Here is a 115,343-nt window from a genome sequence, read left to right on the forward strand (position 1 = left end):
TGTTAGGACCACGGATTTAGTAACACCGTGGTGAGTATCCAGTAACGCCCGGGTGAGTATCGAGTAACACCCGGGCGTTGACTATGCGCCGCTACTGCGTATTGGCTTCGAGGCGCATGTTCGGACCTTCCAGCGTGATGATCTCAGCGCCAACGACAAGCCGATTCAGTATCGACTCGGCGATGACAGCATCCGGGATGGACTTGTACCACTCATCGGGCGTGAACTGGGAGGTGACAATGGTTGATCCCCGGTGTTCACGCTCAGCAAGAATGTTGAGCAGCTGGTGTGCTGTGGCAGCATCAATCGGCGTTGTTAAGAAGTCATCAAGCACGAGTACATCCGCCAGGTGGAGATCTTGAAGAAACTCCATGCGTGCTGCGTCATCATGGCGCAGCACCATCAGCTGGTTAGCCAGGGTGTCTGTGCGGAAGAAACGAGCAGAGTAGTCGTTTCTGCACGCAGCGGTAAGTAGTGCTTGGGCCAGGTAGGTTTTGCCGACGGATGATTTGCCGAGGATGACAATGCTTTGCGCTTTTTGACACCATTGGCAGTGAGCGAGTCTGGTGATTTGCTCTTTGTTGAGGTTGCGGCCGGGTGTGTAGGTGATGTCTTCGATACACGCATCGAGATTTGGCGATCGGGATGCTTTGAGTAATTTGTTGACTCGTCGTTCACGCTTGGCCGCAACTTCTTTATCGAGTGCGTAGAGCACCTTGTCAGAAAAACTCCATGAGTCGAAGATGGGATCTGCTGCAATATCAATCACGGTTCGGCCAAAAGCCGTCATCCGGAGATCGGTAAAGACAGGCAGGATCGATTCATCAAGAAAGCGCGCTGATGCTGACGCTGGTTGTGGCTGTGTCATGACTGCGAAGGTCCTTTCTTCGTGAGGTTTTCCATACTGAACTGGGCAGACCCACCCAGATATGCACCGCGGGTATCGCGTGCGTGTTCCACCGGTGGTGTTTCAGGCGGTGTTGCAGCTGGCAGATCATGGCCTGTCGGGCGGGTTGATTGGTCTTTGCGTACCGCGGCCATCATGTTTTTCACCGCGGTATACGACACAGCCCTCCTGGTGCCATCAGGTGCGATCAGGCGTGCACAGGCTTGTTCCAGAATCACTTTGTTGGCGTGTTTGCCCATATTCAGTACGTTTCGGCACGACTGAAATGCCTGGACAGGGATTGCCTTTGCGCTGATGAGTTCTTCGATGACTGTCCGGGTTGCTGGACCGATCTTGGCTGCTTCACGGTAGAAGTACTCACTGGTCCACAATCCTGTGGTATCAGCCATGTTGGCAGGAATATGATCCACATCGGTGACATAGATCCCACGGGCTTGGGCAAGCCGGTGGGTTGCAACACGCTGCCCGGCATCAAAGACGGTTACTTCATTGCCAGTGATACGTACATCGACAGTCCGGCCGACAAGCTGGTAAGGCACCGAATAACGTGCAGTGTTGACGGTGATGTGGAAGTTGGGGGCGACTTTCGCACGTTTCCATTCGGTATGCTGCCACGGTGTTGTGGGAAGTTCGCCGAGTACATCGTGTTCAAACTCGTCAAAGAGCATCCTTCTGCTGGTGTTGTTACCGCGAAACGGTACCGCGTCATTGATGCCGTCAACCAGGCTGCGGATGCGTGCATTGAGTTCATCGAGCCCAACGCATTGATGCCCGTGGAGGGTGTGGATGACTTTTTGGGTGATGATCTTGACTGCTGCTTCTACATTCGCCTTGTCCTTTGGACGCCGAGCACGAGCAGGCAGCGCGGCAGTGTTGTAGTGCTCAAGGAATTCCTCGTAGGTGGAATTGACCTGCCGGTTGCGGTCAGCAGCACTAATTGCGTGTGATGCTGTCGAAGCATTATCAGGCACGATGACTTCAGCAACCCCGCTGAAGTATTCAAATGCTTGGATATGTGCCCACAGCCACGCTTGTTGTCGCTGGTTCGGGCAAGCACAGGCAAATAACATGCCGGAATACGGTAGTGATGCTACGAAAATGCTGACTTTTGCACCTCGGGCATGGGTTGGGTCGAACAGGCGCATTGCGGTGCCGGCCCAGTCGACTTGCATGGTGTGTCCCGGGGCATGGGTAATGCGTGCTGTAAGTCCTGTGACATCGACGTGTTCAGCAACAAGCTGGCGGAAGCGCTCGTAGCTGTAGTAACGCTGGGATGGGTGGGCTGGTTGGGTGGTGTAGCGGCCCCACAGGACTTGGAGGGTGACTTTGTTGCGGCCGGTGCGTGCTTTGGTCACTGCGTCGAAGTCGATGGGTACGAAGTCGCCTTGGGCAGCACTTCGGCCATCAACAAACCATGTGGCCATTTCTTCGTCGGTAATACCGGCGAGTTGTTCGCAGGTTGTGATCTGGTGTGCCGCTATTGTGTGGCGGGCTTTTTGGACTGTGGTGTGTGAGCATCGCACAGTCGAGCAGATTTGGCGGACGGACCAGCCTTGTAAGACTAGGTCCATCACGGCCCGGTAATCAGTCACGATCGGACTCCTCTGATGATGCCGCGTGCCCTGTTGTCACGCGGTCAGAAGAATCTTCTCCCAAAGCGTTACTCGATACTCACCATTGCGTTATCCGATAGTCACCACGGTGTTACTAGATACCCCCGCGCAACAATCAAACCCCTTGTGGGCTTGCGTACTTTAATCTTGAGAAAGCTAAGGAGCCTTCCCCATGGGCACATCTTTGCTTCTGGCAGTGGAAAAGCCTCAACTGCCGCGCCCAACTCTGCGTGATATTCGCCGTGACATCGGTCCACAGGAAATCGTCGACGGTCTTGTCGCGCTGATTTTCTCTGCGTCTGGTCCTATTGCGGTGATCCTGGCTGCGGCTGCGGCGGGCAACCTCAGTCCTGATGAGACATCATCGTGGATCTTCGGTGCATTTCTCGGCAACGGAATTCTCACTCTGCTGCTGACATACTTCTACCGCAGTCCGCAGGCGTATTTCTGGACTATCCCCGGAACTGTGCTCGCCGGCGATGCTTTAGTGCATTTATCTTTCGGTGAAGTTATTGGCGCGTATCTTGCCACCGCTATCTTGGTGTTCTTGCTGGGCTGGACAGGGCTCATCGGCAAGATCATGGCCATCTTGCCGCCGACAATTGTGATGGCGATGGTCGCTGGCATCTTCTTGCGCTTTGGCCTGGATTTAATCGGTGCCGCCACGGATGATCCATGGATTGCTATCCCGATGATCCTGCTCTTTTTGGTTTTGAGCGCCTCGCCTAAGATTGCTGCGGTTGCGCCGCCGGTGGCATTGGCCGCTGTGATTGGCGTAGTCATCGCGGTTGCCTCTGGGCGTCTGGGATCCGGAATCCTTGATGATGGCATCATTGCCACACCAGTGGTGACCACACCCGAATTTTCTTTCGCTGCCATGTCAGAGCTAGTTATTCCACTGGCGATTACCGTGGTGATTGTTCAAAATGGTCAGGGCATCGCGGTCCTGCAAGCGGCAGGGCATAAGCCGGGCGTCAACTTGGCTGCGGCAGCCAGTGGCCTGGTTTCTGTGCCTATGGCCCTGATTGGCAATGTCACCTCGTGCTTGACCGGTCCCACCAATGCATTGATTGTTTCCGGCCCCAACCGCGAGCGCCATTACACTGCGGCGATGGCCACGGCGATCGGCGCCATCGTGGTGGGATTATTCTCGCCAGTCTTCGTTGGGTTTATGCTTGCGATGCCAGCGGCATTCATCGCAGCGCTCGCTGGAATTGCGATGCTCGCACCACTAAAGAATGCTTTCCTTGCAGGGTTCTCTGGCCCATTTTCTACTGGCGCCTTGGTTTGTTTCCTTGTCACCATTTCGGAGCTTTCGCTACTGGGCATCACCGCTCCATTCTGGGGCATTGTCTTTGGCTGCTTGGTGGCATGGATTATGGACCCCAAGCCGGCGAATGCTGAGTCAGCCAAAGCGGCGCCAGAAAAAGCTAAGCCAGTAGAGACTGAGTCAGAGGCAGCAGACCAAAACTTGGAGCAAGATGAGAAAGGTCAGCAGGTACAGCCCGGTGCTGCGGACATAGAAAAAGAAGATCTGATGGCTTTCGAAGAAGAACTGAAAGACTCTGATGCCTATCAGCGCTCAACGACGCATTAACGAATTCTTACCTTCTTTGATGCCGCGAATGCTCTCTGCGAGAAGCCCGTTGATGTAGATTGTTATTCTTCATGTGCAAAAGGTGAGCAAGGGCTAGGGAAGCGCGGTGTATTACGGTGACAGCACCACAAGGCCGGATGCCTGGACGGACGGAGTCTGGGCTGAGCGTTGTCCGAAAAGTGGTGGGGTACGTCGTGCGGGAAGAGCAGTTAGTCGTGTTTACACACGACGACGTCCCACTCGAGATTACGGGAGTTCAGGTGCCCGCTGGAACGATTGAGCCAGGAGAGACTCCGGAGGATGCTGTCGTGCGGGAAGTGTTGGAAGAAACCGGCGTGAACGCGCGAATTGTCAAAGCTTTGGGCGTGGAGCTTCATGATGCCCGGCTCAAGAAGCCCGAAATCCATGAGAGGCACTTCTTCCACCTGGAACCCGTTGATGACCAGACCCCCGAGCGTTGGCCCGGGGGTGAGAGTGATGCCTCAGACGGCAGTGAGCCACAGTCTTGGACATGCTTTTGGATTCCACTTGAGCAGTCACAGGTGCTGTGCGCGGGATTTGGCGCGAAGCTGGGGCAAATAGCCTTTTAGCTCAAGAGCATCTTGATGGTCAGTGCGATCATGATGCAGCCGATGCCGAAGTTGATAGCGCGCCAGACCGCTGGGCGGGACAGCACGTGAGAGAACTTCGCTGCGGACAGACCGATGGTGGGAAACCACATCAGGCTTGCCATGACTGCGCCGCCGGCAAATAGCCATCGGCCCTCAGTGCCGTATTGGTTAGCCAGGCCACCAATCATGACGAGAACATCAACGTAAGCAGCCGGGTTTAGCCAGCAAATGGCCAAGGTTGCCAATGCTGGCTTCATCCACGTGGTCTTTTCCATCTTGCGGCGAAGTTTGGTTACTGGCCTGCGGGTATCAACAGCTGTGCCACCGCCTCCTTGCGGACCATTGCCATTCAAAGTGCCATCGAAGGCATCTACCTGCTGGGTCTTATTGGGTTCCGAATCAGCAGGGGAGAGCGTTTCCACCTTGTCGCGGAAGGCATCTTTGAAGCAGAGGAATGTGAAATATGCCAGGTAAGCAGCGCCCAGGTACTTCAAAATCACCAGTGCGGTAGGGAAGGTTTCCACCAAATAGCCAACGCCCGCGGTGCCAGACAAAATCAGGATGACGTCCGAAACAGCGCAGATCGCAATGACGACCCAGACGTGGTCGCGTTTAATGCCTTGCTTCAGCAGGAGTGCATTTTGTGGACCAATTGCGACGATAAGCGAGATACCGAGCGCAAAACCTGCAATGATGATGGACACTGTTGACATAGCTATACTGTGCAGCTTGAATGAGATGAAGTCCAGTTATAGAAACTCATCCTAGATTAGATTAGCTTAATGAATCCCGTACATTTAGAAACACTGCTGGCCATCGTTGATGAAGGCAGCTTCGAGTACGCCGCAACGGTGCTCGGAATCACACCTTCCGCAGTAAGTCAGCGGATTAAGGCGCTGGAGGCATCGACAGGCAGGGTACTGCTGCGTCGCGCTAATCCGGTCACCGCGACCGATGCGGGTGAAATTCTCGTCCAGTCCGCTCGCCGCATGGCTTTGGTCCAGGCTGAGACAGACGCGCGTCTGGGGCAACGTCTCCAGCGCGTGCCGCTTTCCGTTGCTGTCAATAATGACACCTTGGCAACATGGTTCAAATCAGTCATGAAAGAAATGGCGCAATATGGTGAGGCGGCGCTGCGCCTGCGGGTAGAGGATGAAACTCGTACGCTATCCATGCTGCGGCGCGGCGACGTGCTGGGCGCCATCACTCATGAGGAGGCGCCGGTATCTGGTTGTGTTTCCGAATACCTGGGCACCATGCGGTATGTGGCGGTGAGTACCCCGGAAATTAAAAGCCGTTTCACCACGGAGATGGGTTTAGTGTGGCGGCAGATGCCGCTGGTTATTTATGGCCCGCAAGATGCGATCTTGGACCAAGCCATGCGAGATCGCTCGGTTGAGCTGCACGTCATTCGCGGAAGGGTCTCACAGATTCCCACCTCGGAAGCCTATTTAGAAGCAGTGCGTATTGGACTGGGATGGGGAGTGCTGGCAGAGATTCAAGTCCAGCAATACCTGGACTCGGGTGAATTGGTGGCGCTCGATGGCGAAGATATTGAAGTAGACCTTTACTGGCAGCGTTGGCGCCTGGAATCTGAAGTGCTGGAAAAACTCACCAGTGCGGTGGTCAGCGCGGCACGTATAGCCTTGCCACAGAAGAAATCTCCGGATAAGAAGTCTTCGGAGAGTGCCGAGTAGTTGGAAACTCAAGAAAAGCTGAGCAGCAACCATCGTGGATGCTGCTCAGCTTGGGAGACTATATCTTCTTCTTAGTTCCTCTTATCTCTATTTAGCGCTCGAAGAGAGGGAGCTGAAAGTCTTCGGGATTCTTGACTTCCTCGCCCTTAGGTAATGCGCCTGGCAGGGTGGTGCCGTCGGCGAAAGGCTGACCGCCGAAACGATCGCGGTCGTGGGATTCCATAAGCCAGGACATATCTGGGCCAAATGGAACAATCTTGGTTGGGTTAATCTCAGTGTGGACCACGAAGTAGTGCTGCTTGATCTCAGTGAAATCGGTGGTGTCACCAAAGCCTGGGAGCTGGAAGAGCTCCTGTAGATAGCCGCGAATATTCGGCATCTCAGCCATCTTGTGGCGGGAGCACTTGAAGTGGCTGTAGTAGACCGGATCGAAGCGGATCAGTGTCACGAAAAGACGGATATCGGTCTCAGTGATGTGATCGCCAATCATGTAACGCTGCTTGCCCAGGCGCTCTTCGACCCAATCAAGCGCGGACCACATGAACTCATACGCTGACTCATAAGCGTCTTGGGAGCCTGCGAAACCACAGCGGTAGACACCGTTATTGATGGATTTGAAGATGTAGTAGTTAATCTCCTCCATCTCTTCTGCATGCTCTGCTGGGTAAAGATTAGGTGCGCCCTCACGCTGGAAGTCTTTCCAGTTGGTGATGAAGTCACGCACGATGGAAGGGTAATCATTGGTAACCACGCGGCCGGTGGATTCTTCCACGATGGCCGGAACGGTAATGCCACGTGGGTAATCGGGGAAACGCTTGAAGTATGCATCCTGCAGACGTGGGATCTGCAGGACGGGATCCACGCCGCCCTCATCCAAATCGAAAGTCCATGAGCGCACATCGTGGGTAGGGCCAGCGAGTGCCAATGAGATGGTGTCTTCTAAGCCCATCAGGCGGCGTGCAATAACAGTGCGGTGTGCCCATGGGCAGGCGCGCGCGGCAGCAAGACGGTAGCGTCCGGCTTCCTGCGGCCAGTAGAAGGTGCCATCTTCTTGCTCTGTTGGCTCAGTGATGCCTGGAACGATTCGGTCTTCGATGTAGTTGGTGTCGCGAACAAACTCACCATCTGGTGAGGCATTGCGTGCGTCGCCGAATTCTTGATCATTAGCTTCTGTGGACAAGAGGCACTCCCTTTCAATTGTGTTGACGTGTCAACAACCTTACATCATTTCCCAGTTCCTATCTAGAAGCGTAACCAAGATCTCGGCTTAGCAGCGCCGTACTTAGTGCGGGAAATGGCGTGGCGCGCCGATAATGTCGCAGCCGAAAAGGCAGATTTCGCCTAGTGTTGAGGTTATGAGCACGAATAAACCGTCCAATGATCAACCTGATAAGGCATCAGACTTTGATGATGAGTTGGGTGTTCCTTCGTACTACCCAAAGACTGATTCCACATCAGGTGCCACCGACAAATCCTCCGCTGCGTCTTCTGCCAGCCCAAGTGGCAGCACGACGGTATCGGCAAGTAAGCCAGCAGAGCAAAAGCCATCTGGACAGAAGTCAGGCGGGCCAAATAGCGAGCCAACCTTGTCCTTTAATCGCCCCGGCGAAGCTGAAGTAAACAAGGCTAATGCTTCGCAAAAGCCAGCAGCTTCCAAGGGGTCTACTCCGTCCGGTGCAAACTCGTCAAAGAGTCAGCCAGCTGGTTCTTCATCCAACAGTGCTAGGCCAGCGGGGGAAGGCTCAAAAGCATCCGCTTCTTCTTCAGCGTCTGCTGCAACCGGAGCTGCCGCTGGCGCTGTGGGTGCAGGTGCAGCCGCTGGTGGTGCAGGAGCGAATGGGGCACCTGGTGCGAAGAAGGATGCTGCAGAGTCGGGTGTGAAGGTGACGGATTCTTCGGAACCGAAGCGCTCTAGCGTATTTGATCGTCCTGGCCGTGCTCAGCCGCAAGAAATTACGCCAAATAGCAATACGTCGAATACCAATCAGGCTCCACAGGCACCTGTTGAGTCCCAACCTACGGAGACGATGACCTTGGGTCCCACAACTGGTTCACAAAATAATTCCTACGATGACCGTGACTTTGCTAATCGCAATGACTCCTCCGCAAATGATCCGACCACGGTGACGCCGGCACAGAGCGGCTACGGTGACGCGCAGACCTCAAATAATCTTTATTCCAACGAGCCAACTACCGTGAACCCTGCGGTAGCAGGCGCGGGAGCTGCCGGCGTCGGTGCAGCTGGGGCGGGCGCGAACGCTGCACCGGCACAGCAATTTGATACGCCATCGAGTTACTCGGATGAGACCGCGATGGCACTGGATGCGGAAACCGCTGCGGCAGCGCAGGCTGAGGAAGAAAAGGCGTTGCGCAAGCAGTATGGCAAGCGCGGCACCATTGACTTTGGTTTGCTCTTCATCCGTATTGCTTTGGGTGCTTATCTGATTATTGAAGGTGTGCGCACCCTGTTCACCATCGGTGATAGCGCGGGTATCTCCGGTCTAGAGACCGAGTTTGCTAATTACGCGATGGCGAACATTCTGGCCATCGGTGTTCCGGTAGCGCAGTTGGGCGCCGGTGTATTCTTGGTTCTGGGTCTGCTCACGCCATTTGCGGCCATGGTCGGCATGGTTGTTACTGGCTTCCTGGCTATTCATGAACTGGCAGTATCCGGTGCTGGCCTGGACGTCTTCGGCTGGCCAGAGACTCTGTGGCTGTCACTTATCCTGTTCGTTATTAACGTCGGTATCCAGTTCACCGGTCCAGGCTTCATCTCCGTTGACTCCGCGCTGGGCGTAAAGGCACTTTCGAGCCCAGCACGTCGCCCACTGGCATCCTCGTGGATCTTCTTCATTTTGGGCGCTGCAGCACTGGTTGCCGTCTGGTGGTTCGGCGCAGGCATCAACCCGCTGCCTTAAGAACTAACGGCACAGCCTTAGACACAATAGAGCGCGTTTCCCGCTACTTTCATGAAAGAAAGTTGGCAGGAAACGCGCTTTTGTCTTGCTTGCAATGAAACTGATTAATCAGTTAGTCCGCTTGCGCGATGACTAAGTCAATTGATTATGCAGACGTAGAGGACTCAGAGGCCTTAATGCTCTCAGACGACTGAGTAGCAGCAGCATTGGCCTGAGCGCTGCGCGCGGTGTCGAGCTTGGGCACGAAACGCAGCATGTAGGCGGTAGCGAGCATGGTGAGGATGGCCATCCAGACGAAGTCGCTGACTACGATTTTGAGGGTGAAGGTCAGCTCCCAGACATTGATGCCATCGCCTAGGTACCACTTTGGTGGGACGGTTAGCACCATGAATGCCCAGGCGCCGAGGATGGAGACCAAGATGCCGGAGACCCAGTTAAGGTGGCGCCAGGACAGTGCGCGGTAGAGCAGCACTGGAATCGCGATGGCCAGCCAGACCCAGTGGTGGGACCAACTGACGGGGGAGATGAGCAGCATGATGAATGAGTTGATGATCCAGGCTTCGGTATTCAGCCCGCGGCGCATCAGCGCCACCATGATCCAGCCACCCAGGACCACGGTGGCCACAGCCAGGATGAGCCAGATGATATTGGTGAGCATGGAGGCATTGTTCATAGCTTCTTGGGAGGTGAACAGGCGCTCCAAAAAGCCCTTGATGGAGCTATTGGATTGGTAGGCAGTTTCAACGCCAAAGTCGCCGCCGGAGCCCATGGAGAGCAGATTGACGGTGAAGTATTCCCACGCCACATCCCAGCGAACAGCCGCGGCGATCAGCGTTGCCACGATGGCGGAGACGCCGGCGGTAATGATCGGCTTGATTTCTTTGCGCAGCAAGAAATACAGCAACATCGCCAGGGGAGTGATCTTAATTGCGGCTGCAAGGCCAATCAGCCAGCCCTGTGGCAGCCACATGAGGCGCTTGCGTGGAATGAGGTCCATGACAACCAGCGCCATGATGACGATGTTGACCTGTGCGAAGCCATTATTCAGGCGTACTGGTTCAAAGATGAGGACAATGCCCCAAATTAGGAAAGCAACGCCAAAGACATCACTGCCAGCAAAGGGCGTCTTGCGCTGCTTATTGAGGTAGAACGCCAGCAAAATGATCAACAGACCAATCAGCAGATTGGAGAAGACAATCATGATATCGCCGGCCGTATTATTGCTAAACCAATCGCCGGCCAAAGGCACCATCGCCAAAGCACCAAAAGGCGGGTAGATAAATGGCAGGGCAATATCGCCGGCCATCATTGGTTCGGAGTAGACCTCACCGCCCTGCATGAAGGCCTTGACGCCTTCACGGTAGATGATCATGTCAATCGGGAAATCAGTCATGCGCACCTGAATGGTGGTGACAATGGTGGCGATGATGACACCGATAGCAGCCAGCACTCCAGCGACAGCGGGCGGGAAGAAGCGAGACGCAGCAGATGCAGCGGGCTCACTCGGGTCGGCCGCATTGTGGCTGGACGCGTTGCGTGGCTCGGTGCGTGGCGCGCTGCCGGGCTGGCTAGAAGAAGAATTCGGTGAGGTAGTCACGGGGCATAATATTAGGCGGTGGGCCAGTACTTAGGTAAATACTGACCCACCGCCTGATGCTAAGTGTGGTGAAACCGACTAGTTGATGTAGCCGTCCACAACACGAACAGCGCCCATATCAGCAGAGGTTGCCATGTTTGCGTATGCGCGCAGTGCCTTGGTGACAGGACGGTCGCGGTTGATTGGGGTCCATGGCTTTTCGCGGGACTCCTGGGCCGCGCGGCGGCGTTCCAGCTCATCCTCGTCAATGTCCAAAGTCAGCTGACGGTTGATGACATCGATGGTGATCTGGTCCCCATTTTCCACCAGACCGATGACGCCGCCGTGGGCGGCCTCAGGGGAGATGTGGCCAATGGACAGACCAGAAGTACCGCCGGAGAAGCGGCCATCGGTGATCAGCGCACACTTCTTACCCAGACCGGAACCCTTGAGGAAGGACGTTGGGTGCAGCATCTCCTGCATGCCCGGACCACCGGATGGGCCCTCGTAGCGGATGACAATGACATCACCTGGCTGAACCTCACGCTTCAAGATGATGGACACTGCCTCTTCTTGGGACTCCACAACGCGTGCAGGGCCCTGGAAGTGCCAGAGCTCTTCTTCCACGCCGGCTGCCTTAATGATGGCGCCATTTGGTGCCATATTGCCGCGCAGAACCACCAGGCCACCCTGGTCGGAGTAGGAGAATTCCTCGGAGTGGATGCAGCCATTTTCCTGGTCGGTGTCCAAAGACTCCCAAACATTCTCGGTGGAGAAAGGCTCGGTGGTGCGAACGCCACCTGGCGCAGCCAAGAACAAGTCACGAGCCTTGTCCAAAGACTTGCCACCGCGGATATCCCAGTCATCCAGCCACTGGCTGGCATCCTTGTACAGCGCGGTGTGAACATCCATGTTCAGGTGACCGCTACGGCGCAGCTCACCCAAGATGGCAGGGATACCACCGGCGCGGTGGACATCCTCAATGTGCCACACACCATTCGGTGCAACCTTGGACAGAACCGGTACCTCATCGGAGACCTTTTCAATGTCCTTCAGGGTGAAGTCGATTTCACCTTCCTGAGCCGCAGCGAGTGTGTGCAGGATGGTGTTGGTGGAGCCGCCCATAGCCATATCCAGTGCCATCGCATTGAAGAATGCTTCCTTGGTCGCGATATTGCGTGGCAGCATGGATTCATCTTCTTCACCATAGTAGCGGCGGCACATATCCACGATGGTGGAGCCGGCCAGCTCAAAGAGGCGACGACGGTAAGCATGGGTTGCCAAGGTGGTGCCATTGCCAGGCAATGCCAGACCCAGTGCCTCAGTCAAGCAGTTCATGGAGTTAGCGGTGAACATACCGGAGCAAGAACCGCAGGTTGGACATGCAGACTGTTCGACTTCTAGCAGGCCAGCATCATCAACATCATCGGATGCAGATGCGGTGATAGCAGTGATCAAGTCAGTTGGGGCCTTAGCAACACCATCAACCACAACGGCCTTGCCGGCCTCCATAGGGCCACCAGAGACAAAGATGGTTGGGAAATTCAAACGCAGGGCCGCATTGAGCATGCCCGGGGTGATCTTGTCGCAGTTAGAGATACACACCAGGGCATCAGCGGTGTGAGCATTAACCATGTACTCCACGGAGTCGGTGATGATCTCACGCGATGGCAGCGAGTACAGCATGCCGGCGTGGCCCATAGCAATGCCGTCATCAACCGCGATGGTGTTAAATTCCTTTGGCACGCCGCCCGCCTCACGGATGGCATCAGCAACAATGTCACCAACATTCTTTAGGTGAACATGGCCTGGCACGAACTGCGTGTAAGAGTTGGCAATAGCCACGATGGGCTTACCAAACTCATGGTCAGCGGTACCGGTTGCGCGCCAGAGGGCGCGGGCACCAGCAGCTTGACGGCCAACGGTGGTTACTTTTGAGCGCAGAGGAAACATCTAAATATCCTAAATAAGTATCTAAAGCAGGGAAAATGTCATCGGAGTGTCTATCTGCTCCGCGGGAGCCTTATGTCGTTGGGGTAACGCTTCGCGGCGGGGTGTCCGCCTCGGCTTGTACTAGTTCATGGGCGAATGCTGGATTAAAGGAGGTGTTCTTTTCGCAGCCTCGTAGAGTGCTCACTCTACTCTTTCAACGTCACGTCAACTAATTTTCTTCCCGCGAAGCAATAATTGGGTAAAACCCAGGTTGCAGTTGGGGCTATTTGCCGCTTTCATCATTGCGGCGAGAGGTTGGAGCATTGCTTGCCGATGCCTCCGTAGCCTCATTCGCCACCTCATATTCGGCAAACTCTTCCTTACTCATGAGAATTTGCTGGCCATCGCGGTGAACAACCACGACCTTGTCATCGGCAGCAATTTGGCCCTCGGTCAATGCATCAGGAATGCGTCCGCGGGATGCGTCATAAAGCTTTGGTAGGGAATTGAAGGTGACGCCAGGAAGGGTGTGCTGCTCGCCGGATTTAGTGGAGGCAAAAGACTTTGCGCCCTTAAAGCCCACGCCGTCGAATTCATCCCAGGAAATCTTCTGAGCGCCGCGGAAGGCGTAGCGGATAGCAATGCCCTTTTCGCCCACGGTGGTCTTGGCGCGCAAAATCATGTAAATCCACACCAGCGGAATAATGACGGTCCAGCCCAAAAGAAGTGGGTTCCAGCCGGCCATAATGATGCAGACCATGGCCATCAATGCGATGGCAAAGACGTGGGTGCGTTCAGGCACAAAAACCTTGGTCTCACCGGTCGGTGCAGGAATCAGGTCCTCAGGTTTGGGGGTGGATTTTGCAGCCTTGTCGGCGTTTTCGGCAGGCACAGGTTCGCTCATGTCATCCAATGCTAATTAGTTTTCATAGCAAGGGGTTAATTGGTGCTGCCGTGTCACACCCAAAATGCAGGCATATCCCGCATGTTGGGATAGAAATTCCACCTAGTGGGGGTGTTAAGTGGACTGAGTGAAAATCGTGTGTATGATGTAGCTCATGATCAACATTCGACTTCAGGTGGTAGTAGTAGCAGCGCGGCGCTTGCCGTAGCGGCCATTTGAAGTCGTTGAAAAGCAAGTGCCCTCGCCAACTCCCACCAGAGTTGAGTCGGGGGCTTTGTTCTTTTAAATATCGGCCCACCCATAGCTGATTGTGATCTGTGCTTGTTATAAGCCTCATGTACCCAGAGCAGGGGTAAGTGACAAGTCGCTTAATTCAATAGTCAATTGATAGACGTCCATGACCTAAGGAGCATTTCCACCGTGGCAGCTTCCACAACGCCCTCCCCAGCTTCGGTGGCCTCTTCTTCTGGCGCAAAGCCAGGACCAAAAGGCCCGGAGCGAATGACAGGCGCTCAAGCTATTGTTCGCACTCTCGAAGACCTCGGCACGGAGCTAGTCTTCGGCATCCCTGGCGGCGCCGTGCTGCCTTTGTACGATGCCATTAACCGCTCCGAGACCGTGCGCCACGTTCTTACCCGCCATGAGCAGGGTGCTGGCCACGCCGCTGAGGGCTACGCGCTAGCGTCCGGCAAGGTCGGCGTGTGTATCGCAACCTCTGGCCCGGGTGCCACCAACTTGGTGACCCCGCTGGCCGATGCCAACTTGGACTCCGTTCCAATTGTTGCGATCACCGGTCAGGTCGGGTCCCACCTTTTGGGTACTGATGCCTTCCAGGAGGCAGATATTCGTGGTGTGACCATGCCGATTACCAAGCACAATTACATTGTCACGGATCCTAATAAGATTCCTGAGGCAATTGTGGCAGCATTCCACCTCGCGTCCACTGGCCGTCCTGGCCCAGTTCTGGTGGATATCCCGAAGGATGTTCAGAACGCGACGATGGAATATTCCTACCCGCCGAAGTTCTACATGCCGGGCTATAAGCCAACCACCAATCCGCACTCCCGCCAGATTTCCGCGGCCATCAAGATGATTTCTGAGGCGTCCCGCCCAGTTCTCTACGTCGGTGGCGGTGTTATTAAGGCTGATGCCTCCCGCGAGCTGATGGAATTTGCGGAATTCACCGGCATCCCAGTGGTCACCACCCTGATGGCACTGGGCGCTTTCCCGGATCCCCACCCACAACACATGGGTATGCCGGGCATGCACGGTACCGTTCCAGCCGTTGGCGCGATGCAGCGTGCAGACCTGTTGATTGCCATCGGCGCGCGTTTTGATGACCGTGTGACCGGTGACGTCGATACCTTCGCGCCCAATGCGCAGGTTATCCACGCTGATGTGGATCCTGCGGAAATCGGCAAGATCCGCGAGGTTGCTATCCCGATTGTTGGTGATGCGCGTGAGGTGCTCTTGGTGCTGACCAAGACCTATCAAAACAGCACCAAGTACGCGGTTCCAGAAATCGAAGAGTGGATGACCTACCTGAGTGATCTACAAAACCGTTTCCCACGCGGCTGGGAGCCCACCGAAGACGGCAAGCTCAACCCACAGTTGATTCTGGAGAAGCTCTCTGAGGAAATTGGCCCGGATGCCATCTACGTTGCTGGCGTTGGCCAGCACCAGATGTGGGCGGCACAGTTCATTGACTTTGAGCACCCACGCACCTGGCTCAACTCCGGTGGTGCGGGCACCATGGGCTACTCGGTGCCAGCGGCATTGGGTGCGAAGGCGGCCATGCCAGATAAGGAAGTCTGGGCAATCGACGGCGATGGCTGTTTCCAGATGACCAACCAGGAATTGACCACCGCGGCACTCGAGGGCTTCCCCATCAAGGTGGCTGTTATTAATAACGGCAACTTGGGCATGGTTCGCCAGTGGCAGACTTTGTTCTATGAGCGTAACTACTCCAATACCAAGCTGCGCGAAGCTGCCGAGTACGTGCCTGACTTCGTCAAGCTGGCCGATGCCATGGGTTGTGAATCCATCCGTGTCACCACCGAAGAGGAAATCCTTCCCGCCATCCAGCGCGCGCGTGAGATCAATGACCGCCCAGTGGTTATTGACTTCATCGTGGGTGAGGACGCACAGGTGTGGCCGATGATTTCTGGTGGCGCGTCCAATGAAGAAATCCAGTACGCACTCGGTCTTCGTCCACTATTTGATGAAAACGCATCCGCAGCCGAAGAACCGGCGTCTATCCACGAGGCAGTAGAGGAGTCTGAAGACTAATGCCAGCACCACACGAAGTCACCCGCCACACTTTGTCTGTACTGGTAGAAGACGTAGAAGGTATTACCTCCCGCGTTGCCGGTATGTTTACCCGCCGTGGATACAACCTGGTATCCATCGTCTCAGCACGCACTGAGACCCCCGGCATCAACCGCTTCACCATTGTTGTTGATGCCAGCGAAATTGTGATCGAACAGGTCACTAAGCAACTCAACAAGATCATTCCAGTTATCAAAGTGGTGGAACTTGATGAGGACACCTCCGTGGCCCGCGGCATCATGCTGGTCAAGGTGGCAGCGGACAATACCAACCGTCCGCAGGTTGTCGATGCCGTGAACATCTTCCGCGCCCGGGTCGTGGACGTTGCCCAAGAATCCGTCATTGTGGAAGCGACGGGCTCACCAGGCAAGCTCCGCGCTCTGCTGGATGTTCTCGAACCATTTGGCATTCGCGAATTGGTTCAGTCCGGTCACGTGGCTCTCAGCCGCGGCCCAAAGGCTATGGCTCCCACCAAGTTCTAGAAAAGTTCTTTAAATCTATCTCATATTATGAACTATCTATCCCGTCCTGTGGTACGCTGGCGGGTAGTGAACATACACTGATACCGACTTTCAACGAAAGGTATATTTCTCATGGCAATTGAGACTTTTTACGACGATGATGCCGACCTGTCGATCATCCAGGGCCGCAAGGTAGCGGTTATTGGTTACGGCTCCCAGGGCCACGCGCACTCCCAGAACCTGCGTGACTCCGGCGTCGAAGTTGTCATCGGTTTGCGTGAAGGCTCCAAGTCCGCAGCTAAGGCTGAGGAAGCTGGCTTCGAGGTTAAGACTGTTGCTGAAGCCACCAAGTGGGCTGACGTTATCACCATCCTGGCTCCTGATACCTCCCAGGCACAGATCTTCACCGAGTCCATCGAGCCAAACCTCGAAGAGGGCAACGCACTGGTCTTCGGCCATGGTCTGAACATCCACTTCGACCTCATCAAGCCAGCTGACAACATCACCGTCGGCATGGTTGCACCAAAGGGCCCAGGCCACCTGGTTCGTCGTCAGTTCGTTGACGGCAAGGGTGTTCCTTGCTTGATCGCCATCGATCAGGATCCAAAGGAAGAAGGCCACGACCTGCTTCTGTCCTACGCAGCTGCCATCGGCGGTGCACGCGCAGGCGTCATCCCAACCACCTTCGAGGCTGAGACTGTTACCGACCTCTTCGGTGAGCAGGCAGTTCTGTGTGGCGGCACCGAGGAACTGGTCAAGACCGGTTTTGAGGTTCTGACTGAGGCTGGCTACGAGCCAGAAATGGCATACTTCGAGGTTCTGCACGAGCTGAAGCTGATTGTTGACCTCATGTTCGAGGGCGGCATTGGCAACATGAACTACTCGGTATCTGATACCGCTGAGTTCGGTGGCTACATCTCCGGCCCACGCGTTATTGACGCTGGCACCAAGGACCGCATGAAGGAAATCCTGACCGATATCCAGGACGGTACCTTCACCAAGCGTCTGATCGCTAACGTTGAAAACGGCAACAAGGAGCTTGAAGGCCTGCGTGCTTCCTACAACGATCACCCAATCGAGCAGACCGGTAAGAAGCTGCGCGACATGATGAGCTGGGTCAAGGTTGACGCTCGCGCTGAGACCGCCTAAATCTTCACCCTTAAAGCTTGAGCACAAAGCTGAGGTTTAAGAGTCACAAGAGCTAAGAAGAGCAGCTAGTCCTCCACACAACGTGGAAGACTAGCTGCTTTTCCTATTCCTCCTCCCACCTTTACGGACGTTTCTGTCCACATGCACATTTGGGCAGAAAGTGACCACCGTGTGAGATCCCCACGCGGGTGAGAACGCGGACGTATATGGTTGGGGTCATGGGTTTTATTACTCCAAGTTATGATCTTGTTGACCTTTTTAAGCGAATTGATCGCGGTGATATTCAGGTTCCCGATTTCCAGCAGGATTATTCCTGGGATGAGGACCATATCCGTTCACTTCTGGTAACTGTTCTCCGTGGCTATCCCATGGGCGCATTGATGGTGTTGGATACCCGCGATGAAAAGATGCGCTTTCGCCCACGTCCACTCGCTGGCGCACCAAAGGTTGCGGTCAACCCCGGCATGTTGCTGCTCGATGGCGAGCAGCGCCTCACCACGCTGTACCACTGTCTCCGTGGCTCTGGTCAGATCCGCACCACCGATTACCGCGGCGAGACCGTCTTCCGCCGCTATTTCCTGGACATCAAGCGCGCAGTGTCCGAAGAACTTCTGCCTGATGAAGCGATCTTCGCCGTGGATGAACATGGCGTTATCTGCTCCCACTTTGGCCCGAGCTTGGATTATCCACTTGATGGGGAAGAGGCTTTCCTCAACAGCAATTGCGTTCCGGTTTCTTGGCTGCTGTCAGAAGAGGGCACGCGCATCATGTTCTCGCTCGCTGCGCGCACTGGCGCTGCCATCAATGCCGCCTCCAACGAGGCCGCCAATGACTCCAATGGCTCTAGCTCTATTGCAGTAGACCCAGAACATTCGAAGTCAGCACCAAAAACGGCGCAGACGAACCTAAAGTTTTCTGAACTAGCTGAATTCCATAATCAAATTCTCTTCCCGTTGGCGGGCTATGATGTCCCGCTGATTCGACTCTCCCGTGAGACCGCCAGTGCTGGCGTTGGTTCAATCTTTGCGCAAGCCAATGAGTCCGGTCAAGACATGGACGTCTTTGACCTCGTAACCGCGGTTTTTGCTTCTGAGGATGAGAACTTCCGCCTGGCAGATGACTGGGCTAAGCGTGAGCGTCGTCTGCGCAAACACCCAGCGCTTGATGGAATTGGCCGGACGCAATTGCTCTCCGCGGTGTCGTTGTACACCACTGCTGATACCGGTCATGCTGGTGGCCAGCGCGAGGACATCCTGACGCTGACCCTCGAGGGATACCTTGCGGCAGCAGATAAGCTGCAGATTACCTTCCAGGAAGTAGCGGAGTTTCTACGCCAGCGTTGCATCTTCAGCTTGGAGCAAGTCCCGTACACTCAGCAGATCATTCCGTTGGCGGTCATTCTCGCACGCCTGGCAGAAATCCCGAATTGCTTATCTAGTGAGCAAGCTTGGGATAAACTCAACCGCTGGTTCTGGTCCGGTGTATTCGGTGAGCTCTATGGCTCTGATGCGGTGAAGCTGCGCGCTGCACGTGACGTGGAAGAAGTTACCGCCTGGGTTCGCGGTGAACGTGAAGAAGATCCAAAGTCTGTTCAGGACGCGCAATTCTTTGCCTCACGTCTGAATTCCGCTGATGAATCAACGGGTATCTACCATGCGCTCTATGCATTGCTGATGGCTCGCGGTGCACGGGATTGGCGCAGTGCGAAGACCTTTGACAAGAACACCTTCTTTGAGCTCGGCACTGGATTCCACCAGATCTTCCCCGAAGCTTGGTGCGCCAAAGCAGACATTGATGACCAGATCGCTGCCTCAGTACTCAACCACACCCCAATGGGCAAGCGCACCGAGGTAGTCATCGACGGCTATTCGCCGGCTCGGTACCTCTCTCGTGTGCAATCGAAGTCCCTGCTAGAAGACTCTGAGTTCGACACCATCTTGGCCTCACACGAGCTGAACCCTGATTTGCTGCTGCAAGCTGACTTCGAGTCATTCATCAGCGACCGTCGAGAACGCTTTATCGGCATGATTGAACATGCGATGGGCAAGCCAGTCATCCGGGACTTGTAGAATCTCCACTTGTCAGAATCACCCTGAGCACACCGAGGTCATATCGCACAAAACCTACGCTGCGGCATTCACTCCGTGGACGCGTGCCACAGAGTGCACTGTGGTCGAGCAATGCAGATGCGCGTTGCGGACGCACGCTCAGTAAGCTAGGTGCTCGAAGAACACCGGAGCTCGAGTAGGAGATATAGAGATTGAGTATGAAAAAGGCTAAGAGAGCAGTAGCGACGCTGTTGACTCTTAGTCTTTCGCTATCTCTAGCGTCTTGTTTTAGGACGACCGCTCCAGTTGTGACTGAAGATCTTCTCACCATGGATGAGGAGTCAATCAACCTAGACCAAGCAGCGACTGAGAACCGCAACCGATTAGTGCATGAAGAATTTCGGGATACGGTTGCTGTCCTTCCAGACCCATGGGGACTGGAATCGGTGGAGCTATTTTTTGAGCCTTCCGGTTCAGAAACCATTATTATTGCGGAAAACTCCGATGCGACCTTGCTGCGGGCAGCGTCTATTGCCGTCGCGCAGCGGGTCCCGATGGTGACTTATGATGATTCCATGCGCAGTGAACTTATCGCGCAGCTGGAGCGGCTCGGCGTCCACCGTATTCTGTTGGTTGGTCAGATTCCCTTTGCAACCACAACTGGTGCCTTAGAAGTTATTCATGACCCAGGAACCACCCGGGGGCTGGGGGAGATGACTGCATTTCAATTCACTAGCCAAGTAGTGGGGGAACCATCCCAGATGGCCCAAGCGGTATCTGATTTGGAATCCAATGACTACACCGAATTGAAGGCAGCCTGGGAGCCGCTATATCGCAATGAAGAGTGGGATGCTGAACCCGTTCCTGCGCAATCCCGCAGAGATTCTGGCATGTCACCGGTGATTATTGGTACCCCTGAGTCATCGGTCCCATCTATCGCGAATGCGAATGCGTGGGGCGGAGATGTGTGGATTATGCCAACCGGTGACCCTCGTGATTCCAAGCAGCAATCTGCGCTCGTTGCTGGTCTGGAAAATGGCCCATTGGTGGCACTTGGCCCCCAGTTTGGGGATACCAACCTGTTAACCGATAGGATTAGGCAGGGTTGGAATTCTCCGACGTCAGAAGATTCTTAGATTCTTCGTATCCTAGCAGCTGGGACATATCGCGAGTGCGATTCTCAATCACTAGGAGCGAGGGTGGGAATGATTCTGGCGTTGCTGAATGCACGCCCCGCTGTCACACTAGTGACGTCTTGATGTACCGCCACTGATCACGAGCCACTGATCACTCCAATTTCCATAAGGATCGAAGAACATGTCGAAGCCGGTCGTTTTAATTGCCGACAAACTTGCCCCATCCACCGTCGAAGCGTTGGGAGACGGCGTTGAGGTTCGCTGGGTTGATGGACCTAACCGTGAAGAGCTGCTCGGTGCAGTAGGAGAGGCAGATGCCCTCCTGGTTCGATCTGCAACCACCGTGGATGAAGAAGTCCTTGCTGCTGCCACCAACTTGAAGATTATTGGCCGTGCAGGCGTTGGCCTGGACAACGTTGACGTGCCAGCTGCTACTGAGCGCGGCGTCATGGTTGTTAATGCGCCAACCTCCAATATCCACTCTGCTTGTGAACACGCAATCTCCTTGCTGCTGTCCACCGCACGCCAGATCCCACAGGCTGATGCCTCCCTGCGTGAGGGCGAGTGGAAGCGTTCTTCCTTCAAGGGCGTAGAAATCTATGGCAAGACCGTTGGCGTCGTGGGCTTCGGCCACATTGGTCAGCTGTTCGCTCAGCGCCTGCAGGCTTTTGAGACCAACGTTATTGCTTATGACCCATACGCTAACCCAGCACGCGCGGCTTCCTTGGGTGTTGAGCTCGTTGAGCTGGATGAGCTGATGGCTCGCGCTGACTTTGTCACCATCCACCTGCCTAAGACTCCTGAGACTGCTGGAATGTTCTCCGCTGAGCTTTTGGCTAAGGCAAAGAAGGGCCAGGTCATCATCAACGCGGCCCGCGGCGGTCTGGTTGATGAGCAGGCATTGGCTGATTCCATCAAGGCTGGCCACCACTGGGGTGCTGGCTTCGATGTATACGCCACCGAGCCTTGCACCGATTCTCCACTCTTTGAGCTGCCACAGGTTGTTGTCACCCCACACCTGGGTGCATCTACCGCTGAGGCTCAGGACCGCGCCGGTACCGACGTTGCTGATTCTGTTCTGAAGGCTCTGGCTGGCGAGTTCGTGCCAGACGCAGTCAACGTTTCCGGTGGCCGCGTGGGCGAAGAGGTTGCAGGTTGGCTCGACCTGGCGCGCAAGCTGGGCCTGGCTGCTGGCAAGCTGCTGCGTTCTGCACCAGTTGCTATCGAGGTCACCGCATGCGGCCAGCTGTCCACTGAGGACGTCGAGGTGCTCGGTCTGTCTGCTGTTCGCGGTCTCTTCTCCGGCGTTACCAGTGAGGCAGTAACCTTCGTTAACGCAATGTCAATCGCAGATTCCCGTGGCGTCACCGTCAAGGTCTCCACCAAGGATGAGGCCAAGGGCCACAACTCCGTTGTCCGCGTGAAGGTCATTTCCGCTGAGGGCGATACCTCCGTTCTGGAAGGTGCACTCACTGGCATCGACGGCGTTGAGAAGATTGTCCGCATCGATGGCCGCGGCGTTGACATGCGCGCCACCGGCCGCAACCTGTTCTTCTCCTACTCTGACCGTCCAGGCGCACTGGGCGTTGTTGGCTCCGTCCTCGGCGGCGCTGGCATCAACATCGAGGCAGCTGCCTTGACCCAGGGTAAGAAGGATGAGACCGCCGTTCTGATTCTGCGCGTTGAGCGCGAAGTCAATGACGAACTCATCGCTGACATCCAGGCACAGCTTGAGGCAACCTCTCTGCAGGTAAACTTCGACGCTTAATGCCTCGAAGGTGCATCACCGGCCACCACATCCCACGCAGAAATGACTACGCGGGGAGTGGAGGCCGGTTTCTATTTGCCTAAGCGGCCTTGATTTCTTGGCCTAGTGCTAGCCCCTGTCACACTATTCCGCTAAAGTGGACATATCCACTGAATGAGAAAGGTGTCCCACATAATGAAACTTGCAGTTATTGGCGGCGACGGAATCGGCCCTGAGGTCACAGCAGAAGCAGTTAAGGTACTGCGTGCTGTTCGCGATGACATTGAGACCACTGAGTTCGATCTTGGTGCAACGCGTTATCTCAACAACGGCGAGCTGCTCACTGAAGATGACTTGGCTTCATTGCGTGAGCACGACGCGATTTTGCTCGGTGCGGTCGGTGCGCCGGGTCAGGTCCCTCCTGGAATCCTGGAGCGCGGCCTGCTGCTGAAGCTGCGTTTCGCTCTGGATCACCACGTGAATCTGCGTCCTTCCAAGCTGTACCCAACTGCTGTTTCACCTTTGTCTAACCCAGGCGACATTGACTTTGTGGTTGTCCGTGAGGGCACCGAAGGTCTCTACGCCGGTAATGGCGGTACCCTGCGTCAGGGCACCGAGCACGAAGTTGCCTCTGAGGTTTCTCAGAACACCCGCTACGGCGTTGAGCGCGTTGTCCGCGATGCCTTCAACCGTGCACAGAACCGCCGTAAGAAGCTCACTCTGGTACACAAGACCAATGTTTTGGTCAACGCCGGTGATTTGTGGCAGCGCACCGTCGATGAGGTCGCATCTGAGTTCCCTGACGTCACCGTTGATTACAACCACATTGATGCGGCAACCATCTACATGGTGACCGACCCTTCCCGTTATGACGTCATTGTCACCGACAACCTCTTCGGTGACATTCTCACCGACTTGGCTGGCGCCGTTGCCGGCGGCATCGGCTTAGCTGCATCCGGCAACATCGACTCCACCGGGACCAACCCATCCATGTTCGAGCCTGTCCACGGCTCCGCACCTGACATCGCCGGCGAAGGTATCGCTGACCCAACCGCCGCCATCCTGTCCGCGGCACTCATGCTTCGCCACCTCGGCGATGAAGACAACGCCCAGCGCATTGAAAAGGCCGTCTCCGAAGACGTCTCCGCCCGCGGAGATGAAGAAATCAAAACCGTCGTTGTTGGCGACCGCATCGCAGCTGCACTGGCGTAATAGCGAGCGCTAAGCTCCTAAAGCTACTTCATTTCAACTCCCTGAACTTCGACACGGTGGAAACTGTGCGTATTCAGGGAGTTTCTGCATGGAGAAGGGGCTAAACCGTGGAACACACGCGGAAGCCTTTGGGAAGTCGGCTGTGAATTCACAATAACCACGCACGGAGAATCAGGTGTGTTCTCGCAAAAGGGGCAACAACATGTCTGAATACTGCAGGCTTTCCAATGCATTTACCCCCTGAACCACGGTTGCTACCTTGTTTCAGAAATCCTGGCACTAACATTGGGGCTAATGAATACTTACTTAGGTTCTCAGTCAGCTTCTAGCAAGGGCGCCGCGCGTGGTTCCGGGTCGGGCAGGTTACGCCGGCGCGGACGGGCGGCGGTGGCAGCTATTGGTGCTGCGTTGTTAGTGGCTTCGTGTAGCGCTTTTACCTCAGACGAAGGATCGTCAGAGGATGGCCAGAATGTGGCCTCGCAGGGTGCGCCGACGGCTCCCAGCTTTGCGGTGGATGCACCGACGTCATTATCGGAGGCTGACCCATCGGGGCATGCTGCGGCGCAGCATTTCTTCCCGGCGGATGCGGGGGAGAATGACCCAGCTAGTGAGCAGCTGATCGTTGCGGGCGCTGATGAAGCGGACCAGTATGCGGCAGCGCAGTTGTCGGTGGAATCTGGTGCGCCGATGATGATTATTGCGGATGGCCCAGATGGTGATGAGGCCAAGGCGCAGATTGCTGAGCTTGCGCCTAATGAGGTTATTTCCTTCGGTATGGATTTGAGTGAAGACCCAGCTTTTGCTGAGTCAGATATTTCCTTTGAACTCGGTGGCACCTCCGAAGCGGGTACAGGAGAGGGGGAGGGCGGCGAGACCAACACCCAGGCAGCGCCAACCAGTATGGCGGAGATGGTGGCGCTGGAGAGCCCGAATGATGGCAAGGAAGGCACACCGGTGGTTCTTGTAGGCCCAGGTACGAACGTGGCGCAGGTGGCCACCGCACGTGCAGTGGGTGCGCCGGTGCAGGTGCTAGCGGCCGCAGACCCGCGGGCGACGTCTGAGTCGATGGCAGCGGTTGCTGAAGGCAACGTGGTGGCACTGGGTGAAGGCTTTGGCACCCAGGAAGAATTTGATGAGCAGGTCAAGCTTGCTGCTAATGGTGAACTACCCGGCGGAGGCGGACTGGTATTCCCAGGACGGCGCATGGTGGCGTTATACGGACATCCATCAGGCCCGGCCCTGGGCGTGATGGGGGAGCAGCCACCAGAAGAAGCTGTGGCACTTGCGGAGCAATATGCGGCGCAGTACCAGGAGCTGACTGACTGGCCAGTGGTTCCGGCCTTTGAAATTATCGCGACGGTCGCATCAGATGTGCCAGGTGCAGATGGTGATTACAGCAATGAATCGCAGCCGGAAGAGCTGCGCCCATATGTGGATGAAATTACTGAAGCAGGCGGCTATGCTTTCTTGGATCTGCAGCCGGGACGCGCGAGGTTGATCGACCAAGCCAAGATGTATGAGGACCTGCTCAAGCACCCCAACGTGGGCTTGGCACTGGACCCAGAGTGGAAGATTGGCCCAGATGAGGTGCCAATGACCAACGTGGGGCATGTGGAAGCAGAAGAAGTTAATGAGGTCAATGAGTGGCTGGCACAGCTAGTCCAAGATAATGACCTGCCACAAAAGGGCGTTATTTTGCATCAATTCCAGCAACAGATGCTGCGTGACCGCGACCAGATTGATACCAGCCACCCAGAGCTATCTTTCATCCTGCATGCGGATGGACATGGTGATGCGGGGCAGAAGTTTGATACGTGGGATGCCATGCGCCAGGGACTGAGCCCAGACTTCTTCATGGCGTGGAAGAACTTCATTGATGAAGACACGCCAATGTTTGACCCAACTCAAACTTATGAGGTTGATCCACGCCCATGGTTCGTGTCTTACCAGTAACCTAAGGCGCATGAGCGTCGAAGTAGAAGAAGTTCAATCATTCCTCGCCACAATTGAGCCCTTCCAGCATCTGCCGGAAGAAGAACTCGCTGCGCTGTCGGGGAAGATGACAGTCCGCTATGTCCGGCGGGAAGAAATCATCTTTGATTATGAAGAACCCAATGATTACCTGCGCATTATCCGCTCAGGTGCCATTGACATCATCGGCAAGGATGAGGTCTTGCTCGATCGTCGGGAAGCCGGATTAACCTTCGGGTATTCCACCATCATCGGCACAAACTCTTCGCGCTACCGCATGCAGGCGGTAGAAGACTCCCTGGTCTATGAGCTACCCCGGGAAGAATTCATCACTCTGTCCAAGCGCTACCCGGGGGTATCCAGGTTCTACTCTTCCCAGTCGCGCCGTATCCGTGCCGCGGCGGAGGAAGTCGCTAAAGCGGGGGCGAGCACGAATATCCTGCGCACGCACATCCATGACGTGAAGATCGCGCAGGCCAAATACTGCGCCCCAGGCTTGTCCATCCGTGAGGCAGCACAGCGCATGGAAAAAGACAACGTTTCCTCATTGCTGGTTATTGAAGATGATGAGCTCTTGGGCATCATCACTGACCGCGATATGCGAGGTCGCGTGGTCGCTCATGGCATGGATACCAGCCAGCCAGTGTCAGAGGTCATGACGCGGGACTTGCTGACGCTTGGTTCGGATTCATTAGCCATGGAAGCGCTATTGATGATGTCCGAGCGCAAAATCCATCACCTGCCCGTCGTGGACAAGGGCAATGTCACCGGCATCGTTACCCAAAATGACATCGCGCGCCTCTTGCACAATGACCCGGTATTTCTCACCACAGACCTATCGCGCAAGAACTCAGTGGATGAGCTCGCAGACGCCTTTACCCGTACCACCAAGGTGGTTGCCCAGCTGATTGAATCCGGCGCCGCACCAGAAGAATCCGCCGGCATGATCACCATCGCCGCCGACGCCGTTGCGCGGAGGCTTTTTACCTTAGGCATTGAGAAATACGGGCCACCGCCGTGTGACTTCGCATTCGTCGCAGTTGGCTCCCAAGGCCGCAGGGAGATGGTCTTGGCCTCCGACCAAGACAACGCATTAGTGCTTGCCGATGACTTCCTGCCTGAACACGATGCCTATTTCCAGAAGCTCACCAGTTTCGTCTGTTTAGGCCTAGATAGGGCAGGGCAAGTGCTGTGTCCCGGTGACATGATGGCCATGAACCCACAATGGCGCATGACTGTTAGCCAATGGGAAAAGACCTTTTCCACCTGGATTGGCGCGCCTGGCCCAGATGCGTTGCTCAATGCGCAGATCTTCTTCGACTTCCGCGTTATCGCCGGGAGCCAAGAACTAGGGGATAGAGTCCACCAAACCGCCGCGCGACTCGGCGCCGGTGCCCGTAGAATGCACGCGCACCTGGCATCGCTAGCAGCGCGCCGGGAACCACCATTGACTTTCTTCAAGGGCCTGGTGGTGGAACGCTCTGGGGACTATGCGAACACACTGGACGTAAAGAAGGGCGGCAGCGCCGGCATTGTCCAGATGGCGCGTCTCTTCGCACTCTCAGCCGGAGATGCATCTGTGGAAACCCGCGAGCGCCTAAAACAATCGGCGGGCAAGACCGTGAGCACAACTGGTGCGCAGAATCTACATGATGCCTTTGATTATCTTCGCTCCATCACATTGAGGCACCAAGCGCTACAAGTGAAGACCGGCGAGCAACCGAATTACCACATTGATCCCAAGCAGCTATCTGGCATGGAGCGCGAAAACCTCAAGGACGCATTCTCCATTATCAAGAGCATGCAAGGCGCCTTGGCCACAAAGTATCCAGTGCGCAATATCTAGAGAGTGGAGGTGAGAAGTCGTGGCATTATTTAATTTCCTTAAACAGCGCAAGAGGTTCGATATTGGTGCGCCCGCACCCAATTCACTTCTTGAGGACGTGGAGTTCTTGGCTGTAGACATGGAGACCACCGGACTCAAACCCAAAGAAGACCAGATTGTGTCTATCGGCTGGGTGCCGGTCACCAATAACCAGATCCACCTAAGCGGTGCGAAATACGTCCTCATCAAAGGCGTGGAGGTCGGGCAATCAGCAACTATTCATCATCTCACCGATTCAGACCTAGAAGACGGTACGAGCCTGGATGAAGCAATCACCATGCTCATTGAGGCACTTCAGGGCAAGGCTTTGCTTACGCACTTTGCGCCGATAGAGACGGCCTTTTTAAACGACGCCTGCATGCGCCTGTGGGGCAAAGAACCAAAGCTCTCAGTCGTGGACACCTTTGCCCTCGAAAGGCTTCATATGGAGCGTATGGGAACCTATCCGCGTGGGGAAGACTTGCGCCTGGCTCGGGCACGTTCGCGCTATAGCCTGCCAAATTATCGCAACCACAACGCGCTAACTGATGCCATTGCCTGTGCGGAGCTTTACCTCGCGATGGCGGCGCACCGCCCGCAGAAGCGATTGAGTGAAATGCAGAAAAATCTGCAAATCTAATGACAGTTAGAAACGCATAAAGTTTCACAACTAAAACTTCGCAAGACCAAGCATTTACTGCTATTAACCGGGATGTAAAGTTGTTAGCCCAATCCTTTGCAAGTATGCAAAGATACGATTTAGTAGCATTGACTACATGCGTTTAGGACGAATTGCACACCCCGAAGGAATCTGCTTTGCCATTATTGAAGGCGACAGCGATGACCCAAAGAGTGACCAGCTTGTAGCTAAAGAAATTGCTGGCACTCCATTTACCACTCCAGAGCCAACCGGCCGTGAGTGGAAGCTTAATGAGGTTCGCCTCTTGGCTCCATCTTTGCCAACCAAGGTTGTGGCTTTGGGCCGCAACTATGCAGACCACGTTGCTGAGGTCTTTAAGGAATCAGCAGATTCTCTGCCACCAACCATCTTCATCAAGCCTTCCACTGCCGTTATCGGCCCAGAGGCGCCAATCAAGATTCCTGAGTTCGCCACCAAGGTGGAATTCGAGGGCGAACTGGCAGTAGTTATCTCCAAGGTTTCCAAGAACATTGATCCAGATAACTGGAAGGACCACGTTCTTGGTTTCACCATTTGTAACGATGTCTCTTCCCGTGACCTGCAGTTCCAGGACGGCCAGTGGGCACGTGCCAAGGGCATTGACACTTTCTGCCCACTCGGCCCATGGATCCAGACTGATCTGGATGCGCTTGACCTCGATGATCACAAGATCAACGCTTACCTCACCCACGACGGCGAGCGTGAGCAGAAGCAGGATTCCAACACCAACCAGATGATTGTGAAGATGGGCGGCATCCTCGCGGAAATCTCCCAGTCCATGACTCTGCTCCCAGGTGACGTCATCACTACCGGCTCACCGGCGGGTACCGCACCAATGTTCAATGGTGACCGCATTGAGATTGAGATTCCTAAGGTCGGAATCCTTGCCAACCCAATTGAGAATGCATAATTCTTAAGCTCGAAGTAACTCGCCCCAGGTAACGCGCAGATGCGTTCCTGGGGCTTTTGCTGTTTGTGTTCGAAACGGCGCCAGGACTGGGCGTGCGTCCAATAAAACCCAGTAGGAGAAGCTATTGGCGCTGCGGTCTAGAGATTTTGAATACCCATCGCACGCACGATGGTTTGTAGCTTTGCGGTGGTTTCTTCGAGCTCGGCTTCAGGGTCGGAGTCTTCGACGATTCCGCCACCGGCCCATGCGCGGGCGGTGAGTCCATCGCCGGCAACCTCCGCGCAGCGAATGGCGACGACGTATTCACCATCGCCGTTAGAATCGCACCAGCCAACGGCACCGGAGTAGAAACCGCGGTCGGTTTCAGCGGTGCAAATGAGCGATTTTGCGGCTGCGGTTGGTGTGCCGCAGATAGCCGGGGTTGGGTGACACAATGTAGCCAATTCCAGCGCCGTGGTAGAAGGTTTCTTCAGCGTGCCGGTAATTGGAGTGCCCAAGTGCCACATCTCATTGGTTTGAACCAGCTGGGGCCTAGATGGAGCGTGGAATTCCGAGCAGAGCGGTCGAAGAATCTCCACCAAGTGGTCAACCACGAAAGCATGCTCGCGCAGATCCTTAGCGGAGTTGATCAGATGTTGACCGGCAGCGTGATCTTCCTCGGTGTTCGCGCTACGGGCAGCGGACCCAGCAAGTGGGAAAGCGCTAACGATATTGCCTTGCTTTTTTACTAATACCTCGGGAGAGGCGCCGACTAGCATCGCGCCGTCATATCCAGCTGGAGTGAGATCAGCGGCGAATCCATTGCGGTGATTCGACATGTCGATAAGACGTGCTGCGACCAGCATGGGGTCTACTGGGCCATCGAATTCGATGTCAACAGCGCGAGCTAGAACGACTTTCTCCAAGCGTGAAGCAGTAATCGTTCCGATGGCAGCTTCAACGCGACGTAGATGCTCATGCGGATCGGGATCGACAGCGGAGACTTCCGAGGTCAACGTTTGATTGCGGAAAAAGGAGTGTGGCTCGAGTGCGCCTTCTTCTCGAATGATTGATTCCGGAACGGTCAAAGCAGCGGGCTTGTCCAAATCAAAGGGAAGTGCGCCAACGACCATTTCAACGCGCTGTGCCTCAATATCGTCAATGGCTTTATCGACATTGACGTAGGTTTTTACCGACCCTTGAGTACGCACAGAGCCCGTTGCACGAGACAACAGGAAGTCAGGCGTAGTTGAAGGGCGAGAGGCAGACACAACGAAATACACTACTTCCATATACGGCGAGTATTAAAATTGAGGCCCCCTAATTCACAGAGAAGCTCAAAGCATGTCCCCCGAGCGGGAAAGAAGAGGCGGAAGGACAATGCCGTTCCCCAATCTGGAAGCGAATAACCGGGCTGGTCTAACATTGTGTTTATGACTCAAGAAGTACGCGTACGCTTTTGCCCGTCGCCCACTGGTACTCCGCACGTTGGTATGGTGCGAACCGCCCTTTTTAATTGGGCTTATGCTCGCCACACTGGCGGCAAACTCATTTTCAGAATTGAAGATACTGATGCTGCCCGTGACTCAGAAGAGTCATACCAGGCAATCATTGACTCCTTGACCTGGCTGGGTATGGGCTGGGATGAAGGCGTCAATGTTGGTGGCCCAAATGAGCCATACCGTCAGTCACAGCGCATGGACATCTACGCGGATGTTCTGGCGAAGCTCAAGGAAGCAGGCCTGGTATACCCGGCGTACTCCACCGCAGAAGAAGTAGAAGAGCGCCACAAGGCTGCTGGCCGCGATCCAAAGCTCGGCTACGACAACTACGACCGCGAGCTCACCGATGAGCAGGTCGCCGCATTCGAGGCCGAGGGCCGCAAGCCAGTCTGGCGTCTTCGTATGCCGGAGCAGGACTGGTCCTGGACGGACCTGGTGCGCGGTGAGATGACCTTTAAGGCTGAAACCCAGCCAGACTACGTCGTGGCACGCTCTAACGGCGCACCGCTGTACACCCTGGTTAACCCAGTCGATGACGCGCTCATGCAGATCACCCACGTCCTGCGCGGCGAGGATCTTCTGTCTTCCACGCCACGTCAGCTGGCGATGTATGAGGCCCTCAAGCAGATTGGCATTACCGATTTCACCCCAGAGTTTGGCCACCTGCCATTCGTGATGGGGGAGGGCAATAAGAAGTTGTCCAAGCGTGATCCACAGTCCAACCTGTTCAATCACCGCGATAATGGCATCATCCCAGAGGGCATGCTCAACTACCTCTCACTGCTGGGATGGTCCTTGTCTGCCGATCAGGACATCTTCTCTGTTGATGATCTTGTTGCTAACTTCGACATCAAGGACGTTTTGGGCAACCCAGCACGTTTTGATCAGAAGAAGCTGGAAGCAATCAACGCTGACCAGATTCGTCTGCTCGATCCAGAAGAGTTTGCTTTCCGTCTGCGTAACTATCTGACTGAGTACACCGACTTTCCTGAAGACTACGACGGTGAGAAGTTCGGCATTGCCGCCGACTTAGTACAGACCCGCATCAAGGTGCTTTCCGATGCCTACGATCTCCTCAAGTTCCTCGTCATCCCTGACGCTGAACTGACCCTGGATGAAAAGTCCGCTAAGAAGAACCTGAAGGAAGACGCTGTAGAGCCGCTAGAAGCCGGTATTACCGCGCTTGAGGCAGTAGAGGAGTGGAACACTCCAAATATCGAAGCAGCGCTCACCAAGGCTCTTATTGAGGACCTCGAACTCAAACCACGCAAGGCCTACGGTGCACTCCGCGTCGCGGTTTCCGGCGCGGCTATCTCTCCACCTCTGTTTGAGTCCATGGACCTGCTTGGCAAGGAATCCACCTTGGCGCGCCTCAATGCTGCACGTGCGGTAACTCCATTCCAAGCGGCAGAGTAGCCACTTGAGCTAAGCCCAAAACAATCCCCAGTCTGCAGCAGATTACACGCGTGAAATTAGCTGTACGCTGGGGATTTGGCTTAGTTCAGGATAATGGATATAGTTATAAACCGTTGCAGAGAGCGGTGAGTGCCGAAATTCAAAGCAATGATGGCCTATGGTGTAATTGGCAACACAGCGGTTTCTGGTACCGTCGTTCTAGGTTCGAGTCCTGGTAGGCCAGCAGTGATTACTGCTAAGAAATTAGTATTATCACGTCCTAATGCCCCGTTCGTCTAGCGGCCTAGGACGCCGCCCTCTCACGGCGGTAACACGGGTTCAAATCCCGTACGGGGTACAAATAGAAATCCTTCCAACCATATTCGGTTGGAAGGATTTCTGCATTCCTAGAATTTTTATTTACTTCAGGTCGTCGTTTCACTACCTCCGACTAGAAGTGGTGCAACGACGGTCTGAAGGTAAGAAGTGCCTAGCTCATCACGTATTTAAGCCGATGCTTCAGATTCCTCAGGCGCATAACGCATGCCGATGGACCGTGGTGCGGTTTCCACAAAACCCATAGATTTGTACAAGGGACGGCCAGGTGCATCGGCCATCAAGACGATATAAGGATTTTCTGGCGCAGCGGTGAGAATTCCCTTGAGAAGTTCGTCTAGGACTGCGCGTCCGATGCCTTTGCGTTGATGCTCGGGGTCTGTCGCCATATCTGCAATCAGGAAGCACCAGCCGCCGTCACCAATGACGCGACCCATGCCGACGGTCTGATGCGTATCAGTATCGTTAACCCGTACCCAGAGCCAGGTGTTGTCGAAGATTGGTTCTGCTTGTTCAGCAGTCTTTGGCGTGAGGCCGGTGTCCTTGCGCAGGCGCAAATAGTCTTCGATCGAGGGTGCCCTATGCTCCAGTTCGTAACGTAAATCCATGCTCCCAAGCGTAACTAGCTGCATTGACCTCGGCGACGCGTTCGGGATCTCCGAGCCTTGGGCCCAGAATGACTAGGACGATAAATACGAGAACTACTACTGCGGTAAGCGCAACCCATAGCCACTGAGCTTTCGGACCCGCCCAATGCGCAATCCATGCACCGGCAGCGGCGCCCAAGGTGTTGAAGAGTAAGTCATCAATATCGCTGAATCCAAGTTGGAAAGCGAATTGAGAAATTTCAATGAGCAGGGAGAAACCTGCGCCGTGCAATGTTGTCAGACCAACCCGGCCAACCAGGAGATACGCCAAGACTCCAAAAGGGACGAAGAAAGCAAAGTTACCGCCATAGCCAAACACCTGTGTGAAGAGGCTTGAGGACTCCCACAAGTCGTTGAGCGGTACCAGGGAGAGTCCCCGCACTCTCTGGTTCTCTGGCTGCCACAGCAACCCGATCATGAAGAATGCTTTGAGCATCGTCAACGAGACGATGACGCCGCAATAGGCGAGCAGCGCAGTTAGTATGGCACCTCGGCCTGCGGGGTGGGAACTTTGGGAATTCATGGAGAAATCATATGTCACAGGCAGCCAATAGCACTCAATAACTCTGTGGTGAGACGGACGTGATGAGAACGCGGATTGTCTCCGTCTCACCGCGCGCGTCTACTTTTTCAGAATCCAGTTAATAAGAGCCATGATTCCGAAGACAACTGTGGCTAATCCAGCAACGATAGACAAAGCGAATATAGGGATTGCGACATCGTCAGAGTATTGCATGATGATGAGCACGCAGGTGATCAGGAATAGCGTGACAGAGGCCGCAGCGGAAACTCCGGCACCGATCAGGGCCTTCTTCAGTTTCGGCCGCATCGGTTCTACTTCAGAGGAATGCGCCTTTTGTACCGCTGCAGGCTTCTGGGGCGTGGAGGTTGCGAGATAGTCCCCGTAGCTAACTGTATTGGCGTTCTCTCTTGGTAATCCTGAAGAAATCAAGGTTGGCTTGGACGCTTCACTAGGTGGGGTCGGCTGATCCAACACCTCATCAAGTCTAGTCTGAGTCTCGACAGGCTTTGGCTCAGCTCCAGACTCTTTAACTGGCTCGTGCGTGATTGGTTCATCCTCTACCTCTTCATCAATCGTAGAATCTAGAGCATCCTCGTATTCCAGTTCCGCCAGTTTCTGCTTAGCCCACACGTCGAAGTCAGCTTGGCGGATGAGTGGCTTGTTGTGCATCTTTGCCATTTTCATTTTGCCGTCGGTGGCGCTCGGGTCATCAGTGACTAAAACATCACAGCGAGTCTTGGTGACTGCCTGCTTGTACTCGATGCCAAGCAGTGAGCACAGCCCTTGGAGGGGCTCGCCCTGTGGAAGCAACACACCGTCAACATATGTGGAGCCTCGGAAAGATACACGTGTTCCCGGCGTCAAGATATCTTCAGGCTTGGCCCAGACGTATTCAAAGACCTCAGTCTCGGGCTCGTCGTTGACCGTCTGTTCTTCAACCACGGGTGGAGGCGTAGGAGCCGTAGCCGGTGTCGGGGAAGTTTCAGGTGCCTTGGTTGCCTCAACCTGTTCGGAGGCTTCAGCTGGCTCGGCGAGGAATGGACCGTTGTAGTACCAGTGCTCGAAGTCATCTTGGCTGATGATTGGTTTGCCATATTCTCGTGCGTTTTGCGCTTTTCGGGACTGAGAGGCTGGGTCGTGTGCGACTAGAACATCGCAGCGAGACTTTGAAACACCTTTCTTGTACTCAAGGTTTACAGATTCGCAGATTTCCTTGAGACGGTCATCGTCAGCAGGACCACCAAGCAAGTTATTGCGGCCGGTGAAAGCAATGCGTGTCCCAGGGGTAAGAAGTGACGGCACGTCGAGATTATTGGATTCGACTTCCGGCAGGATCAGGTCGGTCATTCCAGCGCGAGCGGCACGAGCGCGAATATCGGCCTCCTCAGCTTCAGTCCAATATCCGCGGGAGACCGCCCAAGCAGAGAGGAGGTCTGCAGTTTCAGCGACTTCTTCGTCCACTAGATTATGGGTAGGTCCGCCGGAGAAAGCTGCCCACGCATGGTCGGAATCAGTCGCGTGAGTCTTATCCAGGTCCATAGGGCTAGTTGGAGCCCACGACGGTATGAACACGGAGCCTTCTGCTTCCTGGGATGCAGGTGGAACCACTTGACCATGACTGATGGGGAAAGGCTTTTGCTGGTATGCAGACACCATGGCATGGCAGCGCTCAATGACGTCTGAACCAGTCAGAGAAACGTTGAACTCGGAAACGTCGTAGCCGGTACCGAGGGCTAAGTCCATGCCCTTTTCTTGATGCCGAATGGCGCGCTCGAGCATGGGCAGGTTATCACCGACGATGATGCGTCCCTCCGCTTGGCGCAGCAGTAGCGGCCAGAAGTCAGAAAGTGTTGGGGCCATGGCCAAGCCACCCGATGGAACATTGTGGCTCTCACCGAAGCTTCCCAGGTCCGACATCGGGTTGATCCAGGTTCCGAATTCGGCGACTTTTCGGTCATTGTCGAGGATGACTGCGTGAATGCGCGCGACGTGGTCACTAATGCCAAAGTTGACGCCATCAATGGACAGGAAGGTAATGCGGTTGGTGGTCACCGCGGGGCCGACATCGCGACGGATGCGGCGCACCAGTGAGTTATTCGCACGAACATGGCGTGGCTCCACTGGGGCACTGAAACGGAGATTGTCCAGGCTCACACCACGGGAGAGTGCGACATAGAACTGGCCGTCCGTGGCAGTGCCACCGGCAAGGTTGATAAAAAGCTTAGGGATCGTCTTGCCCTGAGATTTATGAATAGTAATCGCCCAGGCGAGGATGACGGGAAATTGGCGCACGCTGCCGATGGCCTCTGAGCCCAGGCCGGAATCGGTGACCGTAGGGCGCTTGATCTCCCAGACGTGCTTCTCCAGTTCAACGGTCTCACCAGAATGGTCGAGATTCACTGTGATCGTATCGTTGGTTGCTTTGGTGATTGTTCCAAAAGAACCGTTGACGAATCTATTCATGGGGTCATTAATAACCGTCATTACACGGGCGCCAACGGCATAGTGGAGTTCTTCTGATGCGGAGAAAGAGTTGGTGTCAGCTTCACCGAAGCGCTCAGCAACGCTGAGGAATTTTGTCGTGTCCAGGGCAGCAAGGCGTGCATGGTTGATTTTGTCCACGCCCTTACGCCTGGAAGCCAGCGTTACCCAGTCATTGGGTGCTTCAAAGTCGCTATCAACTTGCTGGTTGAGACGGCTTAGAGCGGCATCACTCAGAGAGCCTTCGCGCACCTGATTGAGGATTTCAATGAATTCTTCATCAGACTGGCGCCACACGGTGGTGAGGTTGATACTGTTCAGAGCCACTTGGTCATAGCAGTGCGCGGAGAAGAAGTAAGGGGAGTCCCAGTTTTCGGTGAAGATCTTGGATTCTTGTTCAGTGACTACGGGTGGTAGCTGAAGGAGGTCTCCGACGAGGACGAGTTGGACTCCACCGAATGGGCGGTTGTTCTTGCGCAGGCGCTGCAGCGCGAGGTTCATCATGTCGAAGAGGTCTGCGCGGACCATCGAGATCTCATCAATAACAAGGATGTCCAGAGACTGCATGATCTTGGCGGTATTTGAGCTAGCCCACCAGCTGCCACCAGACTTAATGTCATCTGGATACATGCCTGGCCGGAACCCAAAAGCCTTGTGGATGGTGAATCCACCAACATTGAGGGCCGCAACACCGGTTGGTGCAGTGACCAGAATCTGCTGATTGGTTGTTCCTTCGAGGAAAGTTCGAAGGAGTGTGGATTTGCCTGTTCCTGCCTTGCCTGTGATGAGAACGTTCTGACCGCTGTTGATGCGGTTGAGCGCGTCTTCGAACTCGTGCGTAATGGTGATAGCCATGAATCTCCCCAAAGGACTCTAACTGTCTGCAGTTATCGATTTTGTATGTCTATCAACAATTTAAACAGCACAATTAGACACCGGCAGGATAAAGGCGTTCGAACTTTCGAACCTAGCCATTTTCGGGGTATGACAGCGTGTTGTATTACCTGGAGAAAGCGGAACCGCCCGGAAACTGCAATGAATATTCATGCTAGTTTCCAGGCGACTAGTGCTACCGAGAGGCTTAAGGTGGGGGACCAACCTACGCTACGACAGAGCTGGAGACTCCCAGAGATTTAGGGGAGTACCAATATTCTTTTCCACCGCGGTGCGGTAGATATCGGTAGCCCACGCTACGTCCTCAACAGGCATGCCACCGGCTGAATAAAGGATGATCTCCTCATCGTTTCGGCGAGCAGGGGCATCAGAGGTAGCGATATCGGCTATCTCCTCAATCTGGGTGGTTGCTAGCTTCCCGGACCTCGTGAGGTCATGCCAATGGGTGCCAATGATGCCAAGGTTCTGATAAGCCTGATCCCCGTATTCATCAGCCCAAGCATCATAGAGTCGCCAGGAATCAACCACCAGGCGAGAATTGTCTGATGCGAGGAAATCGTCATCGAAGCGCACGGCTGCGGGAAGCAGAAGCAGCGCGCCGGGCTGAAGCCACTCGTGATTGATATAGGGATATCCCTGGGAACCAGACGCATCCGTCGTGACGGTGACGGTGAGGATGTCCGATACTTTGGCCACAGCTTCTAACGAAGGCGCAGACTCCACGCTGGTGATGTGCGGGAAGCGGGCCCGGATATAGTCAGCAAAGCGCTGTACGTCAGCGTCATCGATTCCTTTGGCCACGATGGAATCGATACTTGGGCATTGGGAAAGCGTCGCCTCGGTAACCGCACGACCGATAACGCCAGGTCCAACCACACCCAGTACCCGTGAGTCTTTCTTTGCCAAGTGCTTGACCGCAACACCTGGAATAGCTCCTGTGCGATAAGCGGAGAGCATGTTGCCTGACATGTGCGCCAAGGGTGCGCCCGTGTCAGTGTCATTGAGCGTGAAGAGGTGAATTGAGCGAGGAAGACCTTTCGCACGGTTTGCGAGGTTCGAGCCGTACCATTTGACGCCGGTCGTGCCGAAGCGCCCACCGAGATAGGCCGGCATCGCCATGAAGCGACGGTCAGGCCCGTCTGCCGGCATGGTGGGAAAGCTGGGCGCTTGAGGGAAATCAATCATGGCGCCGTGGGACATGGCGGTCGCGCCAGCCATGCGGAAATCGCCTTGGCGGAGAAGAATGAGGGTTTCTTCCATGACATCGACGCAGCGTGCCATATCGGTGACGCCTGCTTCAATCATGTCGGGTTCATTGAGATAGCGGAAATCGATGCGTTGATCGGACATCGGCATGCCTTTCTGACTAGGTTGCTAAGTGAATATGTAGACCAAGAAATGAGCTTTACTGCGTGCTTCCATAGCCACCACCTCCTGCCGTTCGGATAGATATTCCTTGGCCTTCTTCCAGGTCGAATTTGCTCATTGAAGGCAAGGTTGTTGTCTCCTCCTCCTTATGCAATTGAATCTGTGCATTTGTGCCCGCAGCGCCTCCTTTCAGTCCCCATGGCTCGGTTGTCACACGGGAGGTTCCAGCGACAACCGTGGCGGTGCCATGAGTAAGGGTGAGATGTCGAAGCAGCCCGTCGCCGCCGGAGGTGCGTCCTTTGCCGCCGGTGCCGCGGGAGATTTCATAGGCTTCTACGCGCAATGGGTATTCGCGCTCGATGACTTCACACGGGGTATTGCGCGTATTGGTCATGTGCGTATGGGTTGCTGAAGCGCCATTCATATCGAAGGCAGCGCCTTGCCCGCCGCCATAGGTTTCGACGTAGGAGTAGTAGTCGCCGGACCGGGTATCGACGCCGCCGATGGTCATGATGCTCATGCTGCCACTCGATGCCGCCGGAACGAGGTTTTCCGTGAATTCATCAAATGCGCCGAGCAGCGTATCGACGATACGTTGTGACGTCTGAGTGTTGCCATGGGCAACCGGTGCAGGAAACTCTGCGTGCACCAAGCTTCCGGGTCGAGTGCGTACTTCAATCGGAGCGGTCAACCCAGCATTCGATGGGAGAGAGGGATCAGCCAGCATTTTGACGACATAGGCAGCACACGCCTGTGCCACCGCATAGGAGCAGTTCACCGCACCTTTAACCTGGTCACCAGTTTCGGTGAGGTCAATAGAGATGGTGTCGCCGGAAACGGTCACGGTGGCAGTAATCGGGATATCGACTTGCTCAACACCATTGTGCTCGAGATAGTCAGTAAACGTGCCGGTGCCATCGGGAAGCTTACTGATGGCTGCGCGAGTCCGACGTTCGCCATAGGCCACCAGCGCGTCGCACGAACGTCGAAATTTTTCCGTGCCCCATTCATCAATCAAATCGAGGACACGACGTTCACCCAGACGGTTCGCTGCGACTTGGGCCATGAGATCACCACGGGTTTTCTCCCCAGTACGGATATTCATCAGAAGGAATGCGAGGGTTTCTCGCTGCAATTCGCCTTGGGAAAAGAGCTTGATGGGCGGAACCCGGATACCTTCTTGGAAGATTTCAGTCGCTTCTGTGGCCATTGACCCTGGTGTCATTCCGCCGATATCAACGTGGTGAGCCATCGTTGCCACCAGCGCCACCACCGTTTCTTCCGCAAAGACCGGAGTGATCACGCACATATCCGGTAGGTGAGAACCTCCGAGATATGGGTTATTGGTCATCAGAACATCCCCGGGCTTGAGATTCTCAGACCCGTATTCCGCAATAACATTTGCGATCAATGTGGGCATCAACCCCAGGTGGAGTGGAATGTGCTCAGCTTGAGAAATCAGCCGGCCCTCAGGTCCATAAATGCCTGCGGAACAATCACGCCTGTCTTTGATATTGGGGGAGTAGGAGGTACGAATAAGTGCCGTACCTACTTCTTCAGAGATTGAGGTGAGGCGGTTACGAGCGATTTCAAGCTCAATGGCATTGAGATCAGAAGATGCTGTAGTCATGTTCTCTACTTTCCAATCCGGCTCAGGTGGAGGAAACCAAACTCATCACAGTGACACACCTGGTCAGGCCGGATATAGGTCGTGGTGTCGAATTGATCAAGGATGGCAGGCCCGTGAATATTGGCGCCGGGGTCAAGAGCATCCCGGTCATAAATCGGGGTATCGGTCCACTGGCCATCGATGTAGACCGGACGCTGTGCTTTCGGGGTTAATGAAGCATTACCCGTGGCACCAATTTTCTGTTGCGGAACAACCGGCATCCCAATGGTGGCAACAAGGCGGGCAACCACAACTTCCATCTCCGCATCCGGATCCTGGAAGCCATAGCGCTCTTCGTGAGCTTGATCGAAGGCTGCACGCTGCTTCTCCCAATCAGCGATGAAAGGGATGGTGAGCTCATAGCTTTGACCGATGTACCTGGCATCAACCAGGCGTTCGCTCTCAAAGTCTGACGTTGACATTTCCGTCTTCGCCTCTTCGCTCAGCTGCTCATAAGCTGTTTCTAATTTCTCGAACCCAGTGGAGCGATTGGCCTGAACTGGGGCAGCAAAGTCATGCCTAATGGGCGCATCCAGCATGCCCACTGCGGAAGCAATACCTGGAAGGGGCGGAATGATGGCAGTCTGCATGCCCAACTCATGAACCAGATCAGCACCGTGCAGCGGGCCTGCGCCGCCGAAAGACATGAGATGGCAGGAGCGGACATCGATGCCGCGTTCCACACTGACCTTGCGGATTCCACGCGCCATGGTTGCTGCAATGACCTGGAGGATTCCCTCGGCGCATTCTTCAGCACTCAAATTCAATTCTTTTCCGAATCCCTCCATGCGCTGATAAGCAGCATCATGGTCCAACTCGAATCTGCCACCGAGCAAATTAGTGCCAAGCCTCCCCAAGACCACATGGGCATCAGTGACCGTAAGCTCGGTTCCTCCCCGCTGATAAGCGATGGGGCCCGGCTCAGCGCCCGCGCTATGTGGACCCACCCGCAAGCTTCCGCCTGAGTCTTGCCAGGCAATAGAGCCTCCGCCAGCACCGATGGTGTGAACATCCACGCTGGGCAGACGCAGCGGCATGGAGTCAATCTCACCGGTGGTGGTTTCATCCGGTTCACCGTCTCGAATCAACGCGATATCGGTACTGGTGCCACCGATATCAAAGCTAATGACCTTGTCGAGTCCCACGTGTCGTGCCCAATTAGCCGCGCCCACAACACCTCCGGCTAGACCAGATAACACCGTGCGGGCGCTATGTGTACTAGCAATCTTTGGATTGAGAAGCCCACCATTTGATTGCATCACCCACAGGGGAGAGGGGATTTCCAGTTCTTCGATATCCTTTTCCAGCCGCCCCATGTAGCCAGACACCTTGGGGCGGACATAGGCATTGACCGCTGCCGTGGATGTGCGATCATATTCGCGCATCTCAGAAGTAATCTCCGTCGCAGCCGACACAATCGGTGCAACCTCTAGCTCCTGCAGCCGCTGAGCAGCATGCGCCTCATGCTCATTATTGGCATAAGCATTGAGGAAAGAAATAACCAGCGCATCGAGATTGAGCCCACGCAGCTCCTCAGCAACTTTTTCTAGCTCCTGGTCATCGAGCGGTGTGATGACCTTGCCCCCGGCATCGATACGTTCACTGAGTTCGCCAATGTATTCATCATCAATCAAGGGGTCGACGCGGTGCTCTTTGTCATTGTAAATTGACGGCCGGGCCTGGTGAGCAATGGCCAATACGTCGCGGAAACCTTTGGTGGTTAGCAGCCCCACTCGTGCGCCGTCGCGAGTGAGAACCGTGTTTGTTGCCACCGTCGTGCCATGCACCAGCCTCGTAATATCCCGAGCGCTTTCATCTTGTTGCTCTAAAGCTCCGGTGATGCCGGTGATGACCGCTTCATCTGGTGCAGAAGGAGTAGATGGCACCTTCCACACTGAAAGGGAACCATCCTCGCGGCGCAGACCAATATCGGTAAACGTACCACCGGTATCTACAGCGACCTGGAGACCTGGTTGAGCTTGCGTAGTTTCAGAAGAGTTCATGATTTCCTCCTATTCGATTGCATCAATGAGCTGTGAGTTCTTAGTTTCCGGCAGCATCGACAGCGCAATGATTCCAAGTACTGCTCCGACAATGGCGATCGTCATGATGGAATAGCCCCAGCCAATGGAAGCTGCTGCTACACCAACGGTCAGTGGACCAAAAGCGGCGAGACCACGGCCGAAGTTATAAGCAATAGCCTGCCCAGTCGCGCGCACCTCGGTAGGGAAGAGCTCTGCCAGATAAGCGCCAGTGCCACCAGCCTGCCCGGAAGCAAAGAAACCAAGTAGCAAGATGATCGCGATTCCCAGTTCCGGACGCGCCGCGGGTGTCAGGACGAAGAGCGAGACACTAGCGGCGGAGCCCAGGAAAAAGAAGAGGAATGTCTTGCGTCGCCCAATCGCGTCAAGCAAGAATCCTGATGCGAGATAGCCAATGAAAGAACCAATGATTGCCACCCAGGTGTATGTTGCCGTACCGACGATGCTCAGTCCGCGTTCTTCTTGAAGGTAGGTGGGAAGGAAAATGAATACTGAGTAGTAGATGGCCTGGACACCAACTCCGAGCAGCGTGGCGGTAAGAGTCCGTGCACGAAGGTCGGACTTGAATAGGCGTGAGAACTTTGCGCTTGATTGCTTCTTCGCCGGCTTTTCTTCACCACTGGCCTCAGTCGCGTCCTTAGTCGTCCGCCGAATCACAAAGGCCGCTAGTGCGGGCAGGATTCCCACGAGGAAGAGATAACGCCATGCTACTTCTGGCGGAAATATGGAGTACAGGGTCAAGTAGGCGGTAGTAGAGACCGCCCAGCCGATTGCGTAGCAGCTCTGGACGATGGCCAGTGCGCGACCACGCTTTTCCGGTTGCGCATACTCAGCAACCAGCGCCGCACCGACGGCCCACTCACCGCCGAAGAAGAGTCCTTCGAGTGTCCGCCACAGCATAAAATCGAATGTCCCTTGGGACGTAGCAGTCAGCGCTGTGAAAATGCTGTAGCCGAGGATAACCACGGTAAGCATGTTGACGCGCCCATATCGGTCAGCCAGGTTGCCGAAGATAACTCCGCCAACGGCGGAAGCAACGATACTGATGGCCGTGACCCAACCGGAGGCACCGGAGCTCATGCCCAGCACAGGCATGGCTGCAGTAAGGGCAAAGCCATACATTGTCCACGTGAATCCGTCGAGCCCCCAACCGATACCGGAGGCCGCGATGGCTCGTCGACGATATTTTGCTACGTGGGGATCCTCGGTCGATGTATCTGAGGAGCGTTCTTGGTGTTCGTGTGTCATAACTTTACTCTCAATTCTGGAGTGATCTAGATTATGTATACGAGTGGTATACATGGTTGCACGCTTTTGAAGCCTTTGGAAGGGGTTTCTTAAAGACAGCACTCCAACTGGTAGAAAGAAATCTATGAGCACACGCACCCGAAGCGCCCGCGAACGAGCCTATGAGCAGTTACGACGCCGAATTCTCACGTTGGAACTGGCTCCTTCGCAACGCCTAGATGAAAATCGAATTGCGGAAGAGCTCGGCGTGAGCCGTACCCCCGTTCGGGAGGCATTTCACCAGCTATCGGCAGAAGGCTTGGTAGACATCGTCTCTCGCGGCGGATATGTCGTCGCCGATATGAATTTGCACCGTTTTCGTGAACTCATTGAGGCCCAACATATTTTGGTTCGCGCCGTCACTCACTTGCTAATAGCCCGTGCAACCGACGAGGACCTTGAACAGCTAGAAGAAGCAGTTCGTACCGTTGATAGCTCCGAGCAATCCCGCGACCCGCATTCAATCGCCGAGGCAAACGCAACCCTCCATATTCTGGAGGCGCGATTAGCAGGCAATGACTACCTACTAGCCATGGCCGAGCGCGTTCACACCCACCTGCAGCGACTAGCATTTCTTAGCTTCGGCGGCGCCGGCGGCATCGGCGGAGGACAAGAAGACGAAAGCCTTCTCGAACACTACAAGCACGTCCACGAAGATCACTGGCACTACCTCGAAGCTTTGCGCTCTCGAGATGCCTCCACCGCAGAAAAGGTCGGCGTAAGCCACGTTGAACTTTTCCAGTACCGTATCCGTAAGTATCTGGAAGCAAACGCTGTCGATAGTGTCGATTTTTCCAGTATTTCTCGTTAGAATCCGTCTGTCCATTAATTAAGGCGGAAGCGTAGGGAGCGGTAGATTGGCCCTATGTACCTGAAAATCCAAGTGACTTTGGAATCCGCGCAGCCTCGTGCGACGCGCGTCATTGCTCTAGATCCAACGTTGACTCTTGATCGCGTTCATGCCGTGCTACAAGCATCGTTTGGTTGGTTCAATTCTCACCTTCATCAGTTCACGCAGCGCAATAGCAGCCTGGAAGATCGAAATTTCTACATCTACCCTGGGTGGAAGCCTGAGATGCTCGCGGTGGCGAGTTTTGCTGGTCCAGAAGATGAAGTAAGCATTGGCGATGTACTGCGCGAACCAGGAGATTTTTGCTACTACGAGTATGATTTCGGCGACAGTTGGGTGCATCGCTTGGAACTTGATGGGCTGACGGAATCCGCAGATTTTCCGTACGTCATCGAAGGAGCGGGTACAACGCCGGAGGAAGATAGCCGCGCAGAGCAAACTGAGCAAGAACTGCCCGCATACCCGATCTCAGATGCCACCCTTGCTGAGATTAATGCTGCCATCGAAGCTACTACTAATGCTCGGGTGTCCGCTGATGTGGCGATTGCGTTTGGTGGTCGAGTTGGCCCGCTATTTGAAGCATCGTGGGAAAGAATAAGTTATTCACGTGACCAACGATTAAATGACCTGTGTGAAGCAGTCATGGAGCAGCCAGTTACGCTATTGAGTCCGAATCTTGAACAGGAGCTTGAGCAAGTTCTAAAACCATGGACCGATTTTCTGAATGAAGCTGAACAAGAGATTCCACTGACACAGGCTGGTTACATTGCGCCGAAGTTTACAGCGGGTTTTGTAGAGAAATGGAAGATCAACGCTTATACAACCTCGAATCGCGAAGTCGATATTCCTCAGATGATCGGTTTCCACTCGGTGTCTAAGAAAGCCGGACTAACGCGCAAGTATCGTTCAACGCTGCGGCTCACCCGTGCGGGTAAGGCCGCCAAGAAGGATGCAAAAGAATTGGTGAAACGCCTTATCGCGGCCAACTTCACTTTGTATCCGGATGATTTTTACCGCGATGCCATGGTTCTGGGGCTGATGTTGGTTGCCACCGGAGCTGCCGAGTACTCACCTAAGCTCCGGAGAGATGGTTTTGAAATGGAACGGTCCGTGGCGGAGCTGCTAGGTACGATGCACTGGAGCTTTAACGGAAGAGCGCCGGATTATTACCAGGTAATGACGGCGACCAAGCCATTAGATACAATTCTCAATCCACTTCACCAAAACAATGACTTCTCACCTGAGCTGGCGCGCTATTGCGCGTGGCAAGGGCTAAGCGCTTGAAGTGGTCTGGGATTAGATGCACCGGCTCTAAAAGTTCCATCGATTTCACAAATTTGGATTGATTCTGATTCTGGGAGGGCTGTAGCAAATGGCGCTTACTATTTCCGAAAAATTAAGCTTGCAGTACTTTAGGAAATTTATTTGAACTTCTTCCAAAACGAGGGTCATCGATCTTGCTAAACTGCGAGAATGATTGACCACAGTCATCATTTTGATGAACAAGCCGCAGATTGGGACAAAGACCCCAAGAAAATTGAACGCGCTCGCTCGACGGCACAGCGAATTCAAGACACCCTGAAGATTTCAGGCAATGAGGATGTATTTGAGTTCGGCGCGGGTACTGGGCTTGTATCGCAGTTCCTTGGGCCGCATGTGGGCTCATTGAGCCTCGCGGACAATTCTAAGGGCATGCGGGGCGTAATCGCGGAGAAGATTGCGGCAGGTGTACTTCCACACGCGAAGCTATCTGATTCGGACCTAGTTCAGGGGAAGCTTCCGGATGAGAAATATGATGTTGTAGTAGCGTCGCTGGTTCTTCATCATGTTGCTGATGTACCGGCACTTTTAGAGTCATTCGCAAGCATCCTCAAGCCTGGAGGAGCAGCCTGCATTATTGAGATGGATACTACTGACGGCAAGTTCCATGCTCACATCGACAACTATGACGGGCACGATGGATTCAATCGGGAGTCATTGGAACAGAAATTGCTCGCAGCGGGCTTCAGCGAAGCTCAGTTCCACGAAGCAGGAACAATTGAACGCGAAGACGGCAAATATTCAATTTTCCTAGTTAATGCTTTCACCAGGGAAAACAGCTAAGGTATATCAGGATGTAATACAACTAGAAAGGAATACGGTTGCCAAGCTCCGGGGCTTCACAATCTACTTTGTCTGCTATTGCCGGTATCACTACCGGACTGGTGGGATTTCTAAGTTCATTCGTCATCGTGATCGCGATGATGCAAAACCTCGGAGCAACTGACGCGCAGATTTCTAGTGGGCTGCTAGCGGTCTGTTTCGCAATCGGACTTACTACTTTCTTATTGGCGTACACCACGAAGGCGCCGATCACTATCGCATGGTCAACACCCGGTGCGGCATTAATTGCGGGTGCTTTTGTATCTGGTGACGGCGATAGTGAGATGTTCTCCCACGCCATGGGTGCATTCATGGTCACCGGCGTGCTGCTGATCGCGACAGGGCTGATTCGACCATTAGCGGATTTGGTCTCCAGAATCCCAGGTGAGATTGCCCAAGCAATGCTGGCGGGATTCTTGCTTTCGTACTGCACACAGACCTTTGTTTTGTTGGGCAGTGATCCTTGGCTCGCAGGACCAGTGATCCTCGTTTGGATGCTGGCATTGTGGAAGGCGCCGCGGTGGGCTATTCCTGCAGCCTTTGTGGCATCACTTGTGGTTATTGCTCTTAACTTCAATACTGAAGCAGTCGAGGGGATCACTGTACTTCCACACCTCGAATTGATTGTGCCATCGCTTGATTTGGCCGCGATAGTCAACATTTCCTTACCGCTTTACCTAGTGACGATGGCCTCCCAGAACCTTCCTGGGTTGGCAATCTTAAAAGCCTACGATTACCGGCTTCCATGGAAGAGAGCCATGGTCTCCACAGGCTTTATGAGTTCTTTGGCTGCTGTATTCGGCGGTTTAACCATCAACCTGGCGGCAATCTCAGCTGCCATCTCTGCGGGTTCTGAATCTGGTGTTAAGCGCTTGCGCCGTTGGCATAGCGCCATGTGGAGTGGCACAACTTATCTCGTGCTTGGCCTACTCTGCAGCGTTGTGGTGGTAGTGATTGCCGCAGCGCCATCGGAGGTATTTAGTACCCTGGCGGGTCTTGCTTTGATAGGTACGTTTTCTGGATCCGTTGCTGGGGCTTGGAAGAATCCGGATGAGCATTCTCGGATGCCTGCCGCGGTGACATTTATTATCGCAGCCTCCGGATTAACCATCTTTGGCATTGGCGCAGCTATTTGGTCGATTGCCGGTGGACTGATCGTGCGCGGGATTATCCTGGCACGTAAGCATTCTGAAGAAGACAAAGTCGCGCAAGAACATGCAGAGCACCAGGAGCAAAGTTGAGTTAATTCCTAGGAGGCACGGCACTCCCGGAATTTGATAATCATAGAAGAGGAGGGATCATGGCTTATTTCGAGCGACTCGGTGAACAGAGGTTCACAGCAACTGAGCTTGCAGGTGGAGCCTGGAATCCCGAAGAACAACACATTGCGCCCATGATGGGACTGATGACCCACCTGACCGAGCTGGATCATGTTCCCCGGGATCCTGAAAAATTGATGCTGCCAGGTCGTATTTCAGTCGAAATTCTAGGAACGCTTAGTTTTGAGCCTTTCGACATTGAGGTGGAAGTTACCCGTCCCGGCCGCACGATTGAACTCATAGAAGCGGTGTGTATTCAAATCGGTCGCCCAGCGGTGCGTGTGCGTACTTGGTTCCTTAAGAAGGGCGAGACTGAAACAATCGCTGGTACTGAGTTTCCCGAGATACCAGGGCCATCGGATGATGCGCTACCGGGGTTAGGAATCGGTTGGAGCGGTGGTTTTGCTGGATCAATAGTCGGGCGTCGGGAGCAAACTGCTCCTGGACGTGGCTTTGCCTGGTGGTCTACTGAAGTACCATTGCTTAAAGAAGAAGACACCTCCAACCTGGCTATGTACATGGGTCTAGTGGATTTTGCTAATGGCATTGCGGTTCGAGCGGATCCCAAAGAAGTCATCTTTCCCAATCTTGATCTCACCGCGCACTTCTTTCGCCTGCCCGAGGGCAAATGGGTGGGAGCCGATACGAGCGTAAGCTTCGGCGCTTCTGGAATCGGCTTGACGAATTCTGTACTCCACGACGAGTTTGGTCCGATTGGGACATGCTCTCAGGTACTGACAGTTCGCCCTATGCAATAAGCTGCCCTAGCAATTCCGAATCTTCTGGTGTAGGATTTCTACCGTTTGTGCAGCGTGTGCGGAATTTTTGAGGGGAAATTGTTACTGGTATTGGGCTACCCCTTACCAGTGTCACATTTTGGATGGTGAGACGGGGATCACTTTTGATACCAGGGTAGAGACCACCGCGATTTTAGTAAAAGGTCTTCCAACGAAAAATGGCGCGGGTTAAGCTGCAAGTACAAACAGCAACCGACAGCAAGGGAGATTAGATGAAGGCAAATCCACCAAAATTTAATCGACGCAGTAACGGTGAGCATCCTTAAAAATAGAAGCGGCAAAGCCATAATCCAGAACTTCTAGCCACCAACAATTGTCGAAGTAGAGGAGCTACAAAGGATGCACAACGCGAATCGCGTCATCCCGAATCATCCTCAACAAGCACAGTTCTAACCGGTCAATCATTATCCTATAGATAAGAAGCGGAATAACCACTGATTCGATCCGCACCTCGGCCGCAGAGTAGTACACCGCAAGTTGAGATAAATGATTCGGGATTTTCATTTGCCTAAACGGTCATGAAAATGAGTTTTACCAGTCAATTTGTAAACTTTAGCTATGGTAGTTTACTCTTATGAAGTCCGAAAGGCACAGGCCCCGTTCGTCTAGCGGCCTAGGACGCCGCCCTCTCACGGCGGTAACACGGGTTCAAATCCCGTACGGGGTACAAAATAGAGGCAGTTTGCTATTAAGCGGACTGCCTCTAATTTTTCTTTAGTAGTGCTGAGGCGAGCTGAGAGAATAAGTGATGCGGACGAGTGTTTGTGGCATTGTCTGTGTGGCCGAAGCGCCGCTATAGCACCATAGTGACGTGGGGGATGCCGTCCTCCAGGAAAACATCGCTGGCCGGAGTAAAACCGAAGGACCCGTACCAAACTTGTAATGGTGCTTGCGCATCGAGGACGATTTTTGAATCCGGGTTGATCTGCTTGCAACGATCCAGCGTGTATGCAAATAGTTCGCGCGCAACGCCAGTTCCTCGGTGGTTCGCTTCTACCACAACGCGGCCAATGCGGAGGGCTTCATCGTCGTGCAGAATCCTCGCTGTACCGGCGACTTCGTCATTGATGGTGACCCAAACCAATTCAGAGTCGGGTTCTAGGTCACAGCCGTCAAGCTCGGGGTAAGGGCAGTTTTGCTCGACTACAAAGACATCGGTGCGAAGCTTCAGAATCTTGTACAAGACAAGCGGCTCGATATTGGCAATGTTCTTGTTGAGAAACTTCTTCGCCATGTCGTACTCCTTGGCATCCAAATGCTTTAGCTAGATCGTGATTCTATCGGCACAAAACCCAAGATACGAGCCTGACCTGCGCCTTAAAATATCTAGATTATATGTTGCCGGTTGTATCCAGCTGTCGTAACTTTAATCTATGAGATTATTTCGCCGGGTGAGTTTATTTGGCTTGATAACTTCTTTGAGCCTTGTTGGAACTGTTTCGCCTGGGGCGCAAGCAGCGCCGACTGAGCAGGAATGCCCAGAAACCGTGGTCCTGGCGGCGCGGGGCTCCGACCAGAATGAAGAGTACGGAGAGTACTTCGGTCCGCAGCGTTACTCGTCGTACGCTGAGGAATCCAATGGATTCGAAGGCCCCAATTTTACTGCTCTTTTCCACCACGTAGAACAGCGTCATCCGGGAACTATGGATAACGTGTACGTGCTTGCCCTTGATGATCAGCAGTACCCAGCTGAGATGGGTTTGCCGCCGCTAGCAGATGAGGGCGAGGACCTGACTCCTGCTGAGACACTTCAGCGGGCTGTGGCTATTGTGCAGGAATATCCGGTTGGGGACATGGTGCATACGGTAACGTTCGGATTTATCGATAGTCTTCGCACCGGAATGGATAGCGCCCCACAGGTAGTGGAGGAATACGAGGCCAGCACTGGCTGTAGTCCCAATTATGTGGTTGCCGGCTATTCGCAGGGAGCTTTGGTGACAACGAGCGTTGAGAACTACCTGGCAGACACCGGCCGATTGGCAGGTGCGGTGACCATCGGTAATTTTTTGCACTCCTACCCGTGGCTCATGGATAGGGCGCCACTGCCAAAAGACAAGCGCGTGGACTATTGCGTGGATGGTGATTTCCTCTGTGACTTCTCCCTAGAAGCTGCCAATGATGCGCTATCGAATAAGGCGGAAGTGCACGCGTCCTACTTCTTAAAAGAGCCAACAGCGCAGGATATCCAGGTCATCGACGAGGTGGCTGCATTGCTCAACTCAGCCAGCGCCGAAGCGGCATAATGAGAAACCCTCGGTAGGTGAAAATATTCAATCTCACTACCGAGGGAAACTAGAGTTAGCGTTGGTACCTATTGCAGTGCGGACTTAATTCCATCCCATGCAGGCTGAAGTTGTGTACCGAACATCGGCCAGCCATGGGCACCTTTATCGAGGTAATCCGTGGTGTGCTCAATGCCGGATTCGGTCAGAGCCGCGGAGAGGTCTTTCGTACATTGCAGGGAACCGGCCTCTAAAAGGGATCCGGCAATCTGGTCAGTGAGCGGCTTATCTGAGTAGTATTCCAACTCTTCTTCGGTGATTTCGCCGTTGGCGGCGGAAAGATAGAGCTGGGTGCCGCGCAGACCTTCGGGATCAGAGACCACATCATTACGTGACCAGGCTTCTGGGGTGGACCACATATTATTCGGGTCGCCGCCGAGGTTTCCCACGGTCAGGTCAACTGTGCCCTTACCAATGGTGTCCATAGTGGAATAGCAGCCGGAGATACCAGAAACACCATCAAAGAAGCCTGGGTTATTATTCGCCATCATGACTGCACCGGATGCGCCCATGGATAGGCCAATAAGTCCGCGCTTGCCATTGTGCTCTGCCTCAGCTTCAACTACTGGAGCAAGTTCCTCAGTGACGAAGGTTTCCCACTTATGACGGCCAAGTTTAGGGTCATCCTGATCCCAGTCCTGCCACATCGAACCGGCGCCCTGAGCTGGGATGACTACGGTGGCATCGGTGTCAGCGAAGACTTTCTGTGCGTGGCCCTGAGAAATCCAATTGGAGGTCTTCGGGGAGTCGATGCCCTCAAGGAAGTAAACCACCGGGCCGCCGGTGCCAACGAGAACATCAGCCTCAACATTGCGGCCCATCGATGGTGATGCGATGACCCAGCGCTCGCGGCCAGTTTCATTGGTCGGCGTGCGAGAGATGAGCTTAGCTTCGGTGATGGAGTCATCGATGGCAAACGGGTAATCGGATTGCTCAGACTTCCAGATGTCCGTCAAAATGTTGGCGTTATCGCCAAACATATCGAGGATGCCGAAGGTGGCGCCGACAGCTGCCATTGAGGAGCCGTGGTTCCGGCTAAAATCTTGGTGCGCTTCTGCTGCTGAAGAACCATTTGAGGACAAGCTGCCGGAGGAAAGCCCATCCGAGAGTCCGCTTGAGAGCTCGCCTTCAGATGAGCCAAGGGAGGACATCCAATTATTCGAATTTACGCTTGACTGGGCATGAGCCACGGGAGCGAGGGAAAACGCGAGCACTGCCGCAGTTAAGGCAGGGAAAAGACGCATGGGGGAACCTTTCTATTTAGGGAATAAAAATAAATATATCCCGTCTACCTGCAAACCCGACAATCGTTGAGACCTCGGTTCTTTCGTTACTAGTGTTAGGCGTGCGTAGGAATCCGTGGCTCCGTATGAATCATCGAGTCCGAGCTGGGTAACGCCTTAAGGATTTCCTCCTCGAGGAGATCGGCTAGGTTATGGGCGTAGGTGACGGTCCATTCACCGGGAACGAGCATCGTTAGGTAGATCAGGCGATTGCGGCCTGAAGCTACGGTGCGCACTTGGGTCATGGTCACTCCGTGCTTGGCTTCGAATACTCTGAGAACTTCGTTGAGGACATCGACGTCCTCCTGGGGGAGTGCTTCACTGATCAGGTTACGGAGCGAGGACTTGAGCAGGGTATAGCCGGTCCACATGATGTTGACACCAACCACGAGCGCGATGACCGGGTCGAGCCAGGTCCAGCCGGTCAAAGCGACTGCAGCGATGCCGATGACGACACCGACGGTGGTGTGGACATCGGTAAGCAAATGGTGCCCATCGGCGTTGAGTGCTGCCGAGCGGTACTTCTTGCCTGCGCGTATCAGCACTACACCGACGCTGAGGTTCACCAGCGTGGCAAGGATGGACAGGCCAAGGCCGATACCGACTTCCTCCAGGGGGTGTGGCTAAAGAGACGCTCCACGGCGGTGTAGATGATCATGCCGGCGGCGACGAAAATCATGGCGCCTTCAACCAGAGCTGAGACGTACTCGGATTTGCCGTGTCCGAAGTTGTGGTTGGCATCGGCAGGCTTTGCTGCAATGCGGGTGGCAATGAGTGCTACGACGGCGGCGATGAGGTTGACGCCGGACTCGAGGGCATCAGAAAGAAAGCCGACCGAACCGGTCAAAATGGCGGCGCTAGCTTTTAGCGCGATGGTGATGATGGCAGCGGTAATGGATAAGAGCAAGAATTTTTCGATGATCTTCTGCTCTTTTGCTGGGGTAGTCATAACGAGACCTTCAAGCAAACGGGTGCCGGGGGATTTCCGCCCGACACGAGGAATACGGGCAGAAGGTCTCGTTCGCTCAAATAAGTGTGAGCTGCGCGGCCGGGCTTTTTAAGCCAGTATGTCGACCGGACATCGCCATAAGAATACGGGTGTGAACTACTCCCCTTCGAAAGAAGTAGCCTACACACCCAGTGAGGAAAGGTAAAGGTTTAAGCGTCTTCGGCCTGCTTTGCTTCGCGGCGGATACCGTTGTTTATCCAAGATGAACAGGATTGGTCAGGCATAGTCTCGAATCTGAATCTCAAAGTCGGTGGCTGGGGGTAAGCTCCTAAGTATCGGTGCTTTGCTATCTGACGCGAAGTTGGGAGAATGAAATGAAAGAAAATATGGCAGACCCAGGCGATCCGGTGAATCAAAATGACCGAGTCGCGGATAATTTCTCAGGCGAAAATGACATGGATGGCACTTCCGTAGTTTTAGATGAGACATCTATCAAAGACAGCAATAACGAGAAGGATTCTGAAAACCACAATAGAGCGAATTCGTCATCAGAAGCCAAAGAGTCCGATGGAAGTCTGGGGAGCGAAGCGGACATGAAAGATAAAGATAAAGCCCCTGATTTTGTAGAGGGAGAGATACTTCAACTTCAGACGGAAGATGGAATTGCTTTCTTTGGTGATGCTGCCGCTCTCGAAAGTCTAATCATGGACTTAGAACTCCCAGCCGACGAGATTCAAGATATCGTACCGAATACCATCGAGCGATTGCTAGGTTCGCAGTATATGGCAGGCACTATCCTCAAAGGATTTTCAGAGGTTGTCGAAGCATCGGGTGCTTACCTTAAGCTGACGCCAGAGGGTCGGGCTCAAGTGAAAGCGAAAGGACTCTATCAGAGCAAAGAGGGCATAAATTACGCAATCATTGGCAAACCCGGGAAAGTGGATCAATGGCTGCAGGTTGAAAACGGTTTATCCGCCGTTTTGAGTAATCCAGCCATGCTGTCGAATATCGGCGGGATTATGACTCAATTAGCCATTCAGAAGTCCATTAATGAAATTACTGGGTATTTGGAGCAAAACATCCAGAAGCTAGAGAGCCTCGCTAAAAAACTTGAAAAGGATCAAATAACGAGGCTAGAAGGCGTCTATAGTTCTTTGCAAACGAGCATCAATAGGCGCAATCAAGTTGGCGGAGTGGACGCCACCCTGTGGGGAAAAGTTTCTACTTATGACGCGCCTATTGAATCTGCTAGAAGATATGCCTTGGGAGAAATAGCCGAAATCGCCGAATCTTTGGACAAGGTGCACAGTCTTTCAGACCTGGAAACTGTATTAGATTTGGCTGAAAGCAATCTACCTAAGTGGCTTGCATTAGTGGCTTACATACGACAATCTGAGCTTTGGTTTGACGAGCTTGAACTTGAGTACAGGCACTCAGTATCACCCGGGACTTACCAATTACATCTAGAGTCAGTGCGAGAGGAGCAAGAAAAGGATTTAAACAAGTCCATTTCTGCACTCAATAAACTCCTCGGGGGAATTGAGAAAGCTGTCACAGTAGCCGACGCCAAATTATTCTGGAACCATGCTTCTGCAATTCAATGCCAGGGAAGGCTTCAAAGAATTGAATTGAAAGTTTTTCGGCTTATGCAGGCCCTAGATTCGAATTTCGAGAGGTCTCAAACCCCAATTAGAGCATTGAATAAACGGGAAAGGACTTTGGCGAAGACCGTAGAAAAAGCGAAAGCTACTGGCCCAGCAACTTTAGGGGTGGTTTTAGCTAGATACGTTGCAGAACACCCGGAACAGGTGAGGAATGCTGGGACGACTTTATTCAAACTTATTCGAAGGTAAATAAGATTCTTTTTGGATACCCCAATGTTGCCTTGGGTGGATAATTTCATGGAATAGGTCTAGCTAACTTGGGCTCATTCAGGTATGGACTAGATGATTGCCTCAGGTGCCGAGTTTGCTGTGATGCGAAACTTAAGCTTCTTCGGCCTGCTTTGCTTCGCGGCGGATGCGGATGCCGCCAATGACCTGGAAGATGCCCCAGCCCAGAGCAAGAACGCCGAGGAATACTGCAACGCCGAGTGCGGCGCCACCTGGGTTGATGATGAAAAGGATGCCGGCGAGGATGAAGAATACACCACTGATGCCGAGCATGAAGCGGGAGCCATTGGTGCTGGTATTGAATGCGGAGATGATTTCCACGACGCCGCGGATAATCAGCCAGATGCCCAGGACCCATGCAAAGACGATGGTGCTAGAGATTGGGCGGAAGATGACCAAGACGCCAGCGATAAGTCCGAGGATGCCCAGGGTGATGAGCCACGGGCGAGCTTTCTTGCTGGTTGGTTGGGCAGCGGCGACGAATGCGAGGATGGCGTCGATGACGGCGTAGATACCCCAGAGCATCACGAGTGCGAAGATGGTGCCAATAGGAGAGAAGATTGCGATAAGACCAAAGAGAATAGCGATAACTCCGGAGACGATCAGCATCAGGCCGGAGCGTTTAACAAAATCAAACATGTATTAGTTCCTTTGATAAGACGTAAATTTGTTTTCAGAGGATAATCTCCATTTTATCGCGATTTTTGAGTTCAAGCTTGGAGTAATGCTATTGCCGTGGCGTGATTGATCGTGTCGGTTGGAAGCTGTGGTGATGGCTGCGAATGCGTTCGATGAAGTGGTAGCGGTTGTCCGGGGCTTTTCATATAGTCAGGGGCATGACACATAGTGAAGATTCCACACCACACTCATCAGGGGCCAAGACTCGTTCAGGTAAGCGTGAGGCCAAAGGAAAGAAGAGACCGACCTTTGACCTGGTTGACGCGCAGTGGTTGCGCGCGCAACGCTCGGCCATCCGTGGGGAAGTAGAGCTCAAAGATTTCCAAGACAAGCTGGCTGAAGCTGCCGTGAACTATCAAAGTAGCCAAGGCAATAGCGTCGGTATTGCTATCGTGTCGACGCTTGGCGCGATCGTGGTTGCGATCCTTGGAGTAATCCTAGGGATCTTTATCATGGTCTTAGCCAGTGACTGGATTTCTTCAATGGGAGAGGGCTAAACCATGAAGAAGGGCGGCGGCAGTGGCTGCGTAGGTTTAATAGTGGTCCTCTTTGTCATCGGCTTGGCGGTGTGGATGCTCGCAGCAGCACTCTGGCTCTTTGGCGGAATAGTAGCGCTGGGGTCTATTGCGCTCGCGGTAGCTTTCATCGTTGGCGTCTGGGTAGGTGTGGGACGGCGGCGTGAGAGTATGCGTGTCGCGGAAGAGGTTGAGCTCATGGCGTATGATTGCGCCCAGGACTTGCGTAAGCTGCAGTACCGGTGGGCAGAAGCAGCTACCACTCGGGGTATTGGTACCGAGCTGGAGAAGGTGCTTCTGGAGAACCCAGCTTTGGTGGATGCTCGGCGCCGGCAGATTGACGCGATGATTACGTTGGTTGAAGGTGCGCCAGCGACTGAACAGCGCTTGGAAGCTATCTCAAAGGCGGAAGCGCTCCGTCATGAGGTTGAAGAACAACTCGCCCGATAGTGTAGTTGACGGTTGTATTCTGGGAAGCATGACTGATGCATCAGATAAGCAGCTGCCACAACTAGTTGGTGATGTTGCTGAGGTACTTCAAACGCCCGCCGATTCTTCGGGGTCGATTTGGAAGCTGGAGCCACATACCCGCGGGCTTGACTGCAATATCATCTCAATTCCGCCGAATGATGAGATTGGCCGACATGAGGGGCCAGATTTGGATGTGGTGATTGTGGTCCTAGATGGCTCAGGTGTTTTGGAGACTGAAGGCGAATCTATTGCATTGACGGCGGGCTCAGTGGTGTGGCTGCCAAAGAACTCCATACGGCGCTTTGGTGCAGGAGAAGAGGGCCTACGCTACTTTAGCGTTCATACCCGCAAGCGAGGGTTACAGATAGGCCCCGTTCCGGAGCGTTAAGCGCTGGGGCGGGAGCGTGGGCGCGCTGTAGGATCGGGTGCATGGTTAATAAGCCGCTTGCACGCGCCCGACTAATTACCCAAGGTGTTGCTGCCCCTCTTGCTGTGGAAGCAGAACAGGGGACTGCTGCACATGCAGCAGAGATTGCCGCGCTCTTTGGTGCTACACAGGGGCAAGACTTTCCTGGGGTCATTTCATCGCTGGCATACCGCCTGGGAACGCCATCTGCGGTAGAGACTGTCTTTCAGGCTTTTGAACAAGGTCTGTTGGTGCGTGGGTATCCCATGCGCGGCACAGTATTCCTTACGGCTGCTGAAGACCTGGCATGGATGACTGAGCTATGTGGCAAGGGACCAGCAAAATCAGCGGAGAGAAATCGCCCTTCACTGGGGCTCGATAACTCGCACGTAGACCAAGCCGCACAGATTATTCATGACATTGCTGTGGACGGCGGTTCTACTCGTGCCGAGCTCTTTGAAGCATTTGAACGCGATGGTATTCCTATGGGGTCAGGATGCGGATATCACTTACTCCGGGCACTCCTGCATAACGGAACCGTGGCATATGGTCCGATTGGGGGAGAAGGCGCACGCCTCGAAAACCGCGTCATGTTGGCAGATAGCTGGTTACCTAAGGACAGTGATCTAGAAGCCAGATTCAATGGGGAAGAACATGCTGCAATAGTTGAACTACTACGTAGGTACCTCAACACACATGGGCCAGCCACCCTTCGAGACTTCGCCTGGTGGTCCAAACTGCCACTGGGCAAAATCCGTAAGGCCTTCACGGACATCGAAAGCGATTATGTCTCCTGGGACGCGGTAGTTGGCGCGCCGGGCCATGGAGATGCAGCTTCTGGGGAGGAACTGTGGGTACGGGAAGATGCCTTGCCGGCGATTGCGGAATATGACAAGGAAGCGAATAAGCCGCGACTGCTGGCAGCGTTTGATGAAATCATCCTAGGCTATCAGGACCGAATGTACATCGTTCCGGAGGAACACCACGCAGCACTAGTGCCCGGCAATAATGGAGTATTCCGGCAAGCGGTGGTGGCATCTGGTGAAGTGGTGGGCTTCTGGAAGCGCCAGGGCCCAGCGAAGAAGCGAAAGCTCGTGGTCGAAGAATTCAAGCCGCTCAGTGCCACGCGCGAAAAGCAGGTGCAGGCGCGATTTAACGCCTACCCCTTCGCCACTGCTTAACGCTGTGGGGGCTTAAGAGCGCCGGTGATCTAGAAGAGGTAGACCGCCGCGTTATTTCCGCCGGAGCACGTCACCAGGTTGTCTTGGCCGGTCACACACTTCATGTCATAGTCCAGATTGGTCACAGGGCTATGGGCATTGATGGTGGTTGGCGTGTGGTTGCGAGCGTTATCGCTGGGACCTTCGGTTTTCGCCATGAGCCCAGCGAATACCTCACCGGCGAAGTCACAGCTGGTATTGGGGCCAGCTGCTAAACCGTGGACGCCATAGCCATCACCCATCATGCACAACGTGGCATCACGATCGCCGAGCTTGATGGCTTGACCGTTTGTGGCACGGCCATTACCGAGCTGATCATAAAGTGAGCGATACAGCGCTTGAGAAGCTACCGAGTCGATCTCTGGGTTCTGTGCTTGTGCTGCCGGGGCTGTGGCTGCGCCAGCAGTGGTTGCGTCAAGCGCGGGAACACTCAGCCCAGCGGCAACCATGCCAGCGAGCAGAATCTTTGAAGACTTTCGCAATTCCGTGGTCATAACTCTTAAGGATATGACAGGCAGCTGGCAGTCAGGCTTCTTTTCGGTAACGGCGTGGCGGCATTTCCACAAAGATGCCTGCAAAGATTCCCCGTGAGAATCTTTGCGGGCATGAGTCGGTTGTTGTGCCTGATGCTTAGTACATGTAGACGGTGGCGTTATTGCCGCCCTCACAAGTGATCAGGTTGCGTTCATCGTAGTTACACGTCATGTCATAGGCCTCATTGGTTACTGGGCTGCCTGCACGGACAGTGCCTGGCAACACGCCGCGGACATTCTCGCCGGTTGGGTTAAGCCCAGCAGTGGCTGCATTCATAACATTGCGGGCAAATTCGCACGAAGTGTTTGGCCCGGCAGAAACGATGTTGAGGCCATAGCCATCACCATGGACACATAATTCGGTCGCCTGGCCATCAATAGTGAAGGTATCGCCGATATTGCCATTGGCACGCATTTCATCGGCCATGATTTGCTGGAACTCTTCACGGGTTTCCTCAGGACCTTGGGGGATCTCAGGTTCCTGTGGGGTTTCGCCCTCGTTTGGTGGTGGAGTGCCCTGGTCCGGAGGGGTGGATCCAGTATCGGCGCCCTCAGTGTCGGCCGGGGTATCGGCGGAGGTGTCCTGGGCTTCGGTATTGTCTGCCTGCTGCTCTTCGGTGGAATCTTCGGTGATTTCTTGGGTCACGGTGGTGGTTGCAGCGGCTTGGTCATCGGCAGGCGCACCGCATGCGCCCAGCGTGAGTGCTGTGGTGGCAGCAAAGATTGTAAACGAGCGTTTCATGATGAGGTCCTTCCTTAAAGCTGAAAATCAGCTTGTTGGATGTCTCTTCTGGTGTGTAGTTTGCGGGTCGTCGCGAAGATCTCGCCGGGTAAAGGTCACTTGAATTCGACGTCCCTTACCTGTGCCATCGCAGGCACTTCCCGGAGTATTAACTTCAGGTGCTTGCCTGTAGTGCTCGGGCGAGCATAAATCCTGCAATGACGGGTTGAATTGCCGACGGCTTTCGTTGGCGCCCAAGTCTAACTCTCTTCAGGGGAATTAGGGAGTACGTATTCTAAATTGTTATGAGCCAAAGACTATTGCGCGCCATCAATGTTGCCGCATGGGCACATGATGGCCAGCTGCGGAAAGGGACCGACATTCCCTACGTATCGCACGTTTATGGGGTAATGCATTTGGTTAGCCAACAGCCCGGCGTGGAGGAGGATACGCAGATTGCGGCTCTATTGCACGATGTCTTAGAAGATGTTCCGCAGCGCTATTCTGCAACGGACATGACTCGGGACTTTGGGTCAAACGTGACGGAGATTGTCCAGGCGCTGACAAAGGATAAGTCTTTGCCTGCCTGGCAAGAACGGGCAGATGACTACTTGGCACGCCTGCAGGGTGCACCGCGGGCGGTGGTGATCATTGCCGCGTGCGACAAGGTGCATAATTTGAGCTCCATTCTCGCTGATTATGAGCTGGTGGGAGAGCAACTGTGGGACCGCTTCAACTCAGGCAAGCAAGCGCAGAACTGGTGGTACCACGCGGTCTATGAAGCGTTGGTGACACGCTTGCAGGATTTAGGTGTTGATGCACATGGGGAAGACTTCCTTCCGGTGTTGGTTGAATATCGGGCCTTGCTGAAGCGGTTGGACGCGGCCATCGGGGGATAGCGTTTGGCGTTCGGTTTGATGTTGGAACCGGGTACGGGGTGCGGTGTTCGGGAAGCGTACTTTCCGGGGGTGGGGAAAAGAATTAAATTCACTTTGTTCATGAACGGAACTCTTTGGTGTTGAAATGGTCTTCTTAATGGATTAAGAGTGAAATCAGGTTGGCTGATGTGGTAATGGGCTGGCTTTCACGGGGTTGGGACTTTATGTGCCAGTTCACATGATGGATAAAATTTCTTTCTTGGAACAAAAATTGCATTTTGGGAAGTCCTCCTTGAATGGCATCTCCAAGATTTAGAAAGGGAGGCAACCTTGGTCGCCGCTCATACTCTTATCGCGATCGTTGTGGTCGTGCTCCTTATCATTCGGTTCAAAGTCGACCCCGTCATCAGCCTGGTTTTGGGTTCCCTCTATCTGGGTATTGCCACCGGCGTCGGCCTGGGTGGAACCGTTGAAGCCATCACCGTGGGCTTCGGCGAGATCATGATTGAAGTTGGTCTGCTCATTGGCTTCGGCGTCTTGATTGGCGCGCTGATGCAATCAACCGGCGCGTTTACCAGGCTGGTCCGGATTCTGGTGCATAAAGTCGGTGCCCACCGGTTGCCATACTCGTTGGCGCTGCTGCTATCCATGATCATGCCGTCGATTTATGTCGATGTACAGGTCGTTCTTGCCGCCCCAGTCGCACGCGCTGCCGCACCATCATTGGGCAAGCGTGGTCTGCCGCTGATGGCATCCGCCATTGGTACGGGTATTTTCTCCGGTTATGTATTTGTCGTTCCAGGTTTGGCGGCAATCTCCATTACTGGTCTGATGGGTATTCCATTGGGAAATTGGTTGCTCTTCGGCTTGGTCTTGGGACCACTTACTGCGGTCGTGACCACGTTCATCATGCAGATGGTGCTGCGCACCAAGTACTGGAAGCCAGAAACCGATGAGGAATTTGCCAATGAGACTGCCCTCGCGAAGGTTGGCACTGGTGAAGACCAAATAGATACTGATTCTGTTTCGGGCGGTACGTCTGGAACTGGAGGCGAACCAGTAGATCCCGCTGGGCCTGCATCTGGTGGAGCTATTGAATCGGATGCTGGTTCTTCTAAGGCAGATAGGATGCCGCTGCTGGTACTTTTCCTGCCGATTTTGGTGCCGCTTTTGCTCATTGGTTTTGGCGCATTTGCGGGTCTTTTCAACTTTGCCAACCCGGTTATTGAATTCTTCGGTGATGCCAATATTGCACTCTTTATTGGTTTGCTGGGCGCATACGTCATCTCCCGTGCAGTTAATGGCCAAGACTCCACCAGTGAAGCGATGGGCTCCGGCTTCAGCACCACTGGTGAAATCCTGCTGATTACCGGTGTCGGTGGCTCCTTGGGCGCTGTCATTGGTGTATCAGGTCTGGATGCGGTCTTGGAATCCATGTTCACTGCGAATGAGAACATGCCAACCGTTGCCATTATCGTCCTAGCGTGGTTCGTGGCAGCCGTGCTGCACTTGGCTATTGGCTCGGTATCTGTTGCAGCTATTGCGGCGGCGGGCATCATCGCGCCGGTCCTGGGCGTAGTGGCGGTGAACCCGATTGCGATGGGCTTGGCTATTGCCTCAGGTGCGCTTTTTGCGTTGCAGGTCAACAGTAACTTCTTCTGGATGTTTAAGTCCCTGCTGGGGCTGACCACCAAGGGTGCATTGAAGACTATGACCGTGGCTACCACTATTTCCTCGGTTGTGTCCCTGCCAATCGTGATTATTCTGGCTTTGATTATGCCTGCTTAATTTTTACGTGGCCTTCAAGCGGTCATTGGGTGTGCTCCTTTGGGGCGTGCCTGGTGACCGCTTTATGTTTTCCTCCAGGAACATACATTTAGTTCCCTCGGTAGGATTGGGTCATGTCTGATACCCGGTTAGAAAAAGGCGCACGGAAAATTCTGCAGAAGGACGGCGGGGTGGTCCGGCGACCTTTAGCCGATGGCCGTGAGTTTGATGTGGCTTATATCCGCACCGGGCGCAAGAAGCGAACACCCGTGGTGGTGATTCCGGGTGGGCCGGGTCTAGCATCGGCGTTGCCTTATCAGGGCTTTCGGAAGTTAGCTGCTAAACAGGGGCTCGATGTCATCATGGTCGAGCACCGCGGGGTGGGGCTATCGCGTGCGGATACTTCTGGCGAGCTCTTGCAATTGGCTGACGTAACGGTCGAAGCGGCGGCGGATGATATTGCCGCTGTGATTGATGAGTATGGTTTGGACCAAGTCGTGGTGGCGGGGACGTCCTATGGTTCCTACCTGGCCCAAGTATTTGCTGTACGCCACCCGGGCCAAGTGAAGGCATTGGTGCTGGATTCACCGATGCTATCCGTTGAGGCTGATTTGGTGATGGTGCGTGAATATCGGCGCTCACTCCTGTGGGATGGGGAGTCTGAGCCCACGGCTGAGGTGGCCGCGGTGATTCGCCAGCTGGCGGAGAAAGAGGAGCCGACGGAGCTTGCACACGTGGTGCAGGTGGTTTATGAATTCGCTGGCTTGGAAACACTCACCACTCTGCTGAAAGAACGCCAGGCGGGGCGCCTGGGCTGGTTGTGGAAGCGCATTAACAAGATGGGCTCTGGTGAAATGGATGGTGAGGGCATGGCCTATTTCATGGAGCCGAAACTGGTGCGGGGAATCTCTTTCGCGCAGCTAGGCTATGGTTTGCCAGCGGATGGGGGACCATTGGATCCGCAGCTATTCATGGTCAAGAATGCCGGTGATGCGCCGGAGTTTGCGGGTGAAACTACTGACTTGGAAGCGGCATTGGACGGCTATGACTGGCCGACGGTGGTGATATCCGGAGACCGGGATCTGCGCACGCCACGGCCGGTAGCGGAAAAGATTGTGCAAGGAGTCCCAAGGGGAACGCTGGTGCCGATTGCCGAGACCGGGCACAGCATGTTGGATACGCACCAACTGGTGTTGATTGAGGTGCTGTTGAGCCTCTTGGACTTTGGTGATGAGGGCCTTGCGGAGAAAGCAGATTACTTCGCTGGGCGTCCGCGGAAGGGAGCTTCCGGCAAAATCGGCAAGATTCTCTCGACCATCGTGAGGGTTAAGGCCAAGTCCTCCTAAGGACTGGGAGAGTAGTTGGAGCTGATGCTGTGATGCGTTGCTGAAACGTTTTTGAATCCGCTTTGCTCAATCGAGCTTTGCTGAGAATGACAGCTGCCTCGCTCCCTTTAATGGTGGGGGCGAGGCAGTGTTTGTGTTGAGAGTGAAGTTCTTACTGGACTCGGGTTTTGTGGGGCTTAGGATTAGAGTCCGGCGCTGAGTTGGGCGGCGGCGTCGAGGAGTTGGGTGCCGAACTTTTCGGCGGGGGATGGTTTGAAGCGGTCGACGGAGCCAGAGATGGAAAGCACGGCGACGAGCTGGCCATTGGAGTCGGTGACGGGGGCAGAGACAGAGGCGAGGCCGGCTTCGCGTTCTTCGACCGACTCGGAGTAGCCGGCGTTCTTCGCGTGGCTGATGTCCTCAGTGGTGAAGGTGGCATTCGGTACGGTGATATCGGCGAATGCGGCGATGATGCGCGCAGCGGAGCCAGAGGTCAACGGTAGTTGGCTGCCCACGGGGACCACATTGTGGAGCCCCTGAGCAGGTTCCTGGGCAGCCACGCAGGTGCGGGCATTATCGGTCCACTGGTAAAGCTGAATGGACTCACCGGTATCTTCCATCAGTTGTTTCATGATGGGCTTGGCGCTGGTGAGCAGGTCATCGCGGTTGCCGGGGAAGGCGGGGCCAATGGTCCACTTGCCCTCAGCCGTGCGGGCCACCAAGCGGTGGGCTTCCAATGCGGTGGCCAAACGGTGCGCGGTGGCGCGAGGCAAACCGGTAGTTTCACACAAATCATTGAGCGTGGATGGTTTATTGGCGGCGGCCATCATAATCGCAACGGCGCGATCGAGTACCTTTATGCCTGACACTGCGCTATAATCTCCCATATACTGAAACATACGTCCCAATTAGTGAGATTTCAAGTGTGGAGTGATTGAAATGTCTAAAAAGCTGACCTTGGCTGAGAAAGTATGGCGTGACCACGTAGTCACTGCCGGTGAAAATGGTGCCCCCGACCTGATTTACATCGACTTCCAGCTCCTGCATGAGGTTACCAGCCCCCAAGCCTTTGATGGACTGCGCTTAGCAGGTCGCAAGATGCGCCACCCCGAGCTGCATCTGGCCACCGAAGACCACAATGTCCCAACCCTGGGCATTAAGACCGGTAACCTGCTGGAAATTGTGGATAAGACCTCCCGTACCCAGGTGTCAACGCTGCGCGATAACTGTGAAGAATTCGGCGTGCGTCTGCACTCCATGGGTGATGAGCAACAGGGCATTGTCCACACCGTGGGACCACAGCTGGGTATTACCCAGCCAGGTATGACCATCGTCTGTGGTGACTCGCATACCTCAACCCACGGTGCCTTTGGTTCTATCGCGATGGGTATTGGTACCTCCGAGGTAGAACACGTGATGGCTACACAGACTTTGTCTTTGAAGCCTTTTAAGACCATGGCCATTGAGGTCAAGGGCACATTGGCAGAAGGCGTGTCTGCGAAGGATCTGATTCTGGCGATTATTGCCAAGATTGGTACCGGCGGCGGTCAGGGCCACATCATCGAATATCGTGGTGAAGCCATCCGCAAGATGTCCATGGAAGCACGCATGACCATCTGCAACATGTCCATCGAGGCCGGCGCGCGTGCCGGCATGGTCGCACCTGATCAGACCACCTTTGATTATGTTGAAGGCCGCGAATTCGCACCGAAGGGTGAGGATTGGGACAAGGCCGTTGAATACTGGAAGACTCTGCCAACTGATGAGGGCGCAGAATTCGACACTGTCGTAGAAATCGATGCTGATTCCTTGACCCCATTCGTTACCTGGGGCACCAACCCAGGCCAGGGTCTGCCTTTGGGCGACGTTGTCCCGGATCCAGAAGCAGCTGGCGATGATAATGAGAAGTCGGCTATCTCTAAGGCTTTGCAGTACATGGACCTGACCCCAGGTACGCCACTGCGTGAGATCGCTATTGACACCGTCTTCTTGGGCTCTTGCACCAATGCTCGTATTGAGGACCTGCGTGCAGCAGCTGAAGTTGTCCAGGGCCGCACCAAGGCAGAAAATACCCGCATGATTGTGGTGCCATCGTCTGAGGTAGTGAAGAAGCAGGCTGAAGAAGAAGGCCTGGATAAGATTTTCACCACCTTCGGTGCTGAATGGCGTACCGCGGGCTGCTCCATGTGCCTGGGCATGAACCCAGACCAGCTGAAGCCAGGGGAGCGTTCTGCGTCTACGTCCAACCGCAACTTTGAAGGCCGCCAGGGGCCTGGTGGACGTACCCACTTGGTCTCCCCACTGGTTGCTGCAGCGACCGCTGTGACTGGCCATCTGTCCTCACCAGCTGATTTGGACCCAGTTGATTCCGACGCGCTGGCGTCTTAAGTCGAGAGAGAAAGAAAGGATTTAACAGTCATGGAAAAGTTCACCACGCACACCGGCATTGGCGTTCCACTGCGTTATTCCAATGTAGATACTGACCAGATCATCCCAGCGGTCTATTTGAAGTCCGTGAAGCGCTCCGGCTTTGAAGATGGCCTCTTCTCCAACTGGCGCAAGGATGAGAACTTTGTTCTCAACCAGGAGCCATTCAACAAGGGCACCGTTCTCTTTGCTGGCGCGGACTTCGGCACCGGTTCCTCCCGTGAGCACGCAGTCTGGGCACTGGGCGATTATGGTTTCAAGGCCGTATTTTCCTCCCGTTTCGCAGATATTTTCCGCGGCAACTCCGGCAAAGCCGGTATGCTGACCGGCCTGATGAATCAGGAAGATATTGAGCTTATCTGGAAGCAGCTCGAATCCGGTGATGTGGAAGTCACCGTGGATCTGGAAGCACGCACCGTCACCGTTGGCGGCAACGTGTACTCCTTCGACATTGATGACTACACCCGCTGGCGCCTGATGGAAGGCCTCGATGACATCGGGCTGACCTTGCGCGATGAAGAAGTGATTGAGTCTTTTGAATCCCAGCGCCCAGCTTTCAAGCCTTCTGTGCCGGCTGATTCTTAAACTCGCTGATTATTAGCCAGCTGGATTTCATGAATGCAGGTTTATCTATAGGTAAGCCTGCATTTTTTGGTTCTGTGCTGGTGGTTGGGGAATTGTTTAATTGAGCTGCGGAGTAGCATGAGATAAATGGCACAGACTTCATCGATGATCCCACCGGCGGGGCCCGCGTGGACGGGCTCGCTGATGGGCACCTCGATTATCGCCACGCTGCTGCATAATCATGCTGATGGTGTGGCGGGTATGCCTGATGCGCCAGCAGGTATGTGGAGAACATACCTGCTGTGGGCTAGCGGATTCTTCTTGATTATTGCCACCGGTATTTTGGCCGTGACGCTCATTGGTCTGGCAAGGCATCGCACGCCACCTTTTAAACCAGAGCACATGGCGCCGTGGGGCATGTTCGCCATGGGCGTGATTTCGCTCGGCGGCGCTTGGACCGCGATGACCGGGGAGAGCATCTATCAGCTCATTGGGTATCTCACCGGCGGGCTCGGCGGGTTTATCATCGCGCTCAATCAATGGCGCAAATTCCCTGGCTCGCCCAGTTTCCAATGGGGTCTCGCTTTGGTGGTTCCCATGGTGGCAGCTACCGCAGCCGGACAGCTCGGGTTTATTACTTTGGGTCGCATCGGCTTCATCTTGGTGTGGCTTATCGGAGTACCGGTCTTTGCCTATGTGTATTTGGCGCTCATTCGCGGGCACGCATCTATTCCGGTTGCTTTGGGCACCACCACGTGGATTCCCGTTGGCGTGATTGGGCAATCCACCGCATCAGCGCAGTTATTATTCCCCACGAAGTTTGCGCTGACCTATGCCGCAGTGATGCTAAGCCTTGGTGTGATGGCAAGTGCGTTTGCGCTCTACCAGGAATTTCGTACGGTCAAGGCGTGGTCTGCCTATAGCCCCGCGTGGTGGGGATCCACCTTCCCCGTGGGCACCATGTCCCTGGGCACGCACTTTGTGGCACTCAATGCCCAGATGCCGATCTTTGACCGCATCAGCCAAGCCTTCTTAGCACTGGCGATTGTCAATTGGCTATTGTGCGTAGCCCGGTTTAGCACCTGGCTTGTGAGCTCTTATCGCACTGGCAGTGGGGACGCTAAGTAATCAGCGCCAATGAGCTCACCATCTTTAAAGCTCAACACCCATACGGAGGCCTTCTTGGCCTTAACCTCTTCGGATTCACAATCCCAGAACTTCGGTGCTTGCGCCTCAATGAAAGAAGGAATGGTCAGCCCCTGCGAGACCACCACGGGGGTGCCACCGCGGGAGATGATGGAATCAATCGCCAAACGCGCCTTGGAAGGCTGCTCCAACCACGCATCATCGCCCAATAGCGAATCAATGTGGACGGGGAGATTTAGTTCATCGGCCAAAGGTGCAGCGGTTTGCTGGCAGCGGTCCGGATATGCCGAGTAAATGGCGGTGGGGTGATAAGGGGCAAGCTCCGAAATCAGCATCTCTGCCTGACGGCGGCCCTTCTTATCCAAAGGACGCAAATCATCATCGCCCACCCAGGACTTACGGTCATGCGCGCGAGCATGGCGCACATATAACAGCAGGGTAGTAGGGGTTAACTGCAAACGCTTGAGCGCCTTATCCAGCACTTGCTCATCGAGCTTATATGTCACGCGCTCACGTGCTTCGGCAATGGGCATCCACTGCAGTTCATCCACCTCATCGTTTTGGGTGAAATCCCCGCTGAGCACCTGCGCGAGCCAGTAATAGACCACCTTGGTGCGCCCCTGAACCGGGTAGGTGACCTTGCCCACCAGTTTGCCCAGTTTGACTAGGCAGCCGGTTTCTTCTTCCAACTCGCGGGCGACGGTCGCAGGCAAAGATTCGCCCGGGTCGACCTTGCCTTTTGGCAAAGACCAGTCATCATAATGTGGGCGGTGAATGAGAGCCACCTCAGGATTTTCCGGGTCACCGCGCCATAGAATTGCGCCGGCAGCCAGGGTGGTGCGGCGAAATTCTGCATTGGGGTCCACGGGCACATGCTGGAGGCGTCCGGAGATAAAAGTCTCTGAACTGATGTCCTTATCAGTCTCGTGCATGTCTTTTACCTTGGGTTTATTCGCCATGGGGGTGTGCTCCTTTGGGGGTGGACGTGTCACACATATCCTAGACCCTTGCCCGCAATGTGACCGGGTAAGTCATCGGAATGTTTTATGATGGTGATCGATTTTAAATGTTTGAGAAAGGTTTTCTTGTGGCACAAGTTGCAGTGATGGGCGCGGGCTCATGGGGCACGACATTGGCGAAGGTCTTCGCTGATGCCGGAAGTAGCGTTCGCCTCTGGGTGCGTCGGCCAAAGTTGGCTGAGGCTATAGCCACCCAGCGCCGCAACGTGGATTACCTGCCAGATATTGAGCTCCCGACGACGCTGGAACCCACCACGGATGAGGCTTATGCGATGGCGGATGCAGATATCGTGGTCTTCGCTGTGCCTTCGCAGACTATGCGCGATAACCTGGCGCGCTGGGAGAAGCATTTGCCTGCCGATGCCACCCTGGTCTCCATTTCCAAAGGCATCGAGACCGAAACCCTCAAGCGCATGAGCGAGGTAATCGCAGAATGCACCGGTGCCTCGCCTGATCGCATCGCGGTACTTTCTGGACCAAACCTGGCGCGCGAGATTGCTGAGCAACAAGCCGCTGCCACGGTGATTGCTTGCCCTGATGAATCACGGGCGATTGCCATCCAGCAGGCGGTGTCGACGTCTTATCTGCGCCCCTATACCAATACTGATGTCATTGGTTGCGAAATCGGTGGTGCTTGTAAGAATGTCATCGCGCTCGCCTGTGGTGCAGCCGCCGGCATGGGTATGGGAACAAATACGATGTCCACGCTGATTACTCGCGGCCTGGCGGAAATCACGCGCTTGGGTGAGGCGCTCGGCGCAGACCCGCGCACCTTTGCCGGGCTTGCTGGCTTGGGTGACTTGGTGGCCACGTGTACCTCCGATCTCTCCCGTAACCGCACCTTCGGTGTGCGCCTGGGTAAAGGCGGCAGCCTAGAAGAAGCCACGGCCGCCACCCAAGGCCAGGTCGCTGAGGGCGTCTTTTCCTCAGCATCCGTCTACCGCCTGGCGCTGGAAAATGGCGTGGATATGCCGTTGACCCAAGCCGTATTCGGTGTGTGCCACAAGGATGTCCAGGCATCGGACATGGTGGTGGCACTGATGGGTCGCAGCAAGAAGTCAGAAGTCTAGAAGCTAAACTGATTTTCCATGACTTCCAAAACGCGCGTAGCTGTCATCTATGGTGGCAAAAGTACTGAACACTCTGTCTCTTGCGTAACCGCAGGTGCAATTATGAGCCACTTGGATCCCAGCCGCTATGAGATTGTGCCCATCGGCATTACCCGCGAGGGCATCTGGACCATCGGTGTCACTGAAGGTCTAGAAATCACCGACGGCCAGATGCCTGAGGTTGAGCTTGCCGATGAGCTCACCGTCTCCCTGAATCCAGAAGGCGCCGGTGAAGTCCACAATGTCACCCGCGGCACGCTGCATGCGGAAATCGATGTCGCATTCCCCGCGCTGCACGGCGTCAACGGCGAGGACGGCACCATCCAGGGCGTATTCGAGATGGCCGGTATCCCTTATGTTGGCCCTGGCGTGATGGCATCTGCTGTGAGCATGGATAAAGAATTCATGCGCAAGCTCATGGCTGCTGAAGGCCTGCCCGTGACCCGCGATGTCATTCTGCGCGGTCGCACCGAGCTCACCGAAGCTGAGAAGGAAGTGCTCGGCCTGCCGGTCTTCGTGAAACCCGCCCGCGGCGGTTCCTCCATCGGCGTGTCCAAAGTCAGCGCCTGGGAAGAGCTGGAGGCCGCCATCAAGGAAGCGGCAAAATTCGATGACAAGGTGATCGTCGAAGTCGAGCTCGTTGGCGCTGAGGTCGAAGTCGGCGTGCTCGAATACCCTGATGGTGCCGTGGTAGCATCCGTTCCAGCACAGCTCAATGGCACTGAGGACTCCGGCGAAGGCTTCTACGGTTTTGATACCAAGTACCTAGACAACACCGTCACCGCGACCATCCCTGCGCCTTTCGATGAAGCAACCACCTCGGCTATTCAGGATCTGGCCATTGAGACCTTCAAGGCGCTCAACTGCGAGGGGCTCTCGCGCGTGGACTTCTTCGTCACCGCCGAAGGCCCGATGATCAATGAGATCAATACGCTGCCGGGCTTTACCCCAATTTCCATGTACCCGCAGGTCTTCTTGGCCTCCGGCGTGGAGTACCCAGAATTGCTGGATACTCTCATCGCGACCGCAGTGGCTAAGGCTGCTCGTTAGTATTAGCCGCAATGACATCGCCCAACTCCACCAGGGCGGTGTTGGCAACATCCTGTGGCGTGCTCAGCGCAATGTCAGTCTCACGTCCCAGCGCATACCAGGTGCCCGCGGTGGTGCCACTACCCAGCGTGGTGTCCTGGAACCACGGGATGTCATTGATCTGCTGTAGCTGCTCACCCGGCTCATAGCCTGCCGGTGGCTCAACACCACAACGAATCACAATCGGTTCACGGCCCGGTGCACCCCAGGCGGCAGTATGCTCTTCTTCCACCTCAAAGCGTTCATATTCTTCGCCCACGATATCCGGCAGGGCATCGCCCAGCGGCGCGCATACCTCGGCATTATCTGCTGAATTTAGCTGCGAAAGGGGAGCAGGCTGTGGCTCCTGGGGGTCATCGGCAAGCACTGCGAAAGCCTCGCCCAAGCCTTCCGGACGCTCATCGCCATGGGTGGTAATTGCCACCGCGGGCGAATAATCAAGCGCATACCACGTGGTCAACGTCGAACCCTCGGTCATATCGCGCACCTCCAACCAATTGGTGCCATCCACCTCAACTGGCTGGGAATACTTGGTGTACTGCAAAGGCATATTCACACCGCAGCGCAGGACCGTGGCCATGGAAGAAATCTCCGCCCAGGCCGCAACACCATCTGGTGCGGGCTCAGCAATCTCTGAGCGCTTCTCACCCATTAACGTATCCGGCACATTATCAATCAACTCGGCGCATTCGGGGCTGGATGCGTCTGGTGAATCCACGGCACCCACCGACACCGGCTGGCGGGCCACGTTGTCAAAGTAGTACTTCGTGCCAAAAAGCACCCCGACAACGAGGGCAATAGCGATCCCAAGTGAGACAATAATTGCCGTGCGATTAAATTGGGTATTCATAGATCCACATGTTACTGAAAGGTAATTGAGTGAAAATAACTGACTCTCGCGAGGACGCCACGGTAGGTGATGTCGGCGAGCACGGCGTGATTGAAGAAATCATTGCGGCTGCGCCTAGCTCGGTCAATGGCGATGACGCGGCGGTGCTCTTACCGATGCCGCCCAACTCGCGGACCGTTGCCACCACGGACATGTTGGTCGAAGGCCGCCACTTTCGCTTGGACTGGTCCACGCCTTTCCAGGTGGGGATGAAGGCAATCACGCAGAACTATGCGGATATTGAGGCGATGGGTGCGCGTCCCATTGGTGCGCTCATGGCGCTCGGGGCGCCTGTAGATACGCCGGTGTCCGTGGTGCGTGAGATTGCCCAGGGCGTTGCCGCGCGCACGGGTGCTTATAACACCGAGCTGGTCGGCGGTGATGTCACCAAGTCGCAGCAGATTACTATTTCAGTCACCGCCATTGGCGCTTTGGGCGGGGACCGTCAGCCTTTAACGCTGAACTCAGCGCGCGCGGGGCAGAAAGTTGTGGCGCACGGGCGCATTGGTTGGTCAGCGGCCGGCTGGGCGCTTCTGGAGCGCTTTGGGCATTCGCTTCCCGATGCCTCCCTGCAGCCCCTGGTGGATTTTCACTGCGCACCGGAGATCAATCCTGGTCGTGGCATGATTGCGCGCGCCACGGGTGCTACGGCGATGACTGATAATTCTGATGGTCTCGTGCATGATCTGAACACCATCGCGCGGCGTTCTTCTGTCCACATTAATGTCTTTAGCGACGCGATTGTGCCCGATGACCTGCTGGTGCGCGCGGGCGAGCTGCTGGATCATGATCCGTGGGATTGGGTACTCGCCGGCGGGGAAGACCACACGCTGCTGGCCACTACGCTCAAGGACCCGCCATCTGGTTTTCGCACCATTGGTGAAGTCACCCGCCGCAACGGTGATGCGCTGGTCACCGTGGACGGCAAGCCAGCAGCCTATACCAGCGGATGGGAGTCTTTTTAATGCACCCTGATTGGCAACCGATTCTTGGCCCTGCGCTTGAGGCGGTGGACCCGGCTGTGTATGCCGAGGACACCTTGCCCGCGCGCTCGGATATTCTGCGCGCCTTTGATATCGCGCCAGCTGATGTCCGCGTGCTCATTGTCGGCCAGGACCCTTATCCCACGCCCGGTCACGCCATGGGGTTATCCTTTTCCACCCAGCCCGGCATCAAGCCGCCGCGCTCTTTGGTCAATATCTTTAAAGAGCTCGAAGCCGACCTTGGCCTTCCAGCGCCTGTCGATGGCAACCTTTTACCCTGGTTCAACCAAGGCGTCATGTTGCTCAACCGAGTGCTGACGGTATCCGCCGGCAATGCTGGCTCTCATCGCCGCAAAGGCTGGGAAGCGGTGACAGAAGCGGCCATCCGCGCGCTTAACTCGCCGCAGCTTGTAGCCATCTTGTGGGGCAAAGACGCCCAATCGGTGGAGCGTTTCATTCCCGATGCACACATCATCGCCTCCCCGCATCCCTCGCCGCTGTCGGCGCGCCGCGGATTTTTCGGCTCTAGGCCTTTCTCGCGCGCAAATGAGGCATTGGTTCAGGCCGGGTCGCATCCCATTGATTGGCGATTGTAGACTAATCAACCATGTCAACCGATCACATTGATGCCGCCGCTCTCCATAACTGGGCGAAGCGCTCGGTAGCGGAGTTATCTTTGCGCCGCACCGAGCTCAATGAGCTCAATGTCTTTCCCGTCCCTGATGCCGATACCGGCTCGAATATGGCGCACACTATGGAAGCCGCACTCGCCGAAGCCGACAAGGGCGGTGATGTCGCAGAAGCCCTCGCTATTGGTTCTGTGCGCGGCGCCCGCGGCAATTCCGGCATGGTGCTTTCCCAGGTCCTGCGCGCAGTCGCGGACTCTTCTGCCGATTCCCTCATTGATGCGCACACTTTCGCCAACGCGCTCAACCTCGCTGTCGAGCTGGTAGACCGCGCGATTGCGGAGCCCGTCGAAGGCACGGTGGTCTCCGTGCTGCGGGCTGCGGCACTAGCCGCACAGGAGGCAGTGACAGCTGCCGAGGTCACCCTAGCTTCCGTGCTTAACGCAACGTGTGATGCCGCGCGCCAGGCCCTGGCGAATACACCCTCGCAGCTTCCTGTCTTGCGCGAAGCTGGTGTCGTGGATGCTGGCGGCGCCGGCCTGCTCATCCTGCTTGAATGTTTACTCGCGGAAGTCGAGGAGACCGCACCGCGCGAGGCCGTCGCGATTCCCGAAGCCGTCTTCGAGTTGGAAGTGGTGTTTTTCTATGAAGGTGACATTGGCAAGCTTGAAGCTGCCCTGAATCCGTTCGGCGATAGCCTCGTCATCGCGCGTGCCACTGAAACTGCTGCGAATGTGCACATCCACACCACCGAAGCCGGCCGCGTCATTGAGACCGCTTTTGGTCTCGGCGCCATCTCCAACCTGCGTCTCGAGGTTCTTCCCTCCAAGGCCCCGGCGCCTGAGACCACACAGCCGGGGGTATACGTGGCCGTGCGCGAGAAGGAAATGGCCAAGCTGTTTAGCTCCATCGGCGCCACGATCTATACTCCGGGAACTGAGCTGGAGCCGGCGGATATTTTCATCGGCAGCCCGCGCAACATTGCCACCAACGGCGCGCAAGTCGTTGAAGCCTCCTCCCATGTTGCAGCGATGGCCGCGCTATCTGTCTACGCACCCGGGCCCGAGGCGGCCGCGGCGATGGAAGAGGCGGCATCGGCCATGCGCGTGGACACACCCAGCGATGAATCCATCGGCGCGATTATCGCCTGCTGCAATGACCTCTTGGCCTCGGGCGGGGAACAGGTCACCATTTTGACCTCACTCACGATTGATACGGAGCAACTCTCGCGTCAGCTGGGGGTTGAGGTGATTGCCGTGACGGTGCCCGGGATGCGCACCGAAATCGGGGTAGAATAATAAGCCATGTTGGGGTGGAGCGATGAGAGGCCGTTAACGGAGGTGCTGCCGGGCAAGGTGGCCAAGGCGTTGACCAAGAGCTTCGGCTACACCACCTGCGGGCAGCTGCTGCTCAATCACTATCCGCGTGATTATGTCCAGCAGGGCAATGCTTTTCGCTCCGTGGAAGATGGCGGCGCGCAAGAAGGCTCCATCGTGACCATTGTCGGCACGGTAACCGAGAAGCGCACACGGCATACCAACCGCGGCGAGATCCTCAACGTGGTTGTCGATGGCAAATACACCGCCGTCTTTTTCAATGGCACGTGGCAAAACCGCGTGCTGGATTATGGCTCCCGCGTGCTCTTTTCGGGCAAGCTCAAATACTTTGGTCAGAAGCCACAGTTACAGCATCCGGAGTTTCTCATTCTTAATGGGCCCTCCACAGCCAGCAAATGGACGGGCACGCTCAAGGCGATTTCGCAATTTGTGGATGTCGAGGAGCTCTTGCGCACCCGCGTGTGGTTCCCGGTCTATCCAGCAACCTCCACCTTGAAATCGTGGACCATCATGGCCGCGATTCACCACGTGCTCAAAACCATGCCGCCGGTCAAAGATCCGCTGAATTTCGGAGACTTCACCTTTGACCGCGCCATCCGCGAAATTCATGAACCAGGCCCGGAAGGCCCGCAGCGCGCGATAGACCGCCTGAAATATAACGAGGCCCTAGGCATCGGTCTAGTCATGGCGCTGCGCCGGCGTGATGTGCGCCAGTGGCGGGCATTTCCCATGCCACCGGCGCCCGATGGCTACCGCGCCGAGATGATTGCGGCGCTGCCTTTTCAGCTCACCCAAGGCCAGCAGAATGTGTTGCGGGACATCGATGCCGATATCACCAAGCCTGAGCCCATGATGCGCTTGCTCCAAGGCGAGGTCGGCTCCGGCAAGACGCTTGTTGCCGTGGCTGCGATGCTTTCCGCCGTCGATGCCGGGCACCAAGCGGCGCTGCTTGCGCCCACTGAGGTGCTCGCGCACCAGCATGCACGCTCTATCCGCGCGCAGCTGCCCGAGGATATTCGCCTCACGGTGCTCTCTGGCTCCATGAAAACGGCTGAAAAACGCCAGGCACTGTTGGATATCGTCTCTGGGCAGGCGGATATCGTGGTGGGCACGCATGCGATCATCCAAGAGACCGTGGAGTTCTATTCCCTCGGCCTCGTTGTGGTGGATGAGCAGCACCGCTTTGGTGTGGAGCAACGTGATGCCCTGCGCATGAAAGCGCCTGAAGGCACCTTCCCGCACGTGTTGGTGATGACGGCAACGCCGATTCCGCGCACCATCGCTATGACCGCCTTTGGTGATTTGGCGTCCTCGTCTTTGCACGAGCTGCCCGGCGGGCGCAAGCCTATCCAATCTTCCGTCGTGCCGGAGCTCAAGCCGAAGTGGGTGCAGCGCGCGTGGGAGCGCATTCGCGAGGAAGTGGAAAAAGGCCACCAGGCTTATATCGTGTGCCCACGCATCGAGGGCGAAGGCGGCGTGCTGGAGCTGGCTGCCGAGCTTGCCGATGAAGAGCTCGCCGGCCTCAACATCATGGTCCTGCATGGGCGTATGGATGATAAAGATGAACGCATGGCAGCCTTCGCGCGCGGGGAAGTGGATGTGTTGGTCTCCACCACAGTTATCGAAGTCGGTGTGGACGTGCCCAATGCGACGGTGATTCTGATTCGTGAGTCGGAGAATTTCGGTGTGAGCCAGCTGCACCAGCTCCGTGGGCGAGTGGGCCGTGGCGGCAATGCTTCGCTGTGTCTTTTCCACACCACCGCGGATTTACGTTCAGAGACTTATGAGCGTCTAGAGCGCATCGCGGCGACGTCTTCGGGCTTTGAGCTCACCGAAATTGACCTTGAGCACCGCCGCGAAGGAGACGTCCTGGGTAACCGCCAATCCGGGCGCTCACGTACGCTGCAGCTGCTGGATTATTCCAAGGATTTGCTGGTTATTGAAAACGCCTATGAAGACGCATATGAGCTGGTGGATGCGGACCCCGAAGCTGCGTTTAATATGACTGCGGATATTCGTGCGCGTGAGAGGGAATACTTAGATAAATCTTAGGTGCCGGCTGCGATAGGGTAGAAGACATGACTAGAATCATCGCCGGCCAGGCACGCGGACGAAGCATTAACGTGCCCAGTGAAGGCACCCGTCCCACCTCAGATCGCGCCCGCGAAGGGCTCTTTTCATCGCTCGCGGTGCGCTGGGGTTTTGAACAATCCCGCGTCCTCGATCTCTTCGCCGGATCCGGCGCTCTCGGCCTAGAGGCCGCCAGTCGCGGCGCTGAGGAAGTCCACCTCGTGGATGATAGCCCTGAGGCCATTAAAAATATCGAGCACAATGCTCAGGTGGTGGGCCACCCCAAGGTGCATATTCACCAGATGCAGGCTGGCACTTACCTAGACCGCGCACCGCGCGAATACTTCGACATGGTGCTGGCTGACCCGCCTTATGATTTCAATGACGTTGACGCGCTTATTGCCAAGCTCACCCCAGCACTGGCGGATTCTGCGATAGTAGTTATTGAACGCCACGTTGATAGCCCCGAGCCGCAGTGGCCGGAAGAATTCACCCCGACGGGCCAGAAGCTGAAGAAGCGCACCTATGGAATCGCGCGCATGGATATGGCCATCTTTGAAAGGAATAGCGATGACTAGCGCAGTGTGCCCTGGCTCTTTCGACCCCATGACCCTGGGACATTTGGATATCTTCCACCGTGCTGCCGAGATTTTTGATGAGATAACGGTCTTGGTGACCGGCAACCCGAACAAGCAAGGTGGGCTTTTTAGCGTCCACGAGCGCGTGGAGCTTATCCGCGAGGTCATTGATCGCCCGAATATCCGCGTCGATTTCTGGTCAGGCCTGCTGGTGGATTATACGAGCGATAATAATATCGATGCCATCGTCAAAGGCCTGCGCTCTTCGCTCGATTATGAGTATGAGCTGCCGATGGCGCAGATGAATAAGCGCCTGTCAGGCATCGACACAGTTATGCTGCTTACCGATGAAAAATACGGCTACATTTCCTCCTCCCTCTGCAAAGAGGTAGCGAAGTATGGCGGAGATATCTCCGGATTCTTCCCTGAACCCGTCGGGCGCGCAGTGCTGGAGAAATACCAGCAATGATGGCGGTTGCCGCGGTATTTCTCGCCATCGCTGTGGGTTCGTGCCTGCAGCGAGTTTCCGGCATGGGCGTGGGACTTATCGCGGGACCGATTATCTCCATCGTGATTGGCCCGGTGGAGGGCATCATGGTGCTCAATATCCTCGCTTGCATCAACGCGGGTGCCACCGCGGTGACCGTGCGACGCAACGTAGACTGGAGCCAATTCTGGATTATCTCCTCGGTACTCATCATCGGCTCTATTCCGGCCGCACTTCTTATTGCGGCAATGGATACCGCACCGCTGCTCATCCTCGTCGGCTGCTTGCTTTTGATAGCTCTGGCAGTGGTGACCTTCGGCAAACACGTTGTGCCACCCGTATCCGGCAAAGCCCCAGCGTTGACGGCGGGCGTGCTCGGCGGATTTAGTAATACCCTCGCAGGCATCGCCGGGCCCGTCTTCACGGTTTATTTCACCGCTCGCAACACTCCCCAGGCCACTCTTGCGGCCACGCTACAGCCGCTCTTTATGGTCTCCGGCGGGCTCTCCTTCATCATCAAAATCGCCCTCGGCACCGCCGTGCTCGGGGACATCAGCTGGATGGTGTGGGTCGCAGGCCTAGCCGGCATGCTCGTCGGAATCACGCTCGGGAGCATTTTCGCCGGAAAGATCGAACAAGCGGCGGCACGTAAGTTCTCACTCATCGTGGCCGCCGCTGGAGCACTGGGCGCGGTTATTCGCGGTATCACATCACTTTAGAAGTGAAGATAAAAACTCCTTGGTCCTTGGCTGCTGTGGATTATCCAGCACCTGCTCAGGAGCACCCATCTCCACCACGGCGCCATCGGCCATGAAGACAACCTTATCGGCGACCTCGCGCGCAAAGCCCATCTCATGGGTTACCACGATCATGGTCATGCCACCTTTAGCGAGGTCTTTCATCACGCGCAGCACCTCACCAACGAGCTCGGGGTCGAGGGCGGAGGTGGGTTCATCGAAAAGCATCAGCTTCGGCTCCATCGCGACCGCGCGCGCGATAGCAATGCGCTGCTGCTGGCCACCGGAAAGCTGCACTGGGTAAGCATTTGCCTTATGCGCCAAGCCAACCTGCTCCAGCAGGTGCATGGCCTTCGTCTTGGCCTCCTCAGGCTTGACACCCTTGACGTGAATCGGGGCCTCGATGATATTTTCCATCACCGTGCGGTGGCTAAAGAGGTTGAAAGACTGGAACACCATGCCGATGTTCTGGCGCTGCAAAGACGCATCCTTTTCAGAGATCTCATACAACGTGCCGTTCTTTTCGCGATAGCCCACGAAATCACCATCGACATAGAGCCTGCCGGCGGTGATCTTCTCCAGGTGATTCACGCAGCGCAGAAAAGTGGACTTACCGGAGCCAGAAGGACCAATGAGACACATGACCTCTCCCGGTTCAACGGTGAGGTTAATACCTTTGAGTACCTCGAGCTGGCCAAAAGACTTGTAGACGTCGATGGCCTCAACCATAGGTTTATTCATTGCGGTCTACCTCCGGGATAACGGAAACGTTTTTAGGAATGGTGCCTTCGGCATCGGCAAGCGCTGCAAGCTGGCGGCCGGTCAGCTCGCGCGTGGCGCCCTTCTCGTAGTACTTCTCTAGGTAGTGCTGGCCGACCATGAAGATGGACGTAATGGCCAGATACCAAGTGGCTGCGACCAGCAGGAGTGGAATTGGCTGGAAGAGCGCTGCGGAAATATCGGTGGCGCGTCCGAAAATCTCATGGGTATAAGGAATGGCGACGACCAGGGAAGAAGTTTTCAGCAGCGAAATGAACTCATTGCCGGTCGGTGGGATAATAATGCGCATCGCTTGCGGCATGATGGTGCGACGCATGGTCATCCACCAGCCCATACCCAAAGCCTTGGACGCTTCCTTCTGGCCCTCGGGCACCGAAGAGATGCCGGAGCGCACGATTTCGGCCATATATGCGGCCTCATTCAGGCCCAGGCCAAGAACGGCAAGCAAGAAGGCAGAGGAGAGCACGCCTTCGAGCGAAATCTCGGCAAAGCCCAGGTTGATGGATTGGTAAATCGCGCCGAGTAGACCCCAGAAGACCAGCTGGACATAGATTGGGGTGCCACGGAAGACCCAGAGGAAGACCCAGGAGATGGCCTGCAGAACCGGGTTGGGGGACATGCGCAGCACGGCCAGGATGGCGCCGCCGACGACACCGATGATCATCGCGAGCAGGGTAATCGCCAGGGTGTGCAGCGCTGCGATAGCGATGCGCGTATCAAGCACGTATGCGAAGTAGGTCTCCCAGCCAAAAGCTTCATTGCGTGCTGCCGAGATGACGAAAGCGACAGCTAGCAGAAGGACGATGACTGCGAAAGTCCAGCGCCAAGGGTGGCGCAGTGGCTTTGCCTCAATCCTTTCAGGGGTGCTCATTGAATTGGCCTTTCATTAATCATTGCGGTGTCAATCAAGCCTTCTTCGATGCCCCATTGGGCAAGGATTCGGGCATAATCGCCGTTATCAATCAAGTGTTGGAGGGCGGCTGCCATAGCGGGGCCGTAATCGGAGTCCTTCGGAACAGCCATGCCATAAGGCGCGGCGTCGAAGATGTCGCCGACTAGCTCTAGTTTGCCGTCGGAGCGGTTGACCGCATAGGCGGTCACCGGTGAGTCAGCAGACAGCGCGTCGGCGCGGCCGGCGAGCGCTGCGATAGCGGCGTTATCGGAGGTGTCATAGCTTAAGATTTCCAAGTCACCATCGCACTCATCGCGCTTGGGCCGAACGTCATCGGTCTCTGAGACAGTGGTGCGCTGCACGGCGACGGTCAGGCCGCAGGCGTTATTTGGATCCACGTCGTGCTCAGAGTCGGTGGGTTGTGCCCACTGGATGCCGGCGTAGAGATAGTTTACAAAGTCATATTGCGCGCGGCGCTCGGGTGTATCGGTGAATCCGGACACCCCGACGTCGAGTTGGCCGCCGTCGATGGACGGCAAAATCATGGCGAAGTCTTGCTCAACGGGTTGAAACTCCAAGCCCATGACAGATGCCATCGCACGCGCGAGGTCCATCTCGAAGCCGACGATATTGCCGCCGTCATCTTTGAACTCAAAAGGCGCGAAGGGCGGGTTGGTGCCAACGGTGAGCACGCCGTCTTCATCATCGACCATAGCGGCGATGGAATCGACGCGTTCAAGCGTGATTTCTTCCCAGCCTTCGGGCAGGGCTGGTTCGGTATTGGTGACGCAGCCAGAAAGCACGCTTACCGATGCCAGAGCAGCTAAGACCTTGTACCTCATGCTGTCTGCTTTTGCTTTGCGATACGACGGTCTGCATAAATAAATGCCGCCACAATTGCGGCTCCCAGCACAATCATGCCGATAATCGGTGCGGTGGATGCGTCTTGGCCTTCACCCCATGGCCAGAGGGCGCGCAAAGAACCGACCATGAAACCGGTCATCACAGCCAGCGTGACTCCGCGGTGGACATCGAGCAGGTAGTTAAGAATGCGCACGAATGCAACCAGACCGCAGATGGCGCCGACGATGAAGACGGCGATGACGGCGAGATCACGGTCGGAGACTGCCTGGATAATGGGTTGGTAGAGTCCCAACATGAGCAAGATGAGAGAGCCAGACATGCCCGGCAAAATCAGCGCGCACACGGCAACGGCTGCGGCGAAGAACACCACTACCAAGTTGGGGTCCTCGACTGCATTAGAGGTCAAACCGGTGAGAATGAAAATCGCCACCGCGCCAATTGCTCCTGAGATCCAGCAGAGCGGCTTGGTGCGCTCTGCTTTGGAGATCATCGAAATGGGAACCGAGATGGATACCAAGACCATGCCGAAAAATAGCGCATGGGAGATGGAGAAATTATTGGCCACAAAGCTCGAAAGAATGGTGGAGAGTCCGAAGACCGCGGCCACCATGCCCACAGCGACGGTGGCGATAAAGACCCAATCAACTTCCTTGATTTTGCCTTTAACTAGCTTATTAGCGTTGTGCAAAGCGCGTTCGTAGATACCCACGATGAGCGCGACGGTGCCGCCGGAGATTCCGGGCACCAATTCGGCGGAGCCAATGAGGCCACCGCGAATCAGGTTGAGAATATGCTGCATAAAATTTTTGACCTTCGCGTGATAAAGAACAACAGATCACGCTACACGTTTATGCGCATAAAATTAATTCAGCCGCGCAAGAAGGGCAGCATGTCATAGATATTGACCTGTGGAATATGCGGTGCGATGACTGCTCCATAAATCGAGCCAACAACCGCCCAGATACCAAGAGACACGACAACATCAAGCAGGAAATTCTGCTCAGGAGAATCACCCAAGCCAAAAGTTGGCAGGGAAGAGGTGCCATCACCATTTTGGGAGCTGGTAGGAACTTCCAAGCTTTCTGCGCCCTGAGAGCTCTCCGTTGTGAAGTCTTCGACGGTGTCGCTGATCTCGGAGGAAATGTCCTGGGCATGAGCAACGGATACTGGCGCAATAGCAACGGCAGTGGCAGTGATCAGGGCAGCAAGCTTGGTGCGCATTAGATTCTCCTGAAGAAATGATTGATTTTACTTGAAACAGACTACTGCACGCCCAGCCCAAATGTGAAAGAAAGAGTATTTTGGGGACCATGATGAATACGGAGCTTTCAAACCAACAGTCAGAGCAGATGTTCAAGATTTATCGTCATCTGCACCAGAACCCTGAGCTATCCATGCAAGAGTATGAGACCTAGAAGTTCATTGAATCTGAGCTCGATGAGATTGGACTTGAGCACTTCCGCTGCGGCGGCACCGGCGTGGTCGCGATTGATAAAAATGGCGATGGCCCAACCGTTGCTTTTCGTGCGGATATGGACGCGCTGCCGATTAAGGAAGATACGGGGGCGGAATTTGCATCGGAAAGCACTGCTGAACTAGACGGTGCCACGGTGCCGGTCATGCATGGCTGTGGCCACGACATGCACACCACCGCAGCGCTGACCGCCGCACGCTTGGTTCACGAGCAATCCGACAGCTGGTCGGGCACCATCGTGTGGATCTTCCAGCCCGCTGAAGAAACCGCTGAAGGGTCCCAGGCGATGGTCGATGATGGGCTGTGGGATAAAGCGCCGAAGCCGGACATCGTGTTGGGCCAGCACGTCTTCCCATTTGAAACCGGCACCATCAACTACACCCTGGACGCGGCGATGGCTGCTGCTGATTCTTTGAAGATCACCCTCCATGGCGAACAAGCTCATGGCTCGCAGCCGGAGAATTCCATTGACCCTATCGTGTTGGGTGCGCATATTGTCACCCGCCTGCAGACGATTGTGGGCCGTGAAATTGCGCCATTGGATTCCGCTGTGGTTACCGTCGGTACATTTAATGCTGGTCTGAAGGAGAACATCATCCCGGACCGCGCGGAGCTGAAGCTCAATATCCGCACCCTGACCCCTGATGTGCGTGAGCACGTTCTGGCGTCGATTACGCGCATTGTCAACGCTGAGGCGGAAGCTTCTGGTGCGCCGCAGCCAGAAATCGAAGAGATTTACACCTTCCCGCAGCTCAAGAATGACCCGGAGGAAGGTGCTAAGGTTGCGGACGCTCTGAATGCAGAGCTTGGCGATGACAACGTGATTGAAACCCCACCACTGATGGGCTCTGAGGACTTCCCGAATCTCGCGGAAGCCATCGGGGTGCCCAGCATGTTCTGGTTCTTCGGCGGTGCAGCCAAAGACGATGAGAATCCGGCGAAGAACCACTCGCCGCGCTTCTTGCCGGTGGAGGACACCTCACTGACCACGGCGGTGCGCGCTGCAATTGCTGCGGTTGGTTCCTACGTAGCGAAATAAAAATAAGACCCTGTACTCAGCAAGTACAGGGTCTTAATTAATTTGTGCCCCTGGTGAGACTCGAACTCACACTGGACGGGTTTTGAATCCGTTGCCTCTGCCAATTGGGCTACAGGGGCGCACAAAGAGATAGTAGCGTAAGTAGTTCGCAAAATTAAAATCAGCACGTCTACACTGGTCGTTGTGACTTCAAAGCTACTTCTCATTGACGGCCATTCCATGGCATTTCGCGCGTTCTACGCCCTGCCGGTTGATAAGTTCTCCACTTCTGGTGGTCAGCACACCAATGCGGTCTATGGATTCATGTCCATGATGGCCTCGCTCGTGGGCGAGGAAAAGCCGGACTCTATCGCAGTGGCGTTCGATGTCGGACGCAAGACTTTCCGTACGGAAATGTTCCCCGAGTACAAGGCGCAGCGTGAGGCAGCGCCGGAGGCCTTCAAGGGCCAGGTCACGATTATTCGTGACATCTTGGACAAAGCGGGTATTACGACTTTGTCGCGGGAGAATTTTGAGGCCGATGACATTCTGGCCACGCTGGCTACTCAAGCGACGGGCATTGATGACATCGATACGCTGATTGTGACCGGTGACCGTGACTATTTGCAGCTGGTAAATGAGTCGACGACGGTGCTGTATCCCATGCAGGGTGTTTCCAAGCTGCACCGCTTTACCCCGGCTGCGGTGGAGGAAAAGTACGGCCTCACGCCTGAGCAGTACCCGGATTATGCGGCGCTGCGCGGAGATAACTCGGATAACCTGCCGGGTGTTCCGAAGGTGGGTGAGAAGACCGCACTGAAGTGGATTTTGAAATATAACGACCTGGAAAATCTGCTTGCGAACGCCGATGAAATCAAGGGTGTCGTGGGTGAGAACTTGCGTGAGCGTATTGAGCAGGTGCGTCTCAACCGCACGCTGACGCAGATGATTACCGATATGGACCTGGAAGTCGGCCCGCAGGATCTGGCGTTTAAGCCGGTGGAAACCGCGACGATTGCCGAGCTTTTCGATGAACTCGAATTCGGCGGCAACCTGCGCGAGCGCGTGATGGATGCCTTCCCGAATATTGAGGGCGCGGTTCCGGAATCTGCTGATGACGTGCTAACCACCGTCAGTGATGAGCCTTTGGCCAAGTGGCTTCAGGGAAAAGATGGAGTAGCGGTATTCATCACCGGCGATGGCCGACCTGGTCAAGGTGATGCCACGAGTATTTCTCTGGTTGATGATTCCTATTCCGGTATTCATGCCGAATTGGCTGGGCTGTCCGCAGAAGATGATAAGGTGCTCGCGGAGTGGCTGGAATCGGATGCGAAGAAGTACATGCATGAGGCAAAAGCGGCGTATCACATGCTGCAAGGCCGTGGTGTGGAGCTTAATGGCGTAGAACATGACACGGCGATTGCGGCATACTTGCTGCGCCCAGGACAGCGCACGTATGAGCTTGCCGATGTCTACCAGCGCCACTTGCGTAAGACCCTTGAAGCGTCGAGCGAGCAGCTGTCCTTGCTGGATAAAAATGGTGGGATTGATTCCGCGGCAGCGATTATGGAATTGGCGGTTGAGCTGACCAAGGAGCTGCAGGAGATTGACTCTTATCAGCTCTATGCAGAGTTGGAGATGCCGCTGGTGTCGATTCTGGCGCGTATGGAAGCCATCGGTATTGCAGTTGACGTGGACATTCTGGAAACCCAGCTTGAAGTATTCGCGAAGCAGGTCGCGGAGCAAGAGGAGGCCGCGCGCGAGCTTGCTGGCGATGACTCTTTGAACTTGAACTCACCAAAGCAGTTGCAGTCTGTTCTGTTTGAGACGCTGGACTTGCCGAAGACGAAGAAGACCAAGACTGGTTATTCCACGGCAGCCAAGGAGATTGAGCAGCTGGCGATTAATCATCCGCACCCATTCTTGGACCACTTGCTGGCGCACCGTGAGTATCAGAAACTCAAGACCACGCTTGAGGGCTTGATCAAGACGGTGCAGTCCGATGGTCGTATTCATACGACCTTCAACCAGACCGTGGCGTCGACGGGACGTTTGAGCTCTACAGACCCGAACCTGCAGAATATTCCGGTGCGCACGGAATCTGGCCGCACCATTCGATCGGCATTCGTGGTGGGCGAGGGCTATGAGACTTTGCTGACGGCGGACTACTCGCAGATTGAGATGCGTGTGATGGCGCACCTGTCCCAGGACCCAGGTCTGATTGAGGCGTATAAGGAAGGCGAGGACCTGCACAACTACGTTGGCTCACGCGTCTTCGATGTTCCTGTTGATGAAGTCACTTCAGAGCTGCGTCGTCGCGTGAAGGCTATGTCCTACGGTCTGGTTTACGGTCTGTCCGCCTTTGGCCTGTCCCAGCAGCTGTCGATTCCAGCCGGTGAAGCGAAGAAGACGATGGATGCCTACTTCGGCCGCTTTGGTGGTGTGAAGAAGTTCTTGGCGGACGTGGTTGATCAGGCCCGTAAGGATGGATATACCTCCACCATCTTTGGCCGTCGTCGCTACCTGCCGGAGCTAATTTCCGATAACCGCCTGGCTCGCGAAAACGCTGAGCGCGCAGCCCTCAATGCGCCAATTCAGGGCACCGCGGCAGACATCATCAAGGTTGCGATGATTCGCGTGGACAATGCCATCAAGGGCATGAAGTCTCGCGTGCTGCTGCAGGTGCACGATGAATTGGTCGTCGAAATTGCCCCTGGCGAGCTTGACCAGGTGCAAGAGATTGTGGAGCGGGAAATGGATGCATCGATTAGCCTGCGAGTACCACTGGAGGTCTCTGCAGGCACCGGCGATAACTGGGATGCGGCAGCACACTAGGCACGCTGATTGCGGGCCATGTCGTGGGCGGTGCCGCGCCAGCCTTCGTAGAAAATACGGCGCGGGTTATATGTCATCGGTTCGCCGGGTTTGGGAACGTAGCCGGGCCAACCATTGTCATCGCGCTCGATGCGGCCATTCTTCGGCGGAGCATTGGGATTATCATCATTGCCGGCATTGTGCGGGGCGCAAGCGTTGGCGAAATCATCCCAGGTGTGCTCAGGCTTTTTGACATAAGCGTACGCATCGATGTGATGAGCCTGGCACGTTATAGCTGGGCGGCCGCAGCGGGTGCACGTCAAGGTTTCTAACATGACTCCAAGGCGGTGCTCGCCCGTTGAGAAGCGCTTTCGGGTGATACCGGCGATGAAGTTGAGTTGCGCCCGGCCATTGACCATAGAGGTATGAGCGACATAGCCGGTATCAGCGAGCGGAAGGTTCACAGCTTCATGTAAGGGAATCGTGGCTCCGGAGAGAGTGTTGACGTGGCCACGCTCGAAATCGATGTTCGGGTCGCCGGAGAGAATGATCATCGGCTGGTATTTCACGTCCGAGGCTCCGTCAGAGCGCATCTGTCTGATTAACCAGTTGGCGAAAAGCTGGTCATAGCCGAGGTGCGGATTCTTTTTCTTAGCGGTTGCAATAAAGCTTTGCGAGCGTTCCTGGAATTCGCGGGCTATGTGCTCCTTGAGCTGGCCTTGGATGCGAATCATGCCGTTTTCATCAGGATCTTGGGCCAAGCTGATGCGGTTTTGGCGACTTGGCCTATCCGGTTTCTGGCACTGTGAGACGATTTCGGTCAGCCGTACTTTGGCATCAGCTACGGTCTTGTGGTGGCATGCGCGTAGCATCACGTCAAGGACTTTGGCATGATTGTTGAGCCGAGTATCTACTTTGCCAATTGCGACGGAAACAGCCCGGAGATGATCAAGCGAAAGCTTGAGCGAAGCGGCCACGCGATGACGGGGCTTGATGCGCTTATAGGTGCGCAGCAGTGCATTGACTTCTTGTTCGGTGAGATTGTCTTCGCGGGCGATAGTTTCTGGCAATGCGGAACCAACGCGGGCGCGGAAGCTTTCCAGAAGCTCCCAGCCATTATTCATGGCGGCCACATAAGCGGCGTATGCGTTGGTCGATGTCATGAAACATAGACTATGAATACTGCGCAACCCCCACAAGCAAAATGCTAGGGCGGAGTGAAAAACTGTGGATAACTTCTCCGGCTAATTCTCCGGAAAGCCTTCTACCTGCGAATCTGGGCTGTGAGTTTTCTTCTCGACCATCGTCTTCGCAAGCATATCCATCGGGTGCTGCGCGAATCCGAAGATAGTGAGAGCCAGAATTATGAGGATTGTGGGTTCAACGAATGGGACTCCGAACGCGGCAAGAATTGTCAGTAGTGCCCAGGAGTTGCGAATCGCGGCGGTGCGATAACTGGGACTGATGGAAATCAGTTCCAGCTGCAAAGACCACTTGCCTAAGGAAGTGTTCCAGCGGCCCTCGACGATGACGCGGTAGATGAAGAAGACCAGCGCAAAAGAATAAATCTGATAGAGGGTGGCGGCGTGGCCGGTCAGTGGGGCATCGGCAAGCAAATTGATAATCCACTGGATAATGAGGATGACGGCGCCGACGGCGAAACCATCAATCCAGAAGCCCAGACCACGGCGGGCGAGAACAGACAAGCGATAGCGCATGAAAAATACGATACCTGTTGCGCGTCAAAGATTGCACTGCTTGCAGCAACGATGTAGAGTTGCTGGGGCGTGTCTATGCCCGCGGACGACTTCAATCAGTATAGGAGGGTTGGCTTCGTTTGCGCGGTGAGATTGATACTACTTTATAGCAGCTTCAAGAGACGCGTTTCTGTCCAAATTCGATCTCCTAACAATTCGGAGCACACTTTAATATGCCCACTTCTAACACCCCTCAGGTAGCGATTAACGATATCGGTACCGCTGAGGACTTCCTCGCAGCAGTCGACGCGACCATCAAGTACTTCAACGATGGCGACATCGTTGAAGGTACCGTGGTCAAGGTTGACCACGACGAGGTATTGCTCGACATCGGATACAAGACCGAAGGTGTCATTCCGTCCCGCGAGCTGTCCATCAAGCACGACGTCGACCCAGATGAGGTAGTCGAGGTCGGCGATCAGATCGACGCTTTGGTCCTGACCAAGGAAGACAAAGAAGGTCGTCTGATCCTCTCCAAGAAGCGTGCTCAGTACGAGCGTGCTTGGGGCGCCATCGAAGAGCTGCAGGCGAAGGAAGAGCCAGTTACCGGTACCGTTATCGAGGTTGTCAAGGGCGGCCTCATCCTGGATATCGGCCTGCGCGGCTTCCTGCCAGCATCCCTCGTCGAGATGCGTCGCGTCCGCGACCTAGAGCCATACATTGGCCAGGAGCTGGAAGCAAAGATCATCGAGCTCGACAAGCAGCGTAACAACGTTGTTCTGTCCCGCCGTGCATTCCTTGAGCAGACCCAGTCTGAGGTTCGCTCTGAGTTCCTGCACCAGCTGCAGAAGGGTCAGGTCCGCAAGGGTGTTGTCTCTTCCATCGTCAACTTCGGCGCATTCGTCGACTTGGGCGGCGTAGACGGCCTGGTTCACGTTTCCGAGCTGTCCTGGAAGCACATCGATCACCCATCCGAGGTTGTCACCGTTGGTGACGAGGTAACCGTAGAGGTTCTGGACGTTGATCTGGACCGCGAGCGCGTTTCCCTGTCCCTGAAGGCAACCCAGGAAGATCCATGGCGCGTATTCGCACGCACCCACGCTGTGGGCCAGATTGTGCCTGGTAAGGTCACCAAGCTGGTTCCATTCGGTGCGTTCGTTCGCGTTGAAGAAGGCATCGAGGGCCTGGTACACATCTCCGAGCTGGCACAGCGCCACGTTGAGGTTCCAGACCAGGTTGTTGGTGTCGGCGAAGAGGTAATGGTCAAGGTTATTGACATCGACCTCGAACGTCGTCGTATCTCCCTGTCTGTTAAGCAGGCAGACGAGGACTACACCGAAGAGTTCGACCCATCCAAGTACGGCATGGCTGACTCTTACGACGAGCAGGGTAACTACGTCTTCCCAGAGGGCTTCGACGCAGATACCAATGAGTGGAAGGAAGGCTTCGACGAGCAGCGTCAGGCTTGGGAGGCACGCTACGCTGAGTCCGAGCGTCGCTTCCAGCTGCACACCGCTCAGATCGAGCGCCACCGTCAGGCTGCTGCAGAAGCAGCTGAGACCGAGGCAGCTTCCTCCAACTACTCTTCTGAGACCGACGATGCAGCTCCGGCATCCGAGGCTCCAGCAGAGTCCGCAGGTTCCCTCGCATCTGATGAGCAGCTTGCTGCTCTGCGCGAGAAGCTTGCTGGTGGCGAGAACTAATCTCACCCCTTAAAAGTCGCGTCTACCGTTTCGGCGGTGGGCGCGATTTTTTTTAGTTTTCGGGTCTTAAGCCCGCGAGATAGGTCTTGATGAGAAATTCGAGATAGTCCGGAAATAGTCCTTCTACTCGCTGGGGGATTTGGCGAGAGATGACGGCGATGCCGAGGAAGAAGTGGGCGGGGAGTACGGAGGCATCGATAAGCTTGTGCTCTTTTGCTTTATTGGCAAAACTCTCGGAGACGCTCAGGGCGCGCTGGAGACCAGAGTTGTCAGCTGGCAGTAGCTCGGTGTTATTGATGATGGTTTCACCCATTGCCATGAAACTTAGGGGATGAAGATCTGAAAGCTCGCGCACGATGTTGTAAAGGGCAGCCTCGGCATCGGTGTCCCAGAGGTCATCATAGGAATGAATAATGCCTTCCATCCGGTCCCAGAACCGGTGGGCAACGGCGAGCACGAGGTCAACGCGGTCAGGGAAGTGACGGTGCACAGTGGCGACCCCGACCCCGGCGGCGTTCGCGATAGTGCGAAAAGGTACCTCAAACCCTTCGGTGGCAAATAACTCGACGGACGCAGTGACAATTGCGTCTCTTTTTTCTTGGGCATCTGCTCTCATGCTTGCATTCTAACAAATGGAACATTATGCTCCATTAAAGTAAGTGGAACAACATGTTCCAATTGAGTGGAAGGGACGAGCCTATGTCACAGATTAAGGAGCAGAACCCCTGGGTAAAGGTTCTGGCGCTAACGGTTGGTTTGCCCATTATCATCGCACTAATTCTCTTTGCTTTCCTAGCGCCGTCGATGAACTCGGGGGCTAATGAATTACCTGTGGCTGTATCTGCACCGGAGCAGGTCGCCGCGGGGATGGAGCAGGAGGCGGGTGATGCCATTGAGGTCACCACGATGGAGGCTGCGGATGTCGTGGAAGGCATTGAAAACCGCGAGTATATCGGCGGTCTGGCAATGAATCCGGATATGACGGTGACCATGTACAAGGCTTCGGGCAACGGTACGCCTTATGGCACGATGCTGGATGGAATGGCAGAAGGCCTGCGTGCGCAGGGCATGACCGTCAATGTGGAAGACTTGGCACCTTTGGGTGAAGGCGATGCCACCGGTTCTGGTTTGGCGATGATCGGTCTGCCATTGGCTTTCGGTGGCATGATCTCCGGTGTCCTGATTACCGGGTTGTTGAAGCGCCGTCCATGGATCAAGGTTGCGGCGTCTGCGCTGGTTTCGCTAGCCGCCGGCTTCGTCGTGGCCGCCATCATGATGTACGGCTACGACCTCTTTGAGGGCAGCTACTTTGCTACCTCGATGGCGATTGCTGCGGGTGTGGCTGCCATCTCGCTGGTGGCTGTTGGTTTGGGTGAGCTTTTCGGTATGGCTGGTATTGGTCTGACCGCCATCTTGGTTATCTTCCTTTCCAATCCGCTCTCGGGCCTGGCTACTGGTTGGTGGATTTTACCGAAGCCGTGGGGGTTCATCGGTCAGCTCATGCCCATCGGCGCCACCGGAAACCTGGTGCGCTCTGTTGAGTATTTCGATGGTAACGGCGCAACAATGTCTATTTGGGTCCTAATATGTTGGATTGCTGTAGGCCTGGCTTGTGTTTGGTTGGGAAGCTTGAGAAAGCCTGCTGATAAGTTAAATGTTGAATAGTACTTGCATACATCGGCACAGCCTGCTTAAGATGTAATGCACAACACCCTAAGGGTTGTTACTCGTAATGGAGGCAAGACCTGGGCAGCTTTTCGATCGCTGCCCGGGTCTTTTCGTGTTTTACCGACAAGGAAAGAAGGTACATCTCATGTCAAAGACTGAGATGCGCACCGCTGCCGAGGAAATCCTCGATGGCATTGGCGGTGCGGAAAATATTGCATCGATGACTCACTGCGCGACGCGTTTGCGCTTTGAGCTCAATGATGCCTCCCAAGCAGATAAAGATAAGCTCGACGCCATCCCCAAGGTCATGGGGGCGGTGCCGCAGGGCGGACGCAACTACCAGGTGGTCATCGGCGGCGATGTAGCCAGTGTCTACAACGAAATGGTGCAGTTGCCGGGCGTTAAAAAGTCTGACGCGGACGTCAAAGCAGCTAATCGCGCAAAGGCTCAGGGCAAGATGCCATGGCTGGATACGGCCTTTGAATACCTTTCCGACTCTTTCCGCCCAATTCTGGGCGTGCTGCTTGGTGCATCGCTGATCATCGCGTTTACCGCGGTGATGGAAGCATTCGGCGTGGTGGATACCCGTGCGGATGATAAGGCACCAATCTGGTTCTTCATCGACGCCATGTGGCGCTCGGTCTTCTACTTCCTGCCAGTCATGGTGGCATATAACGCCGGTAATAAGCTGCGCATCGACCCGTGGGTCCCTGCGGCCGTCATGCTGGCGCTCTTTACCCCAGAATTCATGGGCTTGAAAGAAAATGGAATGGCGCAGTGCGTCGTCGACGCTGAGCTCGGAACTGAGACCTGTTCCATCGCGCTGCTGGGCATCAATGTCTCCCTGCCTGATTATGGCGGCAACGTCTTCGTGCCTCTGATCATGGCTTTGGTGGCGGCAGCTATCTACAAGGGCTTCCAGAAGATCATTCCTTCCGCAGTCCACATGGTCTTCGTTCCATTCCTCACCCTGCTGATCACCATCCCAGTGACCGCAGTTCTGATTGGCCCATTCGGCGTCTGGTTGGGCAGCATCATCGGTGTTGGCCTGGCATGGATGAACGGCAACGCACCTTTCGTCTTCGCAATCCTGATTCCAATGCTCTACCCATTCCTCGTTCCACTGGGCCTGCACTGGCCACTGAACGCACTGATGCTGGTCAACATTGAGGCATTGGGCTATGACTTCATCCAGGGCCCAATGGGCGCATGGAACTTCGCTTGTTTCGGTGCTACTGCCGCTGTTCTGGCCATCTCCATGCGCGAGAAGGACCCAGAAATGCGCCAGACCTCCGGTTCCGCGCTTGCAGCTGGTCTCTTCGGCGGTATTTCCGAGCCTTCGCTCTACGGTATTCACCTGCGCTTTAAGCGCATTTACCCACGCATGCTGGTCGGTTGTTTCGCGGGTGGCCTCACCATCGCCATCTTGGGCACCGCATCCGGTGGCGTGACCACCAACGCATTCGTCTTCACCTCGCTGTTGACCATCCCGGTCTTTAGCCCAATGCTGACCTACACCATCGCGGTTGTTGTCGCATTCGCCGTATCCTTCGCACTCATCTTCATTACCGATTACCGCACCGAGGAAGAAAAGCAGGTCTCCCGCGAGCGTGCACAGGCTGCGGGCCTGATTGCTGCCGATGAGCCTGAGGCTGAGGCGGACACAGAAGATGTAGCAGTCGCAGTCGAGACCACCGAACTGGCATCCCCGGTTGATGGCATGGCGGTCAAGCTCGAAGACATCGATGACAAGGTCTTCGCTGGTGGCACCCTGGGCCAGGGCATCGGCATCGTTCCGGTCAATGGCGCCATCGTCAGCCCAGTAACGGGCACTATCGCAACCGTCACCAAGACCGGCCACGCCTTCGGCATCAAGACCGATGATGGGGTAGAGGTCCTGGTGCACATCGGCATCAATACCGTACGCATGAAGGGCGAAGGTTTCGAGCCACAGGTTGCTAAGGGCGACAAGGTGACCATCGGCAAGCAATTGGCTGAAGTCGACCTGGAGAAAATCAAGGAAGCCGGCTATGACAACACCGTGGTAATGACGGTGACCAATACTAAGGCTATGCAGTCGGTTACGGGCGTCGCGGAAGGCGCTGTGAAGGCTGGCGAAGCAGTGGTTGACGTAAAGCGCTAACCTAGTTGTCAATGCACATCCTTCGAGTTTTCAATAACAACGTCGTTCTCGCACGCCGCGGGGACGACGAGGTTATCGTCACCGGACGGGGCTTAGGTTTTAAAGCTCATAATGGTGATGAGATTGATCCGCAGCGCGTGGCCCAGGTCTTTATTCCTTCGCTGGGCCGTGACCCGGACCATTTGGCGATCATGTTGGCGGCGCTGAGCCCCGACTACATCGACAAAGTGGTCACCGCGTTGAACTCCGTGCATGTTGAACCGGAATTAACGCTGGTGGTGGCTCTGGCTGACCACATCCAATCAGCAGTCGAGCGCAACCGCGCTGGCCATAATATTGACTACCCGCTGCGTGCGGAAGTTGAGCACCTCTATGCCGATGATTATGGCCGCGCCAGTCAGGTCTTGGCGTTGATTAATGCGGAACTCGATGAACCTTTGCCGGATTCCGAGGCCATCGCATTGGCCCTGCACTTGGTTAACGCCGGTTTTGCGTCAGGGGATTTGTCTAATACCTACCGCATGACGGGGCTGATTCAGCAGCTGATTGCCATCATCGGGGAGTTCTTCGGCAAAGAACTTGATACTGGAGAGGTCACTGTCGCGCGTTTTATTACGCATCTGCGCTATCTTTTCGTGCGCATGCAGCAACATAAACAGCTCAGTTCAGAACACTCGGCGATTGGCCGCGCTATCGTGGAGGCATATCCGCGCGCGAGCGAGTGCGCGAAAATGTTGGCAAATATTATTGAGCTGCGCATGGATGATCCTCTCACCGATGATGAGATTTCATACCTGGCGCTGCACGTGGCACGACTCGAAGGAAAAGCATGAAAATCATCGGTCTCACCGGCGGAATTGGCAGTGGTAAATCAACAGTCGCGCAGGCTTTTGTAGACCAAGGTTATCCGCTGGTTGATGCCGATCAGCTTGCCCGCGAGGTGGTTGAGCCAGGCCAGCCGGCATTGCACGAGCTTGCCGATGTTTTCGGCGCCGATATCCTCGATGAATCCGGCGCGCTCAACCGTGGTCTTTTGGCATTGCGCGCGTTTGTGGATAAAGAACAGACGGCGAAACTCAATGGCATCACGCACCCGCGCATCCAGCAGCGCAGGGATGAACTCTTCGCGCACTACCGCGATGAGGGACATGAGGCGGTTATTTATGACATGCCGCTGCTGGTGGATACCGGCCAGGATAAGGATATGGACTTCGTCCTGGTTGTCGATGTGGACGCGGATGAGCGGGTGCGCCGACTGGTGGAATTTCGCGGCCTGGATGAAGCAGATGCGCGGCGCAGGATTAAAGCCCAAGTACCCGATGACGTGCGCCTGGCTGCAGCGGATCGGGTCATTGATAATAACGGCCCGCTCGAGGACTTAAAGCCACAGGTAAGCCAACTTATTGCTGATGCGCCGTGGTTTGCCTAGCAGCGTAGAATAGCCGGTATGGCTTTTGCAGCAGAACATCCTATCTATTCGCAGTCCGAGCACCGCCCTGTCGGTGACATCGAACGCACGGGACGCCCCTTTGAAGTGGTCTCCGAATATGAACCAGCGGGTGACCAGCCCACTGCAATCGCAGAGTTAGACCGCCGGCTTAATGATGGCGACCGGGACGTGGTACTTATGGGTGCCACCGGTACCGGTAAATCAGCGACCGCGGCGTGGCTGATCGAAAAGCAGCAGCGCCCCACGCTGGTGATGGCACCGAATAAGACCCTGGCGGCGCAGCTGGCCAATGAGCTTAAGCAGTTACTGCCGAATAACGCGGTGGAGTACTTCGTTTCTTATTACGATTACTACCAGCCAGAAGCCTATATCGCGCAGACCGATACCTATATTGAAAAAGACTCCTCGATCAACGAGGATGTGGAACGCCTGCGCCACTCGGCGACTTCCGCGCTGCTTTCCCGCCGCGATGTCGTCGTGGTCAGCTCGGTGTCCTGTATCTATGGCCTGGGCACACCGCAATCCTATTTAGACCGTTCGGTACTGCTGCACGTTGATGATGAAGTAGAACGCGACCAGCTGCTGCGCCTTTTGGTGGATATCCAGTATGAGCGCAATGACGTGGGCTTTACCCGCGGTGCTTTTCGCGTCAACGGTGACATCGTGGACATCATCCCGGCTTATGAGGAACGTGCAGTGCGCATCGAATTCTTCGGCGATGATATTGATGCCCTCTACTACATCCACCCAGTCACCGGCGATGTCATCGAGCGGGTCGATGAACTGCGTATCTTCCCGGCAACGCACTACGTGGCGGGGCCGGAGCGCATGGAGAAGGCAGTGCAGGCGATCAAGGACGAGCTTGCTGAGCGCCTCGAAGACTTAGAAAACCGCGGCAAGCTGCTGGAGGCGCAGCGCCTGCGCATGCGCACGGAGTATGACTTAGAGATGATTGAGCAGGTTGGATTCTGCTCCGGTATTGAGAATTACTCACGCCACATGGATGATCGTGGCCCGGGCACCGCTCCGGCGACATTGATGGACTACTTTCCAGAGGACTTCCTCACCATCATCGATGAGTCCCACGTGACCGTTCCGCAGATTGGCGGCATGTTCGAGGGTGATATGTCGCGTAAGCGCAACCTGGTGGAATTCGGTTTCCGTCTGCCATCGGCGGTGGATAACCGTCCATTGACCTTTGATGAATTTGAGCAGCGTGTGGGCCAGACGGTGTATCTGTCGGCGACCCCGGGCAATTATGAAGTCGCGGCTGCAGGTGGCGAGTACGTTGAGCAGGTCATTCGCCCCACCGGACTGGTGGACCCGAAGGTGACGGTCAAGCCGACCAAGGGCCAGATTGATGATCTCATTGATGAGGTACGCGAGCGCACTAATAAGGATGAGCGCGTCTTGGTTACGACCTTGACCAAGCGTATGGCCGAGGACCTCACGGACTACCTGCTGGAGCATGGAATTCGGGTGCGTTATCTGCACTCAGATATTGATACGCTGCAGCGCATTGAGCTGCTGCGGCAATTGCGCCTGGGTGAGTATGACGTGCTGGTTGGTATTAACCTCCTGCGTGAGGGCTTGGACCTTCCGGAGGTCTCACTCGTGGCCATCTTGGATGCAGATAAGGAAGGTTTCCTGCGTTCCACTACGTCACTGATTCAGACCATTGGTCGTGCGGCCCGTAACGTCTCTGGTGAGGTCATCATGTACGCCGATAAGATGACTGAATCCATGGAGCGCGCCATCGATGAGACCGAGCGTCGCCGTGAAAAGCAGATTGCCTATAACAAGGAAAAGGGCATTGACCCGCAGCCGCTGCGCAAGAAGATCGCGGATATCTTGGACCAGGTATATGAGAATGACGCGGAAGGCGAGTCTGATCCCGCCAAGATTGTGGACAAGCCGGACATTTCCATGATGGCGGCTGATGAGGTGCAAGTGCTCATTGATGACCTGTCCAAGCAAATGGCTGCGGCAGCACGCGAATTGAAATTCGAATTAGCTGGACGTTTGCGCGATGAGATTGCAGATTTGAAGAAAGAACGCAGAGGTCTCAAAGACGCGGGCATTTAGTGCAATAATTACTTCCATAGGTTAATTTCCCGAACTAGATGAAAGCGAATGTAGATGCTGACTTATGAGACCATCGCTGTTGGCACAGACGGTTCTCCCACTTCATTACGCGCGGTGCGCGCTGCTGCCAGCATGGCACGGGCGTATGAAGCAAGGCTGATCATTGTCTCGGCGTTTTATAACCACGCCGGCTCCATGTTGGGCGTGGCGGATTCAGAAAGCGTGCCCATCATTGATCAATCCAGCGCAGAATCCTACTTGGATGAAGCCGCTGCGATTGCTCAGGAGGAGGGCGCACCGAACATTGAGGTCATCGGCAAGTCAGGCGATCCGGTCAAGGCGCTACTAGATATTGAAAAAGATCGTGGCGTGGACCTGTTCGTGGTGGGCAACCGCGGATTGAACTCTGTGCGTGGTCGTGTGTTTGGTTCGGTTCCAACCGAATTAACGCGCAAAGCACAAGCAGATGTCGTCGTGGTAAACACCACGTCTGAACGCAATTAAAGAATCCTATTGTTAGACTGAAATTACCAATCTAAGGCGTGTGAAAGGTCAACATGAGCGAATATGACACCATCGTTGTGGGTACTGACGGATCGAAGTCGTCCCTTTTGGCAGTAGAGCGTGCGGCTCGTATCGCGGCGGCATTTGATGCCACCTTGATTATTGGCTGCGCTTATTATGAGAATAAGGAAGAAGCGTCCAAGACGCTGCGTCAAGAGTCCGTGACCATCTTGGGCGATGACGTTGCTACGCAAAACCTCGAAGCCGGCAAGGCTCATGCAGAGAAGTTCGGCGCAACCAAGGTTGAGACCGCAGTCCGCTCTGGCACCCCAGTCCAGGCGTTGATGGCCATTGTCAATGACAATAACGCCGACCTATTGATTGTTGGTAACCGCGGCATCAACTCTCTGACCGGCCGCCTGTTGGGTTCTGTTCCAGCAGACGTTGCCCGTCAGTCTGACTGCGATGTGATGATTGTTCACACCGTCAGCTAAGTACTGACTTTTATTTAAGCCACTAAGTATGTACTTACTTGGTGGCTTTCTTATTGAGCTCTGAGATGAGCTCGTGTCCATCTTCGCCATGGATGAAAGGCACGGTGGCTCGCGCACTGGAGGCGATTTCCGCTAGGGGCGCGACCGTACCGTGGGAGAGCACATGTTCGCGTGGGCTGAGTGTGCGCACGGCAACCAGCCGTATTTGGGTTGGGTGTTCTTTGACCACCTGGGAGAAAATCAGTGGGTCATGCTGGCCATCATCGCCGACCAGAATCCACGTCATGTGCGGATAGTCAATAATCAAGTTTCGCAGCTGGACTTTCTTATGTTCTTGGCCGCTACGGAATAGGCCCGTGTCTGTGGGACCCCAGTCAGTCAGCAACATCGGCCCGCGTGGAAAACCGTGCTTTTCGGTGAAACGGTTGAGCGTGCGGTAGGTATTCCAAGCGCCGGTGGAGAGATAGAATACCGGTGCATCAGGATAGGTTTCCTGCATGCGGCGGAAGAATGCTGACATGCCTTTGACCGGTTTGCGGGTATTGGTGCGCTTGACCCAAGAATTCCACGCAGCAACCAGGGCACGGGGGAGCCAGGTGACCAAGATGGTGTCATCAATATCGCTGATGATGCCGACTTTTTGCTCAGAGTCCACGATCATGAGATCAGCGGTGGCATCGCTGGCGCCTTCGACAGAAATCGTCGCTTGGTGCCAACCGGCAGCAAGACCCGGGTTATCTACAGCGATATCAATATAGCCATTGTCATCGGTGCGACCTTTTACTTCCATGTCACCAATGGTGATGGTGTAGGGGTGGTCGGGGAGCTGGATGGTGAGAAATTGCCGCCATCCGCGCTGTTCCGGTCGGTCATCGGGGCTCACGCTGGCATCGTTAGCCGCTGTGCTTTCGGGATCGATAGCCAAGATACGGCCAAAGATACGAATATTGTTCTTCGAGCCATAACCGGTATACGCGCTGGTGGCTGGCACCCAACCATTTTTCAGCGCGCGCTTCAACGAAGCCTTATTGATGGATTGTTCTACTTTGCGGACGATGTCACTCAAGGCCATAGAGAATTATTTTAGAGCAATAGTTCTCCCGGCATTGGGCAAGTAAAGGATTTGAGAAGTTTCCATAGAGTTCACCTTGATTGAACTAATCGTTCACTAGGGACACTTAGCATGAACGTAGCGTCCAAGACTTTGGGCGTCGCACTACACCCTGGTGCGGCTTTAAAACTTTGGCACAAGGAAACTCAATGACAACACGACATTCAGCAATCATCTTTGATTTTGATGGCACTGTGGCGCTTGGCCACGGACCTGTTGAAGCATATGCTCGCGCGATCCCCGAAGAAGCGTTGGATGCCCCGGAGTCATTTGCCAAGGAAGTAGCAGCCGCACTGACAGACATTGACAATCTAACAAGTCCCTACCGCGATGGCTATCACGCAGTTGCAGAGATAGCGATCGCGCAAGGCATCGAGAAAGACACGCTTTCACGCGCCTATATCCGCAGTCGTGAGCTGCTGGGAACTGATGAAGCAGAAGTCAACATGCCGCAGAACCTACCCGGCTTGCTGGAAGAACTAGCCCCGCATTCGTGGCTGGTCCTGGCCACCAACGCACCAGCAACCGGTGTTGAAGCAGTACTGACGGACTGGGGCATTCTGCAATTTTTTGATCAACTTAGTTTCAACACCGGCAAGCCGGCGGGAATGGCGGAGTTGATAGAAGGTATCGGTTCCCAGCGGATTCTGGCGATTGGCGATATCGATGAAAATGACCTCGCACCAGCCGCCGAACTAGGCGCGGACACCCTACTAGTTACCCCACACCACACCCTTGATGATGCCGCGGAAGACATCATCGCCTGGGCACAACAAGGAGAATAAGAAGCACATGAAGAAGAAGTTTATTGCGGGCCTCGGAGCAGTTGCACTCACCTTGGGTCTGACTGCCTGCAGCGCAGCAGAAGATGACACCCTCACCATTTCTCTCGTTCCATCCACCGAAGGTGAAGACCTGGCTGAAGCGCTGGGGCCACTCACTGATTACCTCTCCGAGCAGCTAGGTGTTGAGGTTGAGGGAGTGGTTGCGAGTGATTACGCAGCAACCGTCGAGGCATTGGGTGCGGGACAATCTGATGTCATCATCACCGATGCTGGCTCGCTATATAACGCGATGGAACAGCACAATGCTGAGTTGATTCTGCGCGATGTTCGCTTCGGCGCCACCGCCTACTCTGCGGTGGCCTACACCAATGATCCAGATAAGTACTGTGACGATGAGCCAACCATGGCTACCTATGCGGCAGCTGATACGGAAATGGCGTACTGCAATGGCATTGAGCCAGAAGATACCGCCTCCGGTAATGGTCCAGCAGCAGTAGAGCAGCTGGGCAAGCTTGCCGATGGCGACTCTGTCATCCTGCAAAGCGCCACCTCACCGGCAGGCTACCAATATCCAGTCGTTGCAATGGAAGAGCAAGGAGTCAACGTTGATGCCTTGAATCAGGTGCCGGTTGAGGGTAATAACAACGCGGTTCTGGCATTGGCCAATGGCGATGGTGAAGTGTCTTTCGGTTTCTGGGACGCACGTTCTTCCGTCTTGGAAGAAAACCCAGATGTGGCCACTGACGTGGTGGCTTTTGCCTACACCGAGCAGATCCCGAATGGTGGCGTGGCTGTGCGCAATGACTTGGACCCAGAGCTGAAAGAACAGCTCATTGAGGCGATGGACAACTATGCCGAGTCTTCCGATGAAGCAGCTGATGTCATGATGGACCTGGTTGGTCTGTCCGATTGGACTGCGGATACTCAGGAAGAAGACATTAACCGCTACGGCGAAATTCTGGAGTACTTCGCAAACTAATGGAACAGATAAGTTGGCCAATTGCGCTCGATAATGTCGGCGTGACCTATCCCGGTGGGCTGAAAGCGATTAGCGATGTCACTATAGATATCCAGCTGGGGGAGATGGTCGGCATCATCGGGCCTTCCGGCGCGGGCAAGTCCACGTTGATTCGAACGATCAATGGTCTTAACCCGATTAGTTCGGGAACCGTGTCCGTAGGACCACACCAGATTGATAGCCTGCACGGGCGTGCGCTGCGCCAAGCGCGTGGTGATATTGGCATGATCTTCCAAAGCTTCAACCTGGCCGATCGAATCAACGTTATGGACAATGTCCTCGTTGGTCGTTTTGCGCACACCCCGGTCTGGCGCGCAGTTCTGGGATTGCATACGGCGGAAGACAAAGAGCTAGCGCTGAATGCGTTGACGTCCGTGAGTTTGGATGACAAGGCTGAGGCTCGCGCGGGCGCACTTTCGGGTGGTCAAAAGCAGCGTGTGGCAATTGCTCGTGCGCTGGCACAGCAACCTAAGGTGCTGCTGGCTGATGAACCAATTGCCTCTCTGGATCCGCCCACCGCGCATTCGGTGATGCGCGATATTCAGAAGATTAACAGTGAGCGCGGTATTACCGTTGTGGTTAACCTGCACCAGCTGGACATGGTGAAGAAATACACCAAGCGCGTGATTGGCGTGCGTGCCGGAAAAGTTGTCTTTGATGGCCCGACCGCAGAGGTCACCCATGCCGACTTTGAAGCCATCTATGACCGTCAGATTGTCGCGGATGATGTGGCGGAACAGGACGCGGTATGACAGTCGCAACGGCTAAGAATACTCGGGCGAAAAAGTGGGCGGCTGTCATTGGCGTTATCGCGATAACGGTGCTCGCGGCATCACCGAGTCTGGGCGGAGTGGACATTGATCTCAATTCGCTGGTCCGTAACTGGGCCAATGGCTACGACAAGTTGCTGCAGATGCTGCAGCCGAATTTCGCCTTCATTCCGCGCACTACGGGTCCGATGCTAGAAGCATTGCAAATGGCATTTGTCGGCGCGGCGATTTCCGCGATCATTTCAGTGCCATTGACACTTTGGGCGGCACAAGCCACCAACCAATCCGGTATCGGTCGGTTCATCGTGCGCACGATGATTAACGTCGTTCGCGCGGTGCCTGACCTGGTATATGCCACCGTTCTGGTCGCGATGGTCGGCGTTGGTGCGCTCCCCGGCGTGCTGACATTGATACTGTTCAACCTCGGTATCGTGGTCAAGCTGGTCTCCGATGCGATTGACTCTGGTGAGCATGACTACATGGAGGCTGGACGGGCTGCCGGCGGCACGCAATTCCAAATCAATCGCACGATGACCATGCCTCAGGTTATGCCGCTATTTATGAACCAGTGGCTTTATACCCTGGAGCTCAACGTCCGGATTTCGGCGATTTTGGGCATCGTGGGCGCAGGTGGCATCGGCAGGCTGCTCGATGAGCGCCGTTCCTTCTACGCCTATAGCGATGTATCAGTGATTATTCTGGAAATTCTCATCGTGGTCATCCTTATTGAGCTGCTGTCCAACTACCTGCGCAGGCGGTGGACAACATGATGAAGATGGTGGACCTTAAAAAGCTCCTGTTTGCCGCGCTACTCATCATCGCGTTGATGACATTGGGGATTAATTGGCGGTCACTACCGGAGGTCCCAGGACAAGTCTGGCACTACCTGCAACTGATGTTTTCCGACCCTGAGTGGTCACGGTTGCCGCGGGCCCTGGCGGAAATGTGGCGCTCTATCGCCATGGCGTGGATTGGTTCGTTGATCTGTGTCATCGTGTCCGTGCCTTTGGGATTCCTCGCTGCTTTTGGCGTGGGACCACTGTGGCTACGAAATGCGCTGAAGGTGCTTTTCGCTATCATCCGTGCATTCCCGGAAGTGGTTATCGCCATTATCTTGCTGACCGTGACTGGCCTGACGCCCTTTACCGGTGCGCTGGCCTTGGGAATTTCTGGTATCGGGCAGCAGGCCAAGTGGACCTATGAGATTGTGGAATCGGCCAAGACCACCGCGCCTGAAGCCATTCGTGCGGCGGGTGGAACGACTGCGACGATTGTGCGTTGGGGTCTGTGGCCAGCCTGCTTGCCGGCCATCTTGTCCTTTGCGTTGTACCGTTTTGAAATTTCGATTCGTACCTCTGCGGTGCTGGGCATTGTCGGCGCCGGTGGTATTGGCAGCATGCTGGCCAATTACACCAACTATCGCCAGTGGGACACGGTTGGTCTGCTTCTGATTGTGATGATCGGTATTACGATGATTATTGATGCCATCTCCGGGCGTTTGCGCCGGTCAATCATGAGTCAGGCCTAGATTTTTAGGTCGAGTGAGTAGAAAGTAACCCTTTGCTATGACAGATACCCATCCCGCTCCCGCGGAGCTCTCGGCGTCTGCACGATTGGCGGCAGCAGCGCGGTCGTTGAAACCTAACCAGTACAAGGTGGCGCAATATGCGCTGGATAACCTAGATACGGTTGTGGATATGACGGCGCAGGAAGTCAGCGAGAAAGTCGGCGTGGGCCGTGCGACCGTAGTACGCACTGCACAGGCGCTTGGTTATGAGGGATTTCCGCAATTTCGTGTGGCCTTGGCACGTGAGATTCCGCAGCCACAGAATGAAGGCAAGGGGATTGCAGCGGCTGCCGCGGCGGTTGCAGCGAGCCTGCAGGCATTGGTGATCGATGAAGCAGAAGTTAATAAGATCGCCGAGCTACTTGCCAACGCGCGTCTGGTACAGGTGACCGCGCATGGCATGTCTGCGCCATTGGGGACGACCTTAGTGGCGCGGCTAGTCAGCGTTGGCATACCAGCTGTTATGCACCCGGACCACACCACGGAAAATATTGCTGCGGCGGGCTTGAGTGAAGATAGCGTGTGCGTGGCTATTTCTGGCTCAGGCGTTAATAATCCGACTATTCGCACAGCTAGCCTAGCTCAGCAGGCGGGCGCTCAAGTAGTGTCGTTGACATCATTCTCACGCACGCCGCTAACGGAAGTTTCAGACCACAGCCTGATTATTCCGAAAGCATATAGCTCTTTCCGTGATGAAATTTATCATGCCTCCCGCGTGGAGCTGCTCTTCGTTTGTGAGCAGCTGGCAGAGCGTACCGCGGCGGTCTTGCCGCCACGGACGGATACCTTAGATATCGTGAGCGAAGGGCTACGCGAGTAGCTTTACTGAAACTCCGCCGGCCATTCGCCGACGATGGTCAGCGTTTGCGTTGCACGAGTGAGTGCCACGTAGAGGTCATTGATACCCAGGGGACTGCGATTGATGATCTCAGTTGGGTTGATCACCGTGACGTGGTCGAACTCCAAGCCCTTGATTTCTTCAACATTGCTGACATCAATGACCGCATGCAGGCGTCCTTCTTCATCGGTGAAAGTGCCAGCGTGCGTATTATCCGGGACGGTATCCAGGAATATCACCGCTTCGCCATCGCGGATGGACTCTGTTGGCTGCGCGTTGTCACCCACAGTGAGTCGCACCTTGTGCGCCAGATCTGCGATGGGCTGCGGGGTGCGATAGTTGACGGTCAATTGGTGGATGCGGAAACGCTCGCCCACGAATTCACCGAGGGTATCTTCCCACGCGTCGACACCGGCGGGTGAGCTGGTTTGGCCCGTATCACCCACGACGGTCATCCACCGCGATGGGGTGCGGCGAAAGACCATGCGCCACTCCATGGGGGTCAGCTCCTGTGCCTCATCAATGACCACATGGCCATAAGCCCAGGTGTAATCCGCGCGGGCGCGGTCAGCAGTAGAACGGTGGTCAATGGTTTGCTGACGGCGTGCTAGTGCCTCTGCGTCAATGACGTCATGGGCGGAAAGGATTTCTGCCTCAAACATGTCATCGTCATTATCGGTGGACATTGATGAGGACAAGATCTCAAGAGCATCTTCGGCATCCGAGACTTGTTCTTTCCAGGCCTGTCGTTCAGCTTCTTCCTGAGCCTCTACATCGGGCATGCCGATGAGCACAGCTAATTCATCAAGGAGTGCTACATCAGATGCCGACCAGGCTTCGATGCCATCAAACTGTGTGGGGCGGAACAGTGCCTCACGGGTTTCATCATCATAATCAGCCGCGGCCTGGGCAATCGTGTCTTCGGAGCCAAGCAGTTCGGCCAACACGAATTGTGGGGTCAGCTGTGGCCAGAAAGCATCAATCAGTTCTTGAACGGCTGGGGTGTCGGAAAGATCATCAAAAAGCTGATCCACATCTGCTCGCGAAAGCAGGTTTTGACCTCCTAAAGGATCCGCGCCGATCTTTTCCGCCATTTGTTCAGCTAGTGATTGCACGAAGTGGTCGATGAATGCGCCGCGCGCATCATTATGAGGCTTGCGTGAACGCCGAGCGCGAGTACGCGCTGCCTTGACCATCTCCGGGGTGGCAGTGAGGTAGAGCTGCTCCACCTTGAACGTGATGGAATCTCCAGGCACTACCTGGTAGGCGCGCAACGCATTACCGAGGATATCCACCATCGCATCAGAGCCCTTGATTTCGCGGGTGACCAATGAATCTTGCAGTGTTGCAGTTACACCAGGGAAAAGCTCCGAAATGGTAGACAACACGACGCCTGTTTCGCCGAGCTCAGGCAGAACGCGGGAAATATAGTCCAAGAAAGTGGAATTAGGACCGAGAATCAACACGCCCGTGGAAGCCAGGCGTTCACGGTGGTTATACAGCAAGTATGCGATACGGTGTAGCGCTACTGCGGTCTTACCAGTGCCCGGGCCGCCATCAACCACCATGACGCCGCGGCGCTCATCGCGAATGATCTCATCCTGCTCACGCTGAATCGTTTCCACAATTGAGCTCATGTGCGAGGTGCGGGCACGCTCCATGGCGTGATGAAGCGCGGTCTCACTTGTGATCGAGGTGGAATCGGTTGGTTGAGCTGATGCTGCTAGCTCGCGGGAAAGGACTTCATCGGTAATATCAACAACGGTGCGTCCCTTGGTGCGAATGTGGCGGCGGACTGCGACATCTTCTGGTTGGGCGGTAGTGGCCAGGTAGAAAGGCCGTGCCATCGGTGCGCGCCAATCCAACAGCAACGTGCGGTAATCATCCTCGCGGGCGTCCAAGCCCATGCGGCCGATATAGCGGCGGTCAAGACCTTCCTCAGTGGGATTATCACCTGGAGCATTGACATCCACGCGGCCGAAGACCAAACCCAATTGGGCTAGGTTCAATCGGTCGAGCTTGCCTTGCAGCAAATGGTATTCCGTTTCACGGCGCACCAAGGCATCGGAGTCGGGGTTAGCTGGGTCTACATCCGCCTGGACTTCATTAAGTCGCTGATTCGCATCAGCGACTTCCTTATCAAGGCGGTCAAAAAGCATATCCACGTATGCCTGCTCATGGGCGATAGCGTGGTCTTTTCCTGCGAAATCAGGGGAGGAGGAATGAGGTGTTGACGGCGAGGTCACGGAGGGCATCAACTTCCTTGGGTTGAGAAAAGATGAAAATAGAACAACGGCCCAGCATACAAAAAGCTGAGCCGTTGTGGTTAATGCGTTCTAAGCAAGCAAAAACTAAATGTTCTTGCCAACCTTCTTGATTGCCTTAGCAATCTTCTTGTCGGCTTCCTTCTGGAACTTATCAGCCTTCTTATTCCACTTCTTCAAGGAGCCACCGGAAGACTTCTCAGCCTTATTCAACGCCTGGTCTGCCTTCTGCTGTGCCTTGGAAGCGTTCTTAACTACGTTCTTGCGTGCAGTCTTTGCATTATCCTCGGCGGCAGCCAGCCAGTCACCAGCATTGTCATTGACAAAGCCACGCGCGGTGTTGGAGTAATCCTTGGCGGTATCACGCACATTAGCGATCAGACCTTTGCCAGCATCCTGCCAATCATCCTTGTTGTCATCAACATAGGTGCGAGCCTCATCAACATAGGACTTCGCAGTGTTGAGCAAATCCTTGCCGGTGTCCTGCCACTCATCCTTGTGGTCATCAACATAAGAGGTCACGCGGTCGGTGGTGTCCTCAAACCAATCCGAAGCCTTATCGGTCAACTTCTGGGTCTCAGACTTGGTTGGGAGCGCAGCCTGAACCTTCTTGCCGGTACGCTCACCGGCCTTCTGTGCACGCCAGCGCAAAGATGGCTTGCCTTCCAGATCCTGGGTGGTGATAAAAAGAGCGCCCAGAAGTGCAGTGTTGGTGATCAGAGAGTTGCGGCTCTCATCCTTTTCCTGCTTGGAATCAGCAGACCAGAAAGCATTAGCGCCAATGAGTGCTGGCAGGGTAGTGCCAGCGAGTACCGCAGCGGAGGTACGTGGAGCCTTACCAATAGCCAGCAGGGAGCCTGCGCCAACGCGGGCACCAGCTAGAGCACGGGATACGAGCTCAGGATCATTAGGGACAAAACCCGAGTAGTCCTTTGGCAGAACCTTGCGCAGACGCTGCAGCAGGTTTTCAGTTTCTTCTACGTGCTGCTCAGGGTTGCGGAAGGTGTCAACACCGTCCCACACGAAGTAGGACGCGAGCATTGGTCGGGCGATCTTGCGTAGCATGTTGTTTTAGCTCCTTAAATAAAGTTCGCAAACTTTTCTAATAATCCAGTGTACGCATTTTGCAGCAACTGGTGCTAGGAATTTTATGTTTAGCAGGTAACTTTAATGTTGCAATTACCAGCGGCGGTCCCACCAATCACCCAGGTGGGGACGTTCATCGCCAAGCGTGGTATTTTTGCCGTGACCTGGCCACACCACAGCCTCATCGGGATAGATATCAAATAGACGCTCAGTCACGTCCTTATAGAGACGGACAAAGTCACCTTCCGAGGTGGTCTTACCTACGCCGCCAGGAAAGAGTGAATCGCCCACGAAGAGCTGCGGAACACCGTCGAGGTCTACCGCCAAGCACACGCCGCCTGGGGTGTGGCCGCGCAGAATAATGACGTCATGCTCACGGCCGCCGAACTCAATGACATCATCGTGGTTGAGCTCCACGTCGACAGCTGCGGGGAGGGCAGGGGCATCCAAGAAAGCAGAGTAGTGTGCCGCGCCAGTTTTCTTCAGTACTACTTCGAGCGCGCGGACGTGATCCCAGTGGCGGTGGGTCGTGAGAACTTTCGTGATTTTCACCCCGGCGTTCTCAGCCATCTTGAAGATAGCGGCTGCGTCATCAGCGGCGTCAATAAGCAGGCCTTCTTCTCCTGCTGCCAGTAGGTAGCAATTGTTGTCCATCTCGGAAACGGAGATGTGATGCAAAGTAATATCGTTCGTCATATCTCCCACCTTACGGGTATGTTCGATGAAGAGTAGAACAAAAGACATCCAGAGGAAGAGAACAAGGAACAAGTGGCTGATCGTTTAATAGTCCGCGGTGCACGTGAGCACAACCTCAAAGGGGTGGACATTGATGTCCCGCGCGACAAAATGGTGGTGTTTACCGGCCTGTCTGGCTCAGGCAAGTCTTCGCTGGCCTTTGACACTATTTTCGCCGAAGGGCAGCGTCGTTATGTAGAGTCGCTGAGCTCCTATGCGCGCATGTTCTTAGGCCAGATGGATAAGCCGGACGTTGATTTTATTGACGGTCTATCGCCGGCAGTGTCGATTGACCAGAAATCCACTAACCATAACCCGCGTTCGACCGTGGGTACGATTACGGAAGTCTATGATTACCTGCGTCTTCTTTTCTCCCGTGCAGGTACCCCGCACTGCCCGGTGTGTGACGCAGTCATTGAACGTCAGACGCCACAGCAGATTGTGGATTCTGTATTAGCGCAAGAAGAGAAGCTGAAATTCCAAGTCCTGGCTCCTATTGTGCGTAAGCGCAAGGGTGAGTTTGTGGATCTGTTCGAAGATTTGGCTTCACAAGGCTTCGTTCGTGCAACGGTTGATGGAGAGCTTATTCAGCTTAATGATCCACCGAAGCTTAAGAAACAGATTAAGCACGATATCAATGTGGTGGTTGACCGCCTCCAGGTGAAGGCGTCGTCTAAGCAGCGCTTGACCGATTCTGTCGAAACTGCGCTGCGGCTTGCCGATGGCTTGGTAACCATCGATTACGTTGATAATGTGGAGCTCACCCACACCTACTCCGAGAAGGCCTCGTGTCCGAATGGACACACGCTGACGATTGAGGAGTACGAGCCACGTGCGTTCTCCTTCAATGCGCCTTTTGGTTCTTGCCCTGCCTGTGATGGCATTGGCACTAAGACTGAGGTGGATTTGGATCTTTTGATTCCAGACAAGGATGCGCCAGCAGTAGATGCTATCCAGCCATGGTCTTCTTCGCCTAACTCGAAGTACTTCGTCAAACTGGTAGAGGGCCTGGGCAAGGCTTTGGACTTTGATCCGAATGCGCCATTGAGCTCTTTGACCGAGGAGCAGCGCGACGCACTGATTTATGGCTCCGATGAAGAAGTCAACGTTCGTTATAAGAACCGTTATGGCCGCCAGCGCAATTGGACCGCACCTTTTGAGGGCGCAATTGGCTTCCTCGAGCGCAAGCTAGAACAAACCGATTCCGATTGGGCGAAAGACCGTTTGCTGCAGTATACGCGCTTGGTTCCTTGTCCAACCTGTGAGGGCTCGCGTCTGCGTCCGGAAATTTTGGCTGTCCGCCTGGCTGCGGAAGGCTTCGATGAGCTGTCCATCGCTGGCTTAACAGCGCTGTCGATTGAGGACGCGTCGAAATTCCTGAATTCCCTGGTTCTGGGACACCGTGAGGAAATCATCGCTGGTGCAGTACTGAAGGAGATTCAGGCACGCCTGCGCTTCCTGCTAGATGTGGGCTTGAACTACCTGACCCTCGACCGTGGTGCATCGACTCTCTCTGGCGGCGAGGCACAGCGTATTCGTCTTGCGACTCAAATTGGCTCGGGCCTAGCGGGCGTGCTCTATGTCTTGGATGAGCCATCGATTGGTTTGCACCAGCGTGATAACCATCGTCTGATTCAAACGCTTAAGCGTCTGCGCGATATCGGCAACACCTTGATCGTGGTTGAGCACGATGAAGACACGATTCGGGAAGCGGACTGGCTGATCGATATCGGCCCGCGCGCTGGTGAATACGGCGGCGAGGTTGTTTACCAAGGCGAGCCGGAAGGCATCTTAAAGTCGAAGGACTCTTTGACCGGACAGTACTTGTCCGGAGCAAAGAAACTCGGAGTGCCCGATAACCGCCGTGAGATTGATAAAGAACGCACCTTGAAGGTCGTGGGTGCGCACGAGAATAACCTGAAGAATATTGACGTGGAGATCCCACTAGGCGTTCTCGTCTGTATTACTGGTGTCTCTGGTTCCGGTAAATCGACCGTAGTTAATCAGATTCTGGCGAAGACTCTGGCGAATAAGCTTAACCGTGCCCGCCAGGTTCCGGGCCGCGCTGTGCGCGTTGAAGGCGTGGAACACCTTGACAAGCTAGTCCAGGTGGACCAGTCACCAATTGGCCGAACTCCACGTTCGAACCCAGCAACCTACACTGGCGTCTTCGACAAGATCCGTAATCTCTTCGCCGAGACCCAGGAGGCAAAGGTTCGTGGCTATAAGCCAGGACGCTTCAGCTTCAATGTCAAGGGCGGTCGCTGTGAAGCCTGCCAGGGCGATGGCACCATCAAGATTGAGATGAACTTCCTGCCGGACGTGTATGTCCCATGTGAGGTCTGTGATGGAGCACGCTACAACCGCGAGACCCTAGAGGTGCTCTACAAGGGCAAGAACATCGCAGAAGTACTCGACATGCCAATTTCTGAGGCATCAGAGTTCTTTGAGCCAATCAAGTCCATCCACCGCTACCTGGCAACCTTGGTGGATGTTGGTCTGGGCTATGTCCGTCTGGGACAGGCTGCTACTACCTTGTCTGGTGGTGAGGCTCAGCGTGTGAAGTTGGCGTCTGAACTGCAAAAGCGCACCAATGGCCGCACCATCTACATCCTTGATGAACCAACCACTGGTTTGCACTTCGAAGATATCCGCAAACTCATGCTGGTTATCCAAGGTCTGGTGGATAAGGGCAACTCGGTTCTGATCATTGAACACAACCTGGATGTCATCAAGGCAGCCGACTGGATCGTAGACATGGGACCTGAGGGTGGCAATGGTGGCGGCACCGTAGTGGCAGAAGGCACACCTGAGGATGTCGCTGCAGTGCACGGCTCTTACACCGGGCAATTCCTCAAGCCGGTACTGGAAGGCCAGTAGGCATTTAATGCGTTGACTGGTCTAAGGTCAGTTGACGTGATTGCAACTGCTACATCGCCACGTTTTCGGCGATTTACCATTCTGACCGCAGGTTTGTTCACAACCATCGCCCTTGCGGCCGGTTGTGCAGCACCTGGCGAAGACGCATTCGATTCAACACCAACGACGACCGCCATATCTGCTGATGACCATGACGCTGACTTGGCGGTTTTGGAGGAAGGCAATGTGGAAGAAGCGCTGCAGCAGATTGTTGATGACGTCGAGGAAGACTTCGGCGGCACAGTATCTTTAGCAGTCGAAGGTGATGATTCGGCTCATCTCGCGGGTTCCGACGGCAGTGAACCAGCATGGTCCACGATCAAGGTGCCGATTGCTATTGCGGCCCTACGTGATGGGGCGCCGGAAGAACTCGTGGATTCTGCTATCAAAGAATCTGATAACGACGCTGCCTACACCTTGTGGCAGCAAGTGGAGTGGGCCGAAGGAAGCGCTCAAGAAAGCATTGAAGCACTCCTTAATGATTTCGAATCCAATGTAGAGATGGAGCAAGCCTTTGGCATGTCTACATGGAAAGTAAAAGACCAAGCACGATTCGCATCGCGGTTGGGTTGCGTGCCGGAATTCGAATATGTCTATGAGGCAATGCAAGACATTGTGGACTGGCAGCAGTGGGGTTTGGCCACACTCGAGGGCGTGCACTCTAAGGGCGGTTGGGGATTAGATGACACCAATGGCGTCTATACTTCCCGTCAGCTGGGTGTCATGCCGGTTGCCTCACAGAATGATGTCCCCGGTGGAGCCATCGGCGTTGCGCTGTCGATGTCGTGGGATACCTGGGGGCAGGATTCTGATGCTGCCGAGGAAGCGGGCTATGACTCAACCGAGGACCTGGCTGCCGCTGCACTAAATGAAATCGCACTGCGCATGGAAACGGTCATTGAAAAGGCATTGGAAACTGGTCAGCTTAAGGCCGTCGATGACTGCATTAAGGCAGAGGAATCTGCGGCTGAGGCATCGAGATCCAAGGAAGCGGCTAGCCCCGAAGAGTCCGAAGAAGCAGAATCTACTGATGAGCCAACGGCCACTGTGAGTTCTACTCGGAACCGCGGGGAGAGCGATGACGCAGAGTAGAAGCATGTTCCGATTTGGCGATTGGGAAAACGAGTGTTAAAGTTAGCTCCACTACCGCCCGTAGCGCCATTTTTCAGGAGCATCGGGTCGCAAGCGGAGCTTCTCCCACCTCATTCCGCACAAGTTAGCTTGTGAAGGATACAGGTAAAAGGTAACTAAGTTAGACCTTCGCGAGTATTCGTGGATGAACCTGCTTAGCAACTTTTGAAGCTCCCGGCTGCAATGATGGAAACATCACGCAGACCGGGTTTTTCTCGTTTGTGACGTGGTAGGCGAACAATCTTATCCCTTCTCACTTAGGAGACATACAATCAGCTCTGAAGCTCGCATTAATGAGCGCATCCGAGTACCAGAAGTACGTCTGGTCGGTCCCGGAGGCGAACAAGTAGGTATCGTTCACACGGATGATGCGCGAAAGCTCGCATTCGAGGCAGACTTGGACCTGGTCGAAGTTGCGCCTAACGCTAAGCCGCCTGTCGCAAAGATCATGGACTACGGCAAATTCAAATACGAGCAGGCTCAAAAGGCCCGCGAATCTCGTAAGAACCAGCAGCAGACTGTGGTCAAGGAACAGAAGTTCCGTCCTAAGATCGATGATCATGATTATGAGACCAAGAAGGCTAACGTTGTTCGCTTCCTGGAAAAGGGTTCCAAGGTTAAGGTGACCATCATGTTCCGTGGCCGTGAGCAATCACGTCCTGAACTTGGTTACCGTTTGCTGGAGCGTTTGGCTGCAGATGTCGAAGAATTCGGCGTCGTAGAGTCACGCCCTAAGCAGGATGGTCGCAACATGACCATGGTCTTGGGTCCAAACCGCAAGGGTAAGAAGTAGCCCGAAAAGTTCAATTCGACGGTGTATCGGCGCACTTGAGTTCATCACTTGTGCCTTCTCGCCGCGTTATCGACTCGTCAAGGATTTAGGAATCTCATGAAGCAGAAGACCCACAAGGGCACCGCAAAGCGTATCAAGGTGACTGGTTCCGGCAAGCTGCGCCGTGAGCAGGCTGGCCGTCGCCACCTGTTGGAAGGCAAGACCTCCAAGCGTACCCGTCGTCTGAAGGGCACCGAAGCAGTTGCTCCAGCCGACACCAAGCGCGTAAAGCGCCTGCTTGGCCGCGCATAATTAGCGCCGAATCACCCACATATAGTTCGTCAAAGATAGTTAAGGAAGTAACACCGTGGCACGAGTAAAGCGCTCAGTCAACGCCAAGAAGAAGCGTCGCGCGATTTTGAAGTCCGCTAAGGGCTACCGCGGCCAGCGTTCCCGCCTGTACCGTAAGGCTAAGGAACAGTGGTTGCACTCTATGACCTACGCTTACCGCGATCGTCGCGCGCGTAAGTCTGAGTTCCGCAAGCTGTGGATCCAGCGTATCAACGCTGCAGCTCGCATGAACGACATCACCTACAACCGTCTCATCCACGGCCTGCGCCTGGCTGAGATCGAGGTAGACCGCAAGATCCTTGCTGAGCTTGCTGTCAACGACTTCGAAGCATTCTCCGCACTGTGCGAGGCCGCAAAGGCTGCATTGCCAGAGGACGTTAACGCTCCTAAGGCTGCCTAAGTCTAAGCCTTCAACATACGGCTACTTGAAAGCCCAAGCCCGTCACCTGATTGCCAGGTGATAGTTGGCTTGGGCTTTTCTGCTGCTTTATCCAAAAACGGTCTCATCGTTCGCGCTCATCCGGTCATAAGATCTACGCTTTAAGATCTAGAACTTTGTAAGAGTTCAATGATCGGGACGGCCACCTGGTCGTGAAATAGCGGCCAATATACGAATACTGAGGAAGGCGTGTTACTCCAGTGACGAATCCATATAACGCTTTTAATAATGAGCCACAGGACCCCTTTGGACTCGATGAGCAGCCACGCCCACAGTCCTATGCTGAGTATCAAGATGAACTCATGAATCCGCGCCCAAACCCACAACCACAGGCGCAGCAGCCATACGATCCTTTTGCGCAAAATCCACAGGCATCAGTTCCTTCACCCTATGCACAGCCTGGGATGGTCCAGCCGCAAGGCGAGCCAAAGTCTTGGGTTGTTACACTCTTGCTTACTGCGTTCCTAGGAAATTGGGGCGCGCATAACTTCTACCTCGGCTACCGAAATCGTGCGATTGCTCAGCTCACCATGACGCTCATTGGTTGGCTCACATCCATTATCTTCATTGGCTTCGTCCTGCTTGGCACTGTGGCTATCTGGGCATTCGTTGACTTCATTCGCGTCCTGCTTCGCAGTGGCGAATACGGATACGATGCCGGCGGCCGCTTCCTCACATAGTCACTTAATTAATCTCGCCACATCACACTTCCATGTTCGGGAATACAGTGCTACCATCGCCGACAGGAAATTTAGAAGCTAAAGTGATTTGACGTCTCCAAGGTGGCAGCGAGCGAGGCGACACTGCACGATCTTGAACTCAATCTTGCCGGAGGAAGCCTTGACAACTGCTACAGACAATGACACTGCCACAGGACATCAGGGGGCTGTGCTCAAAGGCTATAGCGTTCTACTACGTGTGCTTGCTGGGGCTTTGGCTGTGTTCATGCTTGTGAGCTGGCAGGAATCAGAATTTTTGCGCACCGGAATGCTCGCTAAAATATTGCCCACGCTGCTTATTATTGGGCTTACAATTGAGACTTATTGGCGGATGCGCCTAGCTAAGGTGGCCAGCACGTGGTCAACGGGGTTAATGGCGCTAAGCATTTCTGCCGCCGTGTGCTCAGTAGTTATGAGCGCGTCCGGAAGTACTTTCGGCTTTCTGGCCTTTTTCATAGCCATTGTCAGCATGTTCTATCTATATATGCTGTATATGTATCACACGGGGCCAAGGGAACCCGCGAACGCTGCAGCTTAATGCGCTAATAGTTCGATATCCGGGCATGCTTGGTAGATTAAACAGCATGGCATTGGATTTTGAACAGGCATTTACTGAACGCACGCCGCGCATTGTGAACGCGGCAAAGTTGCACCGGGCATCGGCTCGCAAGAAGGCCAATGCTTTCATCGTCGAAGGCGATAACTCTGTGGACGCGGCAGTCTCCACGGGAGCTGCGACAGACGTCTTTGTGACTGAACGTGCGGCGGAGAAATTCGCTG

The 115,343-nt window shown here is 55.0% G+C and carries 101 protein-coding genes, 4 tRNA genes and 1 pseudogene (1 of these 106 running past the window's edge); 69 read left to right on the forward strand and 37 right to left on the reverse strand.

What is annotated here, in order from left to right:
- Positions 1-91: 91 nt before the first annotated feature.
- Entirely contained in the window at positions 92-868 is a 777-nt protein-coding gene (locus ACG98I_RS10200; protein ID WP_394719293.1) for an ATP-binding protein, read from the reverse strand.
- A complete protein-coding gene (gene istA, locus ACG98I_RS10205) occupies positions 865-2,499 on the reverse strand; it encodes an IS21 family transposase (RefSeq protein ID WP_394719292.1) in 1,635 nt (544 codons plus the stop codon). The genes ACG98I_RS10200 and istA overlap by 4 nt, the downstream gene beginning before the upstream one ends.
- Before the next feature lie 193 nt (positions 2,500-2,692).
- On the opposite strand from istA, the gene ACG98I_RS10210 reads away from it, so the two are divergent.
- Complete coding sequence (locus ACG98I_RS10210) at positions 2,693-4,117, forward strand: benzoate/H(+) symporter BenE family transporter (RefSeq protein ID WP_394720533.1); 1,425 nt, start codon at positions 2,693-2,695, stop codon at positions 4,115-4,117.
- Between the two features lie 137 nt (positions 4,118-4,254).
- Complete coding sequence (locus tag ACG98I_RS10215) at positions 4,255-4,707, forward strand: NUDIX domain-containing protein (RefSeq protein ID WP_394720646.1); 453 nt, start codon at positions 4,255-4,257, stop codon at positions 4,705-4,707.
- On the opposite strand, the gene ACG98I_RS10220 is transcribed toward ACG98I_RS10215, so the two are convergent.
- On the reverse strand, positions 4,704-5,432 hold the full coding sequence (locus ACG98I_RS10220) for a LysE/ArgO family amino acid transporter (RefSeq protein ID WP_394720647.1): 729 nt from the start codon (positions 5,430-5,432) through the stop codon (positions 4,704-4,706). The genes ACG98I_RS10215 and ACG98I_RS10220 overlap by 4 nt on opposite strands.
- Before the next feature lie 78 nt (positions 5,433-5,510).
- Between ACG98I_RS10220 and ACG98I_RS10225 the strand changes: the two genes are divergently transcribed.
- Positions 5,511-6,425 carry a LysR family transcriptional regulator ArgP gene (locus tag ACG98I_RS10225; protein ID WP_394720534.1) on the forward strand — a complete coding sequence of 305 codons (915 nt, stop codon included), beginning with the start codon at positions 5,511-5,513 and terminating at the stop codon, positions 6,423-6,425.
- Between the two features lie 91 nt (positions 6,426-6,516).
- Here the strand turns inward: ACG98I_RS10225 and ACG98I_RS10230 are convergent, their stop codons facing one another.
- Positions 6,517-7,605: a glutathione S-transferase C-terminal domain-containing protein gene (locus tag ACG98I_RS10230; protein ID WP_394720536.1), complete on the reverse strand. Its 1,089-nt coding sequence runs from the start codon at positions 7,603-7,605 to the stop codon at positions 6,517-6,519.
- Between the two features lie 175 nt (positions 7,606-7,780).
- On the opposite strand from ACG98I_RS10230, the gene ACG98I_RS10235 reads away from it, so the two are divergent.
- Complete coding sequence (locus tag ACG98I_RS10235; RefSeq protein WP_394720538.1) at positions 7,781-9,343, forward strand: DoxX family protein; 1,563 nt, start codon at positions 7,781-7,783, stop codon at positions 9,341-9,343.
- Between the two features lie 145 nt (positions 9,344-9,488).
- Here ACG98I_RS10235 and ACG98I_RS10240 read toward each other — a convergent pair whose 3' ends face one another.
- The 3 genes from ACG98I_RS10240 to ACG98I_RS10250 all read right to left on the reverse strand — a co-directional run bounded on the left by ACG98I_RS10240 (position 9,489) and on the right by ACG98I_RS10250 (position 13,755).
- On the reverse strand, positions 9,489-10,940 hold the full coding sequence (locus ACG98I_RS10240; RefSeq protein ID WP_394720540.1) for a glycosyltransferase family 87 protein: 1,452 nt from the start codon (positions 10,938-10,940) through the stop codon (positions 9,489-9,491).
- A 78-nt stretch (positions 10,941-11,018) separates the two neighbouring features.
- Positions 11,019-12,872, reverse strand: a complete 1,854-nt coding sequence (gene ilvD / locus ACG98I_RS10245) for a dihydroxy-acid dehydratase (protein ID WP_394720542.1) — start codon at positions 12,870-12,872, stop codon at positions 11,019-11,021.
- A gap of 262 nt (positions 12,873-13,134) precedes the next feature.
- Complete coding sequence (locus tag ACG98I_RS10250) at positions 13,135-13,755, reverse strand: PH domain-containing protein (RefSeq protein ID WP_394720543.1); 621 nt, start codon at positions 13,753-13,755, stop codon at positions 13,135-13,137.
- Between the two features lie 501 nt (positions 13,756-14,256).
- On the opposite strand from ACG98I_RS10250, the gene ACG98I_RS10255 reads away from it, so the two are divergent.
- The 11 genes from ACG98I_RS10255 to ACG98I_RS10305 all read left to right on the forward strand — a co-directional run bounded on the left by ACG98I_RS10255 (position 14,257) and on the right by ACG98I_RS10305 (position 29,260).
- Complete coding sequence (locus ACG98I_RS10255) at positions 14,257-16,044, forward strand: acetolactate synthase large subunit (protein WP_394720648.1); 1,788 nt, start codon at positions 14,257-14,259, stop codon at positions 16,042-16,044.
- Positions 16,044-16,565 carry an acetolactate synthase small subunit gene (gene ilvN, locus ACG98I_RS10260; RefSeq protein WP_394720544.1) on the forward strand — a complete coding sequence of 174 codons (522 nt, stop codon included), beginning with the start codon at positions 16,044-16,046 and terminating at the stop codon, positions 16,563-16,565. The genes ACG98I_RS10255 and ilvN overlap by 1 nt, the downstream gene beginning before the upstream one ends.
- A gap of 111 nt (positions 16,566-16,676) precedes the next feature.
- Complete coding sequence (gene ilvC, locus ACG98I_RS10265) at positions 16,677-17,693, forward strand: ketol-acid reductoisomerase (protein ID WP_394720545.1); 1,017 nt, start codon at positions 16,677-16,679, stop codon at positions 17,691-17,693.
- A 218-nt stretch (positions 17,694-17,911) separates the two neighbouring features.
- The gene (locus ACG98I_RS10270) at positions 17,912-19,762 is read left to right on the forward strand and encodes a DUF262 domain-containing protein (protein WP_394720546.1); all 1,851 of its coding nucleotides are present in this window, start codon (positions 17,912-17,914) and stop codon (positions 19,760-19,762) included.
- 287 nt (positions 19,763-20,049) lie between these two features.
- A complete protein-coding gene (locus tag ACG98I_RS10275; RefSeq protein WP_394720547.1) occupies positions 20,050-20,877 on the forward strand; it encodes a hypothetical protein in 828 nt (275 codons plus the stop codon).
- Between the two features lie 181 nt (positions 20,878-21,058).
- The gene (gene serA / locus ACG98I_RS10280; protein WP_394720548.1) at positions 21,059-22,645 is read left to right on the forward strand and encodes a phosphoglycerate dehydrogenase; all 1,587 of its coding nucleotides are present in this window, start codon (positions 21,059-21,061) and stop codon (positions 22,643-22,645) included.
- 174 nt (positions 22,646-22,819) lie between these two features.
- The gene (locus ACG98I_RS10285; RefSeq protein ID WP_394720549.1) at positions 22,820-23,836 is read left to right on the forward strand and encodes a 3-isopropylmalate dehydrogenase; all 1,017 of its coding nucleotides are present in this window, start codon (positions 22,820-22,822) and stop codon (positions 23,834-23,836) included.
- A 294-nt stretch (positions 23,837-24,130) separates the two neighbouring features.
- Positions 24,131-25,789, forward strand: coding sequence for a cell wall-binding repeat-containing protein (locus ACG98I_RS10290; protein WP_394720550.1), 1,659 nt, complete (start codon positions 24,131-24,133; stop codon positions 25,787-25,789).
- Positions 25,790-25,799: 10 nt separating this feature from the next.
- Positions 25,800-27,653: a DUF294 nucleotidyltransferase-like domain-containing protein gene (locus ACG98I_RS10295; protein ID WP_394720551.1), complete on the forward strand. Its 1,854-nt coding sequence runs from the start codon at positions 25,800-25,802 to the stop codon at positions 27,651-27,653.
- A gap of 19 nt (positions 27,654-27,672) precedes the next feature.
- Complete coding sequence (locus tag ACG98I_RS10300) at positions 27,673-28,311, forward strand: exonuclease domain-containing protein (protein WP_394720552.1); 639 nt, start codon at positions 27,673-27,675, stop codon at positions 28,309-28,311.
- Positions 28,312-28,447: 136 nt separating this feature from the next.
- Positions 28,448-29,260: a fumarylacetoacetate hydrolase family protein gene (locus tag ACG98I_RS10305; RefSeq protein WP_394720553.1), complete on the forward strand. Its 813-nt coding sequence runs from the start codon at positions 28,448-28,450 to the stop codon at positions 29,258-29,260.
- 137 nt (positions 29,261-29,397) lie between these two features.
- Here the strand turns inward: ACG98I_RS10305 and ACG98I_RS10310 are convergent, their stop codons facing one another.
- The gene (locus ACG98I_RS10310) at positions 29,398-30,510 is read right to left on the reverse strand and encodes an isochorismate synthase MenF (RefSeq protein ID WP_394720554.1); all 1,113 of its coding nucleotides are present in this window, start codon (positions 30,508-30,510) and stop codon (positions 29,398-29,400) included.
- A gap of 162 nt (positions 30,511-30,672) precedes the next feature.
- On the opposite strand from ACG98I_RS10310, the gene gltX reads away from it, so the two are divergent.
- The 3 genes from gltX to ACG98I_RS10325 all read left to right on the forward strand — a co-directional run bounded on the left by gltX (position 30,673) and on the right by ACG98I_RS10325 (position 32,494).
- Positions 30,673-32,157 carry a glutamate--tRNA ligase gene (gene gltX / locus ACG98I_RS10315; RefSeq protein WP_394720555.1) on the forward strand — a complete coding sequence of 495 codons (1,485 nt, stop codon included), beginning with the start codon at positions 30,673-30,675 and terminating at the stop codon, positions 32,155-32,157.
- A 151-nt stretch (positions 32,158-32,308) separates the two neighbouring features.
- Positions 32,309-32,380 (forward strand) — tRNA-Gln (locus tag ACG98I_RS10320).
- 41 nt (positions 32,381-32,421) lie between these two features.
- Positions 32,422-32,494: transfer RNA gene (locus ACG98I_RS10325), tRNA-Glu, on the forward strand.
- A 148-nt stretch (positions 32,495-32,642) separates the two neighbouring features.
- On the opposite strand, the gene ACG98I_RS10330 is transcribed toward ACG98I_RS10325, so the two are convergent.
- The 7 genes from ACG98I_RS10330 to ACG98I_RS10360 form a co-directional block, all read right to left on the reverse strand.
- Positions 32,643-33,080 carry a GNAT family N-acetyltransferase gene (locus ACG98I_RS10330; protein ID WP_394720556.1) on the reverse strand — a complete coding sequence of 146 codons (438 nt, stop codon included), beginning with the start codon at positions 33,078-33,080 and terminating at the stop codon, positions 32,643-32,645.
- Positions 33,052-33,642: a VanZ family protein gene (locus ACG98I_RS10335; RefSeq protein ID WP_394720557.1), complete on the reverse strand. Its 591-nt coding sequence runs from the start codon at positions 33,640-33,642 to the stop codon at positions 33,052-33,054. The genes ACG98I_RS10330 and ACG98I_RS10335 overlap by 29 nt, the downstream gene beginning before the upstream one ends.
- 99 nt (positions 33,643-33,741) lie before the next feature.
- Positions 33,742-36,978, reverse strand: coding sequence for an AAA family ATPase (locus tag ACG98I_RS10340; RefSeq protein WP_394720558.1), 3,237 nt, complete (start codon positions 36,976-36,978; stop codon positions 33,742-33,744).
- 249 nt (positions 36,979-37,227) lie between these two features.
- Positions 37,228-38,373 carry a tyramine oxidase subunit B gene (locus ACG98I_RS10345; RefSeq protein ID WP_394720559.1) on the reverse strand — a complete coding sequence of 382 codons (1,146 nt, stop codon included), beginning with the start codon at positions 38,371-38,373 and terminating at the stop codon, positions 37,228-37,230.
- Positions 38,374-38,422: 49 nt separating this feature from the next.
- Positions 38,423-40,015, reverse strand: a complete 1,593-nt coding sequence (locus ACG98I_RS10350) for a hydantoinase B/oxoprolinase family protein (protein WP_394720560.1) — start codon at positions 40,013-40,015, stop codon at positions 38,423-38,425.
- A 5-nt stretch (positions 40,016-40,020) separates the two neighbouring features.
- Entirely contained in the window at positions 40,021-42,057 is a 2,037-nt protein-coding gene (locus ACG98I_RS10355; protein WP_394720561.1) for a hydantoinase/oxoprolinase family protein, read from the reverse strand.
- A gap of 9 nt (positions 42,058-42,066) precedes the next feature.
- Positions 42,067-43,344, reverse strand: coding sequence for an MFS transporter (locus tag ACG98I_RS10360; protein ID WP_394720562.1), 1,278 nt, complete (start codon positions 43,342-43,344; stop codon positions 42,067-42,069).
- A gap of 124 nt (positions 43,345-43,468) precedes the next feature.
- On the opposite strand from ACG98I_RS10360, the gene ACG98I_RS10365 reads away from it, so the two are divergent.
- The 6 genes from ACG98I_RS10365 (at position 43,469) to ACG98I_RS10390 (ending at position 49,158) form a co-directional block, all read left to right on the forward strand.
- Positions 43,469-44,194: a GntR family transcriptional regulator gene (locus ACG98I_RS10365; RefSeq protein WP_394720563.1), complete on the forward strand. Its 726-nt coding sequence runs from the start codon at positions 43,469-43,471 to the stop codon at positions 44,192-44,194.
- A gap of 54 nt (positions 44,195-44,248) precedes the next feature.
- On the forward strand, positions 44,249-45,517 hold the full coding sequence (locus tag ACG98I_RS10370; protein ID WP_394720564.1) for a plasmid pRiA4b ORF-3 family protein: 1,269 nt from the start codon (positions 44,249-44,251) through the stop codon (positions 45,515-45,517).
- A gap of 189 nt (positions 45,518-45,706) precedes the next feature.
- Positions 45,707-46,336 carry a class I SAM-dependent DNA methyltransferase gene (locus ACG98I_RS10375; RefSeq protein WP_394720565.1) on the forward strand — a complete coding sequence of 210 codons (630 nt, stop codon included), beginning with the start codon at positions 45,707-45,709 and terminating at the stop codon, positions 46,334-46,336.
- 38 nt (positions 46,337-46,374) lie between these two features.
- On the forward strand, positions 46,375-47,616 hold the full coding sequence (locus ACG98I_RS10380) for a benzoate/H(+) symporter BenE family transporter (RefSeq protein WP_394720566.1): 1,242 nt from the start codon (positions 46,375-46,377) through the stop codon (positions 47,614-47,616).
- 59 nt (positions 47,617-47,675) lie between these two features.
- Positions 47,676-48,452 (forward strand): thioesterase family protein, encoded by a 777-nt coding sequence (locus ACG98I_RS10385; protein WP_394720567.1) that lies wholly within the window; start codon positions 47,676-47,678, stop codon positions 48,450-48,452.
- Positions 48,453-49,085: 633 nt separating this feature from the next.
- A tRNA-Glu gene (locus tag ACG98I_RS10390) sits at positions 49,086-49,158 on the forward strand.
- 126 nt (positions 49,159-49,284) lie between these two features.
- Here ACG98I_RS10390 and ACG98I_RS10395 read toward each other — a convergent pair.
- Entirely contained in the window at positions 49,285-49,725 is a 441-nt protein-coding gene (locus ACG98I_RS10395; protein WP_394720568.1) for a GNAT family N-acetyltransferase, read from the reverse strand.
- A 157-nt stretch (positions 49,726-49,882) separates the two neighbouring features.
- Here ACG98I_RS10395 and ACG98I_RS10400 point away from each other — a divergent pair, with 157 nt between their 5' ends.
- Positions 49,883-50,734 (forward strand): cutinase family protein, encoded by an 852-nt coding sequence (locus ACG98I_RS10400; protein WP_394720569.1) that lies wholly within the window; start codon positions 49,883-49,885, stop codon positions 50,732-50,734.
- A 68-nt stretch (positions 50,735-50,802) separates the two neighbouring features.
- On the opposite strand, the gene ACG98I_RS10405 is transcribed toward ACG98I_RS10400, so the two are convergent.
- The gene (locus tag ACG98I_RS10405; protein WP_394720570.1) at positions 50,803-52,017 is read right to left on the reverse strand and encodes an alpha/beta hydrolase; all 1,215 of its coding nucleotides are present in this window, start codon (positions 52,015-52,017) and stop codon (positions 50,803-50,805) included.
- A 95-nt stretch (positions 52,018-52,112) separates the two neighbouring features.
- Positions 52,113-53,005: pseudogene (locus ACG98I_RS10410) on the reverse strand (cation diffusion facilitator family transporter).
- 374 nt (positions 53,006-53,379) lie between these two features.
- Here ACG98I_RS10410 and ACG98I_RS10415 point away from each other — a divergent pair.
- On the forward strand, positions 53,380-54,858 hold the full coding sequence (locus ACG98I_RS10415; protein WP_394720571.1) for a hypothetical protein: 1,479 nt from the start codon (positions 53,380-53,382) through the stop codon (positions 54,856-54,858).
- 132 nt (positions 54,859-54,990) lie between these two features.
- On the opposite strand, the gene ACG98I_RS10420 is transcribed toward ACG98I_RS10415, so the two are convergent.
- Complete coding sequence (locus ACG98I_RS10420; protein WP_394720572.1) at positions 54,991-55,536, reverse strand: HdeD family acid-resistance protein; 546 nt, start codon at positions 55,534-55,536, stop codon at positions 54,991-54,993.
- Positions 55,537-55,733: 197 nt separating this feature from the next.
- On the opposite strand from ACG98I_RS10420, the gene ACG98I_RS10425 reads away from it, so the two are divergent.
- The 4 genes from ACG98I_RS10425 to ACG98I_RS10440 are packed head-to-tail and all read left to right on the forward strand — an operon-like array spanning position 55,734 to position 58,148.
- Entirely contained in the window at positions 55,734-56,072 is a 339-nt protein-coding gene (locus ACG98I_RS10425; protein ID WP_394720573.1) for a hypothetical protein, read from the forward strand.
- A 3-nt stretch (positions 56,073-56,075) separates the two neighbouring features.
- Entirely contained in the window at positions 56,076-56,540 is a 465-nt protein-coding gene (locus ACG98I_RS10430; RefSeq protein ID WP_394720574.1) for a hypothetical protein, read from the forward strand.
- A gap of 28 nt (positions 56,541-56,568) precedes the next feature.
- Positions 56,569-56,949: a cupin domain-containing protein gene (locus tag ACG98I_RS10435; protein WP_394720575.1), complete on the forward strand. Its 381-nt coding sequence runs from the start codon at positions 56,569-56,571 to the stop codon at positions 56,947-56,949.
- 41 nt (positions 56,950-56,990) lie between these two features.
- Positions 56,991-58,148: a winged helix DNA-binding domain-containing protein gene (locus ACG98I_RS10440; protein WP_394720576.1), complete on the forward strand. Its 1,158-nt coding sequence runs from the start codon at positions 56,991-56,993 to the stop codon at positions 58,146-58,148.
- 29 nt (positions 58,149-58,177) lie between these two features.
- Here the strand turns inward: ACG98I_RS10440 and ACG98I_RS10445 are convergent, their stop codons facing one another.
- Together ACG98I_RS10445 and ACG98I_RS10450 are read right to left on the reverse strand one after the other, a co-directional pair.
- The gene (locus tag ACG98I_RS10445) at positions 58,178-58,681 is read right to left on the reverse strand and encodes a hypothetical protein (RefSeq protein ID WP_394720577.1); all 504 of its coding nucleotides are present in this window, start codon (positions 58,679-58,681) and stop codon (positions 58,178-58,180) included.
- A gap of 136 nt (positions 58,682-58,817) precedes the next feature.
- Entirely contained in the window at positions 58,818-59,462 is a 645-nt protein-coding gene (locus ACG98I_RS10450) for a hypothetical protein (protein WP_394720578.1), read from the reverse strand.
- A 284-nt stretch (positions 59,463-59,746) separates the two neighbouring features.
- On the opposite strand from ACG98I_RS10450, the gene ACG98I_RS10455 reads away from it, so the two are divergent.
- The 3 genes from ACG98I_RS10455 to ACG98I_RS10465 all read left to right on the forward strand — a co-directional run bounded on the left by ACG98I_RS10455 (position 59,747) and on the right by ACG98I_RS10465 (position 63,432).
- Positions 59,747-60,340, forward strand: a complete 594-nt coding sequence (locus ACG98I_RS10455; RefSeq protein ID WP_394720579.1) for an HD domain-containing protein — start codon at positions 59,747-59,749, stop codon at positions 60,338-60,340.
- A gap of 348 nt (positions 60,341-60,688) precedes the next feature.
- Positions 60,689-62,107, forward strand: a complete 1,419-nt coding sequence (locus ACG98I_RS10460) for a GntP family permease (protein WP_394720580.1) — start codon at positions 60,689-60,691, stop codon at positions 62,105-62,107.
- Between the two features lie 113 nt (positions 62,108-62,220).
- A complete protein-coding gene (locus ACG98I_RS10465) occupies positions 62,221-63,432 on the forward strand; it encodes an alpha/beta fold hydrolase (protein WP_394720581.1) in 1,212 nt (403 codons plus the stop codon).
- Positions 63,433-63,614: 182 nt separating this feature from the next.
- On the opposite strand, the gene ACG98I_RS10470 is transcribed toward ACG98I_RS10465, so the two are convergent.
- On the reverse strand, positions 63,615-64,298 hold the full coding sequence (locus ACG98I_RS10470; protein ID WP_394720582.1) for an IclR family transcriptional regulator: 684 nt from the start codon (positions 64,296-64,298) through the stop codon (positions 63,615-63,617).
- A 52-nt stretch (positions 64,299-64,350) separates the two neighbouring features.
- On the opposite strand from ACG98I_RS10470, the gene leuC reads away from it, so the two are divergent.
- The 3 genes from leuC to ACG98I_RS10485 all read left to right on the forward strand — a co-directional run bounded on the left by leuC (position 64,351) and on the right by ACG98I_RS10485 (position 67,530).
- Positions 64,351-65,799: a 3-isopropylmalate dehydratase large subunit gene (gene leuC, locus ACG98I_RS10475; RefSeq protein WP_394720583.1), complete on the forward strand. Its 1,449-nt coding sequence runs from the start codon at positions 64,351-64,353 to the stop codon at positions 65,797-65,799.
- A gap of 30 nt (positions 65,800-65,829) precedes the next feature.
- Positions 65,830-66,423, forward strand: a complete 594-nt coding sequence (gene leuD, locus ACG98I_RS10480) for a 3-isopropylmalate dehydratase small subunit (RefSeq protein ID WP_394720584.1) — start codon at positions 65,830-65,832, stop codon at positions 66,421-66,423.
- A gap of 126 nt (positions 66,424-66,549) precedes the next feature.
- Complete coding sequence (locus ACG98I_RS10485) at positions 66,550-67,530, forward strand: tellurium resistance protein (protein WP_394720585.1); 981 nt, start codon at positions 66,550-66,552, stop codon at positions 67,528-67,530.
- Here ACG98I_RS10485 and ACG98I_RS10490 read toward each other — a convergent pair.
- Entirely contained in the window at positions 67,500-68,507 is a 1,008-nt protein-coding gene (locus ACG98I_RS10490; RefSeq protein WP_394720586.1) for an NUDIX domain-containing protein, read from the reverse strand. The genes ACG98I_RS10485 and ACG98I_RS10490 overlap by 31 nt on opposite strands.
- A gap of 128 nt (positions 68,508-68,635) precedes the next feature.
- Here ACG98I_RS10490 and ACG98I_RS10495 point away from each other — a divergent pair, with 128 nt between their 5' ends.
- Together ACG98I_RS10495 and ACG98I_RS10500 are read left to right on the forward strand one after the other, a co-directional pair.
- Positions 68,636-69,637: an NAD(P)H-dependent glycerol-3-phosphate dehydrogenase gene (locus tag ACG98I_RS10495; RefSeq protein ID WP_394720587.1), complete on the forward strand. Its 1,002-nt coding sequence runs from the start codon at positions 68,636-68,638 to the stop codon at positions 69,635-69,637.
- A gap of 18 nt (positions 69,638-69,655) precedes the next feature.
- Positions 69,656-70,726, forward strand: coding sequence for a D-alanine--D-alanine ligase family protein (locus tag ACG98I_RS10500; RefSeq protein WP_394720588.1), 1,071 nt, complete (start codon positions 69,656-69,658; stop codon positions 70,724-70,726).
- Here the strand turns inward: ACG98I_RS10500 and ACG98I_RS10505 are convergent.
- Positions 70,710-71,615, reverse strand: a complete 906-nt coding sequence (locus ACG98I_RS10505) for a DUF3515 domain-containing protein (RefSeq protein WP_394720589.1) — start codon at positions 71,613-71,615, stop codon at positions 70,710-70,712. The two genes, ACG98I_RS10500 and ACG98I_RS10505, sit on opposite strands and share 17 nt — an antisense overlap.
- Before the next feature lie 29 nt (positions 71,616-71,644).
- On the opposite strand from ACG98I_RS10505, the gene ACG98I_RS10510 reads away from it, so the two are divergent.
- From ACG98I_RS10510 to ACG98I_RS10540, 7 genes are read left to right on the forward strand one after another with little or no spacing between them, the layout of a single operon-like run.
- Entirely contained in the window at positions 71,645-72,619 is a 975-nt protein-coding gene (locus ACG98I_RS10510) for a thiamine-phosphate kinase (RefSeq protein WP_394720590.1), read from the forward strand.
- On the forward strand, positions 72,619-73,233 hold the full coding sequence (locus tag ACG98I_RS10515; RefSeq protein ID WP_394720591.1) for a uracil-DNA glycosylase: 615 nt from the start codon (positions 72,619-72,621) through the stop codon (positions 73,231-73,233). The genes ACG98I_RS10510 and ACG98I_RS10515 overlap by 1 nt, the downstream gene beginning before the upstream one ends.
- 11 nt (positions 73,234-73,244) lie before the next feature.
- Complete coding sequence (locus ACG98I_RS10520; RefSeq protein WP_394720592.1) at positions 73,245-74,561, forward strand: DAK2 domain-containing protein; 1,317 nt, start codon at positions 73,245-73,247, stop codon at positions 74,559-74,561.
- Positions 74,562-74,567: 6 nt separating this feature from the next.
- Complete coding sequence (locus ACG98I_RS10525) at positions 74,568-76,652, forward strand: ATP-dependent DNA helicase RecG (protein WP_394720593.1); 2,085 nt, start codon at positions 74,568-74,570, stop codon at positions 76,650-76,652.
- A 26-nt stretch (positions 76,653-76,678) separates the two neighbouring features.
- Positions 76,679-77,248 (forward strand): 16S rRNA (guanine(966)-N(2))-methyltransferase RsmD, encoded by a 570-nt coding sequence (gene rsmD / locus ACG98I_RS10530; RefSeq protein ID WP_394720594.1) that lies wholly within the window; start codon positions 76,679-76,681, stop codon positions 77,246-77,248.
- Entirely contained in the window at positions 77,241-77,717 is a 477-nt protein-coding gene (gene coaD / locus ACG98I_RS10535) for a pantetheine-phosphate adenylyltransferase (RefSeq protein ID WP_394720595.1), read from the forward strand. The genes rsmD and coaD overlap by 8 nt, the downstream gene beginning before the upstream one ends.
- Positions 77,714-78,454: a TSUP family transporter gene (locus ACG98I_RS10540; protein WP_394720596.1), complete on the forward strand. Its 741-nt coding sequence runs from the start codon at positions 77,714-77,716 to the stop codon at positions 78,452-78,454. Before coaD ends, ACG98I_RS10540 begins: the two co-directional genes overlap by 4 nt.
- Here the strand turns inward: ACG98I_RS10540 and ACG98I_RS10545 are convergent.
- The 5 genes from ACG98I_RS10545 to ACG98I_RS10565 form a co-directional block, all read right to left on the reverse strand.
- The gene (locus ACG98I_RS10545) at positions 78,446-79,213 is read right to left on the reverse strand and encodes an amino acid ABC transporter ATP-binding protein (RefSeq protein WP_394720597.1); all 768 of its coding nucleotides are present in this window, start codon (positions 79,211-79,213) and stop codon (positions 78,446-78,448) included. The genes ACG98I_RS10540 and ACG98I_RS10545 overlap by 9 nt on opposite strands.
- Positions 79,206-80,123 carry an amino acid ABC transporter permease gene (locus ACG98I_RS10550; protein WP_394720598.1) on the reverse strand — a complete coding sequence of 306 codons (918 nt, stop codon included), beginning with the start codon at positions 80,121-80,123 and terminating at the stop codon, positions 79,206-79,208. Before ACG98I_RS10550 ends, ACG98I_RS10545 begins: the two co-directional genes overlap by 8 nt.
- Positions 80,120-80,986, reverse strand: a complete 867-nt coding sequence (locus ACG98I_RS10555; RefSeq protein WP_394720599.1) for an ABC transporter substrate-binding protein — start codon at positions 80,984-80,986, stop codon at positions 80,120-80,122. The genes ACG98I_RS10550 and ACG98I_RS10555 overlap by 4 nt, the downstream gene beginning before the upstream one ends.
- Positions 80,983-81,807 (reverse strand): DUF368 domain-containing protein, encoded by an 825-nt coding sequence (locus ACG98I_RS10560; RefSeq protein ID WP_394720600.1) that lies wholly within the window; start codon positions 81,805-81,807, stop codon positions 80,983-80,985. Before ACG98I_RS10560 ends, ACG98I_RS10555 begins: the two co-directional genes overlap by 4 nt.
- A gap of 68 nt (positions 81,808-81,875) precedes the next feature.
- The gene (locus ACG98I_RS10565; RefSeq protein ID WP_394720601.1) at positions 81,876-82,229 is read right to left on the reverse strand and encodes a family 17 glucosidase; all 354 of its coding nucleotides are present in this window, start codon (positions 82,227-82,229) and stop codon (positions 81,876-81,878) included.
- Positions 82,230-82,429: 200 nt separating this feature from the next.
- Between ACG98I_RS10565 and ACG98I_RS10570 the strand changes: the two genes are divergently transcribed.
- Positions 82,430-83,521, forward strand: a complete 1,092-nt coding sequence (locus ACG98I_RS10570; protein WP_394720649.1) for an amidohydrolase — start codon at positions 82,430-82,432, stop codon at positions 83,519-83,521.
- A 45-nt stretch (positions 83,522-83,566) separates the two neighbouring features.
- On the opposite strand, the gene ACG98I_RS10575 is transcribed toward ACG98I_RS10570, so the two are convergent.
- Positions 83,567-83,640 (reverse strand) — tRNA-Leu (locus tag ACG98I_RS10575).
- A gap of 100 nt (positions 83,641-83,740) precedes the next feature.
- Here ACG98I_RS10575 and polA point away from each other — a divergent pair.
- Positions 83,741-86,335: a DNA polymerase I gene (gene polA / locus ACG98I_RS10580; RefSeq protein ID WP_394720650.1), complete on the forward strand. Its 2,595-nt coding sequence runs from the start codon at positions 83,741-83,743 to the stop codon at positions 86,333-86,335.
- Here polA and ACG98I_RS10585 read toward each other — a convergent pair.
- Both ACG98I_RS10585 and ACG98I_RS10590 read right to left on the reverse strand, forming a co-directional pair.
- On the reverse strand, positions 86,332-87,477 hold the full coding sequence (locus tag ACG98I_RS10585; RefSeq protein ID WP_394720602.1) for an HNH endonuclease: 1,146 nt from the start codon (positions 87,475-87,477) through the stop codon (positions 86,332-86,334). The genes polA and ACG98I_RS10585 overlap by 4 nt on opposite strands.
- A gap of 81 nt (positions 87,478-87,558) precedes the next feature.
- Entirely contained in the window at positions 87,559-88,032 is a 474-nt protein-coding gene (locus ACG98I_RS10590; protein WP_394720603.1) for an RDD family protein, read from the reverse strand.
- A gap of 212 nt (positions 88,033-88,244) precedes the next feature.
- On the opposite strand from ACG98I_RS10590, the gene rpsA reads away from it, so the two are divergent.
- Positions 88,245-89,714 carry a 30S ribosomal protein S1 gene (rpsA, locus tag ACG98I_RS10595; RefSeq protein WP_394720604.1) on the forward strand — a complete coding sequence of 490 codons (1,470 nt, stop codon included), beginning with the start codon at positions 88,245-88,247 and terminating at the stop codon, positions 89,712-89,714.
- A 52-nt stretch (positions 89,715-89,766) separates the two neighbouring features.
- On the opposite strand, the gene ACG98I_RS10600 is transcribed toward rpsA, so the two are convergent.
- Positions 89,767-90,330 carry a TetR/AcrR family transcriptional regulator gene (locus tag ACG98I_RS10600; RefSeq protein WP_394720605.1) on the reverse strand — a complete coding sequence of 188 codons (564 nt, stop codon included), beginning with the start codon at positions 90,328-90,330 and terminating at the stop codon, positions 89,767-89,769.
- A gap of 83 nt (positions 90,331-90,413) precedes the next feature.
- Here ACG98I_RS10600 and ACG98I_RS10605 point away from each other — a divergent pair, with 83 nt between their 5' ends.
- The 7 genes from ACG98I_RS10605 to ACG98I_RS10635 all read left to right on the forward strand — a co-directional run bounded on the left by ACG98I_RS10605 (position 90,414) and on the right by ACG98I_RS10635 (position 98,058).
- Complete coding sequence (locus ACG98I_RS10605; protein WP_394720606.1) at positions 90,414-91,379, forward strand: ABC transporter permease; 966 nt, start codon at positions 90,414-90,416, stop codon at positions 91,377-91,379.
- A gap of 148 nt (positions 91,380-91,527) precedes the next feature.
- Positions 91,528-93,525, forward strand: coding sequence for a glucose PTS transporter subunit IIA (locus ACG98I_RS10610; protein ID WP_394720607.1), 1,998 nt, complete (start codon positions 91,528-91,530; stop codon positions 93,523-93,525).
- Between the two features lie 11 nt (positions 93,526-93,536).
- Positions 93,537-94,358 (forward strand): BglG family transcription antiterminator, encoded by an 822-nt coding sequence (locus ACG98I_RS10615; protein ID WP_394720608.1) that lies wholly within the window; start codon positions 93,537-93,539, stop codon positions 94,356-94,358.
- On the forward strand, positions 94,355-94,954 hold the full coding sequence (gene coaE, locus ACG98I_RS10620; protein ID WP_394720609.1) for a dephospho-CoA kinase: 600 nt from the start codon (positions 94,355-94,357) through the stop codon (positions 94,952-94,954). Before ACG98I_RS10615 ends, coaE begins: the two co-directional genes overlap by 4 nt.
- An 18-nt stretch (positions 94,955-94,972) precedes the next feature.
- Complete coding sequence (gene uvrB, locus ACG98I_RS10625) at positions 94,973-97,060, forward strand: excinuclease ABC subunit UvrB (RefSeq protein ID WP_394720610.1); 2,088 nt, start codon at positions 94,973-94,975, stop codon at positions 97,058-97,060.
- A 54-nt stretch (positions 97,061-97,114) separates the two neighbouring features.
- Positions 97,115-97,564 carry a universal stress protein gene (locus tag ACG98I_RS10630; protein ID WP_394720611.1) on the forward strand — a complete coding sequence of 150 codons (450 nt, stop codon included), beginning with the start codon at positions 97,115-97,117 and terminating at the stop codon, positions 97,562-97,564.
- A 53-nt stretch (positions 97,565-97,617) separates the two neighbouring features.
- A complete protein-coding gene (locus ACG98I_RS10635; RefSeq protein ID WP_394720612.1) occupies positions 97,618-98,058 on the forward strand; it encodes a universal stress protein in 441 nt (146 codons plus the stop codon).
- A gap of 34 nt (positions 98,059-98,092) precedes the next feature.
- On the opposite strand, the gene ACG98I_RS10640 is transcribed toward ACG98I_RS10635, so the two are convergent.
- A complete protein-coding gene (locus ACG98I_RS10640) occupies positions 98,093-99,130 on the reverse strand; it encodes an App1 family protein (protein WP_394720613.1) in 1,038 nt (345 codons plus the stop codon).
- A 188-nt stretch (positions 99,131-99,318) separates the two neighbouring features.
- Between ACG98I_RS10640 and ACG98I_RS10645 the strand changes: the two genes are divergently transcribed.
- From ACG98I_RS10645 to ACG98I_RS10670, 6 genes are read left to right on the forward strand one after another with little or no spacing between them, the layout of a single operon-like run.
- Positions 99,319-99,954, forward strand: a complete 636-nt coding sequence (locus ACG98I_RS10645) for an HAD family hydrolase (RefSeq protein ID WP_394720614.1) — start codon at positions 99,319-99,321, stop codon at positions 99,952-99,954.
- Between the two features lie 7 nt (positions 99,955-99,961).
- Entirely contained in the window at positions 99,962-100,933 is a 972-nt protein-coding gene (phnD, locus tag ACG98I_RS10650; RefSeq protein ID WP_394720615.1) for a phosphate/phosphite/phosphonate ABC transporter substrate-binding protein, read from the forward strand.
- Positions 100,933-101,724, forward strand: coding sequence for a phosphonate ABC transporter ATP-binding protein (gene phnC, locus ACG98I_RS10655; protein WP_394720616.1), 792 nt, complete (start codon positions 100,933-100,935; stop codon positions 101,722-101,724). The genes phnD and phnC overlap by 1 nt, the downstream gene beginning before the upstream one ends.
- Positions 101,721-102,512 (forward strand): phosphonate ABC transporter, permease protein PhnE, encoded by a 792-nt coding sequence (gene phnE, locus ACG98I_RS10660; protein WP_394720617.1) that lies wholly within the window; start codon positions 101,721-101,723, stop codon positions 102,510-102,512. The genes phnC and phnE (ACG98I_RS10660) overlap by 4 nt, the downstream gene beginning before the upstream one ends.
- The gene (gene phnE / locus ACG98I_RS10665) at positions 102,509-103,270 is read left to right on the forward strand and encodes a phosphonate ABC transporter, permease protein PhnE (protein WP_394720618.1); all 762 of its coding nucleotides are present in this window, start codon (positions 102,509-102,511) and stop codon (positions 103,268-103,270) included. The genes phnE (ACG98I_RS10660) and phnE (ACG98I_RS10665) overlap by 4 nt, the downstream gene beginning before the upstream one ends.
- A gap of 37 nt (positions 103,271-103,307) precedes the next feature.
- Positions 103,308-104,129, forward strand: a complete 822-nt coding sequence (locus ACG98I_RS10670; protein WP_394720619.1) for a MurR/RpiR family transcriptional regulator — start codon at positions 103,308-103,310, stop codon at positions 104,127-104,129.
- A 2-nt stretch (positions 104,130-104,131) separates the two neighbouring features.
- On the opposite strand, the gene ACG98I_RS10675 is transcribed toward ACG98I_RS10670, so the two are convergent.
- The 3 genes from ACG98I_RS10675 to ACG98I_RS10685 all read right to left on the reverse strand — a co-directional run bounded on the left by ACG98I_RS10675 (position 104,132) and on the right by ACG98I_RS10685 (position 108,193).
- The gene (locus tag ACG98I_RS10675; RefSeq protein WP_394720620.1) at positions 104,132-106,402 is read right to left on the reverse strand and encodes a HelD family protein; all 2,271 of its coding nucleotides are present in this window, start codon (positions 106,400-106,402) and stop codon (positions 104,132-104,134) included.
- Positions 106,403-106,498: 96 nt separating this feature from the next.
- Positions 106,499-107,476 (reverse strand): DoxX family membrane protein, encoded by a 978-nt coding sequence (locus ACG98I_RS10680; protein WP_394720621.1) that lies wholly within the window; start codon positions 107,474-107,476, stop codon positions 106,499-106,501.
- Positions 107,477-107,590: 114 nt separating this feature from the next.
- Positions 107,591-108,193 (reverse strand): MBL fold metallo-hydrolase, encoded by a 603-nt coding sequence (locus ACG98I_RS10685; protein ID WP_394720622.1) that lies wholly within the window; start codon positions 108,191-108,193, stop codon positions 107,591-107,593.
- 72 nt (positions 108,194-108,265) lie between these two features.
- On the opposite strand from ACG98I_RS10685, the gene uvrA reads away from it, so the two are divergent.
- The 8 genes from uvrA to ACG98I_RS10725 form a co-directional block, all read left to right on the forward strand.
- Positions 108,266-111,112, forward strand: coding sequence for an excinuclease ABC subunit UvrA (gene uvrA, locus ACG98I_RS10690; RefSeq protein WP_394720623.1), 2,847 nt, complete (start codon positions 108,266-108,268; stop codon positions 111,110-111,112).
- A 36-nt stretch (positions 111,113-111,148) separates the two neighbouring features.
- The gene (locus ACG98I_RS10695; protein ID WP_394720624.1) at positions 111,149-112,243 is read left to right on the forward strand and encodes a hypothetical protein; all 1,095 of its coding nucleotides are present in this window, start codon (positions 111,149-111,151) and stop codon (positions 112,241-112,243) included.
- Positions 112,244-112,508: 265 nt separating this feature from the next.
- The gene (gene infC / locus ACG98I_RS10700; protein ID WP_394720625.1) at positions 112,509-113,075 is read left to right on the forward strand and encodes a translation initiation factor IF-3; all 567 of its coding nucleotides are present in this window, start codon (positions 112,509-112,511) and stop codon (positions 113,073-113,075) included.
- Between the two features lie 96 nt (positions 113,076-113,171).
- Positions 113,172-113,366, forward strand: a complete 195-nt coding sequence (gene rpmI, locus ACG98I_RS10705) for a 50S ribosomal protein L35 (RefSeq protein ID WP_066794305.1) — start codon at positions 113,172-113,174, stop codon at positions 113,364-113,366.
- A 55-nt stretch (positions 113,367-113,421) separates the two neighbouring features.
- Positions 113,422-113,805, forward strand: a complete 384-nt coding sequence (gene rplT, locus ACG98I_RS10710) for a 50S ribosomal protein L20 (RefSeq protein WP_005323264.1) — start codon at positions 113,422-113,424, stop codon at positions 113,803-113,805.
- A gap of 239 nt (positions 113,806-114,044) precedes the next feature.
- Positions 114,045-114,524, forward strand: coding sequence for a TM2 domain-containing protein (locus tag ACG98I_RS10715; protein WP_394720626.1), 480 nt, complete (start codon positions 114,045-114,047; stop codon positions 114,522-114,524).
- 133 nt (positions 114,525-114,657) lie between these two features.
- Positions 114,658-115,101 carry a hypothetical protein gene (locus ACG98I_RS10720; RefSeq protein WP_394720627.1) on the forward strand — a complete coding sequence of 148 codons (444 nt, stop codon included), beginning with the start codon at positions 114,658-114,660 and terminating at the stop codon, positions 115,099-115,101.
- 46 nt (positions 115,102-115,147) lie between these two features.
- Positions 115,148-115,343 carry the 5' portion of a TrmH family RNA methyltransferase gene (locus ACG98I_RS10725; protein ID WP_394720628.1) on the forward strand. 608 nt of this gene lie beyond the right edge of the window, so the window shows 196 of its 804 coding nt (coding positions 1-196); it begins with the start codon at positions 115,148-115,150; its stop codon lies off the right edge, out of view.

It is taken from the genome of Corynebacterium sp. L4757 (assembly GCF_043673995.1).
GTDB lineage: Bacteria > Actinomycetota > Actinomycetes > Mycobacteriales > Mycobacteriaceae > Corynebacterium.

Excerpts from the sequence above, each read along its gene's own strand:
- ACG98I_RS10200 (WP_394719293.1), bottom strand. The coding sequence starts at position 868 with ATGACACAGCCACAACCAGCGTCAGCATCAGCGCGCTTTCTTGATGAA.
- ACG98I_RS10210 (WP_394720533.1), top strand. The coding sequence starts at position 2,693 with ATGGGCACATCTTTGCTTCTGGCAGTGGAAAAGCCTCAACTGCCGCGC.
- ACG98I_RS10215 (WP_394720646.1), top strand. The coding sequence starts at position 4,255 with ATGCCTGGACGGACGGAGTCTGGGCTGAGCGTTGTCCGAAAAGTGGTG.
- ACG98I_RS10225 (WP_394720534.1), top strand. The coding sequence starts at position 5,511 with ATGAATCCCGTACATTTAGAAACACTGCTGGCCATCGTTGATGAAGGC.
- ACG98I_RS10235 (WP_394720538.1), top strand. The coding sequence starts at position 7,781 with ATGAGCACGAATAAACCGTCCAATGATCAACCTGATAAGGCATCAGAC.
- ilvD (WP_394720542.1), bottom strand. The coding sequence starts at position 12,872 with ATGTTTCCTCTGCGCTCAAAAGTAACCACCGTTGGCCGTCAAGCTGCT.
- ACG98I_RS10250 (WP_394720543.1), bottom strand. The coding sequence starts at position 13,755 with ATGAGCGAACCTGTGCCTGCCGAAAACGCCGACAAGGCTGCAAAATCC.
- ACG98I_RS10255 (WP_394720648.1), top strand. The coding sequence starts at position 14,257 with ATGACAGGCGCTCAAGCTATTGTTCGCACTCTCGAAGACCTCGGCACG.
- ilvN (WP_394720544.1), top strand. The coding sequence starts at position 16,044 with ATGCCAGCACCACACGAAGTCACCCGCCACACTTTGTCTGTACTGGTA.
- ilvC (WP_394720545.1), top strand. The coding sequence starts at position 16,677 with ATGGCAATTGAGACTTTTTACGACGATGATGCCGACCTGTCGATCATC.
- ACG98I_RS10270 (WP_394720546.1), top strand. The coding sequence starts at position 17,912 with ATGGGTTTTATTACTCCAAGTTATGATCTTGTTGACCTTTTTAAGCGA.
- serA (WP_394720548.1), top strand. The coding sequence starts at position 21,059 with ATGTCGAAGCCGGTCGTTTTAATTGCCGACAAACTTGCCCCATCCACC.
- ACG98I_RS10285 (WP_394720549.1), top strand. The coding sequence starts at position 22,820 with ATGAAACTTGCAGTTATTGGCGGCGACGGAATCGGCCCTGAGGTCACA.
- ACG98I_RS10290 (WP_394720550.1), top strand. The coding sequence starts at position 24,131 with ATGAATACTTACTTAGGTTCTCAGTCAGCTTCTAGCAAGGGCGCCGCG.
- ACG98I_RS10295 (WP_394720551.1), top strand. The coding sequence starts at position 25,800 with ATGAGCGTCGAAGTAGAAGAAGTTCAATCATTCCTCGCCACAATTGAG.
- ACG98I_RS10305 (WP_394720553.1), top strand. The coding sequence starts at position 28,448 with ATGCGTTTAGGACGAATTGCACACCCCGAAGGAATCTGCTTTGCCATT.
- gltX (WP_394720555.1), top strand. The coding sequence starts at position 30,673 with ATGACTCAAGAAGTACGCGTACGCTTTTGCCCGTCGCCCACTGGTACT.
- ACG98I_RS10330 (WP_394720556.1), bottom strand. The coding sequence starts at position 33,080 with ATGGATTTACGTTACGAACTGGAGCATAGGGCACCCTCGATCGAAGAC.
- ACG98I_RS10335 (WP_394720557.1), bottom strand. The coding sequence starts at position 33,642 with ATGAATTCCCAAAGTTCCCACCCCGCAGGCCGAGGTGCCATACTAACT.
- ACG98I_RS10340 (WP_394720558.1), bottom strand. The coding sequence starts at position 36,978 with ATGGCTATCACCATTACGCACGAGTTCGAAGACGCGCTCAACCGCATC.
- ACG98I_RS10345 (WP_394720559.1), bottom strand. The coding sequence starts at position 38,373 with ATGCCGATGTCCGATCAACGCATCGATTTCCGCTATCTCAATGAACCC.
- ACG98I_RS10350 (WP_394720560.1), bottom strand. The coding sequence starts at position 40,015 with ATGACTACAGCATCTTCTGATCTCAATGCCATTGAGCTTGAAATCGCT.
- ACG98I_RS10355 (WP_394720561.1), bottom strand. The coding sequence starts at position 42,057 with ATGAACTCTTCTGAAACTACGCAAGCTCAACCAGGTCTCCAGGTCGCT.
- ACG98I_RS10360 (WP_394720562.1), bottom strand. The coding sequence starts at position 43,344 with ATGACACACGAACACCAAGAACGCTCCTCAGATACATCGACCGAGGAT.
- ACG98I_RS10365 (WP_394720563.1), top strand. The coding sequence starts at position 43,469 with ATGAGCACACGCACCCGAAGCGCCCGCGAACGAGCCTATGAGCAGTTA.
- ACG98I_RS10370 (WP_394720564.1), top strand. The coding sequence starts at position 44,249 with ATGTACCTGAAAATCCAAGTGACTTTGGAATCCGCGCAGCCTCGTGCG.
- ACG98I_RS10375 (WP_394720565.1), top strand. The coding sequence starts at position 45,707 with ATGATTGACCACAGTCATCATTTTGATGAACAAGCCGCAGATTGGGAC.
- ACG98I_RS10385 (WP_394720567.1), top strand. The coding sequence starts at position 47,676 with ATGGCTTATTTCGAGCGACTCGGTGAACAGAGGTTCACAGCAACTGAG.
- ACG98I_RS10395 (WP_394720568.1), bottom strand. The coding sequence starts at position 49,725 with ATGGCGAAGAAGTTTCTCAACAAGAACATTGCCAATATCGAGCCGCTT.
- ACG98I_RS10405 (WP_394720570.1), bottom strand. The coding sequence starts at position 52,017 with ATGCGTCTTTTCCCTGCCTTAACTGCGGCAGTGCTCGCGTTTTCCCTC.
- ACG98I_RS10415 (WP_394720571.1), top strand. The coding sequence starts at position 53,380 with ATGAAAGAAAATATGGCAGACCCAGGCGATCCGGTGAATCAAAATGAC.
- ACG98I_RS10420 (WP_394720572.1), bottom strand. The coding sequence starts at position 55,536 with ATGTTTGATTTTGTTAAACGCTCCGGCCTGATGCTGATCGTCTCCGGA.
- ACG98I_RS10425 (WP_394720573.1), top strand. The coding sequence starts at position 55,734 with ATGACACATAGTGAAGATTCCACACCACACTCATCAGGGGCCAAGACT.
- ACG98I_RS10430 (WP_394720574.1), top strand. The coding sequence starts at position 56,076 with ATGAAGAAGGGCGGCGGCAGTGGCTGCGTAGGTTTAATAGTGGTCCTC.
- ACG98I_RS10435 (WP_394720575.1), top strand. The coding sequence starts at position 56,569 with ATGACTGATGCATCAGATAAGCAGCTGCCACAACTAGTTGGTGATGTT.
- ACG98I_RS10440 (WP_394720576.1), top strand. The coding sequence starts at position 56,991 with ATGGTTAATAAGCCGCTTGCACGCGCCCGACTAATTACCCAAGGTGTT.
- ACG98I_RS10445 (WP_394720577.1), bottom strand. The coding sequence starts at position 58,681 with ATGACCACGGAATTGCGAAAGTCTTCAAAGATTCTGCTCGCTGGCATG.
- ACG98I_RS10450 (WP_394720578.1), bottom strand. The coding sequence starts at position 59,462 with ATGAAACGCTCGTTTACAATCTTTGCTGCCACCACAGCACTCACGCTG.
- ACG98I_RS10455 (WP_394720579.1), top strand. The coding sequence starts at position 59,747 with ATGAGCCAAAGACTATTGCGCGCCATCAATGTTGCCGCATGGGCACAT.
- ACG98I_RS10465 (WP_394720581.1), top strand. The coding sequence starts at position 62,221 with ATGTCTGATACCCGGTTAGAAAAAGGCGCACGGAAAATTCTGCAGAAG.
- ACG98I_RS10470 (WP_394720582.1), bottom strand. The coding sequence starts at position 64,298 with ATGGGAGATTATAGCGCAGTGTCAGGCATAAAGGTACTCGATCGCGCC.
- leuC (WP_394720583.1), top strand. The coding sequence starts at position 64,351 with ATGTCTAAAAAGCTGACCTTGGCTGAGAAAGTATGGCGTGACCACGTA.
- leuD (WP_394720584.1), top strand. The coding sequence starts at position 65,830 with ATGGAAAAGTTCACCACGCACACCGGCATTGGCGTTCCACTGCGTTAT.
- ACG98I_RS10485 (WP_394720585.1), top strand. The coding sequence starts at position 66,550 with ATGGCACAGACTTCATCGATGATCCCACCGGCGGGGCCCGCGTGGACG.
- ACG98I_RS10490 (WP_394720586.1), bottom strand. The coding sequence starts at position 68,507 with ATGGCGAATAAACCCAAGGTAAAAGACATGCACGAGACTGATAAGGAC.
- ACG98I_RS10500 (WP_394720588.1), top strand. The coding sequence starts at position 69,656 with ATGACTTCCAAAACGCGCGTAGCTGTCATCTATGGTGGCAAAAGTACT.
- ACG98I_RS10505 (WP_394720589.1), bottom strand. The coding sequence starts at position 71,615 with ATGAATACCCAATTTAATCGCACGGCAATTATTGTCTCACTTGGGATC.
- ACG98I_RS10515 (WP_394720591.1), top strand. The coding sequence starts at position 72,619 with ATGCACCCTGATTGGCAACCGATTCTTGGCCCTGCGCTTGAGGCGGTG.
- ACG98I_RS10520 (WP_394720592.1), top strand. The coding sequence starts at position 73,245 with ATGTCAACCGATCACATTGATGCCGCCGCTCTCCATAACTGGGCGAAG.
- ACG98I_RS10525 (WP_394720593.1), top strand. The coding sequence starts at position 74,568 with ATGTTGGGGTGGAGCGATGAGAGGCCGTTAACGGAGGTGCTGCCGGGC.
- rsmD (WP_394720594.1), top strand. The coding sequence starts at position 76,679 with ATGACTAGAATCATCGCCGGCCAGGCACGCGGACGAAGCATTAACGTG.
- coaD (WP_394720595.1), top strand. The coding sequence starts at position 77,241 with ATGACTAGCGCAGTGTGCCCTGGCTCTTTCGACCCCATGACCCTGGGA.
- ACG98I_RS10540 (WP_394720596.1), top strand. The coding sequence starts at position 77,714 with ATGATGGCGGTTGCCGCGGTATTTCTCGCCATCGCTGTGGGTTCGTGC.
- ACG98I_RS10545 (WP_394720597.1), bottom strand. The coding sequence starts at position 79,213 with ATGAATAAACCTATGGTTGAGGCCATCGACGTCTACAAGTCTTTTGGC.
- ACG98I_RS10550 (WP_394720598.1), bottom strand. The coding sequence starts at position 80,123 with ATGAGCACCCCTGAAAGGATTGAGGCAAAGCCACTGCGCCACCCTTGG.
- ACG98I_RS10555 (WP_394720599.1), bottom strand. The coding sequence starts at position 80,986 with ATGAGGTACAAGGTCTTAGCTGCTCTGGCATCGGTAAGCGTGCTTTCT.
- ACG98I_RS10560 (WP_394720600.1), bottom strand. The coding sequence starts at position 81,807 with ATGCAGCATATTCTCAACCTGATTCGCGGTGGCCTCATTGGCTCCGCC.
- ACG98I_RS10565 (WP_394720601.1), bottom strand. The coding sequence starts at position 82,229 with ATGCGCACCAAGCTTGCTGCCCTGATCACTGCCACTGCCGTTGCTATT.
- polA (WP_394720650.1), top strand. The coding sequence starts at position 83,741 with ATGGCATTTCGCGCGTTCTACGCCCTGCCGGTTGATAAGTTCTCCACT.
- ACG98I_RS10585 (WP_394720602.1), bottom strand. The coding sequence starts at position 87,477 with ATGACATCGACCAACGCATACGCCGCTTATGTGGCCGCCATGAATAAT.
- ACG98I_RS10590 (WP_394720603.1), bottom strand. The coding sequence starts at position 88,032 with ATGCGCTATCGCTTGTCTGTTCTCGCCCGCCGTGGTCTGGGCTTCTGG.
- rpsA (WP_394720604.1), top strand. The coding sequence starts at position 88,245 with ATGCCCACTTCTAACACCCCTCAGGTAGCGATTAACGATATCGGTACC.
- ACG98I_RS10600 (WP_394720605.1), bottom strand. The coding sequence starts at position 90,330 with ATGAGAGCAGATGCCCAAGAAAAAAGAGACGCAATTGTCACTGCGTCC.
- ACG98I_RS10605 (WP_394720606.1), top strand. The coding sequence starts at position 90,414 with ATGTCACAGATTAAGGAGCAGAACCCCTGGGTAAAGGTTCTGGCGCTA.
- ACG98I_RS10610 (WP_394720607.1), top strand. The coding sequence starts at position 91,528 with ATGTCAAAGACTGAGATGCGCACCGCTGCCGAGGAAATCCTCGATGGC.
- ACG98I_RS10615 (WP_394720608.1), top strand. The coding sequence starts at position 93,537 with ATGCACATCCTTCGAGTTTTCAATAACAACGTCGTTCTCGCACGCCGC.
- coaE (WP_394720609.1), top strand. The coding sequence starts at position 94,355 with ATGAAAATCATCGGTCTCACCGGCGGAATTGGCAGTGGTAAATCAACA.
- uvrB (WP_394720610.1), top strand. The coding sequence starts at position 94,973 with ATGGCTTTTGCAGCAGAACATCCTATCTATTCGCAGTCCGAGCACCGC.
- ACG98I_RS10630 (WP_394720611.1), top strand. The coding sequence starts at position 97,115 with ATGCTGACTTATGAGACCATCGCTGTTGGCACAGACGGTTCTCCCACT.
- ACG98I_RS10635 (WP_394720612.1), top strand. The coding sequence starts at position 97,618 with ATGAGCGAATATGACACCATCGTTGTGGGTACTGACGGATCGAAGTCG.
- ACG98I_RS10640 (WP_394720613.1), bottom strand. The coding sequence starts at position 99,130 with ATGGCCTTGAGTGACATCGTCCGCAAAGTAGAACAATCCATCAATAAG.
- ACG98I_RS10645 (WP_394720614.1), top strand. The coding sequence starts at position 99,319 with ATGACAACACGACATTCAGCAATCATCTTTGATTTTGATGGCACTGTG.
- phnD (WP_394720615.1), top strand. The coding sequence starts at position 99,962 with ATGAAGAAGAAGTTTATTGCGGGCCTCGGAGCAGTTGCACTCACCTTG.
- phnC (WP_394720616.1), top strand. The coding sequence starts at position 100,933 with ATGGAACAGATAAGTTGGCCAATTGCGCTCGATAATGTCGGCGTGACC.
- phnE (WP_394720617.1), top strand. The coding sequence starts at position 101,721 with ATGACAGTCGCAACGGCTAAGAATACTCGGGCGAAAAAGTGGGCGGCT.
- phnE (WP_394720618.1), top strand. The coding sequence starts at position 102,509 with ATGATGAAGATGGTGGACCTTAAAAAGCTCCTGTTTGCCGCGCTACTC.
- ACG98I_RS10670 (WP_394720619.1), top strand. The coding sequence starts at position 103,308 with ATGACAGATACCCATCCCGCTCCCGCGGAGCTCTCGGCGTCTGCACGA.
- ACG98I_RS10675 (WP_394720620.1), bottom strand. The coding sequence starts at position 106,402 with ATGCCCTCCGTGACCTCGCCGTCAACACCTCATTCCTCCTCCCCTGAT.
- ACG98I_RS10680 (WP_394720621.1), bottom strand. The coding sequence starts at position 107,476 with ATGCTACGCAAGATCGCCCGACCAATGCTCGCGTCCTACTTCGTGTGG.
- ACG98I_RS10685 (WP_394720622.1), bottom strand. The coding sequence starts at position 108,193 with ATGACGAACGATATTACTTTGCATCACATCTCCGTTTCCGAGATGGAC.
- rpmI (WP_066794305.1), top strand. The coding sequence starts at position 113,172 with ATGAAGCAGAAGACCCACAAGGGCACCGCAAAGCGTATCAAGGTGACT.